Origin of the sequence: Trinickia violacea (assembly GCF_005280735.1) — a bacterium.
Taxonomy (GTDB): Bacteria; Pseudomonadota; Gammaproteobacteria; order Burkholderiales; family Burkholderiaceae; genus Trinickia_A; species Trinickia_A violacea.
Window position 1 is genome coordinate 1,085,830 of sequence record NZ_CP040077.1, and the last position, 112,527, is coordinate 1,198,356.

A 112,527-nucleotide genomic window follows, 5' to 3' on the forward strand; every position below is an offset into this window, starting at 1 on the left:
CCAGGTGACCTACAACCTGTCCGGCCTGCCGGCGAACAGCGACCACGCGCTGCAAATCCACGAACGCGGCGACTGCAATGCGGCTGACGGTTCGAGTGCCGGCCGGATCTTTGCGCCCGCCGCGGACGAGCTGAAGCCGGGCGCGCGCGTGGAGGGCGACCTCGGCAACATCCACGCGGACGAGAACGGCGGGGCGACGGGCTTCATCGTGGCGCCGGACGTCTCGCTCGACGGCGTGCGCTCGATCCTTTCGCGTTCCGTCTTGATCCTTCGCGATCCCAGCGATCCGTACTTCTCTTCGCGCAGCGCCGGTCCCGCGCTCGCGTGCGGGTTGATCCGTCAATGAGCCCGGTGTCATTAGAGGCTCGCGGCTTCCCGTGGCTGCCGAGACGGATGGCCTCGGCATGCGCCACGATGCGCTTTCACGGCAGCACCTTCGCGATCGCGTAAAATAGCGGCCTTTCGTCGTCCAGCCGGCCGCTGGCGCAATTTTCGCCACGCCCGCCGCCGTTCGAACCTTTTCTCGTCACGCAGCGTTCTCCAGGTCCGTTTATGGCCATCAAATCTGACAAATGGATTCGGCGCATGGCCGAACAGCACAAGATGATCGAGCCGTTCGTGCGCGATCAGGTCCGCGCATCCGAGGACGGCCGCAAGATCGTCAGCTACGGCACGTCGAGCTACGGCTACGACATTCGCTGCGCCGACGAATTCAAGATCTTCACGAACATCAACTCGACGATCGTCGATCCGAAGAATTTTGACGAGAAGTCGTTTGTCGACTTCAAGGGCGACGTCTGCATCATTCCGCCGAACTCGTTCGCGCTCGCGCGCACGGTCGAATACTTCCGCATTCCGCGCAACGTGCTCACCGTGTGCCTCGGCAAGTCGACTTACGCGCGCTGCGGGATCATCGTGAACGTCACGCCGTTCGAACCCGAGTGGGAGGGTTACGTCACGCTCGAATTCTCGAATACGACACCTTTGCCTGCGAAAATCTACGCGAACGAGGGCGTCGCGCAGGTGCTCTTCTTCGAAAGCGATGAAGTGTGCGAGGTGTCGTACGCGGATCGCGGCGGTAAATACCAGGGGCAGCACGGCGTCACGCTGCCCAAAACGTAACGGGCCCACCGTTTCACTCACCGGTAATCGGGTGACCGCTGCGCAAAGGGTAGAGCACCCCAGGCCAGCGGTCCTTGTTTTTGGAGATTCGCCCCATGAAGTTTCGTTTTCCTGTCGTCATCATCGACGAAGACTTTCGCTCCGAGAACATCTCGGGTTCCGGCATCCGGGCGCTGGCGGAAGCGATCGAGAAGGAAGGCGTGGAAGTGGTCGGTCTCACGAGCTACGGCGACCTGACTTCGTTTGCGCAGCAGTCGAGCCGGGCGTCGTGCTTCATCCTTTCGCTCGACGACGACGAGCTGATGCTCGGCGAAGTCGGCGCCGATGGTGAGCTGCCCGAACTCGCGACCGCGATCATCGACCTGCGCGCCTTCGTGACCGAGGTGCGCCGCCGCAACGCCGACATCCCGATCTTCCTGTATGGCGAGACGCGCACCTCGCGCCATCTGCCGAACGACATCCTGCGCGAGCTGCACGGCTTCATCCACATGTTCGAGGACACGCCGGAGTTCGTCGCGCGCCACATCATCCGCGAGGCGCGCGTGTACCTCGATTCGCTCTCGCCGCCGTTCTTCAAGGAGCTCGTCAAGTACGCGGACGAAGGCTCGTACTCGTGGCACTGCCCGGGGCACTCGGGCGGCGTCGCATTCTTGAAGAGCCCGCTCGGCCAGATGTTCCATCAGTTCTTCGGCGAGAACATGCTGCGCGCCGACGTCTGCAACGCCGTCGACGAACTCGGCCAGCTGCTCGACCACATCGGGCCGGTCGCGGCGTCCGAGCGCAACGCGGCGCGCATCTTCAGCGCCGATCACCTGTTCTTCGTGACCAACGGCACGTCGACGTCGAACAAGATCGTCTGGCACGCAACCGTGGCGCCGGGCGACATCGTGCTCGTCGACCGCAACTGCCACAAGTCGATCCTGCACGCCATCATGATGACGGGCTCGATTCCGGTGTTCCTCACGCCGACGCGCAACAACTTCGGCATCATCGGGCCGATCCCGCGCGACGAATTCAAGCCGGAGAACATCCGCAAGAAGATCGAGGCGAACCCGTTCGCGCGCGAGGCGCTCGCGAAGAACCCGAACGCGAAGCCGCGCATCCTGACGATCACGCAGAGCACGTACGACGGCGTGATCTACAACGTCGAGATGATCAAAGACCTGCTCGGCGATCTGCTCGACACGCTGCACTTTGACGAAGCGTGGCTACCGCACGCCGAATTCCACGAGTTCTACCAGGACATGCACGCGATCGGCGCGGGCCGTCCGCGCACCGGCGCGCTCGTGTTCGCGACGCACTCCACGCATAAGCTGCTGGCGGGCATCTCGCAGGCGTCGCAGATCGTCGTGCAGGATTCGGAGCACCGCGTGTTCGACAAGGACCGCTTCAACGAGGCGTACCTGATGCATACGTCGACGAGCCCGCAGTACGCGATCATCGCGTCGTGCGACGTGGCCGCCGCGATGATGGAGCCGCCGGGCGGGACGGCGCTCGTCGAGGAATCGATTGCCGAGGCGCTCGATTTCCGCCGCGCGATGCGCAAGGTCGACGCGGAATACGGCGACGACTGGTTCTTCAAGGTCTGGGGTCCGGAAAACCTCGTCGACGAAGGCATCGGCTCGCGCGAAGACTGGGTCTTGCGCGCCGAAGACAACTGGCACGGCTTCGGCCACCTCGCCCCCGGCTTCAACATGCTCGACCCGATCAAGGCGACGATCGTCACGCCGGGGCTCGACCTCGCGGGCGACTTCGGCGAGACCGGCATTCCGGCTGCGATCGTCACGAAGTACCTGGCCGAGCACGGCATCATCGTCGAGAAGACCGGGCTCTACTCGTTCTTCATCATGTTCACGATCGGCATCACCAAAGGCCGCTGGAACTCGATGGTGACCGAGCTGCAGCAGTTCAAGGACGATTACGACAACAACCAGCCGCTGTGGCGCGTGCTGCCGAAGTTCGTCGCGCAGCATCCGCAGTACGAGCGCGTCGGCCTTGCCGACCTTTGCCAGCAGATCCATAGCGTCTACCGCGCCAACGACATCGCGCGGCTCACGACGGAGATGTATCTGTCGAACATGGAGCCGGCGATGAAGCCGTCCGACGCGTTCGCGAAGCTCGCGCATCGCGAGATCGATCGCGTGGCCATCGACGAGCTCGAAGGCCGCGTGACGAGCGTGCTGCTCACGCCGTATCCGCCGGGCATTCCGCTTCTGATTCCCGGCGAGCGCTTCAACAAGACGATCGTCAACTACCTGAAGTTCGCGCGCGATTTCAACGAGCGCTTCCCGGGTTTCTACACGGATATCCACGGACTCGTCGCCGAGACGGCCAACGGCCGCCTCGAGTACTTCGTGGATTGCGTGCGCGATTGATGATGTCGCCGCGCTTCAAACGTGGCTTGGCCGGCGTGCTGTTCGCCGCCGCCGGCCTCGTGGGGTTGATGTCGGCGGGGACGGTGCACGCCGAGGTCGCCGCTGCCGACCCGATCGATACGGCCATGCGGCAGTGCGCGGCGCGCGCCGATCGGTCGTCGACGGCGGGGCAGGTGCAGTGCATCGAGGCGGCGAACGATGCATGGCAACAAGCGATCGATACCGCTTACCAGTCGGTGCTCGTGAATGCGCCGACCGACAAGCTGCGGCGAGGCTGGCAGGAAAGCCAGAAGCGCTGGGTCGCGTGGCGCAAGGAGGAAGCGTATCTGCTGCGCGCGGTATTCGCGACTACGAGCGGCACGGCGTACGCGATGTCCGCCGCGAACCTGCGCTTGCAGCCGGTGCGCGACCGCGCGCTCGCGTTGCGCCAGACGGCCGCTCAATACGCGCAGGCCGCGCGGGCGTTGCAGGCGGGCGATGCGCCGCCTGCCGCACCGCGCGCGACGCGGTGCGCCGACGATGCCGCGTGCGTGCACGCGAACTACGACTTGAATCGGTACTACCGGAAATTGCGCGAGCGGTTGCCGGTTCGCTCGCGGCCCGCGCTGGTGCGCGCGGAACGTGCGTGGATCGCGTTTCGCGACGCGACTTCGCCGCTCATCAGCGCTTCGGATCGAACAGACTTGATCGGCGCTCGGATTGCGACGATCAAGCGGTTCTCGGAGACGGTGGGGAACGATTGAGCGTTTGAGCGCCGGAGATGAGTGGCCTCTCTTTGCTTGCGCGTTGCCAATTAGGAATGCGAGGAATGCGCGGCGCTCCCCGGCACGGCATTGAGTCGGATGCCAAGCGCTTGCAGCAGCTTGAAGACCGTATCCAGCCGCGGCTTCGATCCTGGCGCGAGGGTTTTGTAGAGGCTTTCGCGGCCGAGACCTGCATCCGCTGCCACTTTCGAGATGCCGCGTGCTTTGGCGACATCGGCGATTGCGGCGAGAAGCAGGTCGGGGTCGTTTTCTTCCAGTGCGGCGTTCAGATATGCCGCGATCGCTGCTTCACTATCGAGGTATTCCGCCGCGTCGAAGCGCGAGACGTTGACCTTGCTCATGACTGCTCCTCTCTAATCTTGGCCCACAACGCCTTAGCTCGTTTGATGTCTGCCTTCTGTGTCGACTTGTCGCCGCCGCACAGCAAGAGATAGACGATGCGCCCTTCGCGCGCGAAATAGACGCGGTAGCCCGGACCGACATCGACACGCATTTCGCACACGCCATCCTCGAGCGCCTTGAAATCACCGAAGTTGCCAAGTTCCGCCCGCCGGATTCTCAACAAGATCTTTGCACGGGCGGTCAGGTCGCGAAGACTGATCAGCCACGCGTCGAATTCGTCGGTTTTGTTGAAGGTGATCACTTGGCGGCGTCCTCGTATTGTATCCACATGGATACGTTTTGGCAAATACAAAGCCATCCACGTAACCAGTGGCTCGATTCGAAAGGCGTGGGTGAGTGGCCGAAGCGGGGAGGAGGCGGCGAAAAAGCGGGCTTCGGCTAAGTAAGGGCGGCGGACGCCAAGTCCGCCGCTTTCATCGACAGCGCAGTAGGAGGCGGCGGGCTTACCCCAGCGCCGCCCGAGCCGCCTTCACCGCCGCGCGCACCTGTTCGGGCGCCGTGCCGCCCGGATGGTTGCGGCTCGCCACGGAGCCTTCGAGTGTCAGATACTCGAATACGTCGTCGCCGATCAGATGCGCGACGTTGGGCAACTCCTTGCGCATCTCATCGAGCGTGAGATCGGCGAGATCGCATTGCCGGTCGACGCAGATCCGCACCGCGTGCGCCACCGCTTCGTGCGCGTCGCGGAACGGCAGGCCGCGCTTGACGAGATAGTCGGCGAGGTCGGTGGCCGTCGAAAAGCCTTGCAGCGCCGCTGCTCGCATCGCCTGCGGCTTCACCGTGATGCCGGCGACCATCTCGGCGAAGATGCGCAGCGTGTCCGCGACCGTATCGACGGTGTCGAACAACGGCTCTTTGTCTTCCTGATTGTCTTTGTTGTACGCGAGCGGTTGCCCCTTCATCAGCGTGAGCAACGCCATCAGATGGCCGTTCACGCGGCCCGTCTTGCCGCGCGCGAGTTCGGGCACGTCCGGGTTCTTCTTCTGCGGCATGATCGACGAGCCGGTGCAGAAGCGGTCGGCGAGATCGATGAAACCGACCCGCGGGCTCATCCACAGCACGAGCTCTTCCGAGAAGCGCGAAACGTGCGTCATCACGAGCGCCGCCGCAGCCGTGAATTCGATCGCGAAGTCGCGGTCGGAGACGGCGTCGAGCGAGTTCGCGCAGATGCCGTCGAAGCCCAGCGTCTTCGCGACCGCGTGCCGGTCGATCGGGTAGCTCGTGCCCGCGAGCGCCGCCGCGCCGAGCGGCAGGCGGTTCACGCGCGTGCGGCAATCGCGCATGCGCTCGGCGTCGCGCGTGAACATTTCGACGTAGGCGAGCAGATGGTGGCCGAACGTGACCGGCTGCGCGACCTGCAAGTGCGTGAAGCCCGGCAGGATCGTCTCGGCGTTCTGTTCCGCGAGATCGATGAGCGCGCCGCGCAAGTCCTTCAGCAAGCCGCCGATGCGGTCGATTTCGCCGCGCAGCCACAGGCGAATATCGGTCGCGACCTGGTCGTTGCGCGAGCGGCCCGTATGCAGGCGCTTGCCCGCATCGCCGATCAGCGCGGTCAGGCGCGCCTCGATGTTCAGGTGGACGTCCTCGAGATCGAGCTGCCATTCGAATTCGCCGCGCTCGATCTCGCCCTTGATCTGCGCCATGCCGCGCTGGATCGCGGCGAGATCGTCCTCGCCGATGATCTTCTGCGCCGCGAGCATCGACGCGTGCGCGAGCGAGCCTTCGATATCGACGAGCGCGAGGCGCTTGTCGAAGAAAACCGACGACGTGTAGCGTTTGACAAGCTCCGACATCGGCTCCGAGAAGCGAGCCGACCAGGCTTCGCCTTTTTTGTGCAGTTGGGACGTCATGGTGATGGCAGTGAACGTAGTGCCGTGCTGCGACGGCGTTGAAAGCACGCGTGGCGCGTGCCGGGAGAGGAGACGATTCTATCATCGCGGCACGGGGCGCCCGGGCTCGGCCGAACGATATAAGGCGCGCGCTATCTTGTGCGGCAGCGCGAGGGCCGTGTCATGTCGTCGCCATCAGCTTGCCCAGGCACACCACCGGCCCGGTCGGGCCGTTCGGGTCGGGCGAGCCGCCTTGGGGCTCCATCGATACCGCGAGCTTCAGGTAGGCGCCCATTCCGCTCACCTTCATGCGGATCGTTCCGCCCGCGGGAAGCAAACCGAGCGACACCGGATGGCCGTTCTCCGGCATTCCCCACAGCTGCTCGGACTTGCCTGAATCGCCGGACGGGCCCGTGTCGCCGCCCATCCGGTGGACGGTCATCATCGCGCTCTTCTGGTCCCACATGACGACCATCATCGTCTTGTTCGTCTGCGTATCGCTGAGCGCGGCCATGTAGGCGACGCGCTCGATGCCCTGGCCGTTCTGTTGTTCGGCGACCTGCGTCGCGGGCGACGGCGCTTGCGGCACGAGCGGCCGCAGCGCGACGGCGAGCGCCAGCACGGCGACGGCCGTCGCGGCAACCGACCAGCCGCGCCAGAACGACAGGCTTTCGAACCAGCGCGAGCGGCTCGGCTTGCGCGTAGCCGGCTGCGGTTGCGGCACGGCGGCCCGCGCGGGCGTCGACGCGGAGGCCGCGGCTTCCGGCGTTTCCGTGCCGGCGAACTCCGGAGTACGCCCAGCGGCGAACGCCGCACGCCGCGCGGCGCTCAATTCGAGCCGCCGCTCGATCCCTTCCCACACCGACGGCGGCGGCGCGACGCGCGGCCCCAATTCAGCCATCGCGCGCACGCGTGCATGCCACTCCTCGACCGCGACGCGCACGGTCGCATCGCGTCGCGCAATCTGCTCGAAACGGCGTCGCGCCGCCCCACGCAGCACGCCCAGCGCATATTCGGCCGCGAGCCGGTCGACGAGTTCGGGGCGCCGATGCCAATCCATCACAAGCCTCCCATGCAGGTTTTGAGCTTTTCGAGCCCGCGCCTCACCCACGACTTGACCGTGCCGAGCGGCACCTTCAAGACGTTGGCGATCTCGCTGTGGCTCTGGTCGCGCAGGTAAGCGAGCGCGACCGCCTGGCGCTGGTTCGCGTCGAGCCGCGCCATGCAGATCGCGAGCCGCCGGGCCTCCTGGCTCAGCAGCGCGGTGTCGGCGGGATCGGGGTCGGGTCCTGCCAAGACTTCATCCAAACTTTCGCTCCATTCGGTTTGCCCGGCAGCGCTCGTCTTTTGCCGGCGCAGGACGTCGAGCGCGCGGTTGCGGACGATCGCCGCCATCCAGGTCATCGGCGCGGCGAGGCTCTCGCGGTAGTCGCCCGCGTAGCGCCAGATGCTGACGAACGCGTCCTGCAGCGCCTCTTCGGCCCATTCGCGCTTCACCAATATACGGAGCGCGACGCCGAACAGTTTCGATGAGGTCAGATCGTAGAGGGAGCGCAGCGCCGCGGCGTCCTCGCCGGCGACGCGCGCAAGGAGGGCGGCAAGGGCGTCCGGCGTGGGCTCGGGGGGGAGTGAGGTCATGGCGGGTTTTTATTGGCTCGCGGGCTATCTTAATTGACCCTATGAGCGTCGCACCAGCACCACGAGCTTCAAATCTTCCCGGTGCGCAGGCTTGAACGTGATCTGATCGTAGACGACGCGCCCATGCCGCGGATGATCGAACTCGCGCGCACCGCCCTCGCGCTCGCCGACGTCCTGCGACGCCCAGAAGCGCGCGAAGGCGTCGCTTTCGGCGGAGAGCGCATCGATGAGGGCGCGCGTGGGCGCATCGTTCAGGTGGCGGATCGAATCGGCGCGGAATTCCGCCGCGAGCCGGCGCGCGCGTGTCTCCCAGTCGACGATCAGCGCGCGCGCCGAGGACGTCGTGAACGTGAAGCGCAGCAGGTTGCGCTCGGGCGCTGCGGCGCCGGACGGTTGGCCGTCCCGAGCGTTATCCAGCCAGCCGACGAAGAGATCGGCGGCCGGCGCGTTCCAGGCGAGCGCCGTCCATTGGCGGTCGAGCACGTACGCCGGCGATTGGATGAGCTGGACTGTTTCGATGAGGGCGGAGGGGGCATCGGTGGCCGCCTGGTCGGGCTCGGCCGGATCGCGCTCCTCGGCGAGCTCGAACAGGTAGGCGCGCTCGGCGCGCGAGAGCTGCAGCGCGACCGCGATCCGCGCAAGCGCGTCGGCCGACGCCGACACCGGCCGCCCTTGCTCGATCCAGGTGTACCAGGTCGGGCTCACGCCGCACAATTGCGCGACTTCCTCGCGCCGCAGGCCCGGCGTGCGGCGGCGCGGCCCGGGCGGCAGGCCGACCGCCATCGGCGACAGCCGCTCGCGGTGCGCGCGGATGAAGTCGCCGAGCGCGCGGGCGGGCGTGGCGTCGAGTGGCGTGCCGCTCGAAGTGGACGGGGACGGATCGTTCGGATGCGACGGCTTGGACATGGTGTTTCTACAAATGAAGCTGACGAGCAAACGCAGGGGAGTAGCTTGTGTACCAGGATAATTGCTTAACTTGTACTGGTACAAGACGGGCTCTATTGTAGCGACACGCGTTGCGTCCGGTCAGCACTGTGCGGTGCGCTCGACAGACCCCGGGCGGACAGCGCGCGAATCCGTCCCCAAGCCGTCCCCATCAAGGAGCTATCGATGAAACATCACGATCAGGTTGCCGACGCGTTTGGAACGACCGCCGCCGCTTATCTGACGAGTGCCGTCCACGCGAGCGGCGCCGATCTGCAAACGCTGGCGGCCGAGATCGGTACGACGCCTGGAGCCGCCGTGCTGGATCTCGGGTGCGGGGCAGGGCATGCGAGTTTCGCGGCTGCGCCGCACGCGCAGTCGGTCGTCGCTTACGATCTCGCGCCGCAGATGCTGGCGACCGTCGCCGCAGCGGCGCGCGAGCGCGGTCTCACGAATATCCGCACCGAGCAGGGCGCGGCCGAGGTGCTGCCGTTCGCCGACGCGTCGTTCGACTGGGTGATCAGCCGCATGAGTGCGCATCATTGGCACGACGTGCCGCGCGCGCTCGCGGAGGTGCGCCGCGTGTTGAAGCCGGGCGGTCGGGTGCTGTTCATCGACATCGCCGGCATCGATCACCCGTTGCTCGACACCCATATCCAGGCGATCGAATTGCTGCGCGACGGGTCGCACATTCGCGACTATCGCGCTGACGAATGGGTCGCGCTGTTTGCGGGAGCGGGCTTCACCGCGCAGATTCGCGAGCGCTGGCGTCTGCCGATCGAGTTCGCGTCGTGGGTGGCGCGGATGAGGACGCCCGAGGTGCGCATCGCGGCGATTCGTTCGATGTGGGAGAGCGCGCCTGACGAGGTGCGCGAGTACTTCGATGTCGAGCCCGATGGCTCGTTCAAGCTCGATGCGTTGATGATCGAGGCGCGGTGAGGGAAGGGGGCGCCGCGAGGCAGTCCGTGCCGCGAGTCGCGGGCGTCACGCGGCGAACGAGAGTCGTCGCGTGACGCATGCGACGCCTGGCGCCTAAAACTTGTGCCGCACGCCAAGTGCAGCGATGACCGGCATCGACACGCCGGCGTCCTGAACGGGCGCCGCGAGATAGTAAATCTTCGACGCGCCCTGGTTGCGGATCGCCCCCGCGCGCGCATAGAGATTGGTTTGCTTCGACAGGGTGTAGTCGTAGCCGATCAGTGCGCCGAGCGCCTGGTCCTGCTTGCCGCTGACCGTGCGGTAAGCGACCGACCCGCGCACGAAGTCCTTGCCGACTTTCGCGATGAAGCCGAACGACGCCGCTTGCGCGATGTAGGTGTCGTCGGCGTTCGGCCGCGTGAAGTTATAGGCGCCGAGCAGCGTGATCGCGCCGAATTCCTGCGCGAGCGATGCACTGATGACATCGGTACGCACCGTGAACTTGCAGTTCTTCGGCGTGGGCGATGGCGAGCACCACAGCGAGTTGTACGACAGCGCCGCATGGGTGCCGCCTTGCTTGTATTCGCCGACCGCGCCGAGCGCGTCCCAGCGCGGGCCGTTGTTGTCGCCGCTCGGCGCGGCGAGTAGTTTGAGCGTCGCGCCGCCGAACGACGGCGTCGTGTAGGCGACCGAGTTCGGTTGCCGCCCCGGCAGGACCCGCGCGCCGTCGCCGAGGTCGTTGACCAGCAGAAAGAAGCTCGCGAACGGCGACAGCTTGCCGACACCGTAGAACGGGTCGGCGGAGAGCGGCAGATAAGCCGGATAGACGCGGCCCAGTTGCAGCGCGCCGTATTTCGCGTGGCTCAAGCCTACCCACGATTCGCGATTGAACAGGATGCCGTTTTTCGCTCCTGTGCCGTCGCTCGACTCGAAGCCGCTCTCCAACTGAAAGTTCGCACGCCATCCCGCGCCCAGGTCTTCGCTGCCTTTCATGCCGAACCGGCTTGTAGACGTGCCGCCGCTCTGCAGCGAATAGGCGGATTGCGATCCAACCTTCGCATAACTGACGAAATTGTCGACCGCGCCGTACAACTCGACCGCGTCGGCGCCGCCCGCAGCCGCTGCGAGAACCGCCGGCACCGCGGCGCGCTTGATGATCGTGCGAAACATGCTTGGGGTCTCCCTTTGATGCTTGATTTATTGGCTGGACTTGCGCTTGAACGGCAGTTCGACGTCCGCCGGAATCGGGCAAACGTAGTCGAGCCCGTTGCGGTACGCGAGCAGTTCGGCCTTCGCGTCTTCGAGCACGGACGGGTTGCGGAGGAGGTCGAGCGCGGTCGCCGCGAGAATCTTCGCCGCCTGCTCCATGCCGCGGTGCGCGGCCGTCAGCTTGCCTTGCGACACCATCTGCCACGAGTGGAACGGCGTGCCGAACGCGTAGCAGGCCGTGAGGCACTGGGCGGTCGGCGTGATCCAGCTCACGTCGCCGACGTCGGTCGAGCCGTAGAGAATCTCTTCCTTTGCCGGATCGTAGGGCGCGACGCCCGCGAAGAGCGGCGTCGGGTTGCGCAATGCTTGCCCAAGATGCTTGCCGGCGGCCGACATGTCTTGGTCGGTGATCGAGGCGCGATAGCCGCTTGCCGTATCGTGGTCGTCGCCGGTGAACGCCGGCGCGCCGAGCCGCTCGATGTGGCTCTGCATCACACGGTTGAGCACCGTGTTCTGAACGAGGTTCGAGCACGCCTTGTCGAATACGATCTCGACTTCGCAGCCCGTCATCAGCGCCGCGCCGCGCGCGACGTTGCAGACGCGCTCGTACAACGCGGCCGCATCGGGATTGCGTGCCGCGCGCACGAGGTACAGCACCTCCGCGTTCGCCTGCACGACGTTCGGCGAAATGCCGCCGCTGTTCGTGATCGCGTAGTGGACGCGCGCATCGGGCGGCATATGCTCGCGCAAGTAGTTGCAGCCGACGTTCATCAGCTCGACCGCATCGAGCGCGCTGCGCCCCAAGTGCGGCGACGCCGCCGCGTGCGAAGCCTTGCCCTTGAAGCGGAAGTACGCCTGGATGTTCGCGAGCGACGAGCGCGAGAAGAGCCCCGTGATCACGTCCGGGTGCCAGCAGAGCGCGGCGTCGAGATCGTCGAATGCGCCTTCCCGCGCCATGAAGGTTTTGCCGGAGCCCCCTTCTTCCGCGGGGCAGCCGTAGAAGCGCACCGTGCCGGGCAGCCCCTCGGTTTCGAGCAAGGACTTCACCGCGACCGCCGCGAGATGCGATGCGGTGCCGAGCAGGTGGTGCCCGCAGCCATGCCCGTTGCCGTTGCCGATTTCGAGCGACGGGCGGCACACGGTCGCGCCGCTGTCCTGGCTCATGCCGGAGAGCGCGTCGTACTCGCCGAGAATGCCGATCACCGGGCCGCCGTGGCCCGCCTCGGCGACGAAGGCGGTCGGAATGCCCGCGACGTTTTCGGTCACGCGAAAGCCGGCTTGGCGCAATAGGCCGATGTGCAGCGCGGCCGATTCGGTTTCCTGAAAGCGCAGCTCCGCGAGATTCCAGATGCGATCGGCGAGCGTCGCATAGCGTTCGCGCTCGGCGTCGAAGAAGCGATCGATGGTGTCGGTCGTTGGCATGACAACACTCCTGGTCTAGTCGTTAGTCGTTATTGCGGCTTGCGCGATGGGAACGCGAGCGTGGCGGCGAAGCTGATCGCGCTGGTGGCCATCATGTACAGCGCGGGCGCGAGCGGGTTGCTCGTGATGTGCAGCAGCCACGTGACGATGAACTGCGCGAAGCCACCGAAGATCGTCACGCAGATCGCGTAGATGAGGCCCATGCCGGTCACGCGTGCGCGCGCCGGGAACGCTTCGAGCGTCATGAGGAACACGGGTGCGCCGCCGACCATCAGGAAGCCGATCAGGATCGCGACGCCGGGCAGCATGAGCGCGAGCGAGTGGTATTGGTTGACGAGCCAGAAGAACGGGAGAATCAGCGCGAAGATGCCGGCGTGCGAGACGAGGACGAGCCTCTTGCGGTTCTTCAGGCTGTCGGTGAGGATGCCGAAGAACGGCGAGACGACGATCATCACGAGACCCGCGATGCAGCCGGACAGGAACGAACCCGACTTCGGCATGCCGAGTACCTTGACCGAATACGACGGCATGTAAAACCCGACGATGTACATCGCCGTCGTCATCCCGACGATCATCAAGACGCCCAGGACGACTTCGCGCAGATGGTGCTTGACTACGTAGCCGAACGCGCCGCCGTGCGGGGCGCTTGCTTCGCCTGCATTGGCCGCGCTGCTTTCCGTGTGCGTTTCGTCGAGATGGCGGCGGATATACATGCCGACGGGCGCGATCAGGAGACCGAAGATGAACGGCACGCGCCAGCCCCAGCTCTCGAGCGATTCGGGCGACAGCAGGTTCGACAACAGCGTGCCGGCGAGCGCGCCGAACAGCGCGGCGGCGCCCTGGCTCACCATCTGGAACGACACCATCAGGCCACGGCGATCTTGGCTGCCCGATTCCATCAGGAACGCGGTCGATGCGCCGATTTCGCCGCCGGCCGAGAAGCCCTGCAGCAAGCGGCCGGCCACGATCAGCACCGGAGCGGCGAGCCCGATTTGCGCGTAGGTCGGCGCAAAGCCGATGAGCGCGGTGCCGAGCGCCATCAGCGAGATCGTGAGCATGAGCGCGGGCTTGCGGCCGCGGCGGTCTGCGTAGTTGCCGATGCAGATGCTGCCGAGCGGCCGCATCACGAAGCCGATGCCGAACGTGGCGAGCGACAGCAGGAGCGAGACGATACCGCCGTTGTCGACCGGAAAGAACTGCTTGCCGATCAGGACTGCGAAGAAACTGAAGACGGTGAAATCGAACATCTCCAGCGCGTTGCCGAGCGACGCGGCGACCACCACGTTGCGCGGGGATTTCCGCCGAGGCAGCGCAGCGGATTGGGCGGTTTCGAGAGTAGTCGCCATGCGGGTCTCCTATTAATAGATTGGTTTTTGAACTCGTCTGGAACTCTAAGCTAAATTTCGCCTCATAAAGCAAGTCAATTTTTAACCGTATAAGTTCTGCTTATCAGACGATGAAGACCCACCAACTGCGGGCGCTGACCGCGCTCGCCGAGCACGGCAGCATGCGGGCCGCCGCTCAGTTGCTGCACGTGACGCAGCCGGCGATTTCGCAAGCGATCCGTGAACTCGAGGAGCAGGCCGGCACGCAGCTCGTCGCGCGCTCGGCGAGCGGCGTGGTCCTGACCGAAGCGGGGCAGTTGCTGCTGCAGCACGCGCGGCGCGTCGTGCGGGAGATCGAGCTCGCGCAAAGCGCGCTCGCCGAGCATCTCGGCCGGCGCGACGCGCAGCTTGCGATCGGCGTCACGCCGCTGGCCGCCCCGCTTCTGCAGCGCGCGATCGCACCGTTTCGCAAGCGCTGCCCGCACACGCGGCTCGGCTTCTTCGAATACCGGCATTCGCGGATGCTCGAGCAGATCCGCGACGGCTCGCTCGACTTCGGCATCGCCACGTTCAGTGGCGAGCGGCGCGAGCCCGATATCGCGCATACGCCGCTCTTCACGTTCCAGCATGTGCTCGCGGTGCGTGCGGGCCATCCGCTCGCTGCATGCGACGACCTCGCCGCGCTCGCCGGGCTCGAGTGGCTCTACAACGGCACCCAAGAGGAGTTCGACGAGAGCGTCGGCGCGCTTTTTCGCGCGCGCGGGCTAGGCGCACCCGAGACGGTGACGCTGTGCACGTCGATGCTGCTTTATTGGGGCTTGGCGGCGGGATCCGATGCGGTCAGCGTGTGGACGAGCGCTGCCGTATTGACGGGGCGCAGCGGAAAACCCGCGCTTGCGCAGGTGCCCGTGCAAGTCGACATGCCGGCGGTCACGCTCGGGTTCGTGACGCGGCGCCACTACGTGCTGCCGCCCGCGGCGGAGACGCTGCGCTGGGCGATCGAGCAGGCGGCAAACCGCGCGCCGCCGAATTTCGATTCGTACGTGTGGTCGGAGGCGGGGATGGGGTAGGAGGCCGGCCGCGCACAGGTGCTGCGCGGCCGGCCCGGTGCGGCGTTCTCAGCCGGTATTGCGCAGCCCGGCGGCGATCCCGTTGATCGTCAGATGAATCCCGCGCCGCAGCCGCACGTTGGTCTCGCCCGCGCGGTGACGCTTGATCAGCTCGACTTGCAGGTGGTTCAGCGGGTCGAGGTACGGGAAGCGGTTCTTGATCGAGCGCGCGAGCAGCGGATTGTCGGCGAGCCGCTCGTCCTTGCCGGTGATCTCGGAGAGCACCTTCGACGTGCGCTCCCACTCCGCGACGATGCGCTCGAACACGTGCTTGCGCAGCTTCTTGTCGGCGACGAGCTGCGCGTAGCGCGAGGCGACCGCGAGATCGGTCTTGGCGAGCACCATGTCCATGTTCGACAGCAAGGTCGAGAAGAACGGCCAGCTCCTGTACATCTTCTTGAGCGCCGCGAGCCGCCGCGCGCGCTCGGCGTCGCTGCCCGCGCCGTCCAGATGCGCGGCCACCGCGCTGCCGAAGCCGTACCAGCCCGTGAGCAGAAGCCGGCACTGCCCCCACGAAAAGCCCCACGGAATCGCGCGCAGATCCTCGATCTTGCGGTTCTTCGGGTCTTGCAGCTTGCGCGACGCGGGCCGGCTGCCGATGTTGAGCTCGGCGATTTCGGCGATCGGCGTCGACGAGAAGAAATACTCGGTGAAGCCGGGCGTCTCGTAGACGAGCGCGCGATAGGACGCCATCGCGGCATCCGACAGCGTCTGCATCGTTTCCTCGAACGCGGCGAGGTTCGCGCCCGGCACGCTGCCCGCGTTGCCTTGCGGCAAGAGCGACGCTTCGAGCGTCGCGGCGACCACCGTCTCCAGGTTGCGCCTGCCGATCTCCGGATTGCTGAACTTGCTCGCGATCACTTCGCCCTGCTCGGTCAGGCGGATCTGGCCGTCGACGGTGCCGGGCGGCTGCGAGAGGATCGCCTGATAGGTCGGGCCGCCGCCGCGTCCGACCGTGCCGCCGCGGCCATGGAAGAGCCGCAGCGTGATGCCGCGTTCCTTGAACAGCGCGACGAGCGCCAGCTCCGCGCGATACAGTTCCCAATTCGACGTGAGGAAGCCGCCGTCCTTGTTGCTGTCCGAATAGCCGAGCATGACTTCCTGCTCGCCGTCTTGATGCTCGACGATCGCGTCGACGCCGGGCAGCGCGAAATAGTCGCGCATGATGTGCGGCGCGTTGCGCAAGTCGGGGATGGTTTCGAAGAGCGGGATCACCATCAGGCCGTTTCTCGCGCTCGTGTGCGCACTGCCGAGCACGCCTTCGAGCAGGCCGGTTTCCTTCTGCAGCAGCAGCACCTCGACCAGGTCGCTCACGGTTTCCGTGTGCGAAATGATGTAGTTGCGCACGGCGCGCGCGCCGAAGCGCTGGCGCGTCTCGCGGGCCGCCTCGAGCACGCCCAGCTCGCTCTTCGCCAGATCCGAGTAGTCGAGGTACGGCGAGCGCAAGGGCCGCGGCTGCGAGAGTTCCGCGACGAGCACGCGCAGCTTGTCCGCTTCCGGCAGAGACGCGTAGTCGGGCTCGACGCCCGCTTTCTTGAGCAGCTCGGCGATCACGGCTTCGTGGATGTCGGAGCTCTGGCGCAGGTCGATGCTCGCCAGATGGAAGCCGAACACCTCGGAGGCGCGCGCGAGGGGAGCCAGGCGCGGGGTCGCGAGCGATTCGCCGTGATGCCCGGCGAGCGAATCGATCAGCACCTTGAGGTCGCGCGTGAATTCGCTCGCGTCGGCGTAGGGCTTCGCGCGCACCTGCGGGCCGCTGCGGCCCGCGCCGCGCACCGGCACGACGCCTTCGCCGAGGCGCACGCGCGCGCTCGCCGCGAGCCGCGTGTAGATGCCGATCAGCGCGCGGCGGTACGGCTCGTCGACGCGGTGAGGCGACTGGTCCGGCGACGCGGCCGCGAGCTCCTTCAGCGCGTCGCTCGCGCTCGCGAGCATGTTCGACACCGACAGCTCCGCGCCGAGCTTGTGCACTTCTTCGAGGTAGTGCTCGAGAATCACGGCGGCTTGGCGCGAGATCGCTTCTCCGAGCGTCGCGGCAGTCACGTTCGGATTGCCGTCGCGGTCGCCGCCGATCCAGCTGCCCATCTGGAAGAAGGGCGGCAGGCGCGTGGCGAGGCCGTGCTCGGCGAGCTCGGCTTCGATGTCGGCGTAGAGCGCCGGAATCTCGTTCAGGAACGTCGCGCGGTAGTACGACAGCGCGTTGTCGATTTCATCGGCGACGGTCAGGCGCGAGTCGCGCAGCATGCGCGTCTGCCAGAGCGACGTGACGCGCGCGCGCAAGAGCGCCTCGTTCTGTGCCCGTTCGCGGGCGGTGAGCGGCTGGTCGCGCTCGGCGAGCAAACGCGCGATGTCGCGCTGCGCATCGAGGATGCTCTTGCGCGACACTTCGGTCGGGTGCGCGGTGAGCACCGGCATGATCAGCGCGTGGTGGAAGAACTGCTCGAGCACCGGCGTGGCGGCGGCGCCCGCTTGCGTCAGGCGCGCGAGCGCGTAGGCGATCGTGCCCGCTTGCGGCGCGGAGCCCGCGAGCGCGTGGACGCGGCGGCGGCGGTTGTGGTGGCGGTCCTCGGCGATGTTCGCCAAGTGCGAGAAATAGCTGAACGCGCGCACGACGCTCACCGTCTGCTCGGGCGTGAGCGCGCGCAGCTTCTTGTCGAGCGTCTGCGCGGCGCTGCTGTCGTCTTCGCGGCGGAATTTAACGGCGCTTTGGCGAATCGTCTCGACGACGTCGAACACCGTGTCGCCTTCCTGCTCACGCACGACGTCGCCGAGCAGGCGGCCGAGGTAGCGGATGTCCTGGAACAGCGGCTGATCCTTGTCCTCGCGGCTGCGGCCTTGCGCGCGCGGCGCTGGCGCGCCGGCCTGGCTCGCGTCGTTGGCTGCATTTTTCGCCCGGGACTTGGCCGGCGTTTTCGCTTCGGCGAGCGGCGCAACGGCTTCGGCATCGATGGCTTGCACCGCCTTGATGGCTTTGGCGCTCTTGGCCGATTGAGCCGCTTTCACGGTTTTTGCGGCCTTCGCCGCTTGGGTTGCCTTGGCCGATTTGGCTGCCTTCGTGGCCGATGCGGCCGATGCGTGGGCGGGCGATGCAGCGTTGCGGCGGGCAGGGCGCGCCGATCCGGAAGACGTCACGATGATTTCCTCAGTGAAGCCAGAGTCTATGAATAGATGGATGGACTGCGGGTAAAGCAACTGCGGAACCTACGATAGCCGCGCCCAATTTCGAGATGCGGCGGGCGAACTGCGGACATCGGTACTGCGTTCATTGCTGCAAGTGCCGCGGGCGGCTGGGTCCTTGCGGGACGGACCTTGCATTGCATCATCGCTCATGCGGCGCCGGTGTGCGCGAACGAGCGTGCGTGCGATGGACCGGGCTCGGGCTTATGGCTTGGGCTCCGGTGGTGTCGGGGCAGTGCTGCGGAGGTGGGCGGCGCAAGCGGGTTGCGCCGTTGTCTCCGGACGGCAGCAAGGCCTCGGGTCGGGCCTGTCCGGATAATCGGCCAGGGCCTGCGTGCTACCATTCTTCGTTATCCATCCCGTCATTCGAAGCCCTACGCAATGAACTCCGAGACGCTTTCCGCCACTCCGCCGCGCACGCTCGTGATCGCTTCGCGGGAGAGCCGCCTGGCGATGTGGCAGGCCGAACACGTGCGCGATGCGCTGCACAAATTATATCCATCTTGCGACGTAAAAATCCTCGGAATGACGACACGCGGGGATCAGATTCTCGATCGCACCTTGTCGAAAGTCGGTGGTAAGGGGCTCTTCGTGAAGGAGCTCGAGACCGCGCTCGCCGACGGCCGCGCCGATCTCGCCGTGCACTCGCTGAAAGACGTGCCGATGGAGCTTCCCGAGGGTTTCGTGCTCGGCGCCGTCATGGAGCGCGAAGACCCGCGCGACGCGTTCGTTTCGAACGACTACGCATCGCTTTCGGCGCTGCCGGCGGGCAGCGTCGTCGGCACGTCGAGCCTGCGCCGCGAAGCGATGCTGCGCGCGCGCTATCCGCAGCTCGTCGTGCGGCCGCTGCGCGGCAATCTGGATACGCGGCTCGCCAAGCTCGATCGCGGCGAGTACGCGGCGATCATTCTCGCGGCCGCGGGTTTGAAGCGCCTCGGCCTTGGCGCGCGCATCCGGGCGCTGCTCGACGCGGGCGACAGCCTTCCCGCAGCCGGCCAGGGCGCGCTCGGCATCGAGATTCGCGCGGGCCGCCCCGAGCTCGCGGCGTGGCTTGCGCCGCTGCATCACGAGGCGACGGCGCTTGCCGTCGAAGCGGAGCGGATGGTGTCGCGCGCGCTGGGCGGCAGCTGCGAGGTGCCGCTCGCCGCGCACGCGATGTGGCACGACGGCGCGCTGCATTTGAAGGGCCGCGTGTCGACGCCCGACGGCGCGCGCGTCCTCGCGGCCGAAGCGTCCGCACCCGTGACGAGTTCGGAGCGGGCGCTCGCGCTGGGTCGCGAAGTCGCGGCGTCGCTCGAAGCGCAGGGCGCGCTCGAGATCGTCCGCTCGCTCGCCGCCGGCAACGGCGGCCAGCCCGGCGCGTGATGGCGGGCGTCACGAACGGCCGCCCGCAGCCGGGCGCGTTCACGGCGGTCGTGACCCGACCGGCCGGACAGTCGGGTGACCTGTCCGCGCGCCTTGCCGCCGAGGGCATCGAAACGCTCGAATTTCCGCTGATCGATATCGCGCCTGTCGTGGACGACGCGCCGCTGCGTGCGGCGTTCGCGTCGCTCGATAGCTATGCGCTTGTCGTGTTCGTGTCGCCGAACGCGGTCGATCACGCGTTTGCGGCGTTCGACGCGATCTGGCCGCATGCGCTGCCGATCGGCGTGGTGGGCCCGGGCAGCGTCGCGGCGCTGGCCCGCCATGGGGTCGCCGCGCCCGGGCATCGCATCGTGAGCCCGTCGTCTTCGGTCGACGACGACGGCGCGCGCTTCGACTCGGAAGCGCTCTATGCCGCGCTCGAAGCGGAGCTCGGAGAGGGCGAGTTCGACGGCAAGCGCGTCTTGATCGTGCGCGGCGACGGCGGCCGCGAATGGCTCGCGGATCGCTTGCGCGAGGCCGGCGCGCAGGTCGAGGCAGTCGCCGCGTACCGGCGCGTCGTGCCGGACCCGTCGATCGGCGCCTGGGAGCGCGTGCACGCGCTGCTCGCCGGTGCGCCGCACGCGTGGCTCGTGACGAGCTCCGAGGGCGTGCGCAATCTGAACGACCTCGCGCACGAGCATCTGACGGCGACCGAAGTCACGGCGCTCAAGCGCGCGCCGCTTGTCGCGCCCCATCCGCGCATCGCCGAGACCGCGCGCGGATTCGGTTTTGATAGCATTACGATGTCCGGCGCGGGCGATGAGCGCATCGTCCGCGCACTCGCCGCCTGCGCGCAGGCGCAGCGCGCCGCGCCCAGCGCGGCGGCGCCTAGCGCCTCCTTCGATCAACCGGCTTCGACCAACCCGGCCCCTACACGCATGAGCGATACGAACGATACCAACAACGTGACTCCCCAGCCGGCCATGGCGCCGCCGCCGTTGCCGCCGAACCCGCCGTATACGCCCTACGAAGCGCAAAAGCGCGGCGGCATGGGCATGGCGCTTCTGTGGTTCATCGTGATCGTGTTCCTCGCGGCGGCGGGCGTCGGCGGTTTTGCGCTCAATCGCAAGGTCGAGCGCATGGACGCGCGGCTCGCGCAACGCCAGCAGGCGAACGACGCGCAGGTAGCCGAGCTGCGCGCGAAGACCGATCAGGCGGTCGCCACCGTGCATCAGGTCGATTCGCAGTTCTCGCAACTCGAAGGTAAGCTCGCCGATGCGCAAAATGCGCAGCAGGCGCTGCAGCAGCAATATGCCGACCTCGCGCGCAATCGCGACGACTGGACGCTCGCCGAAGTCGAGCAGATGCTGTCGAGCGCGAGCGAACAACTCCAGTTGACGGGCAACACGCAGCTCGCGCTGTTCGCGCTGCAAAGCGCGGACTCGCGGCTCGCCGCGTCGGACAGCTCGCAGGCGCTGGCCGTGCGCAAGGCGATCGCGCAGGACATCGACAAGCTCAAGGCTGCGCCGTCCACCGATTTGACGGGCCTTGCCATCAAGCTCGACAACGCGATCGAACAGGCCGACACGCTGCCGCTCGCAGGCGAAGCGCCGATAACGCACGCCACGCCGCACGCGAGCACGCCGGCCGACACGGCGAAGGTCGCGGCCGCGACCGGCGAGCCGCGCTGGAAAGTATGGTGGGAGGAATTCACCACGGGCATCGGCCAGCAGTTGACGAGTCTCGTGCAGGTGCGCCGTATCGACAACGCCGATGCAATGCTGAACTCGCCGCAGCAGGGCTATTTCATTCGCGAGAATCTGAAGCTGCGCCTGTTGTCGGCGCGGCTTGCGCTGCTCTCGCGCAATCAGACCACGCTCAAGTCGGACCTCGCCGCCGCTGACGCCGCGCTGGCGCGCTACTTCGACGCGTCGTCGAAGCGCACGCAGACCGTAGAGGGGCTGGTGAAGGACGTGGAGCGGGGCTCGGCGGCGGTCGAAGTGCCGAACATCGACACGAGCCTGCAGGCTGTCCATCAATACAAGAGCCGGGGTTGACGATGGCGATCCGAGGACTCTTGTGGCTCGCGCTTCTCTTCGTGATCGCGGTCGTGCTCGCTACGGTGGGGCGCTTCGATGCCGGCCAGGTGCTGCTCGTCTATCCGCCGTATCGCGTGGATATCTCGCTGAACCTGTTTATCGTCGCAATCGTCGTGCTGTTCATCCTGATGTATGCGCTGATGCGCATCGTGCGCAACATCTGGAAGATGCCGCAGCGCGTCTCCGCGTATCGCGCGCGTTCGCGCGAGGCGAAGGCACATGCCGCGTTGCGTGAAGCTATCGGTAATTTGTTTGCGGGCCGCTTCTCGCGCGCTGAGAAAGCTGCGCGCGATTCGCTGACGAACCAGGCGAACAAGGGTGCCGCCGGCTTGGTCGCGGCGGCGGCTGCGCACCGGATGCGCGAATACGCGCGCCGCGACGAGTGGCTTGCGCAGATCGACGCCGCCGATTGGCAGGACGCGCGCCTGATGGCGAGCGCCGACATGCGCGCCGACGGCCGCGACGCGGACGGCGCGCTCGCCGCGCTGACCGAGATGCAATCGCAAGGTGGCCGCCGCATTCACGCGCAGCAGATCGCGCTGCGCGCGCAGCAGCAGTTGAAGAACTGGTCGGAAGTGTTGAAGCTCGTCAAATCGCTCGAAAAGCGCGAGGCGATCCACCCGGCGGCGGCGGTGCGCTTGCGCCAGCAGGCCGCCGAAAACCTGCTGCGCGACCGCCGCCATGACGCGGACGAGTTGTTGGCGCTGTGGAATTCACTGCCGGCGAGCGAGCGGCAATCGCCGCGGCTCGCGGACTTGGCCGCCGAACTGCTGGTCGCGTTGAACAAGCACCAGGCCGCGCGCAAGATCGTCGAGGATGCGCTCGCGAACAACTGGGACGCGCGCTTGCTGCGCCGTTATCCGGAGACCGCGGGCGGCGACGCGCTGCCGCTGATCCAGAAGGCGGAGGCGTGGCACAAGGAGCGCCCCGACGACGCCGATCTGCTGTTCTCGCTCGGCCGCCTGTGCCTGCATCAGCAGCTTTGGGGCAAGGCGCAGTCGTTCCTCGAACAAGCCTTGAAGATGGCGGGCGACAACGAAGCGCTGACGATCCGCACGCACCGCGCCCTTGCGCGGCTGTTCGAGCAGCTCGGCGATGCCGGGCGTGCGAACCAGCATTACCGAGCCAGCGCGCTGGCGATGAACGTGGTTTGACGTGGCGGCAACTGGCGGTGCGATCCAGCTGATCGGCACCGCCGCTGCGACTTCATGAGCGATCGATGGGCCGGGCGCTCATCGATCATTGCTTCCGCATGCCGCATGAGGTGATTGCGCGGTCCGGTTGCACCGAATTCTTCCATTCCGGCAGGTCCCGTTTCTGGTACGCCTCGACCGAGGGGTAGCCTGTGACGTCCCAGACTTCGCCGTCGTAGTGCGTCAGCGCAATCACGGCGTTGCGGCACTGCTTCGTGCGTTCCACGAGACGGTACGCGATCCGGGGATGGTCGCCCGTCATATCCTTATCGAGGATTTCGTAGCGAACCGGGCCGCACTTGCTGAAGCTGGACGTCCATTCGATTGTCTTCGACCGGACAAACAGCCCGCCGAAGCAGGCACGGCCCTCGCCATGAAACACCCCGGTTAGTGGTGCGTCCGCGGCATTCGAGAAAACGGGTGCCGCCGATGCGGCCAAGAGCAGGGCAAGTTTCATGGCGCGCGTGTGACTTCCTTCTTCTGTTTGAACATCACCGATAGCGCGTACTCCAGCTTTTGCGCGTACGTCGGATCACCGACGTTGTAGTAGGCAGCGATATGTTCGTACTTTTTGCTGGCTTCGTGCCTTACCTCTCCGTCTGTCGATTTGAAGGGGAGGGTACTTTACTGCTCTGTTGTCACGAAGATATCTGTGTATTTCTTGAGCAAGATCATTGCTCAATGGGTTAGCCTTGATGAGGTTTAATCGAATTGTCCGAGTATCCCTAGCCAATTGCCGCTCGCTCGCTAGCGAGCGGCAATTGGCTCTGCAGTGCTACTTATTCACCATCCTCCCAGGCACGCTCAGCACCAACAGTCCGCCGAGCACCATGAACGCCGCGAGCATATACATGCCCGAATCGTTCGCCGCCGTGGCTTGCTTGAGCCAGCCCACCGCGTAAGGGCTGAGGAAGCCCGCGAGGTTGCCGATCGAGTTGACCATCGCGATGCCGGCCGCCGCGCCTGCGCCCGCGAGGAAGGACGTCGGCAGGCTCCAGAAGAGCGGCAGTGTCGTGATGATCCCGGCCGTGGCGATCGTGAGCGCTGTCATGGCGAGCAGCGTGTTATGCGCCCAGGCCACCGACAGCACCAGCCCCACCGCGCCCGCCGCCGCCGGCAGCGCGACGTGCCAGCGGCGCTCGCGCATGCGGTCGGCGCTGCGCGCGATCAGGACCATTGCGATGACGGCCGCCGCGAACGGAATCGCGGATAAGAGGCCGATCGCGAAGGCGTCGGTCACGCCGGTCGCCTTGATGATCGTCGGCAGCCAGAAGCTCACGCCGTACAGCCCCATCACGAACGAAAAGTAGATCAGGCTCATCAGCAGCACGCGCGGGCTCGTCAGCACGGTGCCGAGCGGCGGGTCTTCCTTCTCGGCCTCCTCGGCCTTGATGTTGCGCTCGAGCAGTTGCTTTTCTTCGTCGGTCAGCCACTTTGCCTTGCCGATCCGGTCGTCGAGCATCGCGAACACGATCACGCCGACGACGATCGACGGCAAACCTTCGAGCAGGAACAGCCACTGCCAGCCGTGCCAGCCATTGACGCCGTTGAAGGTCTTCAGGATGTAGCCGGAAATCGGGCCGCCGATCACACCTGACAGTGCGATTGCGGTCATGAACCAGGTCGTCATACGTCCGCGCCGGTGCGCCGGATACCAGTAGGTGAGGTAGAGGATGATGCCGGGGAAGAAGCCCGCTTCGGCGAGGCCGAGCAGGAAGCGCATGACGTAGAACATGGTCGGCGTCGTGACGAACATCGTCAGCGCGGAGATGATGCCCCACGTGATCATGATCCGCGCGATCCAGATGCGCGCGCCGACCCGGTGCAGGATCAGGTTGCTCGGCACTTCGAAGAAGAAGTAGCCGATGAAGAAGATGCCTGCCCCGAGGCCGTAGACGGTGTCGCTCAATTGCAGGTCGGCGGCCATTTGCAGCTTGGCGAAGCCGATGTTGACGCGATCGAGATACGCGACCACGTAGCACAGCAACAAGAGCGGCGTGAGCCGGCGTGCGACTTTACGGTAGGTCGCTTCCTCGAATGTCGACGGCGCGCCGGCACCGGGAAGCGGAAGCTGGTCTGCTGAACTTGCCATGTTGTCTCCTCTTTTTTGTGTGGATTGTGTGGATTGTGTGGATGCCTCAGACGCAGCGCCCGCCGTCGACTTCGAGACAGACGCCGGTGACGAATTCGGCTTCGTCCGAAGCCAGATAGAGCGCGGCATTCGCGATGTCCTGCGGCGTCGAAAAACGCCCGAGCGGAATGCCGGCGAGAAAGCGCTGGCGATTCTCGGGGGTATCTTCCATGCCCATGAACTCGGTCATGAGCCCGGTCTCGCCGATCACGGGGTTCACGCAGTTCACGCGTATCCGGTCGGGGCCGAGTTCGGCGGCGAGCGCCTTGCTGGCGATGATCATCGCGCCCTTGCTGCCGTTGTACCAGACGAGGCCCGGGCGCGGCCGCACGCCTGCCGTCGACGCGATGTTGACGAACACACCGCCGCCGCGTTCGCGGAAATACGGCACGAATTCCCGCACGCTCCAGTAGAGGCCCTTCACGTTCACGGCGTAGACGCGGTCGAATTCGCTTTCCGTCACGTCGAGCACGGGCTTGTTGCGATGCGTGGCGCCTGCGTTGTTGACGACGATCTGCACGCTGCCGAAGTCGTCGATCGCGGCGATACGCAGCGCGTGCCAATCGGCCTCTTTCGAGATATCGCCGGCTACCGCGATCGCCTTGCCGCCCGCGAGCGCGATCTCGCTCGCGACGCGTTCTGCCGCCGCGCCGTTCAAGTCGTTGACAACGACGTTCGCGCCTTCGCGCGCGTAAGTCTTCGCGATGCCTTCGCCGAAGCCCGAGCCGCCGCCCGTGATCACTGCTGTTTTGCCCTTCAAGCGCATGTTGTCTCCTGTTGTATCACCCGTGCTTGATCGCGATCGTCTTCAAAACCGTGAAGCCATACAGCGCCTCGAAGCCCTTTTCGCGGCCATGGCCCGAGTGTCCGACGCCGCCGAACGGCAATTCGACGCCGCCGCCCGCGCCGTAGTTGTTGATGAACACCTGACCCGAGCGCACGCGTCGCGCGAGGCGCAGCTGGCGCGCGCCGTCGCGCGTCCAGATGCCGGCCACGAGCCCATAGGGCGTGCCGTTCGCGAGCGCGACCGCTTCGTTTTCGTCGTCGAAGGGCAGGGCGGCGAGCACCGGCCCGAACACCTCTTCGCGCGCGAGGCGATGGGCGGGCGGGACGTCGCGCAAGAGCGCGGGCGCTTGATAGAAGCCGCTTTCGGGCGCGTCGCCAACGACTTCGCCGTGCGCCGCCATCGGAATGCCGTCGTGCTGCGCATCGGATAGGAAATCCCATACGCGCCGCTGCTGTTTTGCGCTGATGAGCGGTCCGCAATCGAGATCGGCGCGGCTCGGGCCCACGCGCAGCTCGCGGAACCGCGCCGCGAGGCGCTCGAGCAGCGGCTCGTACACGGCGCGCTCGATCAGCACGCGGCTGCCCGCCGAGCAGGTCTGGCCGGCGTTCTGCACGATCGCCGACACGAGCGTCGGCAGCGCGGCGTCGAGATCGGCATCGGCAAACACGATTTGCGGCGACTTGCCCCCCAATTCGAGCGTAACCGGCACGTGGTTCTCGGCCGCCATCTGCGCGACGAGCTTGCCGGTCTCGGGCGAGCCGGTGAACGAGATGTGATCGATGCCGGGATGGCGTGCGAGTGCCGCGCCGGCTTCGTGTCCGAAGCCGGTGACGATATTGAGCGCGCCGGGCGGCAGCCCCGCCTCGGCGGCGAGCGCGGCGACGCGGAGCACCGACAGGCACGCGTCTTCAGCCGGCTTCACGACGCACGCATTGCCCGCCGCGAGCGCGGCGCCGACGCTGCGCCCGAAGATTTGCATCGGATAGTTCCACGGCACGATATGGCCCGTGACGCCGTGCGGCTCGCGGATCGTCAGCACCGTGTAGCCGGACTGATAGGGAAGGGTTTCGCCGTGGAGCTTGTCGGCGGCGCCCGCGTAGAACTCGAAGTAGCGGGCGAGCGCGGCGGCGTCGGCGTGCGCCTGCTTGAGCGGCTTGCCGGTATCGCGCGCTTCGATCTGCGCGAGCTCTTCGTGGCACGCGGCGACCAGCATCGAGAGCCGGTACAGCACGCGTCCGCGTTCCGCGGCGCTCGATTGGCCCCATTCGCCGGCGAACGCGGCGCGCGCGGCCGCGACTGCGCTGTCGATGTCGGCCGGGGTGCCGCGCGCGATTTGCGCGAAGGTCTCGCCGTCGGACGGGTCGATCACGGCGATCGTCTCGCCGCCGGAAGCGGCGGCCCATCCGCCCCCGATGAAGTGCTTCGCTTCTTCCATGCAAACTCCTCGCCGGCCAGTTAGGGATTCCACAGCGGAGATTCGATCGAAACGGAAATGCGCGGTCGATTATCGCGCCGATCGGCGGCCAAGTGCGCATGGCCGATTGGCTATAATGCGCTTTCTTCCTGTCCGGTCTGCCCGGCGCGAGGCGAGAGCGGCCTTCGGTGGCTGACGCCGGTCTCGCAATAGGGCGGCAGGGCCGTGTGTTACGAATTCCTTCCTCTTTCTTCAGAGAACGTCATGAGCTTCAATCACGTCCCCGCAGGCAAAGACATCCCTAACGACTTCAACGTCGTCATCGAAATTCCGGCGCAAAGCGACCCGGTGAAATACGAAGCAGACAAGGACCTGGGCTTGCTGGTCGTCGACCGCTTCATCGGCACGGGCATGCGCTATCCGGCGAACTACGGCTTCATTCCGCAGACGCTGTCGGGCGACGGCGACCCGGTCGACGTGCTCGTCGTCACGCCGTTCCCGCTGGTCCACGGCTGCGTGGTGCGCTGCCGCGCGCTCGGCATGCTGCAGATGACCGACGAATCGGGCGTCGACGCGAAGCTCATCGCTGTGCCGCAAGACAAGCTGTGCCCGATGACGGCGCACATGAAGTCGATCGACGACGTGCCCGAGTACCTGAAAGACCAGATCAAGCACTTCTTCGAGAACTACAAGGCGCTCGAGAAGGGCAAGTGGGTGAAGGTCGACGGCTGGGTCGGCCTCGAAGCCGCGCAGAAGGAAATCACCGAAGGCGTCGCGAACTACAAGAAGTAAGAGTAAGCGGCGGCGAGGACTTCAGGGCGGTGCGAGCCGGGCGGCGTCAGGTGTCGAGCCTGCGTCGCGAATCCCTGAGGGCGACGCAAAACCGCGCGAACCGTCAAGGTTCGCGCGGTTTTTCATGGGCATGCCGCCGCTCAGGACGCTTCGGTTTGCGCGTCGTCTTCGTCAGGCGGCGGAGGCGGCAGCACCGATTCGAGCGTGAATACGCCCGCCGCCAGTTCGCGCTTTTTGCCGGGCGCGAGCCGCTTGACCCAATATTCGGCGCGCAATGCGCTCGATCGGTCGCCAACTTCGAACGAAGCGAGGATCGCCACCGGCTTGCGCGAGCGCGTATAGCGCGCGCCCATGCCGCTTGCGTGCTTGTCGAAACGCGCAGCGACATCGACGGCGATGCCCGTATAGACGCTGCCGTCCGAGCATTCGAGCAGGTAAAGAAACCAGGGCATCGTGAAGGGGTGAGAAGGGCGGCGCAGCCGCCATCAAGTCTTGAAAGGATTGTGCTCGCGCAATTCGTCGATATGCGCGTGAATCAGATTCGCCTCATTGGCGAGGAAGCGCCCCACCGCATCCTCGAACGCCGGATGCGCGAGCCAGTGCGCGGAACGCGTGATCGTCGGCAGAAAGCCGCGCGCCATCTTGTGCTCGCCTTGCGCGCCGCCTTCGAAGCGGTCGAGCTTTTCCTCGATGCAGAATTCGAGCGGCTGGTAATACGCGGTCTCGAAGTGCAGGCACGGCACGTGTTCGAGCGCGCCCCAGTAGCGGCCGTAGAGCGTGCCCCCGGTCGCGTCGTTGCGCTCGTAGACGACGAGCGAGCTCGCAATCGGTTTGCCTTCGAATTCGGCGATGACGAGCAGCAGGTTCTCCGGCATCGTTTCACCGATTCGCCGGAAAAAGTCGAGATTCAGATAAGGCGACGAGTAGTGCTCGCGGTAGGTCTGCCGGTAGCACTTGCTGAAGAAGCGCCAGTCGGCGTCGGTGGCGTCCTCGCCGCGCACGCGCCGGAACGTGATGCCCGCTTCGCGTACCTTGCGGCGTTCCGCGCGGATGTTCTTGCGCTTTTTTTGTTCCAGCGTCGACAGAAAATCGTCGAAATCGCGGTAGCCGTCGTTGAGCCAGTGAAACTGGATGCCTTCGCGCTGCATCATGCCGAGGTCGGTCAGCGCGCGCGTTTCGGTTTCGGTCGGGAACAGCACGTGCAGCGACGACACGTCCATCTGCTTCGCGAGCGCGACGAGCGTGGCCGCGAGCTGGCGCTGCGCGGTGGCGTCGGCGGCGAGCATCCGGCTGCCCTGCACCGGCGTGAACGGCACCGCGCAGACGAGCTTCGGATAGTACGCGAGCCCGTTGCGCTGATACGCGTCGGCCCAGGCCCAGTCGAACACGTATTCGCCGTAAGAGTGGCTCTTCAGATACAGCGGCGACGCGGCCGCGAGCCGCCCCGTGCGCGTGTCGGTGAGCGTGACGAAGCGCGGCGCCCAGCCGGCGTGCTCGCTCGCGCACTGCGTCGTGGTCAGCGCGCTCAGGAATTCGTGCCTGAGGAATGGCGTAGGCTGCGGCTGAAGCGCCAGCAGGCCGTTCCACTCCGCCGCGTCGACCTCGAGAGGAGACGCGAGAAGGCCCATGCGATAATCGAAGCGTTCTTGTTTCAACGGTGTGACTGTTCCACGTGGTCCGGCGGTGCGGCTCCGGGTTGTCGTCTTCGGGGTTGTCCGCTGATGATGGGCCGGTGCGAACGGCGCAATCCGAAAGAGACGCCACGCCCCTTGCCCCTCATGTTGCGTGCTGTCATCGCGTTTCGCAATGACAGGCGCTTTCCGGCAAGCCGGGCCCAGCTACCGACCCGACATGAAAACCCGAATCGCACTTGCTCAAATCAATGTCACTGTCGGCGACTTCGCCGGCAACGTCGCGAAGATCGTCGCCGCCGCGCGCGCGGCCCACGACGACGGCGCAAAGCTGCTTGTCGCGCCGGAGCTCGCGCTTTCCGGCTACCCGCCGGAAGACCTGCTGCTGCGCCCCGCGTTCTACGCCGCGAGCGCCGCTGCACTGGCCGACCTCGCCGCTCAGCTCGAGCCGTTCGCCGGCCTGCACGTGATCGTCGGCCATCCGCATCGGGAAGCCGCGAGCGACACGAACGGCCATGGTAATGCAAACCGGCCCATCGAGCGTGGCCTGCCGCCCGTCGATACGTACAACGCGGCGTCGCTGATCGTCGACGGCAAGATCGTCGGCACGTATGTGAAGCAGGAACTGCCGAACACCGAGGTGTTCGACGAAAAACGCTATTTCGCCGCCAATCCGACGCCGTTCGTGTTCACGCTCGACGGCGTCAAGTACGGTGTCGTGATCTGTGAGGACGCGTGGCACGCATCGGCGGCGCAGCTCGCGAAGGCGGCGGGCGCGCAGGTGATCGTGATCCCGAACGGCTCGCCGTATCACTTGAACAAGGAGGCGGTGCGCGTCGATATCCTGCGCGAGCGGATCGCCGAGACCGGCCTGCCGATGATCTACGTGAACATGGTCGGCGCCCAGGACGAGCTCGTCTTCGACGGCGGCTCGTTCGTGCTCGACGCGCAGGGCAAGGTGGTCGCGAAGATGCCGCAGTTCGTCGAAGGCCATGCGATCGTCGAGTTCGACGGCGCGACGCCGCAGAAGGGCAAGATCGCGCCTGAACAACCGCTCGAGGCGCAGGTCTACGCGGCGCTCGTCATGGGTGTGCGCGACTACATCGGCAAGAACGGCTTTCCGGGGGCGATCATCGGGCTTTCGGGCGGGGTCGATTCCGCGCTCGTGCTGGCCGTGGCCTGCGACGCGCTCGGTGCCGACCGCGTGCGCGCCGTGATGATGCCGTCGCGCTACACGGCCGATATCTCGACGACCGATGCCGCCGACATGGCGCGGCGCGTCGGCGTGCGCTACGACGAGATCGCCATCGCGCCGATGTTCGACGCGTTCCGCGGCTCGCTCGCGAAGGAGTTCGAGGGCCGCGCGGAAGACGCGACCGAGGAGAACATCCAGGCGCGCATCCGCGGCACGCTCTTGATGGCGTTGTCGAACAAATTCGGCTCGATCGTGCTGACGACGGGCAACAAGAGCGAGATGGCCGTCGGCTACTGCACGCTCTACGGCGACATGGCGGGCGGCTTCGCGGTCATCAAGGACATCGCGAAGACGCTCGTCTACCGTCTCTGCCGTTACCGCAATGCGGCAACCGCGTTCGAGAAGCGCGACATCATCCCCGAGCGGATCCTGACGCGCGCGCCGTCGGCCGAGTTGCGCGAGAACCAGACCGACCAGGACAGCCTGCCGCCGTACGACGTGCTCGACGAAATCATGCGGCTCTACATGGAAGAGGACAAATCGCTCGGCGAGATCGTCGCGGCCGGCTTCGCGGCCGACGACGTGAAGCGCGTCACGCGCCTCATCAAGATCAACGAATACAAGCGCCGCCAGGCGCCGATCGGCATTCGCGTCACGCACCGCGCGTTCGGCCGCGATTGGCGCTATCCGATCACGTCGCGCTACCACGAACCCATCGAATGACCGAACCGGCGACACGCGCCGCGTGCATTCGCGCCCATTGTGCGGATGGCGCTGCACACGGCGCGGCGTAGAATCGAACCCATCTCATTCTTTCCAAACGCTTGCGAGGCACGCCATGAAACGCATCACCGCCATCATCAAACCGTTCAAGCTCGACGAAGTGCGCGAGGCCCTCGCGGAAGTCGGGCTGACTGGGCTGACCGTCACCGAAGTCAAGGGCTTCGGGCGCCAGAAAGGCCACACGGAGCTGTATCGGGGCGCCGAATATGTCGTCGATTTCCTGCCCAAGGTGAAGATCGAGGTGGTGGTGGCGAGCGCGCAGTGCGATCAGGTGATCGACGCGATCATCGGCGCGGCGCGCACCGGCAAGATCGGCGACGGGAAGATCTTCGTGACGGATGTCGAGCGCGTGATCCGCATCCGGACCGGCGAAGAGAACGAAGCGGCGGTTTGAGTTTGGAATCTGCGGTCGCGCTGCCGTTGCGCGGCGCGGCCGCCGCTTGAAGACCAAACCGGCGTCACGCCGGTTTTTTTGCGCCCAAAATGAAAAAACGGTGCGACGCCCTTTCGGACACCGCACCGATACGCGCCTCTCGCAGCAGCGTGAAACTTGTGTTGAAACTGTTCTGATTACACCGTTCGATTAGAACGAGTGCTGGATACCTGCGTACACGCCGGTCTGGCTGTGGCCCGACAGCGGGTTGTCTGCGTTGCCGATGCCGTTTGCTTCCAGGCTGAGGGTCGAGTTGTTGCTGTTGCGAATCGTCGCGACCTGAAGGTCGAGCAGCGTGCGCTTGGACAGGTTGTACGAACCGCCGATCGTGTACATCGTCCCGTTGCCGCCGCCGTTGTTCGCATTGGCGTGATAGACAGCCGCAATCAGCGCGGCCGCCGGCGTCGCCTGCCACGTCACGCCGCCCCATTCGTGGTCGACCGAGGTCGCGGCCGTCGTGATCTTCGAGCCTGACGTACGAAGCGCCTCGTAGCCGCCTTGCACCTTGAACTGGCCGAGGAACACGTTGACCATCGCCATGTAGTCACGGCCGTAGTTGTACGCGCCGCTCGCCACCGGGTTCGCGCTGCCGGTAGCATCGCCGTTCAGCTGACCGTTGAGCGGATTGCGGATTTCGTCATACAGGCCACGAACCTGGAAGAGTGCCGACGTGTAGGTCAGTTGCAGGCCGGCTTCGCGGCCTTGGCTCGTCGTGCCGTTGCCGTTCCAGTTCGTCGCGTTCGACAGCGAATACTGGCCGTAGACGTCAAAGCCGTACCACTTCGGCGACTGATACGAAATGTTGTTGCTCGACTGCGGCCAGTTGCGGCCGCGCACGAGCGAAGCCGACGACCAGGACGACTGACCGAACGGGTCGAAGTCCCAAATGCCGTTCGAAATGAAGAGTTCGCGGCCGAGCAGGAAGGTACCGAATTGATCGTTCGCGAAGCCGATGGTCGCCCAGCGATTCCAGATCTGGTTGGTTCCGCCGAGGTTGCCGTTGAACGTGTTGAAGGAGCCTTCCAACTGGAACACCGCCTTCGTGCCGCCGCCCAGGTCTTCAGCACCCTTCAAGCCCCACAGGCTGGTACCCCAGTCGCCGCTTTCCGCGCGCCAGCGGCTCGTCGAGCCGCCCGTGCTGTTCGGAATGCCGCTCATATATTCGATGCCGGCGTCCAAGCGCCCGTACAGCGTCACGCTGCTTTGTGCGTGTGCGATTACGCCTGCAGACATAAGCGCCGCGGCGAGCAAAGCTTTCTTCATCATCTCCTCCATTACCCTGTCAAAAATGCAGCCACTACTGCGAATAGCGCCCGGCGTGCAGACGCCGGGCGGGAATTTTTATATCCAGGGAGACCTGCGGTGGGGCCGACGCGCGATGCCAAATGGCGGTTGTCCCCGAGCACGGCGCGTGTAGTGGGCCAGCTGTCTGTCGCAGTTCCGATCCCCTCGTTGACCGGTGTCTCCTCTGCGTTTTGAAGTAAAACTACTTTTCAAGAACTTTGTTTTGCTACTTTGGTTACTAATTTAGCAAAAATACACTTCAGTGGCGAAGAAAATCGTAGTTCGGCTAGCTGGTGTCTCTAAATTGCAATACCAGTGTGGTCTAGGTGCGTCAGGGAACCCCATAGGGATGCCGAAAATCCTTGTCTGATAAGGGACGCAGCATTCCTAGACAGATGCGTCAAGGAATTTCACTATTGACGACCCAATTGGGTGGGAGTAGGCGGCTAGTTGCGCCTGATTGATAAGGGCTTGCCGGCTAAAGGCTGGCTTTTATGGGATTTGAAAGGAAAATAAAAGGCGCTGAAAGCGCCTCGAAAAATAATCGAATCGGATTTTATGCGGCTCCTATTTGAGGCTGCCCGACAAGAATTGCCGGAGCCGTTCGCTCTTCGTGTTTTGGAAGACGTCGTTGGGGTGACCTTCTTCCTCGATGCGTCCTTGGTGCAGGAACACGACGTGGTTCGATACGTTGCGCGCGAAGCCCATTTCGTGGGTCACGACGATCATCGTGCGGCCTTCCTCGGCGAGCTTCTGCATCACCTTCAGCACTTCGCCGACGAGCTCCGGATCGAGCGCCGAAGTCGGCTCGTCGAACAGCATCACGTCGGGGTTCATCGCGAGCGCGCGCGCAATCGCGACGCGCTGCTGCTGGCCGCCCGACAGATGCGACGGATATTGCTTCTCGACACGCGGCGCGAGCCCCACCTTCTCCAAATACTGACGCGCGCGTTCCTCGGCTTCGCGGCGCGCCAGGCCAAGCACGTGGACCGGCGCTTCGATCACGTTCTCGAGCACGTTCATGTGCGCCCACAGGTTGAAGTGCTGGAACACCATCGAGAGCTTCGTGCGCATGCGCTGCAACTGCTTCTGGTCGGCTACGCGCAGCGCGCCGGCCTTGTCTTTCTGTGTGCGGACTTCTTCGCCGTCCAGAAAAATGCGCCCCGCGTTCGGCTGCTCGAGAAAGTTGATGCAGCGAAGGAACGTGCTCTTGCCTGAGCCGGACGAGCCGATGATGCTGATCACATCGCCGGCGTTCGCTTTGAGCGACACGCCTTTGAGCACCTCGTGGTTGCCGAATTGTTTGTGCAGATCGTCGACGAAAAGCTTGTGCATCGGGGAATTCATGGAAAGGGTCTTACTTGCCTTGCGGGCGCAGATAGGCGAGCCAGTGCTGCTCCGCGCGTCGGAACAGCGCGACGAGCGCAAACGAGATGATGAGATAGAGCAGGGCGGCAATGCCGAACGCCTGGAACGACATATAGGTGGCCGAGTTCACGTCGCGAGCGATCTTGAGAATGTCCGGGACGGTGGCCGTGAAAGCGACGGTCGTCGCGTGCAGCATCAGGATCACTTCGTTGCTGTAAAGCGGCAGCGAGCGCCGCAACGCCGACGGCAGGATCACGCGCCGGTACAGCGTGAACGACGACATCCCATACGCGCGCGCCGCCTCGATCTCGCCGTAGGCGGTCGACTTGATCGCGCCCGCGAAAATCTCGGTGGTATACGCGCAGGTGTTCAGCGCGAAAGCGAGCAGCGTGCAGTGCATGCCGTCGCGGAAGAAGTCGTTGAGCAGCACGTTGCCGCGGACGACTTCGAGGCTGTAGAGGCCCGTATAGCAAAGCAGCAGCTGCACGTAGAGCGGCGTGCCGCGGAAGATATACGTATAGAGCCACACCGCGCTCGACAGCCACTTCTTCTTCGATACGCGCGCCACGGCGAGCGGCACCGAAAGACAGAAGCCAAAGCCGATCGACACGACGAGCAGCCACAGCGTGATGACGACGCCCGTCAAGCGGTAGCCGTCGCTATATAGATAGTTGCGCCAGTATTCTTGAATCAGCTCGATCATAGTTCCGCCTGCCGTTGCGCTTAAAGGTCCGCTTTACGAACGCCGATCGAGTAGCGCTTCTCGAGCCAGAGCAGCACCAGATTCGAAACCGTCGTGATGGCGAGATAGATCGCGCCTGCCAGCAGCGTGAAGAAGAAAAAGCGCAGCGTGCCCTTGCCGGCGTCCTGCGACGCTTTGACCACGTCGGCCAAGCCGATGATCGAGACGAGCGCGGTCGCCTTGACCATCACCTGCCAGTTGTTGCCGATGCCGGGCAGCGCGAAGCGCATCATCTGCGGGAACATGATGCGCGAGAACGTCTGCCAACCGGTCATGCCGTACGCGGCGCCCGCTTCGAGCTGGCCGCGCGGCACGGAAAGGAACGCGCCGCGGAAGGTCTCGGTGAAGTACGCACCGTAGATGAAGCCGAGGACGATCACGCCGGCCACGAACGGATCGATGTCGATCTGATCCCAGCCGAGCAGGTCGGTGAGGTTGTTCAGCCAGATCTGGATGCTGTAGAAGAGCAGCAGCATCAGCACGAGATCGGGGACGCCGCGAATGAGCGTCGTATACAGCGCACCGGCGCCGTAGGTGACGCGGTTCTTCGACAATTTCGCGGCCGCGCCGAGCAGGCCCAGCACAAATGCGAACGCGAGCGAAAGAACCGCCAGCTTGACGGTCTGCCAGGTGCCCGCGAGGATCAGCGGGCCATAGCCTTGAAGGAACATAGGAGGTCCTTGACGGCGCGCCGGGCGCGCCGCGAAAGACGCGATTCCCGACAGCTTGGCGCCGTCCGTGCGGGTGAGGGCGCGCGATGCTGTCGCGCATCGCTGTGAAATACATGACCGTCTCGCCGTGCAGCCGGTGAGGGGCCGCAATGGGGGCGGGCAAAGCGCGTGAGGCGCTTGGCTGACGCCGTACTTCGGCAAGACGGCGCGTTTGTCGGCCGTACTGCGGCGACCGTGCTGCGTATTGCTTCTACAGTATTGCTGCTACGAAAAGCGCGGTATTTTACCCGAAGCCGCGCGCGGCGCTACTGCGGCGAACCCCGAGCGGCGCCGGCAAGCGAAAACGAAGGGCGGTGCAATCGATCGGGAAGCGCGGACATTGCGCCGATGTCCGGCGGTGAGCGGCCGTAAAAAAACGCCACGCGGCGCAGGTCATGCGCGCGTGGCGTTTTCCTCAACGCGGCGCCGGCAAAGGCAGGCCGCGGGCCAAGGCATCACTGTGGCGCTGCGGGCGCCGCAGCGGCCCGGATTACTGCGCGGGCATCGCGTCCGAGGCCACGCCCTTCTTATGCTGCTCCCAGCGCTGTTCCATCTTTTCGTGCATCTGCTCCATCTTCGCGAAGTGCTGCTTGAGCGCCGTGCTGACGATGGTCTTTTGCTGGTCGTTCAGGCCGTTGTAGAAGGCGAGCCAAGCTTGTGCGGTCTGTTCGTGAAGCTGCTGATCCTGCTGCATCGCCTTCATGTGAGCGTCATGCAGCGCGTTCAGGTCGAGGATCGGCTGCTGCTGCATCGCCTTGAACTGCTCGTGCATCTGCTTGTGATTCGCGCGCAGCGTCTCACGGTTTTGCTTCATGGTGTTGAGGGCGTCCTGCCACTGCTTTTCCTGATCCGGAGAGAGCTTCAGCTGGGCGTGCAATTGATTCAGCTGCTTTTCGAAGCCGCCATGGTGCCAGCCGCCCGGGCCGCCCATCGGCATGCCGCCTTGGGCGGCGTAAGCGGCGCCGAACGTCACGGCGAGCGATGCGGCGGCAACGGCGAGATAGCGCGAGATCTTGTTTTTCATCGAAGACTCCTAAGAATAAATACGCCGACATTGCGTTTCGCCGCTTGGGTTGGACGCGGCGCGCCATCGGTTAGGCATAGGCTAGTCAGCCGGCGAGCGCGTCGTGTTACGTGGTGCAGAGGGCGTATTACGCTAAATTACGGGGGACTTTGGCAGTAATACCCGGTAACCCATTAGCGTGTTTGCTCACCGAAAGCGTGAGCGGTGCGCGTTAAACTTCGTCCCATGGCTACTCAAATTCTTGTCGTCGACGACGACTCCGAACTGCGCGATTTGCTGCGCGACTACCTCGTCAAACAGGGCATCGAGGTTTCGGTGCTGCACGACGCCGGCTCGCTCGAGCGGCGTCTCGAGCGCGAGCGTCCCGATCTGATCGTGCTCGACCTGATGATGCCGGGCGTCGACGGCCTTACCGCACTGCGCAAATTGCGCGCGGCGGGCGACGACATCCCCGTGATCATGCTGACCGCGCGCGCGGACGACGTCGACCGCATCGTCGGCCTCGAACTGGGCGCCGACGACTACCTCGGCAAGCCGTTCAATCCGCGCGAGCTGCTCGCACGCGTGCAGGCGGTGCTGCGGCGCCGGCGCACGGTGCCGTCGGCGGCACCCGAGCAGCGCGAACCGTTTTTGTTCGGGCGCTTCCAGCTCGACTTCCAATCGCGCACGCTGAATATGGAAGGCAAGCCGCTCACGCTCTCGGGCAGCGAATTCGCGCTCTTGAAGATCTTCGTGAATCATCCGATGCGCACGCTCACGCGCGAGCGCCTGCTCGAACTGCTGCACGGGCCCGAATACGACGGCACCGATCGCGGCATCGACGTGCAGGTGTGGCGTCTGCGCCGCATTCTCGAAACCGACCCGTCGACGCCGCGCTTCATCCAGACCGTGCGCGGCCGCGGCTATGTCTTCGTGCCTGACGGCGAGCAAAATGCGCCGGCCAATTGATTCGCTGTTCGGACGGCTGGCGCTGCTCGTGATCGCCGTCCTGCTGTTGTCGCATTTTGCGTGGTTCCTGCTGATCCGCTTCGAGCGCAACCAGTTCCAGGCGCGCTATGCGGTGGAGGAGGCGACATTCCTGGTCGACGCCGTGCGCCAGCACGTCAAGCTCACGCCGAACCAGCCGCTGCCGTCGCGCGTGCGCCTCGTCGATCCGACGAGCGCCGACATCCCGCCCGAGAATCCCGACTTGCCCGGCTCGCTGAAGCGCTTCGCCGACGACGTGCACGACCGCATGCCGGCGGGCTCCGATGTCCGGATCGTCGGGGGGCGCCCGCCCCAGCTGTGGGTGCACGAGGCGGGCGACCGCGACTGGATCGTCGTGCCGGTGCAGCCGCTGCGTCCGGCGCGGCCGTTCGACCAGATGCTGATCTGGCTGTCGTCGATCTTTTCGCTGGCCGTGATGTGCGCGCTCTTTGTCGCGTGGCGGCTGCAAAAGCCGCTGACCTCGCTCGCCCAGGCGGTGACCCGCTTCGGCCGCGGGCTGCCGGTGCCGCCCTTGAAGGAGCGCGGGCCGCGCGAGCTGCGCCAATTGACGCACGGCTTCAATCAGATGGTGCAGGAAGTGTCGCGCACCGAAAATGATCGCGCGGTCATGCTGGCCGGTGTCGCGCACGATCTCAGGACGCCGCTGGCGCGCCTGCGGCTGCGCGCGGAGATGATGGAAGAGGCGAAGATGCGCGACGGCGTCGTGCGCGACGTCGATTCGATGACGCACATCGTCGATCAATTCCTCGTGTTCGCCCACGGCGGCGTCGATCGCAGCGAGCCGGTCGAGGTCGACGAGCAGTGCGAGCGCATTGCCCGGAGCTACCGGGCGGCATCGACGGGCGCGCCGAGCGTGCAAACCGAGCTCGCCGCCGGCGCGGGTTTCCGGCTGCCCGCCGCGACGCTCGACCGGATCTTGTCGAATTTGCTCGAAAACGCGCATGCGTACGGCGCCCCGCCCGTGCACATCGAGACCGCGCGCACGCCGGCCGCCTGGACGCTGGTGGTCAGCGATCATGGTCAGGGGATTGCCCCGCAGGATCTGATCAATGCGAGCCGCCCGTTCGTGCGGCTCGACCCGGCGCGCGGCGGCAACGGGCACAGCGGCCTTGGCCTCGCGATCGTCGACCGGCTCGTGCGCCGCGCGGGCGGCGTGTGCGAGATCGGCAATCAGGAAGGCCGCGGCTTGCGTGTGCTGATGACGTTCCCGTTAGAAGCGCTGCCGCGCACGACAGCGGAATCCGAAGCGGTCTGGTAGGCGCGGGCGCTTTTTCTACGAAAGCGCCCGTGCAGGCGGGCGTTTATTCGGCGAACAGCGTGTTGAGCGCGGCGGCGGCTTCGCTGTCGACCGTGTTGTACGTGACGCTGTTGGCCTCGAAGATGTAGTGCGTCGTGTACTTGCCGAGCTTCTCCAGAATCTCCTCCTGGATCGTTTCAGGCGCCACGTCGAGTTTCAGGTACCACGCCGTCGATGACAGCCGGCTCTGGAACGCGCCGTACTCGGCCAGTAGATGGTCGAACGCAGCGGCGTCCTGATCCCGGCAGACGATGACCAGATTCCCTTTCATGGATACCTCCCAGGTTGGATCAAAGACTTTCGTATGAAAGTCGATCATACCTTGAGGCTGCCTCATGCCGTTTTGACGTCGACTTTCGGCGGGCGCGTCATGTCGCGACGCGAAACGGGTTCGACCGGTGCTCGCGACGCTCAGGAGGTGGCGAACGCGGCGCGTCCGGCGGGCGCGGGGCCGTCGGGAGGCAGGGCTTTCGTGCGGTCGCGCCCGGCCGATTTCGCCGCATACAGCGCGAGGTCGGCGCGGCTCATGATGCGCTCGGGCAAGTCGGTGCCGGACAGCTCGGTGATGCCGATGCTCACGCTCAGCTCGGCGCCGGCCGGCAGCCGGGCCGACGGCTGGGCCCTTAACCGCTCGTGCAGCCGTTGGGCGACCGCGAGCCCGTCCGTCAGCGTGGTCGCCGGCAGCACGATGCCGAATTCCTCGCCGCCGAGCCGGCCGATCGCATCGCTCGTGCGCAGCTCGAGGCGGCAGATCGTGACGAAGTGCTCGAGCGCGCGGTCGCCGATGGCGTGGCCGAAGCGGTCGTTGATCTGCTTGAAGTGGTCGAGATCCGCGATCGCGAGGCACAGCGGCTTGCCGCCCGCGCGCGCCGCGGCGATCTCCTTTTGCAGCAGGTCGAGGAAGTAGCGGCGCGAGAGCGCGCCCGTCAGCGCGTCGTCGCGCGCCTCGGCCGACAGCAGCAAGTTGGCTTCCTGGAGCTGCTCCGCGAGATGGCGGGTGGCGCGATGGTGGCGCTTTTCGCGCAGGTAGGACGCGCCGATCAGATAGGCGAGCATGATCGAGCCGGCCAGCAGCACGAACACGAGCAAATGCAGGTTGCGATGGTTGCGCAGCAGTTCGGGCCACGAAATGAGCGGATCGACGAGATGTGCGGAGAGCCCGGAGTTCAGCCCGCCGCGCATCTCGTAGAGCGAGGGCGTATGCGTGCCGGGCAGCTCGAAGATCTGCTTGCCAAGCGCACTCGGCACCCAGGGTGCATCGTGTGCCACTTGTGAGGCGAGCGGTTGCACGCCGAATTCCGGAAAATCGGTGCGCAAATAGATGTTCTCGCGCTCGTCGGCGCTCATCGTCTCGACGCGCGCGTGGGGCAGCGCGCGGCCGGCCACTGCGCTGTCGTGCGCCATGATGATGACGCCGTTCTCGTCGGCGATGAACGTGCCCGCGCGCGCGACCCAATGGCGCAGCCGCGCGATGCCGAGCTTGGCGACGATGGCCCCGACGAGCTCGCCGTCGTCGTACACGGGCGACGCGATGAATATCCCGGGCTCGCCGCTGCTGCGGCCCACGCCATATGCCTGCGTGAAGCCGCCGAGCAGCGCTTCCGCCAGATACGCGCGCGCTGCCATGTCCCGGCCGACGAACGAGTTCGGCGTAGCCGCGTTGCTCGAAGCCACGCAAAGGCCCCGCGTATTGACGAGCCAGATGTTGTCGAGACCGGAGAAGCCCTGGGCGTTGTGCAGGAAGTCGCTGATGCCGGCGAGCTGCGGGTCTTTCAAGAGCGTCTCGCGCAGCTCGGGTTCCATGGCGGGGCGCTTCGCGGCATAATTCTGCGCCTGAGACAGTGCGCGCTGAATCATGCGCATTTCGGCGATGGTTTCGGGAATTGCGCGCGCCATTGCCAGATCGCTTGCAATCATCTGCGCCATGTTGTCGGCGGCGGCCGACGAGATCTGCCGCTGCGTGACGATGGCGTCGTCGAGCTCACGCTCACCCATCTGATCGGCCACCAGACCCGCGACGATCCAGCAGGCGAGCGTGACGATCATGAGGCTCGACAGCGCAATCGCCCGGCGCAGGGTGGGGTGGTTCATCGACTCTCGGATCCGTCTGACAGTTGCGTGCGGTTAGCGGTATGGGTTGCGGTGCGGGGCGCGCCGGGCGGTGCCGCGGCATCTCGAAATTCTAACTGGCAGGCGGCGTCATGCCCATCACCCGCGGTGCGCAGCGTTTTTGCATCATCCGGCACCGAAAGGTTGTGCGTGAAACATAGGTTGTAGTAGTGTCGTGCCGTCAAAAAGCAGGAAAGCCAGTCAGCCTTCGAGCGCATCGGAATGCGCCGCCGCCGGGGGGTAGCGCGTGCTGACTAGAGCGCCTTAGCAGTCAACGAAATTCCGCACTCATGCGTCTTGTCATGTCCTCATATCGCTTTCCGAATCGACCTTTTGACTGGCGTGACGCTCACGCCATACGCCATTCGCATGCGATCTGCCGCTTAGTGGCCGGCTCGCCAGCAGCGGACCATTCACCGTTTCTTGCCGCGGAGGGCGCCTGATGGACTTCGGCTTCAACCTGAATCGGACCGCCAATGCGTCGGCATGGCGGCTTATGCCCAATCGCTGGGATTTCGTTGCGTTTCCGCTGATCATCTGCTTGATCGCGATGGCCGCGATCGGCTTCCACGAGACGATGGAGCCGATCGCAACGCTCAAGACTCAGGTGATCTCGACCGATCCATCGAATCTGCCGGAATACGCGCTGCGCACGACGCTGCGCATGCTCGCGGCAATGGTGGCGTCGCTGGTGTTCACGCTGGTCTACGGCACGCTCGCGGCGAAAAGCCGGCGCGCGGAGAAGGTGCTGATCCCGATCCTGGACATCCTGCAGTCGGTGCCGGTGCTCGGCTACATCTCGTTCACGGTCACGTTCTTCATCGCGCTGTTCCCGACCCGCGTGGCCGGTGCCGAATGCGCGGCGATCTTCGCGATCTTCACGGCCCAGGCCTGGAACATGACGTTCAGCTTCTATCAGTCGCTGACCACCGTGCCGCGCGATCTCGACGAAGTCTCGCGCGGCTTCCATCTGACCGGCTGGCAGCGCTTCTGGAAGCTCGAGGTGCCGTTCTCGATGCCGGGGCTCATCTGGAACATGATGATGTCGATGTCGGGCGGGTGGTTCTTCGTGGTGGCGTCGGAGGCGATCACCGTCGGCAACAACACGATCACGCTGCCGGGCATCGGTGCGTATCTCGCGCAGGCGATCTCGGACAAGAACCTCACGGCGATCGGCTGGGTGGTTCTTACAATGACGATCGTGATCCTCGCCTACGACCAGCTGCTGTTCCGTCCGCTCGTCGCGTGGGCCGACAAGTTCCGCATGGAAACCACGAGCTCGGGTGTCGCACCGGAGTCGTGGCTGCTCGACGTGGTGCGCCGCACGCGCCTCATTCATCAGCTGCTCGTGCCGGCCGGCTGGATGTTGGCGCGCACGGCGCGTTTGCCGTTCCGTCTGCCCTCGGCGAGCGGCGTGCGTTTCGCAGTGCCCAGGTTCGAGAAGGGGCCGTCGCGCATCGGCGACATCATCTGGGGCATCGTCGTGCTGCTCGGCACGGTGTATGTGGTCTATCGCGTGATCGCCTATGTGCGCACCGGCGTCACGGTGAGCGAAGTGGAGCATGTATTCGGGCTCGGCTTCATCACCCTGTTCCGGGTGGCGATTCTGATCGCGATCTCGTCGGTGATCTGGGTGCCGCTTGGGGTGCTGATCGGGCTGCGTCCCGCGCTCGCCGAAAAGATCCAGCCGCTCGCGCAGTTCCTCGCCGCGTTCCCGGCGAACCTGCTGTTCCCGGTGTTCGTGATCGTGATCGTGAAGTTCAATTTGAACCCGGATATCTGGCTGTCGCCGCTGATCGTGCTCGGTACGCAGTGGTATATCCTGTTCAACGTGATTGCCGGCGCAACCGCCTATCCGAACGACTACAAGGAAGCGGCGACGAACTTCCGCATTCGTGGATGGCAATGGTGGCGCCAGGCGATGTTGCCCGGCATCTTCCCGTACTACGTGACCGGTGCGATTACCGCTTCGGGCGGCGCATGGAACGCGAGCATCGTCTCGGAGTTCGTGCAATGGGGCGACACCAAGGTCCAGGCCCACGGTCTCGGCGCCTACATCGCGCAGACCACGGCCGCAGGCGACTTCCCGAAGATCATTCTGGGCATCGCGGTGATGTCTTTGTTCGTCACGCTGTTTAACCGCATGTTGTGGCGTCCGATGTTCCGATACGCCGAATCCAAGCTCCGGCTCGATTGATCGGCTTCATCCGGCACCTCATCTGAAACGTAGTTAGCGAAACCAAGAGTAACGCGCGATGCAAAATTCCAAAGATGCTGTAGCTGCTACGCCGGTGCAGGCGCCGGCCGTTTCCCCGAGCGCTGGCGGCCGCGAGATCCTGAACGTCAAGGACGTGTGCCGGGGCTTCGACAAGGCGCAAGGCGAGCTGCTGGTGCTCGACGACGTGAATCTGACGCTGCACGAAGGCGAGATCGTCGGGCTGCTCGGCCGCTCGGGGTCGGGCAAGTCGACGCTCCTGCGCATCATCGCGGGCCTGATCCAGCCGACCGACGGCCACGTCGACTACCTCGGCAAGCCGCTCGACGGTCCGGCCAAAGGCGTCGCGATGGTGTTCCAGACCTTCGCGCTGTTCCCGTGGCTCACCGTGCTGCAGAACGTGGAAGCGGGGCTGGAAGCGCAGGGCGTCGGGGCGCGCGCGCGTCGCGAGCGCGCGCTTGCCGCGATCGACCTGATTGGTCTCGACGGCTTCGAAAACGCCTATCCGCGCGAGCTGTCGGGCGGCATGCGGCAACGTGTGGGCTTCGCGCGCGCGCTCGTCGTCGACCCGACGCTGCTCTTGATGGACGAGCCGTTCTCCGCGCTCGACGTGCTGACCGCCGAAACGCTGCGCACCGACTTGCTCGACTTGTGGACGCAAGGCCGTCTGCCGATCAAGTCCGTGCTGATCGTCACGCACAACATCGAAGAAGCGGTGTTCATGTGCGACCGCATCCTGGTGCTCTCGTCGAACCCGGGCAAGGTGATCGCCGAGATCAAGGTGCCGTTCAAGCATCCGCGCAACCGTCTGGACCCGGCGTTCCGCCGCCTCGTCGACGACATCTACGCGAAGATGACCGCGCGCCGCACCGATGAAACCGCCAAGAAGGGGCTCGAGCTGGGGAGCTGGCTGCCGGAGGTGTCGACCAACCTGATGGCGGGTCTGATCGAGACGCTGGCCGCGGCGCCGTATCACGGCCGCGCGGACATGCCGGAAATCGCGCGCTCGCTGCATCTCGAAGTGGACGATCTCTTTCCGATCGCCGAAGTGCTGCAGCATCTGGGCTTCGCGGAAATGCGCGAAGGCGACATCTTCCTCACGCCGCCCGCGCGCGTGTTCTCCGAGTTCGGCACGCAGGAGCGCAAGATGATGTTTGCCGAGCATCTGCTGCGGCACGTGCCGCTCGCCGCGCGAATTAAGAAGGTGCTCAACGAGCGTCCGGGACATCGCGCGCCGCGCGTGCGTTTCGAGCAGGAGCTGGAAGATTTTCTGTCGGACCAGGCCGCTGAAGAAACGCTCGACGCGGTCATCAACTGGGGCCGTTATGGCGAGATCTTCTCGTATAACGACCAGACCGAAATTTTCAGTCTCGAAGACGTGGAGTCTTGATGGCCTCTTGATTGCCGATAGGGCTCGGCCCCGGTCCTGTCTGCTGCGCCCGCGAGTGTGATTCGGCGCGGGTCATGTGCCGCGGACAACCCGCCCCGCAACGCAGCCGCTAATCTCGGCATGTCTTGCGGGGCGATTTTTTATTGCAAGTTGCCCCACCGATCCACCGCCGGCTCCGCCGACGCCCACTTCCATCCCTGCGGAGCCTGACACGCGGTGGCCGTGTACCAGTCTTCATGCGCGTCCGGGTCGTCGCCGTCCGCGACCGAGAACACGAAATCCTTGCAGAGCGTGAGCGCCGAGGCGAACGCGCGCGTCACGCGAATCCGGCCGTGGCCGTTCTCGACCGGCAGCCAATGCTTGACCTGCCACGTTTGCGTGCCATCGACCGGCGTCACGCCGACGAGCGACGCGATCGCATCCTGCTGATCCTGATGCATGCGCTTCATCGTGCGGTTGACCGCTTCGTCGGTGGCCGCCTGCACCGCGATGCCGACGCCGATGCCCACCGCCGGGTTCGTGGTCACGGCGCCGGTGGCGACGCCCGCCACCGCGCCGCTAGCCGCGCCGATCGACTGGCAGCCGGACATGAGAAGCGTGCTCGCAGCCAGCGCTGCACCGCCGACGATCAGACGCACGCTCATTGCAGCGCACCCCAGCGGCCGGTCGCCGGCTCGGCCGAGGCCCACTTCCAGGCGTTGCCGTCGCGGCAGATCGAGGCGACGTAGAAGGCGCTTTGCGCGGGTTTGTCTTGGGTCGCGGCGGTGTCGACCGAGAACACGATTTCCTTGCAGTCGAGCGCGCCGCTGCTGATCGTGCGGCTGACGGTGACGCGTCCGCGCTCGTCGTCTTCGATGGGAATCGAGTGCGAAACCGACCACGATGCGATCCCGCCGACATCGAGCGGACCGGCCGCCTGCGCGATCTGGTCCTGCGCGAACGCGTGCGCGACGCGTTGCGTGTATTTGACGCCGGCCTGCGCACCCGCGACAGCGCCGAGGCCGATGCCGGTCGCCACCGCGGCGTTGTTCGTGACCTTCGCGGCAATCGCCGCGCCGCCGATGCCGGCGCCCGCCGTGGCGCCTTGGTAGTAGACCGAGTTGCAGCCGCTCAACATCGATGCCCCCGTCAGCAAGAACATGGCGGTCAATGGCGCTTTGCAGCGCCAGAGGAAGCGGGGCAAGGGTGGCATTCTTCTTTCCTTCTATTGCTGTTCATTGCTTGCGTTGCGGCGGCTCGCGCGTGCTCGACTCACATGCGCCGCGCGGGCGCACGCGCATTGTGAACGATCGAATTTGTAATTGGCAAAACAGAAATGCAAAGGATTGCAAATCTTGCGGCGGTCGAGCGTGTTTTGTGCTTGGCGCGCTTGCGGAAAGGGTGCGTGTGCGGGGTGCGATTATCGCTCGGAGGTGCGAGCGGTGTCGTTGTGCGAAGTCACGTCATTCAATTCGAGATGACGCTGGGCCTGTCATCAGTGTGAACAGGCCCAGGCTTCATTCTTCGCTTGCAGACGTGTCTTCTTTGTCCTCGTATGAACCGAGCCGGTTGTACAAGGTCTTGAGACTCACGCCGAGCGCCTTGGCGGCGCGGCGCTTGTCGCCGCCGCAAAATTTCAGCGTGCCGAGGATGATTTGCTTTTGCGCGTCGGCGAGCGGCGTGCCCACCCAGACGCTCATCGCGTCGCCCTGCGTGACGGCCTTCTTCGCGCGCGACGCGAGCCGCGGGTGTTCGATCTCGATCGTCTTCTCCGCGAGGATGAACGCGCGATAGACCGCGTTCTTCATCTCTCGCACATTGCCGGGCCACGAGTAGGTGCGCAGCGTGTCGAGCGCGCGCTTGCTGAAAACCTTGCTGGTGTTTTCCTGCGCGTTCATCTCGTCGAGAAAATGCTGCGCGAGCAATTCGCGGTCGCCTTCGCGCTCGCGCAAGGGCGGTGCACGCAACGGAAACACGGCGAGCCGGTACATCAGGTCTTCGCGCAAGCCGTTTTCCTTGACGGCGACGAGCGGATCGCGATTGGTCGCGGCGATCACGCGCACGTCGCTTTGCAATTCGTCGGTGCCGCCGACCCGAAAGAACGTGCCCGTCTCGAGCGCGCGCAGCAGTTTCACCTGCCGTATCGGCGCCATCTCGGTCACTTCGTCGAGAAACAGCGTGCCGCCGTTCGCGTGCTCGAAGTAGCCCGCGCGGCCCTGCACGGCGCCGGTGAAGCTGCCGCGCTCGTGGCCGAACAGCTCCGCTTCGATCAGGTTGTCGGGGATCGCGCCGCAATTCACCGCGACGAACGGCGCATCCTTGCGCGCGCTGCGCTCGTGGATCGTGCGCGCGATCAGCTCCTTGCCGGTGCCCGATTCGCCGACGATCAGCGCGGTGGCGTCGGTGGCCGCCACGCGTTCGATGTGCTCGTAGAGTTCCCGCATCGCCGGCGACGAGCCGTACAAACTGCCGTAGCACTCGAGGCTCGAGGACTTGCGCGACGCGCGCTTTTCGGGAGGGGGTGTGCCGCTATCGCCAGGCGTTTCCGCCGTCGTATCGAGGTCGCTTGATGCCGACATGAGCCTTGTCCCGCAGAGGCGAGTTCGACCGTCGAGGCGCGCTCGGTGCACGGGCGCACGCTTCTCGTTTCGATCTCGATCTGCTATCGCGAAAAGGGTATTTAACCATGCGTGGCGCGGCTGTCGATGTAATTTCTGCAGGCATGAAACGTGCTGATTGTCGAGATTGCAACTTTCCGGAACTCATCGCGGCCGCGGCACTCCGATTTCAAGATAGGGACAAGACGGGGCGGTGCGGCGGCCGGAATATCGGCTGATTCGGCCCTCTTGCGGCCGTCGCGTTCGTCGGGCCGCTATGCTTGGAAAGCGCTCGAACGGCCCGCATCCGCTGCTTCCCGGCGAGGTGTCCGGCAGCATCGCGCGGGTGTCCGTCATTCGTGCATCAGCCAAAACAGATCAGGGGGACTCCTATGGCTCGCCCCAGAATCGGCATTTTCGGTGCGCTCGTCGCCGTGGGCGGCATGCTCGCCTGGCACTGGTCACAGAAGCACCGCGCCTCGCAGACGCGGCTCGTGCAGGACCTGAGCCGCTGGGAAAACGAGGGTGGCGCGGTGGCGGCGTCGACCCAGACCGCGCCTTTGCCAGTCTCCCCGAAGGCGGAGAAGGCCGATCAGGCCAATGGCCGCGCGGACGGCGGCAACGAGCCCGGCGTCTGGCATTTCCCGCACGGCTGAACCGCGAGGCGCGGGCGGCGCATGCATGCCGCGATCCGCGCGCAAAACGTTTCAAAACGTTTCATTTCGGTGCATTTGGCTTTGGCGTGCAACAATGGGGCTCGAAAGCGGCACCTGCCGCTCGCATTGTTGTGAAGATAAACCTACTGGAAGCACTCGACCCACAATGCCTCATGTACTGATTGTCGACGACGACCCGAACACCCGCGACGCGCTCGCGGAGATCATCGGCGCGGACGGTCTGACGACGGCTACCGCGGGCGACCTGCGCGAAGCGCGCATCCAGCTCGTGCGGCAGACGCCGGATGTCGTGTTCACCGATCTAAAGCTGCCGGACGGCAGCGGGGTCGATCTGTTCGAAGATCTCGATCCGCGCTCGGGCGTCGAGATCATCGTCATCACCGGCCACGCGACCGTGGAATCCGCGGTCAGCGCGCTGAAAATGGGCGCGGCCGACTACCTCGTCAAGCCGGTCAACCTGCAGCGCGTGAAGGCGATTCTCGAGCGCCTGCCGCGCGCGGGCGACCTCAAGGCGCAGATCGGCACGCTGCGCGGCGAGCTGCGCAGGATGGGGCGCTTCGGCTTGATGCTCGGCAGCTCGCCCGCGATGCAGGAGGTCTATGACCAGATCGGCCGCGTCGCGCCGACGGCGGCCTCGGTGCTGCTCGTGGGCGAATCGGGCACCGGCAAGGAGGTCGCCGCGCAGACCCTGCACGAGCTGAGCCTGCGCCGCAAGCACGCGTTTCTCGCGGTCAACTGCGGCGCGATCTCGCCGAACCTGATCGAATCGGAGATGTTCGGCCACGAGCGCGGCTCGTTTACCGGCGCGGATCGTCAGCACAAGGGCTATTTCGAGCGGGCGAACGGCGGCACGCTCTTTCTCGACGAAATCACCGAGATGCCCGCCGAGCTGCAGGTCAAGCTGTTGCGCGTGCTGGAGACGGGCGTCTTCATGCGCGTGGGCACGACCAAGGAGATCGAGACCGACGTGCGCGTGATCGCCGCGACCAACCGCGATCCGGAAGAGGCGGTGCTCGAAGGCAAGCTGCGTCTCGATCTCTATCACCGGCTCAACGTGTTTCCGATCAGCCTGCCGCCGCTGCGCGATCGCGGCAGCGATGTCGGCCTCCTCGCGCAGGCGTTTCTCGGCGAGCTCGATGAGCGCCACGGCACGAAGAAGCAGTTTCCGTCGGCCGTGAGGGAGATGATGTCGTCGTATCCGTGGCCCGGGAACGTGCGCGAGCTGAAGAACTACGTGCAGCGCGCGTACATCATGGCAAGCCCCGGTTCCGATACCACGGCGACCGTGCCGCTGCAGATCTCGCTGTCGAAGCCGTCGACCGGCACTGCCGTCACGATTCCGTTCGGCACGTCGCTCGCCGACGCGGACCGGCAACTGATCCTCGCGACGCTCGAGCAGTGCGGCGGCGTGAAAACGCGCGCAGCGGAGATCCTCGGCATCAGCTTGAAGACGCTCTACAACCGGCTCGTCGAATACGGCGACGACGCGAACAAGGCTGCGGCGGCACGAGAGGCCGGCGAGGCGTCGGCGGCCGCGGGCGAGGCGGGTACGCCGGGGGCATCGGTGTAATCGGTGTAAGCGGATAAATCACAGCCGTTCGCTGCGCCGCAATGTACAGGTTACAAATATCGCGAAATTGTTACCGCACGAATTTCCTGCCAGCGTCTAGACTAATTGGTTGATATCCCCGCTTGAGGCGCTCGCCTTCCTTTCGTTGGAGGCAACACATGAGACACCCAGCCTTGCGGCGCTCCGCGCGCCACGCTCAGAAGCGCGAAATGCGCAGCAGTGCGGGTGGCAGCGCGCCGCCGCAGCCATCCCACGATCCCGCCTCGCAGAATCGGCCCGCGCCCAACGCCCCGCCAGACGGGGATCACAACCAGGGTGGCGTGCGCCAGGAAGGCATCGACTATCAGCGCGACCTCGGTTCCGAGCAGGACGCCTAAGTTTTTTCGCGGCACGCTTTCCGAAGCCATGTGTTCCGCGCGACGCCGGGCGGCGTCGCGTGGGCGCGCTTGTGCGCGTTGCATTTTCATACAACTTTTTCGAGCGGCTTAGAGACGTGAGGCACGCAGCTTGCGTAGCCTCTCTATCGAACGAAGTGAAAGCTTCGCTCATGCCATGACAATCGAAGAGGGATAGCCGTAATGAGCAGACTAATCGTGGTATCGAACCGCGTTGCGCCGACGCAGGAGGGCCGGCCCGCCGCAGGAGGTTTGGCCATTGGCGTACTCGACGCGCTGAAGGAAACCGGCGGGGTCTGGTTCGGATGGAGCGGCGAGATCGTCGGCGAAGCGGGCGAGCCCGTCATTGAAAAGCACGGCAATGTGACCTATGCGACGGTCGGGCTCTCGCGCCGCGACTACGACCAGTACTACCGCGGATTTTCGAATGCGACGCTATGGCCCGCGTTCCACTATCGCACGGATCTCGCGCGCTACGACCGGCAGGAATACGCGGGCTATCTGCGCGTCAACGCGATGCTCGCGAAGCAGCTGAAGGCGCTCCTCAAGCCCGACGACATCATCTGGGTCCACGACTATCACTTGCTCCCGTTTGCGCAGTGCCTGCGCGAGCTGGGTGTCGCCAATCCGATCGGCTTTTTCCTGCACATTCCTTTTCCGGTTCCCGAGATGCTGCGCACGGTGCCGCCCCACGAAGAACTCGTGACGGGCATGTGCGCCTATGACGTGCTCGGTTTCCAGACCGACGCGGACCGGCAGTCGTTCGTCGACTACATCGAGCGCGGGCATTTCGGCCACGTGAGCGAGGGCGGCATGGTCCACGCGCACGGTCATATGTTCAAGGTCGCGGCCTATCCGATCGGCGTCTATCCGGACGCGATCGCCCAAGCCGCGCAGCAGTTCTCGGACCGCAAGCCGGTCAGGGCGCTGCGCGAAGCGATGCGCGGCCGCCGGGTCATCATGAGCGTCGACCGGCTCGACTATTCGAAGGGGCTCGTCGAGCGCTTCCAGGCGTTCGAGCGGTTCCTGCTCAACGCGCCGGGCTGGCATGGGCGCGTGTCGCTCGTGCAAGTCGCGCCGCCGACGCGCTCTGACGTGCAAACGTATCAGCGCATCCGGCAGACCCTCGAAGGCGAGGCGGGGCGCATCAACGGCCGCTTCGCGCAGCTCGACTGGACGCCGATCCAGTACCTCAACCGCAAGTACGAGCGCAATCTGTTGATGGCGCTCTTCCGGATGTCGCAGGTCGGCTATGTGACGCCGCTGCGCGACGGCATGAATCTCGTTGCGAAGGAGTACATCGCGTCGCAGGATCCGGCGGACCCGGGCGTGCTCGTGCTGTCGCAATTCGCGGGCGCGGCGGAGCAGCTGCCGGGCGCGCTCGTCGTGAATCCGTTCGATCTGTCGCAGATGGCCGAGGCGCTCGAGCGGGCGCTGTCGATGCCGCTCGAAGAGCGGCAGGCGCGTCACGCGGACATGATGGGACCGTTGCGCGAGATGGATCTGTCGAAGTGGCGTGACGCGTTCCTCGCGGATCTCGGGCATGTCGCGACGGCCGCGACGGTGACGCGCAACGCGGTAAAGTTCGCGAATATTGCCGCGTGAGATGGGTTCGCTGACGTGCGCGGCGCTGCGTTGAAGTGCGGCGTCGATTCGGGTTCGCGCTCGAGCGTTTCCAGCGATTCGATTTGAAAGGGGGCACCGCTTTTCAGGCGGCGCCCCCGCTCTTTGTCTGCGCTGCTTACGTCGCGTTTGTGTCGACGTTTCACCGCTGCCGCAACTGCGCAGGCGGCACCTTCATCAGATTCCGATACTTCGCGACCGTGCGCCGCGCGACGATCATGCCTTCCTGCGCGAGCAGCTTCGCGAGGCTCACGTCGGAGAGCGGATCGTGCACGTCCTCCTGCGCGATCAGCTCCTTGATCAACGCGCGCACCGCCGCGGCCGAGCAGCGTCCGCCGGTTTCGGTCGCGAGCTTGCGCGGGAAGAAGTGGCGGAATTCGAAGATGCCGCGCGGCGTCGCCATGTACTTGTTGCTCGACGCGCGCGAGACCGTCGATTCGTGCAGGCCGAGCTCGTCGGCCACTTCGCGCAGCACGAGCGGCTTGAGCGCGATCTCGCCGTAGTCGAAGAACGCCTTCTGATGCGCGACGATGCATTCGGCGACGCGCTGGATTGTCGTGAAGCGCTGCTCGGCGTTGCGCAGCAGCCAGCGCGCTTCCTGAAGCTGCTGGCCGAGCGGCGAGGCGTTCGTGCCCGTGGCCTGCGCGAACATCTCCGCGTACACGCGGTGGATGCGCGCGCGCGGCAGCACAGCCGGATTGATCGCGACGACCCACTGATGCTTCGCCTGCCGCACGATCACGTCCGGCACGACGTAGTTGTCGGCGGGATGCGCGTACGCTTCGCCAGGCTTCGGATCGAGCCGCCGCACGAGCATGGACGCGACGCGCAGCGCATCGGCCGAGCAGCCGGTCTGCTTTTGCAGTTCGGCGTGCTCACGGCGCGCGAGGCGTTCGAGGTGGTGTTCCGCGATTTCGAGTGCGAGCGCGCGGCCGGGCGTGTCGTCGGGCATGGCCTGCAATTGCAGGCTCAAGCATTCCGACAGCGAGCGCGCACCGACGCCCGGCTTGTCGAGCGTCTGGACGAGCCGCACCGCGACGCGCAGCTCCTCTTCGGTGAGCGGCGGATCGGCCTCTTCGCAAACCTCGGTGAGTTCGGCGAGCGGATCGCGCAGATAACCGTCGTCGTCGAGCGCTTCGATGATGATCTGCGCGGCGACGCGGTCGCGGTCGTTCAACGGATACACGTTCAAGAAGCCATGCAGCTGCTCGTGCATCGTCGGCTGCGAATGCGCCCAGCTGCCGGGGTCGACATCGTCGGCATCGCCGTTGTGCCGCGTGCTCGCGCGCGTCGACCAGTCGGCGGCGAACTCGCCTACCTCGCCCATGTCGCTCGCGGGTTCGTCCGCGTGTGCGTCCATCGAGGCGGCGCCGGCGGCCTCGGCGCCGTCAGGCGTCAATTCGGCCGAGGCGGGGGCCGCAGCCGCCGCGTCGGCTTCATACCCGGGGTGGACCTCCGCGTCGCCCTCGACGGGGGGCTCGGCATCTTCCGTCGATGGCTCGTCGAGTTCGAGGAACGGATTCGTGTCGAGCGCTTGTCGCACTTCCTGTTCGAATTCGAGCGAAGACAACTGCAAGAGGCGCACCGATTGTTGCAGGCGCGGCGTCAGCGCGACGTGCTGCTTGTGATGGAGTTCGAGAATAGGCGGCATGTTGAGCGTCCCGTGGATAGCAAGGTTCGCTCCTGTCCTGCAATGGCCGTACCAGTTTGCACAACCTGCTGATTTGCAGGGATTTTGGCTTTCAGAGAAGCGCGTGAGCGCGCACTTTTTACAACGCGCCCGGCAAAAGTGCGATGAATTTGGCGCGAAAAAAGCGGCCGCTCGATTCGGAGCGGCCGCCTCGTCGCGAACGGGCTCGATGGGGAGCGAGTGTGGCGCGTTACGGCTTCATCGTCCCGCCGCCATGCTGGGTGCGCAGCGAGCGAAGGCGGTCGTGATTTTCGCGCACGCCTTGATATTGCCGTTCGACAACTTGCCTGACGTCGGCCGGCAAGTCCGCATCGAGTGCCATCCGGTAGTGGTGCTCGGCGGTATCTTCGCCGCGCTCGCATTCGGTGAGGATCGCTTGATCGCTGCGGCCTGAGACGACAGTCTTGACGCCGAGCCAGCCGCGATGCAGCGCGCCGCCCATCGACCCATGGTTCTCCGGCCTGCCGCCCAGTCCCCGCACGAGGTCCTGCAATTCGCGCGCGTCCCGCGTGCAGTCGTTTGCCCGGCTCGAGAACAAGAGCTTGAGCTGCTGGTCGCGTGTCGCTTCGGCGGCTTTGTGAAATTCGCGTTCGCCGTCTTTCGACGTTTCCGTGAGATCGTTCAGCACCGCAATGACATCGGTTGACATAAGGGCCTCCAGAGACGTAACGACGCGAGACGCGCGTCGGGGGCGGTCGTGCTTTCACGCATAGGCCATGCCAGCGGCGGGACCATCGAGCCGCGCGCAGGTTTGCGCATGAGTAACCGATCGCGCCTTGCCGCTACGCTTCGCGCTGATTCATTTCGGCCATCGGCGTCGGCGTTCGGTTCGGATCGAAGTCGGACCAGCGGCCTTGCTGCCAGCGTCCCGTCGCGCGCTCGATCGCCATGCCGCCGGCTTCGCGCAGCACCGTCGCGGCCTCGAGCTGATTTTCCGGGGACACGTGCACGGCGACGAGCACGCCGGAATCGCCCAGTTCGTGGTGGATGGCATGTGCGACCGAGTCGTGCAGCGACGGGACGGTGCTCGCCCTGTCGTGCAGCGTCGCGCCGATCATCGAGCCGATGTAGGCGCCCACGCCTGCGGCAATCACCGCAATCACGAGCGACGTCGTGATCGACATCAAAATCGCGACCCCGACGATCGCGCCCGCCACCGCGCCGATCGTGGCGCCGCGGCTCGGGCCCTTGATGCCGTGCAGCACGGCGGCGCTCGGATGCTCGGATGTTTTTCGCGCGTGCTGTCCGCGCGGATTCACGAAAAACAGATTGACGTCTTCTTCGACAAAACCGCGATTGAACAGCTGCTGGGCGGCAGCCTCGGCGGCGGGGAAGGTGGCGAAGCGTCCAGCGACGATGAATGACATGGCGCCTCCTTGGCATCGTTAATTAACTATGCGTAGAGGCCCGGCGGCGCGCCGCAACAACGCGTGACGCGGGCACAAACTTAGAGTAGTGCTCGGCACGCGAGTGCGGAAAGTGCGGGTTTTTGCGGAGAAAAAAATGTGGCAGGCGAGGCGTGCGCGTGCCGCACGCTTGAGGCGCATTCAGCGCGCACGCGGCCGGCGCAAGCTGGTTATCAGCGTGAACAGGCCCTTCTAGGGCACGCTCGGCTGCATCACCCGCAGCGTGCTCACTACCGCCGCCACGGCGGCAAACGCTGCGGAGACATAGAGCGACACCGTCGGCCCGCTGACCGGCGCGATGCCGAAGATCAGCGCGACGAGCGCGGCGCCCAGCGTTTGCCCCGTGAGGCGCGCGGTGCCGAGCATGCCGCTTGCGCCGCCGCTGCGCTCGCGCGGCGCGGACGACAGCAGCGTGCGGTTGTTCGGCGACTGAAAGATGCCGAAGCCGGCCCCGCACAGCGCCATGCGCCAGGCGATGTCGAGGGGCGTCGGTTGCGTGCCGAGCGTCGCGAGCAAGAGGAGCCCGGCGGTCAGCGCGACCAGACCGGCGCCGCCGAGGATGCCCGACGAGTAGCGGTCCGACAGCACGCCGGAAAGCGGCGCAGCGAAGATGATCGCGAACGGCCAAGGCGTGATCAAGAGACCGGTTTGCACCTGCGAAAGCCCGAGCGTGTTCTGAAACAGGAACGGCAGCGAAACGAACGCGAGCATCTGCGCGCAGAACGAACAGATCGACGTGCCGATCGACAGCGCGAACACCGGAATCTTCAAGAGATCGACGGGAAGGAGCGGCGCGGCCTGCGTCAGCTGCCGGCGCACGAAGAAATAGCCGATGACCGCGGCGCCGAGCAATTCCGCCGCCGCGTAGCCGGCGTTTTCGCCGTGGCCGAGGCCGTCGATCGCGACGATCAAGAGGCCGAATACGAAAGCGTTCATGACCGCGCTCAGGTAGTCGTACGGCGACTCGTGGCCGGGATTGGTCGGCAGCGCCCTGACGGCGCCCAGCGAGGCCGCGACGCCGATCGGCACGTTGATCGCAAAGAGCCACGGCCAGGTGGCGACCGACAGCACGGCCGACGCCACCGTCGGCCCCACAGCCGACGACACCGCCACCACCATCGCGTTGATCGCGATCCCGCGCCCGAGCTGCGCGCGCGGATAGATCATGCGCACGAGCGCGGTGTTGACGCTCATGATGCCGGCGGCGCCGAAGCCTTGGATCACGCGTGCGGTCGCGAGCATCGCAAGCGACCCGGAGAGCGCGCAGCCGAGCGAGGCGACGGTGAAGAGCACGAGCCCCGCCGTGTACACGCGCCGGTAGCCGATCCGGTCGCCGAGCGAGGCGAGCGGCAGCAGCGAGATCGTGATCGACAGCTGATAGGCGTTGACGACCCAGATCGACGCGGCGGCGCTTGCGTGCAGATCGCGCGCGATGGTCGGAAGCGCGACGTTCGCGATGGCGCTGTCGAGCACGGCGAGCGTGATGCCGAGCGCGACGACGACGATGGCCCAATAGCGTTGCGGCGGGGGCAGACCTTGTTCGTGGTCCATCTCGATGGGACGTGGGGGAAATGAAGCAAAAGCGGCGGGCCGCGCGTGTTGCCGCGCAGCCCGCCGCGTCGTGCTGAGCCGCTTACTTGAGATCGTAGAGACCGGTGTAGGTCGTCGAGTCGATTTCGTTCAGATGCGTCATGAAGCGCGCCACCGCATTGGTCGTTTCAGCGGTGATCGGCAAATTCGCGACCTTGAGCGCGTGCAGACGGAAGATGTAGCGATGCGTGCGGTCGCCGCGCGGGGGCGCCGCGCCGCCGAAGCCCGGCGTGCCGTAATCGTTCTTCACCTGCAGCGCGCCGGCCGGCAGGAGGGCGCCGTCCGCGCTGCCCGCGTTGCGCGGGAGCGAGCGCGCATCGGCCGGGATATTGACCACGACCCAATGCCAGAAGCCGCTGCCCGTCGGCGCATCGGGATCATGGATCGTGAGCGCGAAGCTTTCCGTGCCTTCCGGCGGCGAGTCCCACTGCAGTGCCGGCGACGTGTTGCCGCCTCCGCCGTCGACGCCGAACGTCTTGTCGTTCATTTCCTGCGCTTTCGTCATGAAGCCGTTGGCGGGAAAGTCGTCGGTCCAGATTCTGAAATCTGCCATGGGATGCCTCCTTTAAACAGGGGTTCGAGGTGGGGCTGACGCGCGGTTGGCGAGACGGAAATGTGACACGGCGTGTGACACATCGCGATGGGCTCGGCAAACGCGCCGCAAACGCGCCGGTTGGCCAATCGAGTTTATATCACCGCTACCTGTCTGGCCGCCGGCTTCGCATCCGGCGACGACGCTTCGTATCGGCGCAACCCATCCCCCGGGGTGTTTATAAGCTGCGTAAGAGCCGCAAGCGGTGGCTTTTCCTAGAGGCTGCGGCACACCGATCACGAGTCTTCTTCGCACGTCCACTTTGAGGTGACATAGCAATGAATTCGATTTCGTCCGCTTACTTGAATCCGACCACCACGCCGAGCACCACGTCCAGCACGGGACAATCGTCGGCGACCCAGGAGGTCGAGCAGCTGCTGCAAGACATCGAGAACCTGCTGGAAAGCGCGAGCGGCGGTGGCAGCTCGAACCCCGGCGCGGGCTCGAACCCGGGTGGCGGCAGCCCCCAGCCGACCAGCTTCGCGAGCACGACGCCCGGCGCAGGCGCGCCTGGCGCGGGCGGTGCCGGTGGCGCAGGTGGAGCCGGCGGGGCAGGCGGCACGGGTAACGTCGGCGTCGGCGCGGGCCAAGGTCTGCATGACGTGAAGATCAATTCGCAAGCGGGCGGCGAAGCGCTGCACTTGCAGGAAGACAGCCAGGGCAACCTGTACAACGGCAGCGGCGATTCCGTCGGCCGCATCAACTCGGACGGCAGCGTGTCGCTCAACTCGGGCGCGACGAAGGAAATCCAGCGCCTCGAGACGGGCAACAATCCGTTCGGCATCCCTCTCACCAAGCCGCAAACGAGCGACGGCGGCAACGCCACGTTCTCGTCCTCGCAGGTCACGGTCGAGGCCGGCGATTTGAACCAGTCGAACGACTTCTAAAGCGTTAGCCGACGGAGACGCGGCACGTGCATCGAAGCGGTGGAACGTCGGCCAACCGTGCGGCGAGCGACGCGGCGTTGCCTGCTCATCCTTCGTATGCGCAGTGCCGCGACGAGGTCGTCGGGATGCTCCTCAAGATTTTCTCGCTCGGCTTGAAGGATGCGCCGCGCGAGGATCTGGAGGACATCCTGCTCGCGTTGCGCGTGCTGCGCCGCGACGCGCTCGCGCTCGAGCTCGGCGAAGTTCGCCTGCGCATCCGCGAGACCGACTGGATCGGCGCCGTGCGGCTCTTGAAGCGCCTCGAATCGGTGGACAAGAGCAACGCGGCGTCGATCGCTTTGCTGGCCGGCTGCCTCTTCAAGCTCCAAGACGACGAGTGGCGCCGCTATGTCGCGAATCTGCTGGGCGACGGCGCGAACGGCGCCGCGCTCGCGCTCGTGAGCCGCTTCATCGAGACGAGCGAAACCGTGCGGCACCTGCCCAATGGCCCTGCCGTCGACGACTTGCGCACGCGCATCGCCGACGTGCTGCGCACGGGCGGCATGTCGACTTATTGAGCGTGCCCTCACAGCACGCAGATCGTGCACCGAACACCCCGGGAGATGAAATGCAAATCGGCAGGTTCATGACCATGCCCGCACCGGAGCCGCGGCCCGACGCCGAGATCCTGTCGCGCGGAATCGAGCTGGCCGTCGCCGCCGAACAACTGGGGTTGAGCCATGTCTGGCTCGCCGAGCATCACTTCACGAACTACGCGTATTCGTCGCGGCCGCTGATGCTGCTCTCGCATATCGCGGCGCGTACGTGCCGCATTCGTCTCGGTGCGCTGCCGCAAGCGCAGGTGCTCGCGTCGATGCGGCGCTTTGCCGAACACGTGATGCCGGCGTTCGCCGAGGCGCACGTCGAGGAGATGCCGGCATGAATGCGCTAGCGGCACGGGCTGCGGACGGGGCGTTGCCGAACGAGGGTGATGCGGCTGCGGCACGGAACGTGATGCGTGGCGATGCCTCCGTCAGCGGCACGCCCTCGGCCTTGAACGACCTCTGGCTCCATTGCCTCCTCGATGCGCTCGCCGCGCATGGCGTGCGCCGCGCGGTGCTCTCGCCGGGCGGCCGCAGCGCGGCGCTCGTGCTCGCCGCGCGCGAGCGCAAGAGCTTCGTCGATACGCTCGTCTGCACCGACGAGCGCAGCGGCGCATTCGCGGCGCTCGGCATGTCGAAGATGACGGGCGAAGCGGTGCTGATCGTCACGACCTCGGGCTCGGCCGTGGCGAACCTCGCGCCCGCGCTGACCGAAGCCGATGCGTGCGGCGTGCCGCTCGTCGTGGTGAGCTGCGACCGGCCGCGCTCGCTGCGCGGCACGGGCTTCGGGCAGATGACCGACCACATCGGCGCCTGCCAGGCGTTCGTGCGCGCGAGTGTCGATCTCGACGATCCGCTCGATTCGCCCGATGCGCTGATGACGATGCGCGCCGCCATCGATGATGCGCTCGCGCGCTGCCGGACGCCGCGCCGCGGCCCCGTGCATATCAACGTGCCGATGCTGGGCCGGTTCGATTCGACCGAATCGCCGGAAGCATCGGCGGCGACGCTGGCGGCGGCGCGTGTGCCGCTGGCCGCGCAGACCGGCAGCGCCGACGACGCTACCGCTTTATCGCACGTCGCGCCCCTCGCACACCTCGCCGCACGCCTGCCGTTGATGCCGGGCCTGCGCGGAATGATCGTCGCGGGCCCCGAGTGCGGCATCCCGGGCGACGTCTTCGACGCGTTCTGCGCCCGTACCGGCTTCCCGGTCATCGCCGACGCCGCCAGCGGCTTGCGCGGCTACGGCCGCGCGGACGTCGCGAGCGGCTTCGATGCGCTCGCGGTGCCGTCGCCGCTCATGGCACGCGCGCCCGATCTCGTGATCCGCTTTGGCCACGCGCCGGTGATGCCGCAAGTGCAGAACTATCTGCTCGCGCATCGTGTGCCGACGCTCAAGGTGTCGATGCTTCCCGCCGCCGCCGATTATCTGCATCCGTCGTTCGTGCCGCTCGTCGCGCCTTCGCCGGCGTTGCTCGATGCGCTCGCCGAGCGGCTTGCGCCCGGCGACGAGAAGTGGCGCATGGCGTGGCGCCAGTCGAGCGCGCGCGTGCGCGCCGCGCGCGGTCAAGCGCTGGCGGAACAGGAGTGGGGCGAACTGGTGGCCGCGCAGCAGATCTTCACGCACGACGGCTTCGATTTCGTGCAATTCGGCAACTCGATGCCGGTCCGCCACGCCGATTTGTTCGACGACGTTCGCCCGCGCGTGCGAGCCGCGTTGTCGAACCGGGGCGTGTGGGGGATCGACGGCACGGTCGGGACGTTCATCGGCGCCGCGCGTGCACGCGGCGATGCGGGTTTGCTCGTGCTCGGCGATCTCGCGATGTTGCACGACCTGCCGGCGCTCGCGAGTGCGCAGCGCCACGCGGGATGCGCCTGCATCTGCGTGATCAACAACGAGGGCGGCGCGATCTTCGATTTCCTGCCGCTCGCGCAACGCCCCGACTACCGCACCGCCGTGCGCAATCCTCACGCGATCGATTTCGGCTGCCTCGCGGCGGCCTTCGGCCTGCGCTTTGCGCGCGTGGCCGATCGCGAGAGCCTCGCCGCCGCGCTCGACGCAGCCCGCGCGCACGACGGCGTGACGATCGTCGAAGCCGCGGTGCCTGCGGGCTCGGCGTGCGCGCAGATGGACCTGATGATCGCCGGGATGACGGCGTCGCTGCGCGGACGCTGATCACCGTACTGCAGAACTGATCGGCGCGCGCCGCCACCGGCAGCGGCGCGCCGTTGCACTTCGCGTCGCTTCGCCTCGTCGAGGCAGATGCCGAGGTCCTTTCCCATTCAGTCCACCGCGAAGCCGAATTCGAACTTGCCTTCGATCATCGTCTTGCCGCGGTTTTCCACCTGCCAGCGTGTTGCCGCGCCTTTGCCGGTCGCGTGGAGCACGTGCGCCATCTCGACGCCCCGCGTGGTTTTTCGAACTATCGCCAAAGCTGATGGTTTTAATTCGAAATAGCGATTTTTCTTTTGCCGTGCGGCCTTATACGATTCGGTCATATGCATATACCGCTTCCCGGCTTGGCGAAGCGCGGCATGGCAATCGAAGGAGGTCAGATGGAACACCGAGCCCGAACCCAGAACGAAAAGCTCGAGGTGAAGACCACCACGTGCTACATGTGCGCGTGCCGCTGCGGAATCCGCGTGCATCTTCGCGACGGCGAAGTGCGCTATATCGACGGCAACCCGAACCATCCGCTCAATCAGGGCGTGATCTGCGCGAAGGGTTCGTCGGGGATCATGAAGCAGTATTCGCCCGCGCGCCTCACGCAGCCGCTGATGCGCAAGCCCGGCGCCGAACGCGGCACCGCGCAGTTCGAACCGGTCTCCTGGGACGTCGCGTTCGCGACCCTCGAGAAGCGCCTCGGCCACCTGCGCGCCACCGATCCGAAGAAGTTCGCGCTCTTCACCGGCCGCGACCAGATGCAGGCGCTCACCGGCCTCTTCGCGAAGCAGTTCGGCACGCCCAACTACGCGGCGCACGGCGGATTCTGCTCGGTCAATATGGCCGCCGGGATGATCTACACGATGGGCGGCTCGTTCTGGGAGTTCGGCGGGCCCGACCTCGACAGCGCGAAGCTGTTCTTCATGATCGGCACCGCGGAAGACCATCACTCGAATCCGCTCAAGATCGCGCTCTCGAAGTTCAAGCGCGCGGGCGGGCGCTTCATCGCGATCAATCCGGTGCGCACGGGCTACGCGGCGATCGCGGACGAATGGGTGCCGATCCGTCCCGGCACCGACGGCGCGCTGTTCATGGCGCTGATCCGCGAACTGATCGAAACCGAGTCGTACGACCGCGAGTTCGTCACGCGCTACACGAACGCGGCGGAGCTGCTCGACATGAACGCCGAGCGCAACACCTTCGGCCTGTTCGTGCAGGACCCCGAGTCGCCGGTCGGCAATCCGCTGTTTCCGCAGAACCGCATGTGGTGGGACCCGGCCGCGCAGCGCGCCGTGGTGCATCACGCGCCGGGCGTCACGCCCGCGCTCGAAGGCCGCTATGCGCTCGCGGACGGCACGCCGGTCGTGCCGTCGTTCGCGCTGCTGCGCGAGCAGGTGGCCGAGTGCACGCCCGAGTGGGCGTCGGAGATCACCGGCATTCCCGCCGACACGATCCGCCGCCTCGCGCAAGAAATGGCCGACACGGCCCGCGACCACAAGATCACGCTGCCGATCCCGTGGACCGACGCGTGGGGCCAGACGCACGACACCGTCACCGGCAACCCGATCGCGTTCCACGCGATGCGCGGGCTCGCCGCGCATTCGAACGGCTTCCAGTCGATCCGCGCGCTGTCGATTCTGATGTCGATCATGGGCACGATCGATCGCCCCGGCGGCTTCCGGCACAAGTCGCCGTACCCGCGCGCGGTGCCGCCGTCGGCGAAACCGCCGAACGATCCGGACGTGATCCAGCCGAATACGCCGCTCGCAAACGGCCCGCTCGGCTGGCCCGCCGCGCCGGAAGATCTCTTTGTCGACAAGGACGGCCAGCCCGGCCGCATCGACAAGGCGTTCTCGTGGGAGTACCCGCTCGCGGTCCACGGCCTCATGCACAGCGTCATCACGAACGCCTGGCGCGGCGACCCGTACCCGATCGACACGCTGTTCATCTTCATGGCGAACCTGGCGTGGAACTCGTCGATGAACACGGTCGAGGTCCGCAAGATGCTCGCCGACAAGCACGAGAACGGCGAGCACAAGATCCCGTTCATCGTGGTGTGCGACGCGTTTCAGTCGGAGATGACCGCGTTCGCCGATCTGATCCTGCCGGACACGACCTACCTCGAGCGGCACGATGCGATGTCGGTGCTCGATCGTCCGATCTCCGAATACGACGGTCCGGTCGACTCCGTGCGCGTTCCCGTGGTGCCGCCGACCGGCGAATGCAAGCCCTTCCAGGAAGTGCTGATCGAGCTCGGCAGCCGGCTGAAGCTGCCGGCGTTCACGAAAGAGGACGGCACGCGCAAGTACCGCGACTACCCGGATTTCGTCGTCAACTTCCAGACCTCGCCCAATTCGGGCGTCGGCTTTCTCGCCGGCTGGCGGGGCAAGGACGGCGACAAGGCGCTCGTCGGCGAGCCGAATCCGAACCAGTGGGAGCAATACGCGAAAAACAATTGCGTGTTCCATTTCACGCTGCCCGAGTCGATCCAGTACATGCGCAACTGCAACGGGCCGTACTTGAAGTGGGCGGTCGAGAACGGCTTTCGCAAGTTCGACACGCCGATCGTGATTCAGCTCTACTCGGACGTGCTGCAGAAATTCCGGCTCGCCGCGCGCGGCAAGACGACAGGCCGCCAGCCGCCCGATCACCTGCGTGCGCGTATCGAGCGCTATTTCGATCCGCTGCCGTTCTACTACCCGCCGCTCGAAAACGCCGCGACCGATACGGCGCGCTATCCGCTCGCCGCGATCACGCAGCGTCCGATGGCGATGTACCACTCGTGGGATTCGCAGAACGCTTGGCTGCGGCAGATCCACGGCGAGAACTATCTGTTCATGAATCCGCGCATGGCGCAGGAAAACGGCATCGAGGACGGCGGCTGGATCTACGTCGAATCGCAGTGGGGCAAGGTCCGCTGCATGGCGCGCTACAGCGAGGCGGTCGAGCCCGGGACGGTGTGGACCTGGAACGCGATCGGCAAGGCGGCGGGCGCGTGGAACCTCGGTCCCGATGCGAACGAATCCAAGCACGGCTTTCTGTTGAACCACCTGATCACGGACGAGTTGCCCGCTCAGGAAAAGAACGCGGCAGCGGGCGCACGGATGTCGAATTCCGATCCGGTCACGGGACAGGCCGCGTGGTACGACGTGCGCGTGCGCGTCTATCCGGCCGAAGCCGACGCCGACCACACGCTGCCGCAGTTCGCGCCGATGACGGCGCTGCCCGGCTCGACGGGCGCGAATGCGGTCCAGCGCGTCGTGCAGGCGTATTTCGCGGGACGCGGCGAATTTGCCAAGCGCTTGATGCAGGCGGTGAAGCCCGCCGCCAAGCACCACGACGGCGAACAGTAAACAGGCGGGAGCAAGCAATGACTCAGATGGCCCTCGTGATCGACTTGAACGTGTGCGTCGGATGCCACGCGTGCGTGACGAGCTGCAAGGAATGGAACACCTCGGGCGAGGCGGGCAGTCTCGCGGATTTCCGGCCGTACGACGACGATCCGTCGGGGACGTTCTTCAACCGCGTGCAGACCTACGAAACCGGCGAGTTTCCGCTCACCGACACGATTCACTTCCCGAAGTCGTGCCTGCATTGCGAAGACCCGCCGTGCGTGCCCGTGTGCCCGACCGGCGCGAGCTACAAGCGCAAGGAAGACGGCCTCGTGCTGGTCGACTACGACCGCTGCATCGGCTGCAAATACTGCTCGTGGGCATGCCCGTACGGCGCGCGCGAGATCGACGAGAAGCGCCACGAGATGACGAAGTGCACGCTGTGCTCGGACCGCATCAACAACGAGGCGCTGCCCGAGCGCGACCGCAAGCCCGCCTGCGTGCTCGCGTGCCCGACTTCGGCGCGGCTCTTCGGCGATATCCATGATCCCGAGTCGACGGTGTCGAAGGCGATCCGCGAGCGCGGCGGTTATCAGTTGATGCCGGAGTGGGGCACGCGGCCTTCGAATCACTACTTGCCGCGGCACAAGACGGAGTCGACGTCGTGCGGCGGGGGAGCGTGCTCGTGCAAATCGGCGGGCGACGCCCAGGATGTGTCGATCGACGCGCAGCTCGAGCGAGGCCAATTGAATCTGGCCTCGGCGGCGACGCGCGCGTGATGGCGGCTGGTCAATAAGGATGGGGAGTCAAGGAAGATGAGACCTGCTTTCTCGGTGGTGTTCCTGACGACGCTTTGCGGCGCCGCGCAGGGATTGTTGATCGCGCTCGTCGGCGTGGAAGTCGCCGGGCGGCTCGGCTGGGGCGCGGCAAGTGCGATGACGTCGCAGAGTTTTTATGTCGTGGGCGCGGGCGTGTCGGTCGCGCTCGGCGCGCTGGGCCTCCTCGCTTCGTTTTTCCACCTCGGACATCCGGAGCGCGCGTGGCGCGCGATCGCGATGTGGCGCACGTCGTGGCTCTCGCGCGAATGTCTCGCACTGCCCGCGTTTCTCGCTTGCGCGTTCGCGTATGGCGTCGCGCACTGGATCGGTTCGCCGTACGCAATCGCGATCGGCGTGCTCGGCGTGCTGGCAGGCGCGGCGCTCTTCGTCTGCACGTCGATGATCTATGCGTGCCTGCGCTTTCTGCAGGAATGGGCCACGCCGCTCACGATGGTCAACTTCGTGCTGCTCGGCTGCGCATCGGGATTCACACTCGCCGCGGCATGCTCGGCGTGGCTCGCGCCCGCGCTAGTGGGCGCACTCGCGCCGTGCGCGTGCGTGCTGACGCTTGCCGGCTGCGCGAGCCGGATTGCGTCGCTCGCGCGCAACGCGCGGCTGCGGCCGAAGTCGACGCTGCAAAGCGCGACCGGCATCAAGGGCCCGAACGTCGTCCAAAAGTCGCGCGGCTTCACCGCCCAATCGTTCAACACGCGCGAGTTCTTTCACGGCCAAACGGCGCGCACGGTGCAGACCGTCAAGTGGGCGTTTTTGCTCGGCGCATTCGCGGTGCCGTTCGTGCTGACGGCGCTGGGGGCGGCGGCGTCGTCGTCGGTGGCCTCGTCGATTGCGCTCCTCGGCGCGGCGTTCGTCATCCAATACGCGGGGCTCGTCGCCGAGCGATGGTTCTTCTTCGCCGAAGCGCGCCATCCGCAGAATTTGTATTACGGACGCGCTTCGTGAACGTGGCGCAGGTCGCAAAATAGATCGCCTGGCGGCGGCAACGCTCGTAGAATCGAGACAGCCGCCGTTAGATCAGGAGGAGACTGCAATGCCTGATTCATCCATCGGTTTCATGCTGACGCTTATCGTCTTCGTATGCGCCGCGTTTCTCGTTGCGACGCGGTATCAGACCGAACATCCATTGAACGACTTGCGGCGCTGGCTCGGTGCGCATCATCCGCAATGGATGCATAGGCGGCATTGAGAAAGCGGGGCGGCTAGAGGCAAGAGGTCGCCAGAGGTGTTATGCGCCGAAGTCGAGGCCGCCGATCAGAATAGACGGTTCGTCCTGGGTGCGCGTCGCGAAGTCGATCGATCGCGCGTCCTGCCAATTGCGCAGCTTGCGAGGAATCGCGTTGAGGTAGCGCTGAAAGCGCGTGCGGCCCTCTGGGGTCGTCAGCAGGCTTTCGATTTCGTCGTCATCCCACGTCAGCTCGACGTTGAGCGGGTGTGCGAAGTGCCTCAGGTGCTCGTGCGCGTGCTCGTTCACCTCCCCGAATAACCGGACTCGCGTCGCCCGGCCAGCGCCTTCGGACGGGATGATTTTCGCGCGCACGTGCGCGTCGAACAGGCCAGTGATCGTCTCCGCGATGCGGGGTGCAAATTCGGTTTCGAAACGGCGGACAATCGCGACATCCATGTGGGGCTCTCCGTGCGTCGGCAGATGCTAGCACGGGGATGGGCCGCGATTCGTCCTGATGCGTCCGGGTAATTCGTCCTGTCGGCTAGCGGCTCGAGCCGCCACCGCCACCTCCACCGCCGCCGCCGCCGTGACCGCCGCCATGGCCGCCCCAGCTACCGCCGCTCGTCCAGACGCCGCCATGGTTGCCGCCGTGACCCCAGCCTCCGCCCCAACCGTGACCGTGACCGCCGCCGTGGTCATGATCGTGATCATGATCATGATCATGGTGGTGGAAGAAGCAACAGCTGCCGCCGCCGACGATGCCGACCGCACCGTACGCATACCCCGGCTCGTAGTCCGGGCCGTAGGCGTAGTAGCCGTCGGGGTAATAAGCGTAATCGGGGTAGCCGGGAGCCTCCGCGACGCAGCCCGCGAGGGCGGAGGCCAATCCGAGGATTGTGATGAGCCTCAACATGATTTCGCTCCCATCTATCTCCTAAGAAAGCTAAATGGGTGGCGGAGTTCGGCAGGAATTGTGTCCGGAGTTTACTGGCTGGAGGATGGCGGGAACATGGCGGGCGTGACCGGCGTGGCCATGTTCCGGTGCGCAATAGAAGCGCTTTGGCCGAGGCGGAAACGCTGCTGTCGCTGTGCTTATCGTTGCCTGTTGTGCCTAGTGCTGCTGCGCGCAGTCCGGATTGAAGACGCGTTCGGTCGACGGCGGATTGCTCGCGAGCTTGTTCGCCGGACGGCGCGGCCGCGCGACCAGTTCGCCGCCGCAATTCGGGCATGTGCCGTGAAGCACGTTCGTCGCGCAGTCGACGCAGAACGTGCATTCGAATGAGCAGATTCGCGCATCGGCGGACTCCGGGGGGAGGTCTTTGTCGCAGCATTCGCAGCTTGGTCTGAGTGCCAGCATCTCGAGACTCCTGAGCGTAAAGTGGTAAGGGAGCAGCGCGTGCGATACGGTACATCGAAGGCGATATGACGGGACTGCCAATTTCGTGTCTTTCCCCGATTCCCGGAATGTTTTGCGTGTTCTGACCGTTTAGTTGAGGTGCCCCGCGCGGGCTCGAATTGCTTCGTTCCTTCGCAATGGAGGTGCGCAATGTCCTCGATTCGGTGTTTGAAGCTATTGCTGGTCTTTCCGCTCTTGTTTGTCTTCGCGGGATGCGCGCACGAGGATGGAGCCTCGGCGCAACCCGCTCAAACCGCCAGGGTTTTGCCTCTTGGCGCCTGCTTGGCTTCCGATGGAGGCGTGGTGCAGGAAGGCTTCATTGTCTCCAGGTGCGCCGTGCCGGGCACGGGCATCACCGACTGTCCGCGGTACATCTGCAAGCGATGCACCAGCGGCGCTTGGGGCGGGGAATACACCTGCCTGTATCGATGAGCCGACGGATTGCGGAAGGCACTCCCGGAAAGCAAAAAGCCCCGCGGTGTAACACGCGGGGCTTCTCAGGAAGCTGGGAACCGGCTGCGAAGCTCATTTGGTCCCCCCGACAGGAATCGAACCTGTATCTAGCGCTTAGGAGGCACTTGTTCTATCCATTGAACTACGGGGAGAGGACCGAATGGCCGACGACTCAGAGTCCGTCAGCGAGCGCTGAGTATATCAAAGACATTCAACCGTGACGGCTCGGTCATCTTCGCGGCCGCTTCTTTTCCAAAAAGTTCGGGCAGTACTTCTTCAGCAGGAGGTATCCGGATTTCTGTGTGTGAGGCGGGTTAAGACTCAGATTCCGATATTGAATCGCTCGGGGTAAAGCAGCGCGAACTGTGTCATCGCGCTTTTCCAATCGTGCCGAGAGCCGCTCCATTTGGCAACGACGTTGCGCAGCGCTAGCCAGATCAGCTTGAGCGCGGCCTCGTCCGATGGGAAGTGGCCGCGCGCCTTGATGATCTTGCGCAATTGCATGTGCAGCGACTCGATCGCATTTGTCGTATAGACGATTTTTCTAATCTCGGGCGCGAACGCGAAGAACGGAATCACCTGTTCCCAGGCCCGCCGCCAGAGCGCTGCGATCGGCGGGTATTTGGCGCCCCACGGGCCGGCGTCGAACGCGTCCAGGGCCGCGGCAGCCGCCTCGGCCGTTGGCGCCCGGTAGACCTCCTTGAGCGCTGCCGCAGCCGCTTTGCGATCCTTCCAACTCACGAAGTCCAGCGAGTTGCGAATCAGATGGACGATACAGGTCTGGACCGTCGTTTCCGGAAACACCGTGTTGATCGCTTCCGGAAAGCCCTTCAGGCCATCGACCACGGCAATCAGAATGTCCTGCACACCGCGCAGTTTCAGGTCGTTGACCACTCGTAGCCAGAACTTGGCGCCCTCGGTCTGCTCGATCCATAGGCCCAGCACGTCGCGTGTGCCGTCGCGGCGCACGCCCAGCGCCAGATAGATCGCCTTGTTGCGTACCACGCCTTCGTCACGGATCTTCACGCGCAGGGCATCGAAGAACACCACCGGATACATGGCCTCCAGCGGCCGCTGCTGCCAGTCGCGCACTTCGTTGAGCACCGCGTCGGTCACCGTGCTGATAAAGTCCGGCGACACCTCGATGCCGTACATCTCCAACAGGAAACCCTGAATCTCTCGCACGCTCATGCCGCGTGCGTACATCGCGATGATCTTGTCGTCGAAACCGGTGAAGCGCCGCTCGCCCTTGGCGATCAGCACCGGGTCGAACGTGCCTTCGCGATCGCGCGGAATCTCGACGTCGAACGTGTCGTCGTCGGTCGTGATGCGCTTGCGGCTGGTGCCGTTGCGGTGGTTCGTGCCGCCTTCCGGCTTGGCTTGGCCCTTCTCGTAGCCTAGGTGGTGCGTCAGCTCACCGCCTAGCGCGCGTTCGAAGATCGCCTTCTTGAGCGCAGCCAGTTGCTCGTTAATGGTCGCCCGGTCCAGTGTCCCGGGCACCAGTTGTTTGATCAGCTCCGGGTCCAGGTTCAACCCCTTGCCCGGTTCCACCGTCGTTTCTTCTTTTCGTTTGCGTGGCATAAAGCGGCTCCTTTGCCGTCAGTTTATGCCTCACACACAGGAAATCGGATAGGCTCCTTCAGCAGGCCGTGCGCGCGCAAAGTCGGCCTCGTTCCAGACCGGATTCTCGTCAGCCGGATGACTCACTTTTCGCTTGCCCCCTAAACACACCCCCCACGGAATACCTCCCCCGCCTCGCGTGTTCTGTGTCGTACCGGCTCAGAACTCGACGGCCGCAAACTCCGCCTTGGTCACGTCGCACTCCGGACACCGCCAGTCTTCGGGAATGTCGGCAAAGCGGGTACCCGGCGCGATGCCTTCGCCGGGCAGGCCGTCTTGTTCGTTGTAGACCCAGCCGCAAATCAGGCAGACCCAGCTTTTGTATTCGATCACTTCGCTCACGGAATTCTCTTTCAAATGAATGCTTTGGAACGCTCTGGCCCTTCGTGACGACGTCGGGCAAAACACGCGATTTTAACGGATTCCGTGACGAGGCCCGTGTGCGCGATTGCCGCGGCGCCCGAGCGCGAATCCGCTGCTTTGGCTGAGTCAGTAAACTTTGCAACCCCGGTGTATGCTGACCACCGGCTTGATTCCACCTGGAGAAAACGATGCTCAAAAACACATGGATCACAGGCGCAGTATTCGCGGGACTGCTCGTGGCGTCGGCCGCGGCGCGGGCCGACTCTCGCGTCTTCTTTGTCGCGCCGAAGGACGGCGCGACCGTGACGAGCCCGGTGCACATCGTGTTCGGCGTCGAGGGCATGACGGTCGCGCCGGCCGGCACGATCACGGAAGGCACGGGCCACCATCATCTGATCATCGACGGCGGACCGGTGCCCCAAGGCACCGTCGTCCCCGCCGACGAGACGCACATCCACTACGGCAAGGGGCAGACCGAGACGGACGTGACCCTGCCGCCGGGCGACCACACGCTGACCATGCAATTCGCCGACGGCGCGCATCGGTCTTATGGCCCCCAAATGAGCCAGACCATCACGGTTCATGTGAAGTAAGCCGGACGGTCGTTCGTCCGCTCCTGGCGGCCGTGTCTCTTTGGAGCGCGCGCGGCTCGCGCGCGCTCATCCCCTGTGTCCTATGTCTTTAGGCACCCGGCCGCGCTTCGCCCGACCGGTACAATGAGCGTTTTGGTTTTCGCTCAAAGCCGCTCTCCCCATGTCGCTTTATTCCATCACCGGCGCGCAGCTCGCGTTCGGTCACGTCGCGTTGCTCGATCACGCGGATTTCTCGCTCGAAGCCGGCGAGCGCGTCGGCCTGATCGGCCGCAACGGCGCAGGCAAATCGTCGCTCCTGAAGATCGTCGCCGAGCTCACGAAGCCCGATGACGGTCTCGTCACGCGGCAGCAGGATCTGTCGACCGTCTATGTGCCGCAGGAGCCGGAGTTCGATGCGGACGTGTCGGTGTTCGATACCGTCGCGGCCGGCCTCGTCGACGCACGCGCGCATCTCGACGAATACGATGCCGTCGCGCACCGGCTCGCGGAAACGCCCGAAGGCGCCGAGCACGATGCGCTGCTCGCGCGCATGAACGCGCTGCAATCGTCGCTCGACGCGACCGATGCCTGGAACTGGCGCACGCGTGTCTCGACCACGCTCGCGCAAATCGGCCTCGACGGCGACGCGCGCGTCGGCGCGCTCTCGGGCGGGATGCAAAAGCGCGTCGCGCTGGCCCGCGCGCTCGTCGCGCAGCCGGACGTGCTCTTGCTCGACGAGCCGACCAACCACCTCGATTTCGACGGCATCCGCTGGCTCGAGGAGCTGCTCGCGTCGCAGCGCGCCGGGCTCTTCTTCATCACGCACGATCGCGCATTTCTCGACCGCGTGGCGACGCGCATCGTCGAACTCGACCGCGGCCGGCTCTTGTCGTACCCCGGCAATTTCTCCGCTTACCAGACGCGCAAGGCGCAGCAACTGGAAGTCGAGCGCGTCGAGAACGAGAAGTTCGACAAGCTGCTCGCGCAGGAAGAAGTGTGGATTCGCAAGGGCGTCGAGGCGCGCCGAACGCGCAGCGTCGGCCGCATTGCGCGGCTCGTGCAGATGCGCAACGAACGCGCCGAGCGGCGCAACGTGCAGGGCAACGTGAAGCTCGACGTCGGGCAGGGGGAGAAGTCCGGCAAGATCGTCGCCGAGCTGACCGATGTGACGAAGCGCTACGGGGCGCGCACGGTGGTTGACCGGTTTTCGGCGACGGTCATGCGCGGCGACAAGATCGGGTTCGTCGGACCGAACGGCGCGGGCAAGACGACGCTCCTCAAGCTGATCCTGGGCGAATTGGCGCCTGACGAAGGCACTGTCAAGGTCGGCACGAACCTGCAGGTCGCGTATTTCGATCAGATGCGCGCGCAGCTCGATCAGGAAAAGAGCCTCGCCGATACGATCAGCCCCGGTAGCGACTGGGTCGAAGTCAACGGCACGAAGAAGCACGTGATGAGCTATCTGGGCGACTTCCTGTTCGCGCCGGAACGCGCCCGCTCGCCCGTGAAGTCGCTCTCGGGCGGCGAGCGCAACCGCCTCTTGCTCGCGCGCCTCTTCGCGCGGCCCGCGAACGTGCTCGTGCTCGACGAGCCGACCAACGACCTCGACATCCCCACGCTCGAACTGCTCGAAGAGCTGCTCGCCGACTACGACGGCACCGTGCTACTCGTGAGCCACGACCGCGCGTTTCTCGACAACGTCGTGACGTCGGTGATCGCGTCGGAAGGGGCGGGGAACTGGCGCGAGTATGTCGGCGGCTTCACCGACTGGCAGGTGCAAAGCGAGCGCTCGCAGCAGATCGCCGAGCAAGCGGCCGCGAAGGACGCAGCGAAGGAAGCGCCCGCGGCGAGCGCGCCGAAGGACAGCGCGGCGGGCCGCAATGCCCAGCGCACGGTCAAGCTGTCGTTCAAGGAGCAGCGCGAGCTGGAGGCGCTGCCCGAGAAGATCGCGGCGCTCGAGGCCGAGCAAAAGACGATCGGCGCGCAACTGGAAGACGGATCGATTTTCGCGAAGGACGCGCAGGAGGGCGCGCGTCTCACCGAGCGCTATGCGGCGATCGACGACGAACTGCTGCTTGCGCTAGAGCGCTGGGAAGAGCTGGAAGCCAAGCGCAAGTAGTGGGGCACGCCAAGTGCGGCACACCACGAGCGGCGGACGCGAAAAGACGATCCGCTCGATGCGCCGCACTGTGCGATGCCGAACGGCGAGATCGAATGATCATCGCTAGCGCTTGGATGCCGGGCGACAGAGAAGATGCTCCGTCGCCCGGCATCGAGTTGGCGGCGGTCTCCGTCGCGACGACCGCCGTAGCCGGCGGCAGCCCCATCCACCGTAGCGACAGCCGCTTCCACGGGAACCGCCGCTCACGCGACCACCCATGCCCACGCCCGCGTGGAGCCGCACGCCGACTCGCGCCTGCGCGTGCCGCAGGGCGATTTGCGCGCCTATATGCACGGCATCGGCGCGGCGTCCGATGGGCATGGCGGCACCTATGTGTTCTTCAGCAGCTCGGGCTTGCCGCCGCGCGGAGCAGGGCGCGACGGCAACTGGACGCATGACGTCTACGTCGCGCACTGGTCGCCGGAGCGGGCCAAGCTCGCGAAGCCGCGCGTGTTCATCCACCGGCCCGAGGCGCAGGAGCCGGTATCGATCGCGCAGAGCAGCACCGGCAACATCATGGTGACGTTCGAAGACGGCTGGAACACGGCGGACGAGGTGAGCCAGCGCTACGGCGTCTACTCGCGCCTGCTCGGACCGGTGCGTCCGTATCCGATCGACGTCAAGGCGGGCGGCCGTTCGGGGCAGCGGCCGCGGTCGGCTCGCGCTTCGTCGTCTTCTACTCGGACGACTGGGTCGACGGCGGCGGCGTCGACAATCTCGGCACCGGACGCGGCGTCTACGTGAAGACCTACGACGCTGACGGCGCGCCGCTGAACTTCGTTTCCGTCGCGCCCTACGTGCGCGAGTGGTGGCCGATGATCGCCGCGTCGCCCACGCGGGCGCTGCTCGTCTGGCAGCAATACGTGAACGGGCAGACCTACGCGCAACTGAAGGCGGCGGCGTTCGACCCGGCCGACGGCACGTTGAGCGAGCCGCATGTGATTGCGCCGCATCTGCAGTACTACACGTATGCGGCGGCTTATGTGCCTGCGCTCGACCGCTTTGTGGTTGCCGCGAGCGATGCGAGCGGACACGGCTTCGCGCAACTGTTCGACGAAGACGGTGCGCCGGTGGCGACGCTCGCGTGCATGCCGTCGACGGTGCGCGAAGCGGGGATCACGGTGATCGGCGATCGGGCGTATACGCCGTCACAGGACGGGCGTCTGCTGGAATTGCGGATGAGCGCGTCGTCGATCGAGCTCGAAGCGACGCAGCCGTCGCCGATCAAATGGTGGTACATGGGCAGCCTCGGGCTCGCGCGTTCCGATTCGCGTTTGCACTGGGTCTCGTTGAGCCCGTATGGGCTGCAGGAGGCTGACTTCGACTTGGCCGCCGCGCAGCCCGCGACGGCGGTGGATCGTTGCGAGCGCTAGCCATATGCATTGACGACATGACCGGGCGATGCTCTGACGAGGGCCAAGCGCCATTCGGCAAGCGGGCGCCAGTTGTTCAATCGATTGGCTCCCGATTGAACTAGGAAACGGTGCTCCAAGCCGTGGCCCAAGGTTTCCCGAAGGTAGAGCATCGCTGCGGGATGCTCCGATCGCACGCCAAGTCCGTGTTTATTACGGATGCGGGGCGCTTCTTACACTCGGATAATTGTTCAGCTGCTTTCACTCGTTCCGACATCAACGACATGGCTGAGCCGACATGAAGACAGAAATCCGTTTCCGAATTGGCTCCACTTGGCTGTGCTTGGAGAGCGGCAGGGGGCCCGTGCCCGAGCACCCGGATGCGGTAACGGTCACCCTGCGCCGGAGCCGAACGAATGGGCGACCGGGAAGATGCATCGAGGCGAACCCAGGTACGCGACGTAACGAGATCCTCGCGCTAGGCCTGCGGTTAGTGGAATTGGCCGATCGCATGACGCCCGAAACAATGTGGTCGTCCAACCAGACTGTGCAAAGTGATGGTCGGCCGCCGCGTGCGCTGAACCTTGACGCTGCAGACCGTGCGCTGATCGAGCACCTGTCGCTCGACAGGCCCATCGATTTCGCGCGCCATGTCTACGAAAGCTCGGAGCGCTTACATGCCCGCATGCCGATCCTGCGAGCTGCACAAAGCGTGCTCGGGCATTGCGACGACGAAACGGCCGCCGACCTTTATTTATTGCTGGTCTTCGCCGACATGCATGGCTGCTTGCCGCTCAGGTCTGAGCTTGCTGCTACCGAGCCCGGTTAGCCGCTCCAAAGCGAACGAATCGCGGCGATGCCATAGGCACCGGCTTCGCGGGCCTCGTTCAAGGTGTCGGCAGTCATCCCGCCCAAGGCATAGACCGGGAGCGGGGTCAGCGCCACCAGTTCTTTAAAACGCGGCCAACCCAGTGGTTCGGCCGTCGTATGCGTCGCAGTAGGTAAGACCGGCGAAATCGTCAATAAATCGGCGCCTATCCGGTTCGCATGCAGCACTTGGCGCGCGTCGTGGCACGCGGCCGAAACCAGCAGTTTGGACGGCAATGGTCTATTTGTGCATGCCATCAGGCGAGTGCTGGTGAGGTGTACGCCATCGGCCTGCAAGGCGTGCGCCACATCGGCTGGCGCGTTCAACAGTAGTCGCGCATCGTAGCGCCGGCAACACGCCAGTGCCTGCTCGGCCAGAGTGACATATTGCGGCGCTGTCAGGGTCTTGGCGCGCAACTGCACTAAGCGGATGCCCGCTTCCAATGCGCGTTCCAACTGCGCGATAAAGTCGGCTATAGGCTCGCCAGCCGGTGGCTCTGGCGTGACTAGATAGGTCGGTGGCAGCTTGGTTGAATGGGTCATGGGACGTCTGCTAAAAAATCGAGGGCGGCCCGCGTTGTTGCTCGGGCTTAGTCACATCGACTGAAAAGAGAATTTGGCTTCGCCTCTTCAAGGAAATGCTGTAGGCAACGGGCGCAGCCAGCAAACCCATTGCCATGATGTAGAGCGCCGGCGCAGTCAGCCGATGCGTCAAGTTGATCAAATAAGCGCATAAGACGGGTGCGGTTCCGCCGAAAATCGCGGTGGCGAAGGAATAGGTGCTGGCCATGCCGAAGCTCCGCCAGTTGTTCTTAAACAAGTCGGGCAGCACGACAAAAATAACGCCAACCACGCAACCTGCCATGACCGCAAAGGCCGCCTGCACGAATAACAGCGTCAGAAAATCGCCGCGCTGCAGGATCGCGAACAGCGGATAACTACTGCAGACTAAAGACACGATTCCGACCAGCACGAGCTGAGTCGCATCTACCCATCGCGTGGCATAACCCGCGCCCAGCATCGACATAGAGAAAATCACCAAGGTGGTCACATTTGTCAAATGGGCATCGGAATTGGGTACGCCCAGATAACTATGCAAATAGTTCGGCAGCCAGACGAAGACCGTATAGATATGCACCTCCATAAATGCAACCAAGACTGCGGCTTGTATCAGCGGTACCATGGGCCTTGCGTGGATCGCGCGATGCACTTGACGACTCGCGTGCACGGCGATCGACGACCTGAGCGAATAGATCCACAGCGACATCGGAATGCAGAGCAAAAATGGCCAGCGCCACGGCGCTATCCATTGCCCTGCATTCGCCCCAGCCGGTAGCGCGGCACAGTATGGCAAGACGAAAACAACCCCCGAGGCCAGCAACATACCGAGGAAACCGCTGACCACGACCAAGGCACAGTAGAGGCCGCGGTATTTATCCGCTGCGTTGAGCGACACAAAATAACCGCTCAACGGCATCTCGCCGCCCGCGGCAAAACCTTGCAGTATCTTCAGGCCTACCAGCAGCCCCGTCGCGAGATAGCCGGCGGTTTGATAAGTCGGCAAAAAAGCGATCAACGATGCTGGAACCGCCATGCCTATCATGCTGAGCTTGAGTGCCGTACCCGCGCCATATCGATTGCCCAAGAGGCCAAAAAACACGCTGCCGAACGGTCGCGCCAGGTAACTGCTTGCGAATACCGAGAAACTCAGCATTAGTGCTGTCTTGTCACTTTCGGCCGGAAAGAACAGCAGGCCGATCTCCAAGGCCATGAAAGCGGTAAGCGAGAATTCGTACCACTCGAAAAGATTAGCTGTCAGCGCAATCTTCAGCAGCGGACTGAATTGCGAGCGCATGAGTGTTCCATTTCAAGAGGGTTAGCGCCTGGGACAGATTGCCGTCGATGATTTTGTTGCGCAGGGCCTCCAAATGGCATTCCACAGTTCTGTCCGAGGTGCCGAGAAATTTCGCGATTCCCTTATTGGTAAAGCGCTCTGCTTTTAAGAGGAAAACCTGAAATTGTGCATTGGTGGGTGGCTTGAAGAAATATTGATCGATTTCAAGGCAGACGAGAGTCCTCTTGATTGCGTTCGCAGTGTCGTAAAAATTCCGGTAAAGCCGATAAAGACTGCTTGGAGGGAGTGTTTGTGTAATGTCATGCCGATACGTGACGATACCCAGAATTTTCCCTCGGGAACCCAGTACGGGGAATTTGACCATTTCCTCCAACTGAGCCTCGCCGCTATCGTCAAGAAATTGATGCCTGCCGAGTACGTGGGATTTCTTTTCGCGCGCACGAGAATCGAGCCTTTCTATCATGGTCGCATATCGCTTACCCCATTCGGGCTGGTTAAATCTCAGGTCTTGTATCCTCAATCCCACAAGATCCTTTGGATTTGAAACTCCGAATTGCCTTGAATTATATAAATTATTCACAAGATATCTTCCGGTGTCGGCCTCTTTGAGGCTTGCCGAAACAGGGAAATTATCTATAAAACTGATGATTGCGCTATCGGATTTCATGATTGGGGCTCGTTCCAGAATCTTCTGCAGGCTGCGGCCTCTTACGTGATTCGGTCGAACTGTAGCGCAAAATCTACGTGTGTGGATGATTAATTGCGGGTATATCCAATTTACTCAAAATGCATTTTTTGATACGCCGGAATATATCTAATCGGCATATTGATGCTTGGCGTGTCAATTGGTGTCATGGGTATTGGATTTTGGCTGTGCAAACGAGTCCCGTCATGATCCAACCTTGCAATAGGCACCGTTGCCGCGCGCCCGGCGTCGCGCTAATGTGATCGTGCGATGAATCCCTATTAGGGTGAAGGAGCACGGTCGATGCGGAAGAAAGCGAAGTCGGGCGCACGCGTGGCACGCAACGTCATCGCCGTTGCGGCGGTGGTCTTCTGCCTGATTGTGATCGGGCGCATCACCGGCATTCTGGTCGATTGGCTGTGGTTCGGCTCGATCGGCTACGGCTCCGTGTTCTGGACGGCCTTTTGGGCGAAACTGCTCGTCTTTGCCGCCGTGTTCGCGGCGTCGGCTGCGGCGATCGCGGTGTCGGGCTGGGTCGCGCATTACTATGCGAGGCCCGTCGATGCCATGCAGGTGATCGACGCGTCCGAGGACGCGCCGCCCGATCTCGCCGAACTCGCGAGCCGCATCGCGCCGCGCGTTCCGTGGCGCTTGGGCATTGCCGGCGCTGCCGTGCTGATCGGGCTTTTCATCGCCGCGAGCAAAGTGTCGAACTGGGATATCGCGCTGCGCTTTCTTCACCAAGTGCCATACGGCGCGCGCGATCCGATCTTCGCCAAGGACATCGGCTTCTATCTGTTCTCGCTGCCCGTTTTCATCGCGATCAAGAACTGGCTGTTGCAGTTGCTGTTTTTCTGCACGCTCGTTGCGGCAGCGGTTTATGCCCTGCGCGGCGACATCGAATTCGGACCGGCGCCGCGCTGGCTTTCGCCCGCCGCCGCAGCGCACGCCTCGGCGCTGCTCGGCGGGTTCTTCGCGCTCAAGGCGTGGTCGTATGTGCTCGACCGCTATCTGCTGCTGTATCGCGACAACGGCGTCGTGGTCGGGGCGAGCTACACCGATATCCACGTCGAACTGCCGGTGCTGTGGCTGCTGATCGGAGTCGCCATGGCGGCGGCCGTCGCGTCGTGGGTCAACATGCACCGGCGCGGCTGGCGAATTCCCGCCGCGTCGGCAGTGGCGCTGTTCGGCGGCTCGTTCGTGCTGACGGTGATCTATCCGGCGCTGTTCGAGCGCTTCTACGTGAAGCCGAGCGAGCTGCAGCTGGAGGCGCCCTATATCGCGCACAACATCGAGCTGACGCGGCTCGCTTACGGCCTGAACAAGATCGAGGTCAAACCTTTTCCGGCCGAGGAGGGATTGAACGTCGCCTCGCTCGACGCCAATCGCGCGACCATCGACAACATCCGCCTCTGGGACGTGCAGCCGCTCATGAGCACCTACGCCCAGTTGCAGGAGATCCGCACGTACTACAAGTTCTTCTCGGTGGACATCGACCGCTACCGGCTCGCCTCCGGCTATCGGCAGGTGATGCTGTCCGCGCGCGAGCTGGCCCCGTCGCTTTTGCCCGAGAGCGCGCAGACCTGGGTGAACCTGCATCTGCTCTTCACGCACGGCAATGGCGTCGTGATGTCGCCGGTGACGGAGAAGTCCGCTGAAGGACTGCCGTCGCTCTATCTGCAGGACATTCCGCCCGTCGCTACCGGCGGTCCGGTCATCAGCGAACCGCGCCTCTATTTCGGCCAGGGCGAACAAGGCTATGTGATCGTGAAGGGCAGCACGCCCGAATTCGACTACCCGAAAGGAAAGGACAACGTCTACACGAGCTACGGCGGACGCGACGGCGTCGCCATCGGCGGCATCGCGCGGCGCACGCTCTTCGCATGGCAGCTCGACGATCCGAACATCCTCCTGACCGGCTACATCACGAGCGAAAGCCGGATTCTGCTTCACCGCAACATCCAGGACCGGGTGCTGACGATCGCGCCGTTTCTGACGCTCGACCGCGATCCCTACATCGTCGCGAGCGCGGGGCGTTTGTATTGGATTCAGGACGCGTACACGACGAGCCGCTGGTTCCCTTATTCGAAGCCGGGCCTCGCCGACGGCTCCAACACCATCCGCAATTCGGTCAAGGTGGTGATCGACGCGTACAACGGCACGGTCGACTTCTACGTCAGCGATCCCGCCGATCCGATCCTCCGGACGTATCAGCGGATCTTCCCGAGCCTCTTCAAGCCGCTCGATGAAATGCCGCCTGACCTGCAGCAGCACATCCGCTACCCGGAAGACTTGTTCTTGATCCAGGCGCAGCTCTATCGCGCGTACCACATGGACGCGCCCGAGGTGTTCTACAACCGCGAGGACCTGTGGCAGTTTCCGCGCGAGCTGGCCGGCATCGACGACGGCAATGCCGCCGCCGGCGCGCCGATGACCCCGTACTACACGATCATGCGGCTGCCCGGAGAGTCGAAAGCCGAGTTCGTGCTGATGCTGCCGATGGTGCCGAGCCAGCGCGAGAACATGATCGCGTGGCTCGCCGCGCGTTGCGATCCGCCGGGGTACGGCAAGCTCGTCGTGTACAGCTTCCCGAAGGAAAAGCTCGTGTTCGGGCCGTTCCAGATCGAAGCACGCATTCAGCAGAACACCGAGATCTCGCAGCAGATCTCGCTATGGAACCAGATGGGCTCGCGCGTGATTCGCGGGCATTTGCTTGTCGTGCCGATCGAGAACTCGATCCTTTACGTGTCGCCGCTCTATTTGCGTGCGTCCTCGGGGCAACTGCCGGAGTTGAAGCGCGTGATCGCCGCTTATGGCGATCGCGTCGTGATGGAGGAGACCTTGAGCCAGGCGCTGGCGGCGCTTTTCAAGGAGACCGCGCCGGCTGCCGGGGCGCCGTCTGGCCGTGCGCCAGGCCCGGCTGGTGCGGCCAACGTCCAGGCGCGCGATGCGCTCGATCACTACAACCGCGCGTTAGAGCGGCTGAAGGCGGGGGATTGGAGCGGGTTCGGCGCGGAGCTCGACGCGCTCAAGCAGTCTCTCGAAGCGCTAGCCGGAGGGCACGGCGGGCAAGGGCAGCCCTGAGCGCGGTTCGTTGCAAAATCGTCGCGAAAAACGCCGAGCCTTCAATCCGTAAGGCCGAGAGGCCGAGCGCACCCCGGCTATTCGCCAAATTGCCCCCCATCCCGAAACCAGTAAAATACGCCGCGACTCGTGCGAAGCGGACTTTGCGCGGGTGGCGGCGCGTTCCACGCCTGCCGGTCGAGCGCGCAAGATACGTCAGCGCGCTCATTTCCAGCGCACGCTCGCCACCTCGTTGTTCCGATTCGCCTTTTTTGAACTTTCAACGGATTGTCCACGCAGATGTCCACATAGCCTGTGGACAACGATGAACCGACGGACCCCAGGAATTCATGTCCACGAAAAAGCCAAGCGCTGCCTATAGCGAAGCGTCGATCAAGGTGCTCAAGGGCCTGGAGCCGGTCAAGCAGCGGCCCGGCATGTACACGCGCACCGAAAATCCGCTGCACATCATTCAAGAAGTCATCGACAACGCCTCCGACGAGGCCCTCGGCGGCTACGGCAAGCAAATCACGGTGACGCTGCACACAGATGGCGCCGTGTCGGTCGAAGACGACGGCCGCGGCATCCCGTTCGGCCTGCATCCCGACGAAGGGGTGCCGGTCGTCGAAATCGTTTTCACGCGCCTGCACGCGGGCGGCAAGTTCGACAAGGCCGCGGGCGGCGCCTATACGTTCTCGGGCGGCTTGCACGGCGTCGGCGTCTCGGTGACGAACGCGCTGTCCACGCAGCTCGACGTCACGGTCTGGCGCGACGGCAAGATTGCCGAGATCGGCTTTGCCAACGGCGATGTCGTGAAGCCGCTCGAAACGCGCGCCGCGGCCCGCGCCGACAAGAAATCCGGCACGCGCGTCACCGCGTGGGCCAACGCGAAGTACTTCGATTCGCCGAATCTGCCGTTGGGCGAGCTGCAGCGCCTGTTGCGCTCGAAGGCGGTGCTGCTGCCAGGCGTCGAGGTCGTGCTCGTCAACGAGAAAACCGGCGAGCGCCAAAGCTGGAAGTATGAGGACGGCTTGCGCGGCTACCTGCTCGAAGGCATGGCCGGCAGCGATCTGCTGATTCCGCTCTTCGAGGGCGAGCGCTACGCGGAAAGCTCGCGTTCGAGCGAAGACACGTTCGCCGAAGGCGAGGGCGCGGCATGGGTCGTCGCGTGGAGCGAGGAAGGCCCGCTCACGCGCGAGTCGTACGTGAACCTGATTCCGACGCCCGCGGGCGGCACGCACGAATCCGGCCTGCGCGACGGTCTCTTTCAGGCGGTCAAGAGCTTCGTCGAGCTGCACAACCTGCAGCCGAAGGGCGTGAAGCTGCTCGCCGAAGACGTGTTCGCGCGCGTGTCGTTCGTGCTGTCCGCGAAGGTGCTCGATCCGCAGTTCCAAGGGCAGATCAAGGAGCGCTTGAATAGCCGCGATGCGGTGAAGCTCGTGTCGTCGTTCGCGCGTCCCGCTTTGGAGCTGTGGCTGAACCAGCACGTCGAGCACGGCAAGAAGCTCGCCGATCTCGTCATCAAGCAGGCACAGGCGCGCACGCGCGCGGGCCAGAAAGTCGAGAAGCGCAAGAGCTCCGGCGTGGCCGTGCTGCCGGGCAAGCTCACCGACTGCGAATCGACCGATATCGTGCGCAACGAGCTGTTCCTCGTGGAAGGCGACTCGGCGGGCGGCTCCGCGAAGATGGGCCGCGACAAGGAATACCAGGCGATCCTGCCGCTGCGCGGCAAGGTGCTCAATACCTGGGAGACCGAGCGCGACCGGCTCTTCGCGAACAACGAAGTGCACGACATCTCGGTGGCGATCGGCGTCGATCCGCACAATCCCGACGACACCGTCGATCTCTCGAATCTGCGCTACGGCAAGATCTGCATCCTGTCGGACGCCGACGTCGACGGCGCGCACATCCAGGTTCTGCTGCTTACGCTGTTCTTCAAGCATTTCCCGCAGTTGATCGAGCGCGGCCACGTGTGCGTCGCGCGGCCGCCGCTCTTTCGCGTCGATGCGCCCGCACGCGGCAAGAAGCCCGCGCAGAAGCTCTACGCGCTCGACGAGGGCGAGCTCGAAGCGATCCTCGACAAGCTGCGCAAGGACGGCGTGCGCGAATCGCAATGGACGATCAGCCGCTTCAAAGGCTTGGGCGAAATGAGCGCCGAGCAGCTGTGGGACACGACGATGAATCCCGACACGCGCCGTCTGATGCCGGTCGCGCTCGGCGAGCTCGACTTCGACGCGACGGTCGCGCGCATGACGATGCTGATGGGCAAGGGCGAAGCGGCGTCGCGCCGCAGCTGGCTCGAAGAGAAGGGCAACGAGGTGGAAGCGGATATCTGAGCGAGGCCGAGAGCCTGTGCGGATTCACCGCCCCCCACCCACCTGAACACGGACACGAATTTCGATGGATCAACAAGACGATCTCTTCGCCGAGCCGGCCGTGCCGGACAGCGATTTCCTGACGCTCGGCAACTACGCCGAGCGCGCCTATCTCGACTACGCGGTGAGCGTGGTCAAAGGCCGTGCGTTGCCTGACGTCTGCGACGGGCAGAAGCCGGTGCAGCGCCGCATCCTGTTCGCGATGAACGAGATGGGCCTCGCCGCCGACGCGAAGCCGGTGAAATCGGCGCGCGTGGTCGGCGACGTGCTCGGCAAATACCACCCGCACGGCGACCAGTCCGCCTACGACGCGCTCGTGCGTCTCGCGCAGGACTTCTCGATGCGCTATCCGCTCATCGACGGCCAGGGCAACTTCGGCTCGCGCGACGGCGACGGCGCGGCGGCGATGCGCTACACCGAAGCGCGCTTGACGCCGATCGCGAAGCTGCTGCTCGACGAGATCGACCAGGGCACGGTCGATTTCATGCCGAACTACGACGGCTCGTTCGAAGAGCCGAAGCTACTGCCCGCGCGGCTGCCGTTTCTGCTGTTGAACGGCGCCTCGGGGATCGCGGTGGGTCTCGCGACGGAAATCCCGTCGCACAACCTGCGCGAAGTGGCGGCCGCGGCCGTGGCGATGATCCGCCATCCGTCGAAGCTCACGCACGCCGAGCTGATGCAGCACATTCCGGGGCCGGACTTCCCGGGCGGCGGCCAGATCATTTCGAGCGAAGCGGAAATCGCGGCGGCTTATGAAACCGGGCGCGGCAGCTTGAAGGTGCGCGCGCGCTGGAAGATCGAAGACCTCGCGCGCGGCCAGTGGCAGCTCGTCATCACCGAGCTGCCGCCGAATACGTCGTCCCAGAAGGTGCTCGAAGAGATCGAAGAGCTGACCAATCCGAAGGTCAAGCTCGGCAAGAAGACGCTCACGCCCGAGCAGCTGCAGATGAAGCAGACGCTGCTCGCGCTCGTCGATGCCGTGCGCGACGAGTCCGGCAAGGACGCGCCGGTGCGGATCGTATTCGAGCCGAAGTCGCGCACGATCGATCAGACCGAGTTCGTCAACTCGCTGCTCGCGCACACGAGCCTCGAATCGAACACGTCGCTGAACCTCGTGATGATCGGCGCCGATGGCCGGCCGCGCCAGAAGGGTCTCGTCGAGATCCTGCACGAGTGGGTCGGCTTCCGCTTCGCTACCGTCACGCGCCGCACGCGGCATCGCTTGGGCAAGGTCGACGATCGCATCCACATCCTCGAAGGGCGGATGATCGTCTTCCTGAACATCGACGAAGTGATCCGCATCATCCGCGAAGCGGACGAGCCGAAGGCCGCGCTGATGAGCGCGTTCGGCCTGTCCGAGCGGCAGGCCGAGGACATCCTTGAAATCCGGCTGCGTCAGCTGGCGCGGCTCGAGAAGATCAAGATCGAGAAGGAGCTCGAAGAGTTGCGCAACGAGAAGGCGAAGCTCGAAGAGCTGCTGGGCAGCGAATCGGCGATGAAGCGCCAGATCATCAAGGAAATCGAAGCCGACGCGAAGCAATATGGCGACGAGCGCCGCACGCTGATCCAGCAGGAAAAGCGCGCGACGTTCGAAGCGAAGGTGGTCGACGAGCCGGTGACGGTCGTCGTGTCGCAGCGGGGCTGGGTGCGGGCGTTGAAGGGCCACGGGCTCGATCCGGCCGGCTTCACGTTCAAGGACGGCGACGGCCTCTACGCGGCGTTCCAGTGCCGCACGCCCGATACGCTGATCGCGTGGGGCAGCAAGGGGCGCGTCTATTCGGTCGCGGTCGCGACGCTGCCGGGCGGGCGCGGCGACGGCGTGCCGGTCACGTCGCTGATCGAGCTCGAATCGGGCACGCACCTGATGCACTACTACGCCGCGCCGGCGGACCAGGCTTTGCTGCTCGCGTCGAGCAACGGCTTCGGCTTCATCGCGAAGGTCGGCGACATGGTGAGCCGCGTGAAGGCGGGCAAGGCGTTCATGACCATCGACGAAGGCGCAGTGCCGCTCGCGCCGATGCCGATGCTGCCGAATGCGCAGCAGGTGGTGTGCTTGTCGAGCGGCGGGCGCTTGCTCGTGTTCGGTCTCGACGAGATGAAGACGCTTGCGGGCGGCGGCCGCGGCGTGATTCTGATGGCACTCGACGCGAACGAAAAGCTTGTGCAGGCGCTCGCGATCAATGGCGCGGGCGTGGTGCTGGTCGGCACGGGCCGCGGCGGCAAGGCGCAGGAAGAGCGTCTCGCGGGCGACGCGCTCGAAGCGCACGTCGGCAAGCGCGCCCGCAAGGGGCGTGCGCCCGATACGAAGCTCAAAGTGAGCGGGCTGCGTCCGGTGCTCGCGGGATGATGTCGTCGTGCAGTCGTGATGCACTTGTGACATACGCGCGGCACACAATGAACTGTGTGCCGCGCGACCGGTCGAATGTCGCTCGACGAACCTGTCCACACCGTTCGCGATCGTTCCAGCGTCCCCCAATAAATTGAAGAACCGAGAGGAAGCCTCACCATGTCCAAAGCCATCGATGTCGCGCTGTTCCTGCACTTGCTCGGCGTCGCCGTATGGGTGGGCGGCATGGTGTTCGCGAATTTCTGCCTGCGCCCGGCGCTCTCCGACTTGTCGCCCCAATTGCGCTTGCCGCTCCTCGAAGCCGTGTACGCGCGCTTCTTCAACTGGGTGGCGGGCTCGGTGCTCGTGATCCTGCTCACGGGCGGTTTTCTGCTGCAGCAATTCGGCGGCGGCCATGCGGTGTGGCCGTTGCACGCGATGGCGGCGATCGGCGTCTTGATGATGCTGATCTTCGGGCACCTGCGATTCGCCGTGTTTCCGCGCATCCGCCGCGCCGTGCAGGCGCAGAAGTGGCCCGACGGCGCGCGCGCCGTGGGCACGGTGCGCCGGCTCGTCATCGTCAATCTGGTGCTCGGCGTGGTGACGATCGGGATGGCGGTGCTGTCGCGCGGGTTCTGAGGCGACAAGCTACATCGACACGTTCCCGCTGATATATTTTTCGACCTAATCGGGCTCGAAAAATATATTGGACATATTGCCGGGCGAACCGCATTCTTCCCGCCTTCGCTCCGCGCAGCGCGTTCTGAGAATAAAACATGCCCACATACCGTTCACGCACTTCCACCCACGGCCGCAACATGGCGGGTGCCCGCAGCCTGTGGCGGGCCACCGGGATGACCGACGACGATTTCAACAAGCCGATCATCGCGGTCGTCAACTCGTTTACGCAATTCGTGCCCGGCCACGTCCACCTCAAGGATCTCGGCCAGTTGGTGGCGCGCGAGATCGAGAAAGCGGGCGGCGTCGCGAAGGAATTCAATACGATCGCGGTGGACGACGGCATCGCCATGGGTCACGACGGCATGCTCTACAGCCTGCCGTCGCGCGAACTGATCGCCGATAGCGTCGAATACATGGTCAACGCGCATTGCGCCGACGCCATGGTCTGCATCTCCAATTGCGACAAGATCACGCCGGGGATGCTGATGGCCGCGCTGCGGGTGAACATCCCGGTCGTGTTCGTGTCGGGTGGCCCGATGGAGTCGGGCAAGGTCACGTTCAAGGGCAAGAACCGCAAGTTCGATCTGATCGACGCGATGATCGTCGCGGCCGACGACAACGTCTCGGACGAGGAAGTGCAGCAGGTCGAGCGTTCCGCGTGCCCGACCTGCGGCTCCTGCTCGGGCATGTTCACGGCGAACTCGATGAACTGCCTGACCGAAGCGCTCGGCCTTTCGCTGCCGGGCAACGGTTCCACGCTCGCGACGCACGCCGACCGCAAGCGCCTGTTCCTGGACGCCGGGAAGACGATCGTCGAGCTGGCGCGCCGCTACTACGAACAAGAGGACGCGAGCGTCCTGCCGCGTTCGATCGCGAGCTTCCAAGCGTTCGAGAACGCCATGACGCTCGATATCGCCATGGGCGGTTCGACCAACACGGTGCTGCACTTGCTGGCCGCGGCGCACGAAGGCGAAGTGCCGTTCACGATGAACGACATCGACCGGCTGTCGCGGCGCGTGCCGGTGCTGTGCAAGGTGGCGCCGGCGGTGCCGGACGTGCATATGGAAGACGTGCATCGCGCGGGCGGCGTGATGGGCATTCTGGGCGAGCTGGCGCGCGCCGGCCTCATCCACACCGAACTGCCGACGGTGCATGCGCCGAGCATGGGCGCGGCGCTCGAGCGCTGGGACGTGATGCGCAACCCGGCTGAGGCGGTCGCGAGCTTCTACCGCGCCGCGCCCGGGGGCATCCGCACGCAGGAGGCGTTCAGCCAGGACAGCCGCTACGACGAGCTCGACACCGACCGCGCGGCCGGATGCATTCGCGACGCCGAGCACGCCTTCTCGAAGGACGGCGGGCTCGCGGTGCTGTTCGGCAACATCGCGCGCGACGGTTGCATCGTGAAGACGGCGGGCGTCGATGCCGGCATGCTGAAGTTCTCCGGCAAGGCGCGCGTGTTCGAGAGCCAGGACGCGGCGGTCGAAGGCATTCTGGGCGGCTCGGTCAAAGCGGGCGACGTGGTCGTCGTGCGCTACGAAGGGCCGCGCGGCGGTCCCGGCATGCAGGAGATGCTGTATCCGACCAGCTACCTGAAGTCGAAGGGGCTCGGCAAGCATTGCGCGCTCATCACCGATGGCCGCTTCTCGGGGGGCTCTTCCGGGCTGTCGATCGGGCACGTGTCGCCCGAGGCGGCGGAAGGCGGCGCCATCGGCTTGATCGAGGACGGGGATACCATCGAAATCGACATCTCCACGCGCTCGATCCATCTGGCTGTCAGCGATGCGGAGCTGGAGCAGCGCCGGGCCGCGATGGAGGCGCGCGGCGCCAAGGCATGGAAGCCCGTGGCGCGCGAGCGCAAGGTCTCCACGGCGCTGAAAGCCTATGCGGCGACGACGACCAGCGCGGCGCGCGGCGCGGTGCGCATCATCGAGGACTGACGTTATCGGTGTCTGCGCGTGAGCGCATGCCGGTCAGAAGCAGGACACGACGCTCGGAACGGGGCGCGTGTCCTGTTTGTCATTCAAGGCTGCGTTGGCGCCAACTCAGATGCCAACGCGGCAAATCAACTCCGCGCGCTCTCGGCGTCCAGCCGCTCGGCCAGCGAAGTGCGCTGCATCCAGCGCAGCATGCTGTCGAGAAAAGTCTGCTCGGCTGCGTTCATCTTGCGCTCGCGATGCCAGAGCAGATACACGTCGACATCGACGAGCCCTTCCTCCGGTGGCAAGCGCCACAGCCGCCCGCGTGCGAGATCGTCGCGCACGATGTGGTCCGGCAAGCAGCCAATTCCGAAGCCCGAAAAAATCAGCCGCCGCACTTCGTCGAGACTCGGCGACGACGCGACAATCCGTCCGGTAAAGCCGCGCTGGTCGCGAAACACGGTGAGCGGAGAGAGGCTGTCGCCGATCTGATCGCTCGTGAACGACACGAAGTTCTCTGCGAGCAGATCGTCCATCGTCAGCTGCGTCTGGCCAAAGAGCCGATGATGCCGGCCGCAGAAGATCGCGTAGCGCTGACGCAGGACGCAGTGCTGCTCGAGCTTGTCGACCGGGCTGCGGCACAGGCTCAGTCCCGCCGTCGCGGTCTTTTGCAGGAGCGACGAAATAATGTCGGAGGCGCGCATCACCTCGATCTGCATCTCGATGCGCGGATAGGCGCGATGGAAGTCGGCGAGGAATTCGTCGTAAGCCGCCGAGTCGATGCGGCTCACGCTCAGGAGACGCAGCGAGCCCGTGATGTCTTCGGTCTTGTCGTCGAGCTCGGTTTCGAGCCGTGACATATTGCCGTAGATGTCGCTCGCGATCCGGTAGACGTCGATGCCCGCTTGCGTCGGTTCGAAATGCGGGCCGCGTCGTTGGATCAGCTTGCGGCCCAGCGCGTCCTCGAGGCGTTTGAGCGCCTGGCTCACCGCCGGCTGCGTGACGTAGAGGCGCGCAGCGGCGCGGCTCAGATTGCGCTCCTGCATGATCACGAGGTAAGTGCGCAGCAGATTCCAATCGAGGCGATCGTTTAGGAAACGGGCGGCGGAGTCGTGGCGCAGGCGAGTCGGATCGGTCATCTTGCCCGTAATTATTAGCTGAATTTATATTGGAAATAATATATCAAAATTTGACTAATGATTTCTGGCTGGCGATAAACAGGTGCCGCGCCAGCCAAGGCGCGCGAAAGAGAGGAGACGACATGAATCAATCCGCAACGCCGTCGCGCCAACCGGTTCGCGCCGCCACCGCCGCCTTCATCGGCACGATGATCGAGTGGTACGACTTCTATATCTACGCGACCGCGGCGGCCCTGGTTTTCGGCGAGCTGTATTTCCCGTCGCATGATCCGTTCTTGAGCACGATGGCCTCGTTCGGTACGTTCGCGGTCGGCTTCTTTGCGCGCCCGTTCGGCGGCCTCGTGTTCGGGCACTTCGGCGACAAGATCGGCCGCAAGAAAGCGCTGATGACGACGCTGATGATGATGGGCGCCGCCACCGTCTGTATCGGCTTGCTGCCCGACTATGCGTCGGTCGGCGTGCTCGCGCCAGTGCTGCTCGTGCTGCTGCGCGTGGTGCAGGGCATTGCGGTCGGCGGCGAGTGGGGCGGCGCGGTGCTGATGGCGGGCGAACATGCGCCGCAAGGGCGCCGCACGTTCTTCGCGTCGTTTGCGCAATTGGGCAGTCCCGCCGGGCTGATTCTGTCGCTCGTGGCGTTTCGCGCGGTGACATCGATGGATCACGCCGCGTTCCTCTCGTGGGGCTGGCGGCTGCCGTTTCTCATGAGCGCGGTGCTGTTGATCGTCGGTATCGTGATCCGGCTCGGCGTGAACGAGTCGCCGGAGTTTGCGCAACTGAAGCGCGCACAACAGACCGCCACGCTGCCGATCGCCGATGTGATGCGCTCGGCGCGCGGTCTCGTGTTGTTCGCCATCGGGGCGAACACGATCGGCATTGCCAGTGTGTACTTCACCAACACGTTCATGATCGCGTACACGACGCAGTATGTCGGCATCACCAAGTCGATGATTCTCGATTGCCTGTTTGCCGTGGCGATCATCCAGTTCTTCGCGCAGCCGCTTGCGGCCTGGGCCGCCGAGCGGATCGGCAGCGCGCGCTTCCTGAAGTGCGCCGCGCTTGCCGCGATGATCTCGCCGTATCCGATGTTCCTGCTCGTCACGCAAGGCCAGCCCGTTGCGATCGTCGCGGGCATTGCGCTCGCGATCGCGTGCGCCGCGAGCTTCTACTCGGTGATCGCGGGGTTCGTCTCCGGCGTGTTTCCGGCGCGCATCCGCTACTCCGCGATTTCGCTGTCGTACCAGGTGTGCGGCGCGATCGCGGGCGGGCTGACGCCGCTCGTGGGCACCTGGCTCGCGCATCGCTACGCGGGGCAATGGTGGGCGCTCGCGGTGTTCTACACGTGCCTGGCCGCCGTGTCGTTCGCGTGTATCGGCGCGCTCGATGCGCGCCGGCAGAAGCAGGCCGCGATGGACGAGGCGGCCGAGGCGGTCGGCGCCGCGAATTGAATCGCGCTTGCCCCAAGCAGAAACAGGAATCGATCGATGCTCACCTACTTTCATCCCGAACAAATGCTTCACCATCCGCGCTCGTATTTTTCACGTGGACAGATGCGCGCGCCGCAAGATGTTCCTGAACGCGCGACACGGCTCGTCGCGGCCGCGCGCTCGCTCGGCTTCGACGTGCGCGAACCGAAAGATCGCGGAATTGCCGGAATCGCCGCGGTCCACGACATGCGCTATCTGGACTTTCTCGAAGAGGCGCATCGCAAGTGGAAGACGATGCCCGACGATTGGGGCGACGAGGTGGTGTCGAACATCTACGTGCGCGACCCCAACCCGCTGCGCGGCGTGCTGGCACAGGCGGCCTGCTATCTCGCGGACGGCAGTTGCCCGGTGGGCGCGAACACGTGGCGCTCGGCGTACTGGTCGGCGCAGAGCGCGCTTGCCGCGGCAGCGGCAGTGAGCGACGGCGCGCGCGAAGCGTACGCGCTGTGCCGTCCGTCGGGGCACCACGCGCGCGTCGATGCCGCAGGCGGCTTTTGCTACCTGAACAACTCGGCGATTGCCGCACAAGCGCTCAGAAGCCGCTACCTGCGCGTCGCCATCCTCGACACCGACATGCACCACGGTCAGGGCATCCAAGAAATCTTTTACGATCGCGACGACGTGCTTTACGTGTCGATTCATGCGGATCCGACGAACTTCTATCCGGTCGTCGCGGGTTTCGAGGACGAGTGGGGAAGGGCAGCCGGCGAGGGCTGCAATGTCAATTTGCCGATGCCGCACGGCTCGGACGAATCGGTGTTCTTCGAGCGGCTGACGGAGGCGCTGGGGATCGTGAGCCGGTATCAGGCGGACGCGCTTGTGGTCGCGCTCGGCTTCGATATCTACAAGGAGGATCCGCAATCTCAGGTTGCGGTGACGACGGAGGGGTTCGGGCGGCTCGGCGCGGCGCTCGGCGGTTTGGCGCTGCCGACGGTCATCGTGCAGGAGGGCGGTTATCACCTTGAGAGTCTGGAGGCGAATTCGCGAGCGTTTTTCGCCGGGTTCGATAGCTGTCGACCGCGTTTGCTCTGATCGCCGTCTCACGCGGGATCGAAACGCGCATTAAGTGATTTGCAAGCCGCGAATGCGATACTCGTCGCGTCCCGTCGCTTAGCGCACCATGGCCTCCCTTGATCCCCCCAAGCCTGACTCTTCCTTGTCGCAAGGCGCGCCGGCGCATGCGCTACGTCTTACGCCCTCCGAACTATTCCTGACCTTCGCCGAAATGGGCCTGTACGGCTTCGGCGGCGTGATGCCTTGGGCGCGGCGGATTCTCGTCGATCGCCGCAAATGGATCGACGACCGCGAGTTCGCCGAACTGCTCGCCATCGGTCAGATCCTGCCGGGGCCGAACATCTGCAACATTGCCGTGATCGTCGGCTACCGGTATTGCGGCTGGCGCGGGTCGGCGGCGGCGGCGATGGGCCTCATGGGGGCGCCGTTCGTCATCGTGCTCGTGTTGGGCGTGCTGTATCACCGCTTCGGCGGTCTCGCTTCGGTGCAGGGCGCGCTGCGCGGCATGAGCGCGGTCGCGGCCGGACTCGTGCTGATGACGGGCATCAAGCTCGCGCAAAGCCAGCCACGCACGGTGCGTGGCTTCGTGTTCGGGGTGCTCGCGCTGCTGGCGGTCGGGGTCTTTCATTTCCCGCTCGGCTGGACGCTGCTCGCCCTGATTCCGACAGCGCTCTTCACCGAGTGGAGGGCGCAGCGATGATCCTCTTCGAACTCGCCTGGCGCTTCGCGCTCGTCTCGGCGATCGCGTTCGGCGGCGCGACCGCCGTGATCCCCGAGATGCACCGCTTTCTCGTGCAGGACAGCCACTGGATCAGCGATTCGACCTTCGCCGCGCTGTTCGCGATCTCGCAGGCGTCGCCGGGGCCGAACGTGCTGTTCGTCGCGCTGTTCGGCTGGCAGGTCGCGGGCTTGGCCGGCGCGTTCGTGTCGACGCTCGCGATGTGCGGGCCGTCGTCAGTCGTTGCGCTGCTGTTCGAGCGCTACACCGCCGCGCATCGCGACACGCGCTGGATGACGGTCATCCGCCGCGCGCTCGCGCCGCTCACGATCGGGCTTCTGCTCTCCACGGGCGCGATCGTCGCGCAGGGCGCCGATCGTTCGGTCGGCGGGATTCTGCTGACGCTCGTCACGATCGCGGTCGGCCTCAAGACCCGATGGAATCCGCTCTGGCTGATCGCGGCGGGGGCGGGAATGGGGTTGTCCGGCTTGGTTTGATGCGGGCAGCCGGACTTGGATTAGGTGCTGGGATTCGCTGCTTGGTTAGCATCGGCCGAGGCGCTACACGTGCCCGAACACGATCCAGATCCCGCAGCCGACGGCCACCGTCGCATACACCGCATACACGGGCACCTTGAGCTTGCCGAAGCAAAGGCAGGCGAACGCGGCCGTCGCCAGATAACCCGGCTCGAGCGGCACGTGCACGCCAATGCGCACGACGGCCGCCACCAAAAATGCAGTCGTCGCCGCGCGCAGCGCGCGCATGCCGTGCTCGAAGCGCGGGTACGTTTCGAGCTGCATCAAATGCCGCTTAGCGAGCACGATCAAGCAACCGGACGGCACGAAGAGCGCGAGCGTCGCTGCGACGGCGCCGAGCCAGCCGTCGGTCAGATAGCCGAGAAACGGCACGACGTTCAGAAGCGGTCCGGGCGAGACCGGCGAGAGCGCGAAGGCCAGCGTGAAATCGCTGTTCGTGACGCCGACTGCCGGCGTCACGAACAGGGTCTTCAGCACGGGCAGCGCCGCGAAGCCGCCGCCGAACAGCGTCATGCCGGCGCCCGCGAGACGCGGCCAGAGGAAGGCGTTCTCGAAGCGATGCGGCAGCGGCATGGCGAACAGCAGGATGAGCAGGATGAGCGCGCCGAGCAGCTGCCAATCGCCCCGGCGCAGCTTGATTTCGAGCCGTCCTTCGCGCGACGGGCTCGCGAACCAGCCGGCCGCGAACGCGCTCGTGAGCAAGACGACATAGGTGGCCGCGCTGTGCGCGAAGATGAGCGCGATGCAGGCGAGCGCCGCCACGGTCCAGCCGAGCCGCCCGCGCACGATCGTGCGCGTCTGCTTGAGCCAGGTCACGCCGATCAGCGACGCCAGCACCACGCTGAAATGGTTGAGCAGCATCTGCGAGGCCATCGCGCGCACGAGTTGCGTCTGATAGAAGCTCGCGAACGCCGTCATCATCGCGAAGAAGGGCAGCACGCTCGCCGCGCCCGACACCCAGGCGCCCGCGCGTCCGCGCAGCGCATGGCCGACCTGCACGGCGACGTTGCAGCCGACTGGCCCCGGCACCATCCACGCGAGCGCCATCCAATCGGAGAACGCGAGCCGCGTGAAGCGCTGCTCGCGTTCGACGTAGTGGTGTTCGAGCTGCGCCATCAGCGCGAGGCCGCCCCACGACAGCGACGACAAGCCGAACACGACCCAGAAGAGCGTCCAGAGCGACTCGGGCTTGCGCGGTTCGAGCGTGTCGTGCGAGCGGGAGCGTTCGGGGCCGGCCGGCGGCGTGGCGCCGCTATCGGCCTTCGAACGGGTGAAGACGCTCGACGCAAGGGCCGAGCCGGCATGGCGGGGCAGCGCGCGCCAATCCGTCATCCCGGGCCCTACGCGGACAGTCCGCTGGTACTCGTCTGGCCCCGGCTCTGGCCGTGGGCCTGTGCGCCGTGGACTTCACGCGCATTGCATACGCCGAAGCGCTCGAGCAGTGCCGGGATGCCGTCGGCGGGCACCGGCCGCGAGAACAGGAACCCTTGCGCTTCGATGCGTCCGAGCGCCGAGAGCCACGCAATCTGCTCTTCGGTCTCGGTGCCCTCGACCACGACCTTGAGCCCGAGCGAGCGGGCGAGGTTCACGATCGCCGACACCATCACGCACACGCTGCGATCGCCCGGAATCGCCTGCACGAACGAGCGGTCGACCTTGAGCGTATCGACCGAGAAGCGGTTCAGATACGAAAGCGACGAATAGCCCGTGCCGAAATCGTCGAGCGCGACGCGCACGCCGAGGCGCTTCAAGGCAATGATCTTCTCCGACACGAGCTCGGGATATTCCATCATCGCCGTCTCGGTGATCTCGAGCTCGAGCCGGTGCGCGGGGATGCCGGTTTCCTCGATCGCGTGCGATACCGTCTCGTAGAGGTCGCCGCGCCAGAACTGCACCGCCGAGATGTTCACCGACAGCGACAGCGAGTCGTACCCGTCGTTTTGCCAGCGGGCGAGCTGCTGGCACGCGGTGCGCACCACGAAGTCGCCGATCGGCACGATCAGGCCGGTCGATTCGGCGATCGGGATGAACTCGTTCGCCGCGATGACGCCGTGCTGCGGATGGTTCCAGCGCGCGAGCGCCTCGAAGCCGGTGATGCAGCGGCGCGAGAGATCGACCATCGGCTGATAGACCAGGAAGAGCTGGTTTTCGGCGAGCGCGACGCGCAGCTGCTGCTCCCACTTCATGAGGTGGTCGGCGCGATGCGACAGATGGGGCGAGTAGAACTGGTAGCAGTTCTTGCCGGCGTCCTTCGCGCTGTACATCGCGAGGTCTGCTTTCTTCAACAGATCGATTTCGCTTTCGTTTGCGACCGAGTAGAGCGCGATGCCGATGCTGGCGTGGAGCACGAACGACGAACCGCGCACGTCGAACGGACGCTCGAACGAGCCGCGCACCTTCTCGGCGAGGTCCACCGCGTGCCGTTCGACATCGGCGCCCTTCAGCACGACGACGAACTCGTCGCCGCCGATGCGCGAGAGCGTGCCCGCATCGGTGACCGCGTCGGACAAGCGTGCCGCGGTCATCTGCAGCACGATGTCGCCGGCGTTGTGGCCGAGCGTGTCGTTGACCGTCTTGAAGTTGTCGAGATCGATGAAGAGCAGCGCGAGACGGCCAACGTTTGCGGCCTGGCTCACGTCGTGGCGCAGCGACTGCAGCGTGGCGTAGCGGTTGCGCAGACCGGTCAGCAAGTCGTACTCGACGAGATGCGTCATCTCGCGCTCGCGCCCGAGCAGCTTGCCGATCAATCCGGTCGCGACCGCGAAGAAGCCGAGCATCGCGAGCGAGATGAAGCCCGCCATCAGCAAATAGACGTTGCGCGTGTGGTTGTAGTCGGCGAACTCCTCGGTTTGCGACAGGCCGACCAGCACGCCCATCGGATAGCCGTCGATATGCCGGTAGGACACGATGCGCGTGATGCGGTCGATCGGATCGACGTAGGTGCCCGACACGTGCTCGGACACCGGATAGGCGCCCGTCGCCGAGAACGTGCCCGGCACGTCCTTCGCGCTGCCCGTGTGGCGCGCGAGCACCGCGCCGTTGTCCGAGATCACCGCGATCACGCCGAACTTGCCGATCGCCGCGTTGTTATAGAAGTCGCTCGTGAAGTAGTTCGGGTCTTCCGACACGACCACGACGCCCGCGAACGAGCCGTCGGGGTGATTGAGCCGCCGCGTCATCTGCAGCGTCCATTGTCCCGACACGCGGCCGAGCACCGGCTTGCTGATGTAGAGACTGTCGTCGTTCTCGTGCTCGTGGACCTTGAAGTGTTCGCGGTCCGACAGGTCGATGCGCTTGGGATTTTCTTCGGCGGTATTGGCGACGAGCGTGCCGTGCTCGTCGATCAGCGAGACTTGCACGAGCGTGTCGCTCTGCACGACGCCTTTGCGGACCGTGGTCGCGAGGTCGAAGCGGTTCGGGTTCTTCTCGAACTCGTATTTGACGAAGCGGGTGATCTGGTCGACCTGATGAATGGCCTTGATCGTGTGTTGCTCGAGCGCCGCCGACAGGATCGCGGCCGATGCCATCGCTTCGCGGTAAGTCGACTCTTTCTCGACCGACAGCCGCGCGAAGATCACCGTCCACAGCAGAACCAGCACCAGGATGCCGAGGAACGGAATGGCGAGCAGCGCGCGAGGATTCGAGCTGCTGGCGTTGCGCTTCAAATGTGTGTCGCGCGCGGAATGGTGCCGGGCGAAATTCATCGAGCCGACCGAGTCCAGGGAAACAGGGACGTCTGGCCGGTATTCGTCGACTGCGCCAGGTTCGTGTTGGACTGCATGATTAGCATCGTTACCAAGACTGCCGCGCAGAGTCAAAAAGTAATACGTTTCGCCGGCGCTATTCGTCTGCGAAACGTGATTATTCTGATCTTACTGAATGACTAAAAAATTAGATAGCGTCCGTTTATCGGGTAAACGTTTGTTTTTGTTGGCATGAAATCCGGCCGGGCGGTCGTGCTGGCCTGGCTGCCGGACGCAAGTCCTTGCATAGCTTGAAAGAATAGGACGACAACGGATTCTCGCAACGTCATTTGAATTGTCGGTCTAAGGTGCTTTAGCCCTGTGCGGAATGCAATCCGTAATTACGCGTGATGACCCATTAAGGTGCGCGCTGCCTATTTCTTTCGTATACCCCCCGGGTTGTCCCTGCGGCTCACGCGGTTTTTTCTGATGCCGGAGCGGCGTGCGCCGTCAGCCGAGCAAAAACGTGCCGTCGACGATCGTGACGGAATCGCCGCCGATCCAGATGCGGCCGGCGGCGTCGTCATAGTCGACGTGCACGCGCCCATCGCGTTGCAGCGCGGTGCCCTGACGCGCGATGTAGTGGGCGCCCGGGCGCAGGTTCTGGCTCTTCATCAATCCGGCGATCGCCGCGTTCGCGCTGCCGGTGACCGGGTCTTCGTCAACCGCCATGCTGCCGCCGAGCATCAGGCAGCGGACTTCGAAAGCCGCCGGACCGCCCGCCGCGTAAGGGCCGTAGACGGCGAGTCCATGCATGCCGGCTGCGTGGACGACGGCGGTCAGCGCGTCCCAGTCCGGACCGAGCGCGAGACACGCCTCGGCCGAGCGCATGCGCACCACGAGCCACGGCACGCCGTTGTCCACCGCGCATGGCGTGGCGCTGAAATCGATTGCATCGGACTTGAGCGCCGCAGCCAGGGCTGCGTGCGCGGATTCGGCCAGCGGCACGACCCGGGCCGGCGGCGCCGCGAACGCCCAGCCGCGGTTGCCGCTTTCGCCTTGCGCTTCCAGTGCCTTCAGTTCGACCAGCCCGACGCCGCATTGCTGCACGAGCCGCCCGGCCTGCCGCGGGCGATAGCCGCTCGCGATCAGCGCGTGCGCGGTGCCGAGCGTCGGATGTCCCGCGAACGGCAACTCCAGGCTCGGCGTGAAAATGCGCACGCGATAGTCCGCGGCCGGATCGGTCGGCCGGCACAAGAACGAGGTCTCCGACAGGTTCGTCCAGCGGGCGATCGCTTGCATCTCGTCGGCGCCGAGATCGTCGGCATCGAAGACGACAGCGAGCGGATTGCCCTTGAACGGCACCGAGGTGAACACGTCGACTTGCTGGAAACGGACTTGGCGTGCGCTCATGGCGAAGGTCTGGCTAGTGGACGAAGAGCAGGTGAATCAAGCGACTTCGGCGATCAGTTCGATCTCGACGCACGCGCCCAGCGGAATCTGCGCGACGCCGAAGGCCGAGCGCGCGTGCTTGCCCGCGTCGCCGAACACTTCTGCTATCAGCTCGGACGCGCCGTTGGTCACGACGTGCTGTTCGGTGAATTCGAGCGTCGAGTTCACGAGGCTCATCACCTTCACGATGCGCTTGACGCGGTTCAAGTCGCCGACGTGCGCGTGCAGCGTCGCGAGCAGGTCGATCGCGATCGCGCGCGCGGCCTGTTTGCCTTCCTCGGTCTGCATCGTCGCGCCGAGCTTGCCGACCCACACCTTGCCGTCCTTCTTCGCGATGTGGCCCGACAGATAGACCGTGTTGCCGCTTTGCGCGCTCATCACGTAGGCGGCGGCCGGTGCGCCCGCTACGGGCAGTTCGATGCCGAGTTCCTTCAGCTTGTCATACACGTTGGCTTGAGCCATGACTTGTCCTTTGGTCGGTGAGGGTGGAAAGAAGATTGGATGCGTGCGTGGCAGCGCGATGAACGGAGACGGTGGTGCTTGCGCCTCCGTTCGCCGCCGCTTAAATACGCTCGCGAATCAGTGCGGCAAGGCGGGCCACGCCTTCGTCGATCTTGGCGGGCGGCACGGTCACGAACGACAGGCGCAGCGTATTGCTCTGCGCCTCGTTCGCGAAGAACGGTCCGCCCGGCACGAACGCGACGTTCTGCGCGACCGCGGCTTCGAGCAGCTTCATGCTGTCGATGCCGGCCGGCAGATCGACCCAGATGAACATCCCGCCTTCGGGCCGGTTCCAGCTCACGCCTTCCGGCATGTAGCGCTCGAGCGCCGCCAGCATCGCTTGGCACTGGTCGCGGTAGAGCGCGCGGATGGTCGGTACGTGCGTGTCGAGAAAACCGTCCTTGACGACTTCGTGCACGACGCGCTGCGTGAAGCTCGGGGTGTGGAGGTCGGTGGCCTGCTTGGCCTGCACGAGTTTGAAGTGTAGTTCCTCGGGCGCGATGATGTAGCCCACGCGCAGACCCGGCGCGAGCACCTTCGAGAACGAGCCGAGGTGGACGATGTGGTCCGGCGCCATCGACAGCAGCGTCGGCAGCGGGTCGCCCGCGTAGTCGAGTGCGCCGTAGGGGTCGTCTTCGATGACCGGGAACGCACTCGTCTTGGCGAACTCGGCGAGCGCGCGGCGGCGCTCGATCGGCAGACGTCGGCCCGTCGGGTTCTGGAAGTTCGGCTGCGAGTACAGGAGGCGCGCGCCGGCGGTCAGCGCGGGCGTCAGGCCCGAGGGGATCAGGCCCTGCTCGTCGGTCGGCACCTGCACGTAGCGCGGCTCGTACATCGAAAACGATTGCAGCGCACCGAGGTAGGTCGGCGTTTCGACGAGCACCGGGCTCGCCGGGTCGATCAGCACCTTGCCGAGCAGATCGAGCGCCTGCTGCGAGCCGGTCGTGATCAGCACTTGCGAGGTGCGGATCGTCGCGCCGTTGACCGAGTAGCGCTGGGCAACCCATTCGCGCAACGGCAGATAGCCTTCGGTCGCGCTGTACTGCAGCGCGGCGGCGGGAGCATCGCGCAGGATGCGGTCCGACGCTTCGCGCATGTGCTCGGCGGGAAAGGTGACGGGCGACGGCAGGCCGCCCGCGAAGGAAATGACTTCAGGCCGCTCGGTGACCTTCAGAATCTCGCGGATCGCCGAGCTCGTGAGCTTGCGTGCGCGTTCGGAAAGTTGCCAGTTGTTCTGTGGCAGGTCGCTTTGGTCCATGAAGTCTCCGGAGTTTCTAGGTTGGGGCGGGGCTGAGAAGCGGAATTATCGCCTGAGAAATGGATTGTCTATCCACAAATCGTGCGTGCGGGCGTCGCTTACATCGCGCGGGCCGGCTGCGGCGCGGTATGCACAGCGGCTTTGCGGCCGATCACGACGGTGCCGATCACGGCGGCGGCGAACAGCCACGTGGAGGGCGCGACGGTCTCGCCGAAGAACAGCGCCGAGAACGCCATTGTGAAGAAGATCTGCAGCAGCTGAACCTGGCCGACGCGCGCCGTGCCGCCCATCGCGAGCCCGGCGTACCAGGCGAAGAAACCGATGAATTGCGAAAAGATCGTCACGTAGCCGAACGCGAGCCAGGTCGAGAGCGACGCCGGGCCGGGATGCTGCACGTGCTGCTCCCAGGCAAGCCAGCCGACCGGCAGCACGAGGAACGGGGCGGAGACCACGAGCGCCCAGCAGATCACCTGCCAGCCGCCGATTTGCTTGGCGAGCCGCGCGCCTTCGGCGTAGCCGAGTGCGCCGATGCCGACCGCGACGAGCATCAGTGCGTCGCCCGCCTGCGGCGAGCCGCCGCCCTGCTGCAGCGCATACGCGACGACGAGCGCGCTGCCGACCACGGCGGCGGCCCAGAACCCCTTCGACGGCCGCTCATGCGACAGCCAGGCCGCGTAAAGGGCCACGAACAGCGGCTGCAAACCGTTGACGACTGCGCCGTGCGAGGCGGGCACGCTTTTCATCGCCCACGCGGAGAACACCGGAAACGCGATGATGACGCCGAGCGCGACCACGACGAGGCTCTTGACCTGAGCCCAGGTCGGCCAGGCTTCGCGCCGGTACGCGAGGAGCAGGGCAGCGGGCACCGAGGCGGCGAGCGCGCGGCCGAGGCCGTTCAGAAGCGGGCTCCATTCGTGCACGACGATGCGGGTCATCGGCAGCGTCAGGCTGAAGATCATCACGCCGATCAGGCCGAGCAGCATGCCTTGGGATTCGCGCGGGTTCATTGCGGTAAGACTCTCCATGTTGGGCGCGGCCGACGTGTAGTCCGGCTGCGCGATTGCGATGGCTTGTTATAACTGCGAACCCGGCGCCCAAAGACGGTGTTGCGCTGATACCGCCTATTTGAGCGTGCGGGTCTCGCCGGCCAAGCCGATTTCGAATTCAGCGGCGAGCGCGGGCTCGCCTTCCGTGGTTTCCAGCCGGATCAAGTCCGACACGCCGAGCCACTCGAGCTGGGCTTGCACGTCGTCCACGCGCGGGTGCCAGCCCGTGAGCGACTTGAGCCTGAGCCCGGTTTCCGGCAGCCGCGCCGATGGATGCAGCGGCGTAGCCCACTGGATCAGCGTCGGCACAATGCCGTCGCCCGCGCCTTGCCAACTCGGGAACGCGCCGTCTTCGGGCACCGACAGGCTCCAGGCGAAATCGCCGCGCGTCATCGGCACGATAGGCGGAATCCGCTCGGGGTACTGCGCCTGCCAGCGCGCGAGGTGCTTCGGCCGCTCGACGCGCACCACCCAATGTGCGAGGTACGGGCCGCGCTCGAGCCGCGCGTGGGTCGCAGGATCGTCGAGCGCGAAGAGCCGCGCGCGCCGCCCGGCGGCAGCGCCGCCTGTCGGTGCCGCAGCGGCCGCTGCCGCGGCTTCGGCGGCCGGATCGACCGCGATCACTTCGAGATAGGCGCCGCCCCACAGGTTGAGGAGCCGGTTGTGCGTGCGCATCAGCGGGTGCGTGCCGCCTGCGGCCAGTTCGGCGCCGAGGGTATCGGCGACGAATTGCGCGCCCTCATCGAGCGTGCGGGCGGCGACTACGAGGTGATCGAGCGAGAGCGTTCGGGCGTTCATGGCGTACTGGCGTGCGTTAGGACAGGAATCGGACGGAATGCCGGTACGCTTTCTTGTCCCTTCGGGCGCGCACCGGGCCGATAGCATACCGCTCGCACCGCTTCCCCTCCATGCGCGGCCGGCCGATAGGCGTTTCGCCGCGCAGCGCGCTTGGCCTTGGCGCCGGCCAGACGGCATCGTCCAAAAACTGTAATCGCTCGCACCAGCACAGTAACGGTACAATCGGGGCGATACTTTTCGGTACAGTTGGAGCCGCCATGACCGTCCCGCTGAATCTGATTCCCGCCCCGCACGACGCCTCGCCGCTCACGCTCGTCGACCAGCTCGTGCAATGGGCGCGGCGCCGCATCGAAGAGCGCGTGTTTCGTCCCGGCATGCGCATGCCGTCGATCCGCAAGCTGGCGCTCGACAAGGGCGTGTCGCGCTTCACGGTCGTCGAGGCGTACGAGCGGCTCGTGGCGCAGGGGTTTCTCGACTCCCGGCGCGGCTCGGGTTTTTTCGTGCGCGAGCGTGCCGCCAGCGGCGTGCCTGCCGAACGGCGCGCGCCGGCCGAGCGGCAGCCGGCGCACAACACGATCGACGTCGTCTGGCTGTTGCGCAACATGCTGCACACGTCGAGCCCGGAGAAGGGGCCCGGCCTCGGCTACCTGCCGAGCCGCTGGCTCGACGGCGAGCTGATCACCGGCGCGCTGCGCGCGCTCGGGCGGCAAAGCGGCGCGCAGATGCTCGGCTTCGGCACCGCACAAGGTTTCCTGCCGCTGCGCCAGCAACTGCAGACGCGCCTGGAGGAGTTCGAAATCGGCGTCGCGCCCGATCAGATCGTGCTCGTCTCGGGCATCACCCAGGCCATCGACCTGATCGCGCGCATCTACGTGCAGCCGGGCGACGCGGTGATCGTCGGCGATCCGGCCTGGTTCCAGATGTTCGGCCGTTTCGCGTCGCAGGGCGCGCAACTCGTCGGCATGCCGTACACGCCGGAGGGGCCGGATCTCGACGCGCTCGAAACGCTCGTGCAGATGTGGCGGCCGAAGATGCTCATCCTCAACTCGCTGCTGCAGAACCCGACCGGCACGTCGCTGACCGCGGCGCAGGCGTTCCGCATTCTGCGCCTGGCCGAAGCCTACGATTTCATCGTCGTCGAGGACGATATCTACGGCGACCTTTGCCCGCCGGGCTATCCGGCGACGCGCCTGGCGAGCCTCGATCAATTGAAGCGCGTGATCTATCTCGGCAGTTTCTCGAAGACGCTGTCGGCGAACTTGCGCGTGGGCTTCGTCGCATGCGGGCTCGATGTGGCGAAGGCGATCACCGATCAGAAGATGCTTGTCGGCATGACGACGCCGGAGCTGAACGAGCGCGTGCTGTACAAGGTGCTGACCGAAGGGCACTACCGGCGCCATGTCGAGCGCCTGCGCGTGCGGCTCGACGGCGTGCGGGACAAGACGGCGCGCATGCTCGAGAAGACCGGGCTGCGCCTCTTCACGATGCCGTCGGCGGGCATGTTCCTCTGGGCGGACTTGGGCGTCGATTCGGATGCGCTCGCCGCAGCGGCGCACGAAAAGGGCTTTTTGCTGACGCCGGGGAGCCTCTTCTCGCCGCAGCAGTCGCCGACGACCTGGATGCGGTTCAACGTCGCCAATTGCGGCGACCCGGCGCTGCCGGGGGTGATCGGGGACTATCTGGAGTCGGTGGCGAGAAGGGCGCCGGCGGCGTGAGCCCGGGTCTTCAGCCTTCGATCGCTATTGGTGTGCCGTTGGGGACGAGCGACCAGATTTCGCGCATTTCCTCGTCGGTGACGGCGATGCAGCCTTGGGTCCAGTTCCACTGCCGGTGCAGCCTTCCCAGGAAGCTCCAGCCATTCGGCAGGCCGTGAATCATCACATTTCCGCCCGGCGCGACACCGGCGGCCGACGCCTTTTCAAGGTCGTCCGCGTTAGGGTACGAGATGTGAAGGCTCAGGTGGTATGCGGACTTCTCATTGCGCCAGTCGATGACATAGCGTCCCTCGGGGGTGCGGTTGTCGCCTTCTTTCTGCTTGTGGCCGTCGGGATTGCCGCCTAGCGAGATGCGGTATTCCTTCAGCACGGCGCCGTCGCGCAATAGCTGCATGCGTTTTGCTCCCTTGGAAACGAGAATGGCGCCGGCTTGATCGGCGGGGTTTGCCATGGGCGGGGCATTTGCCGAGCCGTAACGCGCTGCGAGCCGGGTGTAGCCGTAGGCGGCGACGGCGAGCAGGGCTGTTGTCAGGCTGGTGATGACGAGGAGCTTCTGCGTCATGGTGCGCATGGTCGGGCAATGTTTGTGAATGGTTGTGCGGCAAAGTGGAGGCGGACTGCCGAAGCCTGCCGCGGATACCGTCGTCTAGCTCTAGCGAAGACGCTTGAAAGTACGCCACGCGACGAAAGTGCAGAGGCTTGCGAAGAGGAAGGAGACGGTGAGCATGTAGTAGATATCCACGTCGGCGCTTGCCTCCGCATCGTGTGCATCGAACAGGTCGTTGAGCCAGAGTGAGAATCCGAGCGGCGGCGGAGGGATTGCGTCGGGGTGTCGGCCCCACACGTAGGCGAGCGTAAGCGTCGCGAAGAGTAGCCACACAACAACGCCGCCAATTTTGATCGCGCGCCTCATTTCACAGCCACCATGCCGTAGGCGCGCAGTGCGCTGCCCGGAATCGGGTGCCTACCGCAGCCTACGAGCAAGCCCCTGACGCGGTAGAAATTGGCGGCGCTGTCAATGACGATGCAGCCTTGGCTGATGCCACGCGGCCCCTTTGGGTGCAGGCGGAAATTTCCGCGCAGAACTTCATTGCAAAACATCTCATCGTCGATTTTTCCATCTGCGGTGTATAGGGCAAACCAATCCGATCGATCGATGAAAGCCTCCCTGAGCCATCCCAGCCTTCCGCCCGATTCTCGGTCGACGATGTAATACCTACCCGGCGGGATCGGTCCCAAACTGGGCAAGCATGCGGATAGGCGCTGATTGATATGCGGGGCGAGTCCGGAAAATGCCGGGACGGAAATCGCTCCGTTGATTTTGAACGTGCTCATAGGCTTGTCATTGAGTTCAAAGCTGCACTGCAACATACGCTTCTCCTGCTCGACGGCAAAACCGCCACTACGCCATGCCGCAGCTCGAGAAGAAATCGGACCATTCCGAATCGGATGTCCTGGTTTCTACCTAGGGCGTCGCCGGCCGCAAGCCCGCATCCGAGCTACCATTGCACCTTTCGTCAGCCGGAGAAGGGGCTTGCCGCCGATCTTCCGACCCGATTCAGCCTCCGCACTTGAATTTGGGACAGCTATCCCCATTTGAGCGCTCGATTCGCGCCAAGGCTCCCCCAAGGCTTCCGTCACGCAGCCCGGCCGACCGCCGCGACGCGTGCGCCGTCGAGGCAAGCCGCAGCGCCGAACGCACGAGACACACCATCCACGAACGAGGAAATCCCGACCATGGCACAAGAAACCATGAGCTTCCAGGCAGAAGTGAAACAGCTTCTGCAACTGATGATCCATTCGCTGTACAGCAACAAGGAAATCTTTCTGCGCGAGCTGATCTCGAACGCGTCGGACGCCGCCGATAAGCTCCGCTTCGAAGCGATCGCCGACAGCACCCTCTTCGAGACCGATCCGAACCTGCGCATCCGCGTGTCGTACGACAAGGCCGCGCGCACCATCCGCATCGACGACAACGGCATCGGCATGAGCCGCGAGGAAACGATCTCGCACCTCGGCACGATCGCCCGCTCGGGCACGAAGGAATTCTTCTCGAAGCTCTCCGGCGACCAGCAGAAGGACGCCGCGCTGATCGGCCAGTTCGGCGTCGGCTTTTACTCGGGCTTCATCGTTGCCGACAAGATCACCGTCGAAACGCGCCGCGCCGGACTGCCGGCGGCCGAAGGCGTGCGCTGGGTCAGCGCGGGCGAGGGCGACTTCGCGGTCGAGACGATCGAGCGAGCGCAGCGCGGCACGACGATCACGCTGCACCTGCGCGAAGGCGAGGACGAACTGCTGTCGTCGTATCGCCTGAAGTCGATCATCCAGAAGTATTCGGATCATGTCGCGTTGCCGATCCTGATGAAGAAGGAAGAGTGGGATCAGGAAAAGGGCGAGATGGTCGAGAAGGACGAAGACGAGACCGTCAACCAGGCGAGCGCGCTCTGGACGCGTCCGAAGAACGACATCACCGACGAGCAGTACAAGCAGTTCTATCAGCACCTCGCGCACGATCACCAGGACCCGCTGACGTGGACGCATAACCGCGTCGAAGGCCGCAGCGAGTACACGCAGCTCCTCTACGTGCCGGCGCACGCGCCGTTCGACCTGTGGAACCGCGACCATCGCGCAGGCCTCAAGCTCTATGTGAAGCGCGTCTTCATCATGGACGACGCCGAGCAGCTGCTGCCGATGTATCTGCGCTTCATCAAGGGCGTGGTCGATTCGAGCGATCTGCCGCTCAACGTGTCGCGCGAAATCCTGCAGGAAAGCCGCGACGTGAAGGCGATCCGCGAAGGCGTGACCAAGCGCGCGCTGTCGATGCTCGAAGAACTGGCGAACGCCGAGACCGACGAGGGCAAGGCGCAGTACGCGAGCTTCTGGACGGAGTTCGGCCAGGTGCTCAAGGAGGGCCTCGGCGAAGACTTCGCGAATCGCGATCGCATCGCGAAGCTCGTGCGCTTCGCGTCGACGCACAACGACACGTCCGAGCAGAACGTCTCGCTCGCCGACTACGTCGCGCGCATGAAGCCCGAGCAGTCGAAGATCTACTACGTGACCGCCGATACCTGGCAGGCCGCGAAGAACAGCCCGCATCTCGAAGTGTTCCGCAAGAAGGGTGTCGAAGTGCTGCTGCTGACGGACCGCGTCGATGAGTGGGCGCTGTCGTCCTTCACGGAGTTCGACGGCAAGCCGCTGGCGAGCGTCGCGCGCGGCGACCTCGACCTCGGCGCGCTCAACGACGAGGAAAAGAAGGCGCAGGAAGAAGTCGGCGAAACGATGAAGCCGCTCATCGAGAAGATGAAGGAGGCGCTCAAGGACAAGGCGAAGGACGTGCGCCTCACGTTCCGCCTGACCGATTCGCCGTCGTGCCTCGTCGCCGACGACGGCGAGATGAGCGGCTACCTGCAGCGGATGCTGAAGGCCGCGGGGCAGAACGCGCCGGAGATGCATCCGATTCTCGAAGTGAATCCGGAGCATGCGCTCGTGAAGGCGCTTTCCGTCGATAGCGCGAACTTCGACGACTGGTGCCATCTGCTGTTCGATCAGGCGCTTCTGGCGGAAGGCGGCGCGCTCGAAGATCCGGCGAGCTTCGTCAAGCGCACCAATGCGCTGCTGCTTGCGCGCTGATGAGCGCGAAGCGCGTTCGCTTCGACGCGGCGGGCGGCGGCTGGCGCGCCGCACCGCGGCCCGGCTTCACGGCTGACCAGAAAGACTGGCTCACGCGCGGCGGCTCGCTGACCGCGCATCTGCGCACGCTCGGCAAGGTGGCGGTGCGCGTGACGCGCGAGGCGATCGATCAGGCATGGCGCGACGAAGCCGCGGCGCTCGGCATCGCGGCGCGCGCGCCGGTTTGGGTGCGGGAAGTCGTGCTCGAAGTGGACGGCGTGCCGTTCGTCGCCGCGCACAGCATCGCGCCGCTCGCGGCGAGCCACGGCGTGTGGCAGGCGATGCGGCGGCTGCGCACGCGGCCGCTCGCCGAGCTGTTGTATAGCGACAGCAGTGTCGCGCGTTCGGCGCTCGTCAGCGCGCGGCTCACGCAGCGCGATCCGCTCGCCGTGCTCGCGGCGCGCGAGATCGCGGGGCCGGCGCCGCACGCGCTCTGCGCGCGGCGCTCGGTGTTCGAGCGGCATGGAGAGCCGCTGATGGTCACCGAATGCATGCTGCCGGCGCTTTGGGCGCATTTGGAAGCGCGGGCACGCCGCGGGGGCCGTCGCGCTGCAACGTCCACTCATCACGCGCATGCGTCGCACGCGCGCGAGTCGGCCGGTCCGCTCGATCATCTTGCGTCGCGCGCTCATGGCGCGCACGCGCCGAACCACGATTCATGACCCTCAAGCGCTGCTTCCCGCCGGTAGTCGATCGAAACACGCGTGTGCTCGTGCTCGGCAGCCTGCCTGGAGAGGTGTCGCTCGCGCAAAATCAGTACTACGCGCACAAGCAAAACCGGTTTTGGCATTTGATGGGGGATGTGATTGGAGAACCGCTGCCGAGCATGGGGTATGAGGCGCGGCTGCAGGCGCTGCTCGATCATCGCGTGGGGTTGTGGGACGTGATTGCGAAGGCGAGACGAGAAGGCAGCCTCGACAGCCGCATTCGCGATCATGCGGCGAATGATCTAGCTGCGCTCGTGGCTGCATTGCCGAATCTTGCGGCGGTTGTTTTCAACGGTGGCACGGCGGCGAAGATCGGTATGCAGGCGTTGGCCGATAGTCGCATATCACTCGATCTCATCAAGCTGCCGTCGAGCAGTCCAGCGTATGCGGCCGTGCCTTATGCGGAGAAGTTGAGGGCTTGGGAAGCGTTGCGCAAGTGGTTGGCGGCGTAGCTTTGCCGATGTCGAATTGTCTCGCGAGGTGCCGCAAAGCGGCCGTATGAGTGTTCCCACGGAGCCGCGTCTAGTGGGCAGCAACCAAATGCCGTCTGTTCGGGGCATCCCCCTATTTCTAAGACTCGATGTCGCCTATGCCGCATTCGACGCTGCGCCGGACGATCTGCCGGCAGTCCTTGCGCAAAAGGCGTGTTCGTTGACGGTGGTCTGCCCGCGACCGATGCGTGGAAAATAAATTGGGGCGCGAACCGCTTCGCATCGTCGCCGCCTCTTAGCTTCCGGAGAGGTCGTCTCTCAACTTGCTCCGGCTGGCTCTTCAGCGTCGTGCACCGCCGTCATTTACCATCATCCCGACCGAGAGCCGCGGGATCGGGGCGCACGGTCTTTAGCCGGATAGGGGCGCGGGCCTCGGTACCTTCCTCATGCCGTGGTCGATGACCAATCTCGGGCCCCCGGTCACTATACTGATCGCGGCCGGCATCGCTGCTGTCGGTGCGGCCGTGTCGCAATGGCTGGCCCCGGAAACCAAGGGCAAGAGCCTCAGCGAAACGGCGTCCGGGTTTTCGCACTAGCGTGAGCGGGCAGGGCGGTGGCGATCGGCGTGAAGTCACGTGCGAAGTCATCGCTTTCGCTTGATTAGAAAGGCGTTGTCCGCGGACGAGAAGCTCAAGCTCGGGTAGTACGACATGGCACCAGGCGCCGAGAGCAGCACGACACTCACCTCGTCGCCCACCGCATTGCGCGTTCGTTCGATGAGCGCCTTGCCGATTCCGAGCCCCTGATACTCCTTGTCGACCGCCAGGTCCGACAAATAGCAGCAGTACGCGTAGTCCGTCAGCGAGCGGGACAAGCCGACAAGGCGTGTCTCATGCCAAGCCGAGATCGTCAGCGTAGGAGCGGCGAACATCCGCGCGATCCGTGGAGGATCATCCACAGGACGCGTAATGCCCGATGATCGAAACACTCGAATCACATCGTGCGGATCGAGCGGAAGATTGTGCTTGTACGTGATTTCAACGCTATTCATGATGTTTGCTCCGAATATGACATGGCGTGAGCGGATATCGATGCTTCCGACAGCCGCGGGCGACGCGGCATGCGGTCCATTAGAGGCGCGCACGAACATGTAGTCAAGGAACGCGTCTTCATGAACACATTCCTGCAACTCATGTCTTCCTTTCGGCCGCTGACGAGGGTCATCCGCGCCTACTCGGATTGCCGGTCGGAGCGGATCAGCTTTAACTTCACGAGGTTACGCCGAACGGACCGAACGAAGTCGTCAACGAGCGTGTTAGCGAGTGCACCCTGCGGCCGCAGCACCGCGAACGAATAGTCGATAGGTGGCGAGAATGGACGGACCAGGCATCCGCATTGTTTCGCGACCTGTGCCGTAAACGGATCGATCACCGATACCCCCAGACCGTTCGATACCATCGAGGTGACGGCGATTGACCAACTCGCTTCCATTTCGGTCGTTCGATGTACGTTTTCCGAACGGAACACACTATCGATTGCGAGTCGAGTAGTGTTCCCGGGTGCAAGCGATATGAAGTTTTCATCGCGCAGATCCATTGGCGTCAACGTGCGTTTTCTCGCCAGACGATGTCCAGGCGGCAGAACGCAAACGCATCGCACTTTCCAGAGCGACTCTACGACGACCTTGTCGGTCTGGACAGGGCTCGTTGCAAAGCCCAGGTCAAAAAGACCGGACGCCACCAGATTAGTCACTTCGTGTGAATTGTAGGTATCGATGGAGACGCTGACCTTTGGATGGGACTGCCGAAATTCCGCCATGGCTGCCTGCAGGAAACCACACGACACGGTCGACATTGCCACGATTCTCAGCCGGCCTTCCTGTCCGAGGCGGATGCGCTCTGCCGTGCGCGCTACCTGATCGAGGCCCACAAAAACTCTTTCGACTTCGACATAGAGCGCTTTGGCTGCCGCTGTAGGCAGTAACCCTCCCTTGCGCCGCGAAAACAACTCGAAGCCGATTTCCTGCTCGAATTCCCGCATGATCTTGCTGACCGCGGACTGCGTGACGAACAGGACCTTTGCCGCCTCGGTCATGCTGTTCCCGAGCATGACGGCGCGGAACGCCTCGATTTGTTTCAGCGTGATCATCATGAGATCTTCGACTGTGTAAAGTCAAAAATGTAGCTTGATCTCATACGTTTGGACAGCCCTAATATCGATCACATCCTTTCGATCGGAGCCATGTCATGGAATCCAAAGTCAGCGGTTTGCTGCACGAGGCGCTATCGAGCGAGGCGCAAACGGCAATTTTTCTCCCGTGGATCGAGCAGTCGTTTGGACCGTCGCTACCGCTGTTGACGCAGATCAACCAGGCTCACATCGTGATGCTTTGCGACGTGGGACTGATGGAGCGTGAAACGGCGGCCAGCCTGCTTGCGGTCATCGATGAGCTCGCCACGGCCGGGCCGACTGCTTTCACGTTGGACGGATCACTGGAAGACGTCTACTTCAACTATGAAGCGCAAGTGATCCGGCTTTTGGGCCCTGACATCGGTGGCCGTCTTCACACTGCGCGCAGCCGGAACGACCTACAGTCGACACTGGATCGCATGAGAGCGCGTGACGTTGCCTTGTCGCTCATCGATGGGAACCTCACGTTGCGCCGATCCTTGATCAATCAGGCAGAGAAGTACGCGGACTGCGTCATGCCCGGTTATACGCACCTTCAGCATGCGCAGCCCATTACCTACGGTTTCTATCTTTCGGGCGTCGAGAGTGGCTTGCAACGTGACTTCCAACGATTGCTGGGCGCATATCGTCGATTGAACGAGTGTCCGCTCGGTGCGGGCGCGATGGCTGGGACGACATTTCCTATCGATCGACATGCTGTTTCGGCGTTGCTTGGGTTCGCCTCGCCAGTCGCCCATGCGTTGGACGCAGTCGCAAGCAAAGATCCGCTTCTCGAACTCCTTTGCGCGGCATTGTTTGTCGCGACTACCGTGGGGCGTCTCGCCCAGGACTTCTATCTGATGTCGACGTTTGAATTTGCGACGCTCGCGCTGCCTGACTCACTGGCGATTACGTCCAGCATCATGCCGCAAAAGAAGAACCAGGCCGTGCTCGAGTTTCTCAAAGGTCGTCAGTCTCATCTGCTCGGTGCGCTCGTAACGGGCTTTGCTTCGTTCCGTGCGGCCCCTTACGCGCACGCCCTCGACTCGAATGCCGACAGCCTGCACTGGCTCTGGCAAGCTGTTGACGAACTGGTCGATACGATTCCGGTGGTGGATCAGGTCATCAACCGTGCCATTCCAAATTCGAAACGAATGGCCGAACTGGCGGGAGCCAATTTCTCCACGGCAACCGATCTGGCCGACCTGTTGGTGCAACAAAACGGCATCTCGTTCAAGGAGGCGCATCACATCACCGGGCGTGTTGTCAGGTTTGCAATGGATTTAGGGTTGGGCGTGGCGGATATTGCACCGGATCTCGTATCACGCGCCGCTCAGGAGACGACAGGGCGAACGCTATCCCTGTCCTGCGAAGAGGTGGTGCAAGCGCTCGATCCGCGCGCTGCGGTCGAGCGCAGAAGAAGCGGCGGTGGTCCGTCGACCCACGATATGCAAGCGCTGCTCGCGCAGTCGGAGCTGCAACTTTCCGCAGATTTGGCCGAGCACAACCCAATACGTTCGTCCATCGAACGAGCGCGTTATCAGCTTCGCACGCGCGTCGCCGAACTCCAACAGCCGGCCACGGCTTCGATGTCAAATTGACCAAAACACCAACCGGTTTTGGCATTTGGTCGGTGACGTGATCGACGAGGACTTGCCGGCGATGGACTATGCGCATCGGCTCGACACGCTGCTCGCGCATCGCATTGGCCTGTGGGACGTCATCGCACAAGCGCGCCGCGAGGGTAGCCTCGACAGCCGGATTCGCGACCACGCGACGAACGATTTCGCGGCGCTCGTGGCGACGTTGCCCAACCTCGCGGCCGTCGCATTCAATGGGGGCACGGCTGCCAAGATCGGCATGTTGGCGCTGGCGGAAAGCCATGCCGCGCTCGACTTTGTCAGACTGCCGTCGAGCAGCCCGGCCTATGCGGCCGTGCCTTATGCCGAGAAGCTGCAGGCTTGGGAGACGTTGCGGAAGTGGTTGGTGGAGTAGCCATTGCGGCATTGCGTATGCACCGCAGAGGAATTTCCAGACGAGGCAATTTTCGAGCTTTGTCTGCGCGGCATCATGAGCGGGAAACTAGGAGCTGCCGCCTTGTGTGGAGGCGCCATTCACGCATGCCGGGGCGCGCGTAAGGAGCAGTAAGCGCCGCGGAAAACCGACGCTTTTTGCAGGGAAGCGCGTGCAGGCTGCCTGAGTATCATCGCCCATCTGGATACTCTGGATGACCACCCCATGTCCGTACTACGGCGCAAAGTCACCCTGCTCGCGGCACTTGCACTGCTTTTCAATC

The 112,527-nt window shown here is 64.9% G+C and carries 101 protein-coding genes, 1 tRNA gene and 2 pseudogenes (2 of these 104 cut by a window edge); 50 read left to right on the top strand and 54 right to left on the bottom strand.

Annotation, left to right across the window (positions count from 1 at the left end; translation table 11 throughout):
* The 4 genes from FAZ95_RS04970 to FAZ95_RS04985 all read left to right on the top strand — a co-directional run.
* On the top strand, window positions 1-346 hold the 3' portion of the coding sequence (locus tag FAZ95_RS04970) for a superoxide dismutase family protein (RefSeq protein ID WP_137331434.1). Its footprint begins 194 nt before the window's first position; the window shows 346 of its 540 coding nt (coding positions 195-540); the start codon falls outside the window, past its left edge; it ends in the stop codon at window positions 344-346.
* A 206-nt stretch (window positions 347-552) separates the two neighbouring features.
* A complete protein-coding gene (gene dcd / locus FAZ95_RS04975; RefSeq protein WP_137331435.1) occupies window positions 553-1,122 on the top strand; it encodes a dCTP deaminase in 570 nt (189 codons plus the stop codon).
* Window positions 1,123-1,217: 95 nt separating this feature from the next.
* Window positions 1,218-3,497, top strand: coding sequence for an arginine/lysine/ornithine decarboxylase (locus FAZ95_RS04980; RefSeq protein ID WP_137331436.1), 2,280 nt, complete (start codon window positions 1,218-1,220; stop codon window positions 3,495-3,497).
* 2 nt (window positions 3,498-3,499) lie between these two features.
* Window positions 3,500-4,240 carry a lysozyme inhibitor LprI family protein gene (locus tag FAZ95_RS04985; protein ID WP_137334429.1) on the top strand — a complete coding sequence of 247 codons (741 nt, stop codon included), beginning with the start codon at window positions 3,500-3,502 and terminating at the stop codon, window positions 4,238-4,240.
* A gap of 50 nt (window positions 4,241-4,290) precedes the next feature.
* Here the strand turns inward: FAZ95_RS04985 and FAZ95_RS04990 are convergent, their stop codons facing one another.
* The 6 genes from FAZ95_RS04990 to FAZ95_RS05015 form a co-directional block, all read right to left on the bottom strand.
* Window positions 4,291-4,602 carry an addiction module antidote protein gene (locus FAZ95_RS04990; RefSeq protein WP_137331437.1) on the bottom strand — a complete coding sequence of 104 codons (312 nt, stop codon included), beginning with the start codon at window positions 4,600-4,602 and terminating at the stop codon, window positions 4,291-4,293.
* A complete protein-coding gene (locus FAZ95_RS04995) occupies window positions 4,599-4,904 on the bottom strand; it encodes a type II toxin-antitoxin system RelE/ParE family toxin (protein ID WP_175425522.1) in 306 nt (101 codons plus the stop codon). The genes FAZ95_RS04990 and FAZ95_RS04995 overlap by 4 nt, the downstream gene beginning before the upstream one ends.
* Window positions 4,905-5,106: 202 nt before the next feature.
* The gene (gene argH / locus FAZ95_RS05000) at window positions 5,107-6,513 is read right to left on the bottom strand and encodes an argininosuccinate lyase (protein ID WP_137331439.1); all 1,407 of its coding nucleotides are present in this window, start codon (window positions 6,511-6,513) and stop codon (window positions 5,107-5,109) included.
* A gap of 160 nt (window positions 6,514-6,673) precedes the next feature.
* A complete protein-coding gene (locus tag FAZ95_RS05005; RefSeq protein ID WP_137331440.1) occupies window positions 6,674-7,552 on the bottom strand; it encodes an anti-sigma factor in 879 nt (292 codons plus the stop codon).
* Window positions 7,552-8,130 carry a sigma-70 family RNA polymerase sigma factor gene (locus FAZ95_RS05010; protein ID WP_137331441.1) on the bottom strand — a complete coding sequence of 193 codons (579 nt, stop codon included), beginning with the start codon at window positions 8,128-8,130 and terminating at the stop codon, window positions 7,552-7,554. Before FAZ95_RS05010 ends, FAZ95_RS05005 begins: the two co-directional genes overlap by 1 nt.
* A gap of 39 nt (window positions 8,131-8,169) precedes the next feature.
* Window positions 8,170-9,036: a helix-turn-helix transcriptional regulator gene (locus FAZ95_RS05015; protein ID WP_137331442.1), complete on the bottom strand. Its 867-nt coding sequence runs from the start codon at window positions 9,034-9,036 to the stop codon at window positions 8,170-8,172.
* A gap of 204 nt (window positions 9,037-9,240) precedes the next feature.
* On the opposite strand from FAZ95_RS05015, the gene FAZ95_RS05020 reads away from it, so the two are divergent.
* Entirely contained in the window at window positions 9,241-9,993 is a 753-nt protein-coding gene (locus FAZ95_RS05020; RefSeq protein ID WP_137331443.1) for a class I SAM-dependent methyltransferase, read from the top strand.
* Window positions 9,994-10,086: 93 nt separating this feature from the next.
* Here the strand turns inward: FAZ95_RS05020 and FAZ95_RS05025 are convergent, their stop codons facing one another.
* From FAZ95_RS05025 to FAZ95_RS05035, 3 genes are read right to left on the bottom strand one after another with little or no spacing between them, the layout of a single operon-like run.
* Window positions 10,087-11,142, bottom strand: a complete 1,056-nt coding sequence (locus tag FAZ95_RS05025) for a porin (RefSeq protein WP_137331444.1) — start codon at window positions 11,140-11,142, stop codon at window positions 10,087-10,089.
* A gap of 27 nt (window positions 11,143-11,169) precedes the next feature.
* The gene (locus FAZ95_RS05030) at window positions 11,170-12,603 is read right to left on the bottom strand and encodes a M20 family metallopeptidase (protein WP_137331445.1); all 1,434 of its coding nucleotides are present in this window, start codon (window positions 12,601-12,603) and stop codon (window positions 11,170-11,172) included.
* 29 nt (window positions 12,604-12,632) lie between these two features.
* Window positions 12,633-13,949 (bottom strand): MFS transporter, encoded by a 1,317-nt coding sequence (locus FAZ95_RS05035; RefSeq protein WP_137331446.1) that lies wholly within the window; start codon window positions 13,947-13,949, stop codon window positions 12,633-12,635.
* 110 nt (window positions 13,950-14,059) lie between these two features.
* Here FAZ95_RS05035 and FAZ95_RS05040 point away from each other — a divergent pair, with 110 nt between their 5' ends.
* Window positions 14,060-14,998: a LysR family transcriptional regulator gene (locus FAZ95_RS05040; RefSeq protein ID WP_137331447.1), complete on the top strand. Its 939-nt coding sequence runs from the start codon at window positions 14,060-14,062 to the stop codon at window positions 14,996-14,998.
* Between the two features lie 48 nt (window positions 14,999-15,046).
* Here the strand turns inward: FAZ95_RS05040 and ppc are convergent, their stop codons facing one another.
* A complete protein-coding gene (ppc, locus tag FAZ95_RS05045) occupies window positions 15,047-18,169 on the bottom strand; it encodes a phosphoenolpyruvate carboxylase (protein WP_137331448.1) in 3,123 nt (1,040 codons plus the stop codon).
* Between the two features lie 426 nt (window positions 18,170-18,595).
* Here ppc and hemC point away from each other — a divergent pair, with 426 nt between their 5' ends.
* The 3 genes from hemC to FAZ95_RS05060 are packed head-to-tail and all read left to right on the top strand — an operon-like array spanning window position 18,596 to window position 22,811.
* The gene (gene hemC, locus FAZ95_RS05050) at window positions 18,596-19,579 is read left to right on the top strand and encodes a hydroxymethylbilane synthase (protein ID WP_137331449.1); all 984 of its coding nucleotides are present in this window, start codon (window positions 18,596-18,598) and stop codon (window positions 19,577-19,579) included.
* Window positions 19,579-21,615 carry a fused uroporphyrinogen-III synthase HemD/membrane protein HemX gene (hemDX, locus tag FAZ95_RS05055; protein ID WP_137331450.1) on the top strand — a complete coding sequence of 679 codons (2,037 nt, stop codon included), beginning with the start codon at window positions 19,579-19,581 and terminating at the stop codon, window positions 21,613-21,615. The genes hemC and hemDX overlap by 1 nt, the downstream gene beginning before the upstream one ends.
* 2 nt (window positions 21,616-21,617) lie before the next feature.
* On the top strand, window positions 21,618-22,811 hold the full coding sequence (locus tag FAZ95_RS05060; protein ID WP_137331451.1) for a heme biosynthesis protein HemY: 1,194 nt from the start codon (window positions 21,618-21,620) through the stop codon (window positions 22,809-22,811).
* A gap of 85 nt (window positions 22,812-22,896) precedes the next feature.
* Here FAZ95_RS05060 and FAZ95_RS05065 read toward each other — a convergent pair whose 3' ends face one another.
* The 4 genes from FAZ95_RS05065 to FAZ95_RS05080 form a co-directional block, all read right to left on the bottom strand.
* A complete protein-coding gene (locus FAZ95_RS05065; RefSeq protein WP_137331452.1) occupies window positions 22,897-23,307 on the bottom strand; it encodes a hypothetical protein in 411 nt (136 codons plus the stop codon).
* Window positions 23,308-23,625: 318 nt separating this feature from the next.
* Window positions 23,626-24,942 carry an MFS transporter gene (locus FAZ95_RS05070; protein WP_137331453.1) on the bottom strand — a complete coding sequence of 439 codons (1,317 nt, stop codon included), beginning with the start codon at window positions 24,940-24,942 and terminating at the stop codon, window positions 23,626-23,628.
* A gap of 46 nt (window positions 24,943-24,988) precedes the next feature.
* Window positions 24,989-25,747, bottom strand: coding sequence for an SDR family oxidoreductase (locus FAZ95_RS05075; protein ID WP_137331454.1), 759 nt, complete (start codon window positions 25,745-25,747; stop codon window positions 24,989-24,991).
* A gap of 16 nt (window positions 25,748-25,763) precedes the next feature.
* Window positions 25,764-27,203, bottom strand: a complete 1,440-nt coding sequence (locus tag FAZ95_RS05080; RefSeq protein WP_137331455.1) for an aldehyde dehydrogenase family protein — start codon at window positions 27,201-27,203, stop codon at window positions 25,764-25,766.
* A 243-nt stretch (window positions 27,204-27,446) separates the two neighbouring features.
* Here FAZ95_RS05080 and ppa point away from each other — a divergent pair, with 243 nt between their 5' ends.
* Window positions 27,447-27,974, top strand: a complete 528-nt coding sequence (gene ppa / locus FAZ95_RS05085) for an inorganic diphosphatase (RefSeq protein WP_137331456.1) — start codon at window positions 27,447-27,449, stop codon at window positions 27,972-27,974.
* Between the two features lie 140 nt (window positions 27,975-28,114).
* Here the strand turns inward: ppa and FAZ95_RS05090 are convergent, their stop codons facing one another.
* Together FAZ95_RS05090 and FAZ95_RS05095 are read right to left on the bottom strand one after the other, a co-directional pair.
* Window positions 28,115-28,426: a GIY-YIG nuclease family protein gene (locus tag FAZ95_RS05090; RefSeq protein WP_137331457.1), complete on the bottom strand. Its 312-nt coding sequence runs from the start codon at window positions 28,424-28,426 to the stop codon at window positions 28,115-28,117.
* A gap of 33 nt (window positions 28,427-28,459) precedes the next feature.
* Window positions 28,460-29,629 (bottom strand): GNAT family N-acetyltransferase, encoded by a 1,170-nt coding sequence (locus FAZ95_RS05095; RefSeq protein WP_137331458.1) that lies wholly within the window; start codon window positions 29,627-29,629, stop codon window positions 28,460-28,462.
* Window positions 29,630-29,825: 196 nt separating this feature from the next.
* On the opposite strand from FAZ95_RS05095, the gene FAZ95_RS05100 reads away from it, so the two are divergent.
* Window positions 29,826-31,523, top strand: a complete 1,698-nt coding sequence (locus FAZ95_RS05100) for an NAD+ synthase (protein WP_137331459.1) — start codon at window positions 29,826-29,828, stop codon at window positions 31,521-31,523.
* A gap of 115 nt (window positions 31,524-31,638) precedes the next feature.
* Window positions 31,639-31,977 carry a P-II family nitrogen regulator gene (locus FAZ95_RS05105; protein WP_121280827.1) on the top strand — a complete coding sequence of 113 codons (339 nt, stop codon included), beginning with the start codon at window positions 31,639-31,641 and terminating at the stop codon, window positions 31,975-31,977.
* Window positions 31,978-32,166: 189 nt separating this feature from the next.
* Here FAZ95_RS05105 and FAZ95_RS05110 read toward each other — a convergent pair whose 3' ends face one another.
* The 5 genes from FAZ95_RS05110 to FAZ95_RS05130 form a co-directional block, all read right to left on the bottom strand.
* Complete coding sequence (locus tag FAZ95_RS05110; RefSeq protein ID WP_137331460.1) at window positions 32,167-33,279, bottom strand: porin; 1,113 nt, start codon at window positions 33,277-33,279, stop codon at window positions 32,167-32,169.
* Window positions 33,280-33,867: 588 nt separating this feature from the next.
* On the bottom strand, window positions 33,868-34,647 hold the full coding sequence (locus FAZ95_RS05115; RefSeq protein WP_137331461.1) for an ABC transporter ATP-binding protein: 780 nt from the start codon (window positions 34,645-34,647) through the stop codon (window positions 33,868-33,870).
* 10 nt (window positions 34,648-34,657) lie between these two features.
* The gene (locus tag FAZ95_RS05120) at window positions 34,658-35,371 is read right to left on the bottom strand and encodes an ABC transporter permease (RefSeq protein ID WP_137331462.1); all 714 of its coding nucleotides are present in this window, start codon (window positions 35,369-35,371) and stop codon (window positions 34,658-34,660) included.
* 20 nt (window positions 35,372-35,391) lie between these two features.
* On the bottom strand, window positions 35,392-36,081 hold the full coding sequence (locus FAZ95_RS05125) for an ABC transporter permease (protein ID WP_137331463.1): 690 nt from the start codon (window positions 36,079-36,081) through the stop codon (window positions 35,392-35,394).
* Window positions 36,082-36,610: 529 nt separating this feature from the next.
* The gene (locus FAZ95_RS05130; protein WP_137331464.1) at window positions 36,611-37,144 is read right to left on the bottom strand and encodes a periplasmic heavy metal sensor; all 534 of its coding nucleotides are present in this window, start codon (window positions 37,142-37,144) and stop codon (window positions 36,611-36,613) included.
* Between the two features lie 225 nt (window positions 37,145-37,369).
* On the opposite strand from FAZ95_RS05130, the gene FAZ95_RS05135 reads away from it, so the two are divergent.
* Together FAZ95_RS05135 and FAZ95_RS05140 are read left to right on the top strand one after the other, a co-directional pair.
* Entirely contained in the window at window positions 37,370-38,092 is a 723-nt protein-coding gene (locus tag FAZ95_RS05135) for a response regulator (RefSeq protein ID WP_137331465.1), read from the top strand.
* On the top strand, window positions 38,076-39,389 hold the full coding sequence (locus FAZ95_RS05140; protein WP_137331466.1) for an ATP-binding protein: 1,314 nt from the start codon (window positions 38,076-38,078) through the stop codon (window positions 39,387-39,389). The genes FAZ95_RS05135 and FAZ95_RS05140 overlap by 17 nt, the downstream gene beginning before the upstream one ends.
* 43 nt (window positions 39,390-39,432) lie before the next feature.
* Here FAZ95_RS05140 and FAZ95_RS05145 read toward each other — a convergent pair whose 3' ends face one another.
* Together FAZ95_RS05145 and FAZ95_RS05150 are read right to left on the bottom strand one after the other, a co-directional pair.
* The gene (locus FAZ95_RS05145) at window positions 39,433-39,699 is read right to left on the bottom strand and encodes a double-stranded DNA-specific endonuclease (RefSeq protein WP_137331467.1); all 267 of its coding nucleotides are present in this window, start codon (window positions 39,697-39,699) and stop codon (window positions 39,433-39,435) included.
* A 140-nt stretch (window positions 39,700-39,839) separates the two neighbouring features.
* Complete coding sequence (locus FAZ95_RS05150; RefSeq protein WP_137331468.1) at window positions 39,840-41,519, bottom strand: sensor domain-containing diguanylate cyclase; 1,680 nt, start codon at window positions 41,517-41,519, stop codon at window positions 39,840-39,842.
* Between the two features lie 460 nt (window positions 41,520-41,979).
* On the opposite strand from FAZ95_RS05150, the gene FAZ95_RS05155 reads away from it, so the two are divergent.
* Complete coding sequence (locus FAZ95_RS05155) at window positions 41,980-43,734, top strand: ABC transporter permease (RefSeq protein ID WP_137331469.1); 1,755 nt, start codon at window positions 41,980-41,982, stop codon at window positions 43,732-43,734.
* A 58-nt stretch (window positions 43,735-43,792) separates the two neighbouring features.
* Complete coding sequence (locus FAZ95_RS05160; RefSeq protein ID WP_137331470.1) at window positions 43,793-45,142, top strand: ABC transporter ATP-binding protein; 1,350 nt, start codon at window positions 43,793-43,795, stop codon at window positions 45,140-45,142.
* A 140-nt stretch (window positions 45,143-45,282) separates the two neighbouring features.
* On the opposite strand, the gene FAZ95_RS05165 is transcribed toward FAZ95_RS05160, so the two are convergent.
* From FAZ95_RS05165 to FAZ95_RS05175, 3 genes are all read right to left on the bottom strand, one after another.
* Window positions 45,283-45,786 carry a hypothetical protein gene (locus tag FAZ95_RS05165; RefSeq protein ID WP_137331471.1) on the bottom strand — a complete coding sequence of 168 codons (504 nt, stop codon included), beginning with the start codon at window positions 45,784-45,786 and terminating at the stop codon, window positions 45,283-45,285.
* Window positions 45,783-46,283: a hypothetical protein gene (locus tag FAZ95_RS05170; protein ID WP_137334430.1), complete on the bottom strand. Its 501-nt coding sequence runs from the start codon at window positions 46,281-46,283 to the stop codon at window positions 45,783-45,785. Before FAZ95_RS05170 ends, FAZ95_RS05165 begins: the two co-directional genes overlap by 4 nt.
* A gap of 355 nt (window positions 46,284-46,638) precedes the next feature.
* Window positions 46,639-47,700 (bottom strand): sigma-54 interaction domain-containing protein, encoded by a 1,062-nt coding sequence (locus FAZ95_RS05175; RefSeq protein ID WP_137331472.1) that lies wholly within the window; start codon window positions 47,698-47,700, stop codon window positions 46,639-46,641.
* A gap of 410 nt (window positions 47,701-48,110) precedes the next feature.
* Here FAZ95_RS05175 and FAZ95_RS05180 point away from each other — a divergent pair, with 410 nt between their 5' ends.
* The 4 genes from FAZ95_RS05180 to otsA all read left to right on the top strand — a co-directional run bounded on the left by FAZ95_RS05180 (window position 48,111) and on the right by otsA (window position 51,965).
* Window positions 48,111-48,374 (top strand): hypothetical protein, encoded by a 264-nt coding sequence (locus FAZ95_RS05180; RefSeq protein WP_137331473.1) that lies wholly within the window; start codon window positions 48,111-48,113, stop codon window positions 48,372-48,374.
* A 166-nt stretch (window positions 48,375-48,540) separates the two neighbouring features.
* Window positions 48,541-49,965 (top strand): sigma-54-dependent transcriptional regulator, encoded by a 1,425-nt coding sequence (locus FAZ95_RS05185; RefSeq protein ID WP_137331474.1) that lies wholly within the window; start codon window positions 48,541-48,543, stop codon window positions 49,963-49,965.
* Between the two features lie 158 nt (window positions 49,966-50,123).
* On the top strand, window positions 50,124-50,342 hold the full coding sequence (locus tag FAZ95_RS05190; protein ID WP_137331475.1) for a hypothetical protein: 219 nt from the start codon (window positions 50,124-50,126) through the stop codon (window positions 50,340-50,342).
* Between the two features lie 201 nt (window positions 50,343-50,543).
* The gene (otsA, locus tag FAZ95_RS05195) at window positions 50,544-51,965 is read left to right on the top strand and encodes an alpha,alpha-trehalose-phosphate synthase (UDP-forming) (protein ID WP_137331476.1); all 1,422 of its coding nucleotides are present in this window, start codon (window positions 50,544-50,546) and stop codon (window positions 51,963-51,965) included.
* Window positions 51,966-52,125: 160 nt separating this feature from the next.
* Here the strand turns inward: otsA and FAZ95_RS05200 are convergent, their stop codons facing one another.
* The 5 genes from FAZ95_RS05200 to FAZ95_RS05220 form a co-directional block, all read right to left on the bottom strand.
* Window positions 52,126-53,634, bottom strand: coding sequence for an RNA polymerase factor sigma-54 (locus FAZ95_RS05200; RefSeq protein ID WP_137331477.1), 1,509 nt, complete (start codon window positions 53,632-53,634; stop codon window positions 52,126-52,128).
* 229 nt (window positions 53,635-53,863) lie between these two features.
* A complete protein-coding gene (locus FAZ95_RS05205) occupies window positions 53,864-54,322 on the bottom strand; it encodes a PA2169 family four-helix-bundle protein (protein WP_137331478.1) in 459 nt (152 codons plus the stop codon).
* 133 nt (window positions 54,323-54,455) lie between these two features.
* The gene (locus FAZ95_RS05210) at window positions 54,456-55,040 is read right to left on the bottom strand and encodes a hypothetical protein (protein WP_137331479.1); all 585 of its coding nucleotides are present in this window, start codon (window positions 55,038-55,040) and stop codon (window positions 54,456-54,458) included.
* Between the two features lie 231 nt (window positions 55,041-55,271).
* Window positions 55,272-56,630, bottom strand: a complete 1,359-nt coding sequence (locus tag FAZ95_RS05215) for an MFS transporter (RefSeq protein ID WP_137331480.1) — start codon at window positions 56,628-56,630, stop codon at window positions 55,272-55,274.
* An 82-nt stretch (window positions 56,631-56,712) separates the two neighbouring features.
* Complete coding sequence (locus FAZ95_RS05220; protein WP_137331481.1) at window positions 56,713-57,222, bottom strand: YbhB/YbcL family Raf kinase inhibitor-like protein; 510 nt, start codon at window positions 57,220-57,222, stop codon at window positions 56,713-56,715.
* A gap of 317 nt (window positions 57,223-57,539) precedes the next feature.
* On the opposite strand from FAZ95_RS05220, the gene FAZ95_RS39180 reads away from it, so the two are divergent.
* The 4 genes from FAZ95_RS39180 to menD are packed head-to-tail and all read left to right on the top strand — an operon-like array spanning window position 57,540 to window position 60,905.
* The gene (locus FAZ95_RS39180; RefSeq protein WP_254699812.1) at window positions 57,540-58,148 is read left to right on the top strand and encodes a hypothetical protein; all 609 of its coding nucleotides are present in this window, start codon (window positions 57,540-57,542) and stop codon (window positions 58,146-58,148) included.
* 26 nt (window positions 58,149-58,174) lie between these two features.
* Window positions 58,175-58,705: an HrpB1 family type III secretion system apparatus protein gene (locus FAZ95_RS05235; RefSeq protein ID WP_137331483.1), complete on the top strand. Its 531-nt coding sequence runs from the start codon at window positions 58,175-58,177 to the stop codon at window positions 58,703-58,705.
* 50 nt (window positions 58,706-58,755) lie between these two features.
* Window positions 58,756-59,070 carry an LLM class flavin-dependent oxidoreductase gene (locus tag FAZ95_RS05240; protein ID WP_137331484.1) on the top strand — a complete coding sequence of 105 codons (315 nt, stop codon included), beginning with the start codon at window positions 58,756-58,758 and terminating at the stop codon, window positions 59,068-59,070.
* A complete protein-coding gene (gene menD, locus FAZ95_RS05245) occupies window positions 59,067-60,905 on the top strand; it encodes a 2-succinyl-5-enolpyruvyl-6-hydroxy-3-cyclohexene-1-carboxylic-acid synthase (protein ID WP_137331485.1) in 1,839 nt (612 codons plus the stop codon). Before FAZ95_RS05240 ends, menD begins: the two co-directional genes overlap by 4 nt.
* 1 nt (window position 60,906) lies before the next feature.
* On the opposite strand, the pseudogene FAZ95_RS39925 reads toward menD, so the two are convergent.
* Window positions 60,907-61,135 (bottom strand): annotated as a pseudogene (locus tag FAZ95_RS39925) (NAD-binding protein); the annotation flags it as partial.
* 150 nt (window positions 61,136-61,285) lie between these two features.
* Between FAZ95_RS39925 and FAZ95_RS05255 the strand changes: the two are divergent.
* The 4 genes from FAZ95_RS05255 (at window position 61,286) to FAZ95_RS39190 (ending at window position 66,247) form a co-directional block, all read left to right on the top strand.
* A complete protein-coding gene (locus tag FAZ95_RS05255) occupies window positions 61,286-64,246 on the top strand; it encodes a molybdopterin oxidoreductase family protein (RefSeq protein ID WP_137331486.1) in 2,961 nt (986 codons plus the stop codon).
* A gap of 17 nt (window positions 64,247-64,263) precedes the next feature.
* Entirely contained in the window at window positions 64,264-65,004 is a 741-nt protein-coding gene (locus FAZ95_RS05260) for a 4Fe-4S dicluster domain-containing protein (RefSeq protein ID WP_137331487.1), read from the top strand.
* Window positions 65,005-65,040: 36 nt separating this feature from the next.
* Window positions 65,041-66,003 carry a dimethyl sulfoxide reductase anchor subunit family protein gene (locus FAZ95_RS05265; protein WP_137331488.1) on the top strand — a complete coding sequence of 321 codons (963 nt, stop codon included), beginning with the start codon at window positions 65,041-65,043 and terminating at the stop codon, window positions 66,001-66,003.
* Window positions 66,004-66,091: 88 nt separating this feature from the next.
* Window positions 66,092-66,247 carry a hypothetical protein gene (locus FAZ95_RS39190; RefSeq protein WP_175425524.1) on the top strand — a complete coding sequence of 52 codons (156 nt, stop codon included), beginning with the start codon at window positions 66,092-66,094 and terminating at the stop codon, window positions 66,245-66,247.
* A gap of 39 nt (window positions 66,248-66,286) precedes the next feature.
* Here the strand turns inward: FAZ95_RS39190 and FAZ95_RS05270 are convergent, their stop codons facing one another.
* The 6 genes from FAZ95_RS05270 to FAZ95_RS05295 form a co-directional block, all read right to left on the bottom strand.
* The gene (locus FAZ95_RS05270) at window positions 66,287-66,682 is read right to left on the bottom strand and encodes a DUF5594 family protein (protein ID WP_137331489.1); all 396 of its coding nucleotides are present in this window, start codon (window positions 66,680-66,682) and stop codon (window positions 66,287-66,289) included.
* A gap of 85 nt (window positions 66,683-66,767) precedes the next feature.
* Complete coding sequence (locus tag FAZ95_RS05275) at window positions 66,768-67,139, bottom strand: hypothetical protein (protein ID WP_137331490.1); 372 nt, start codon at window positions 67,137-67,139, stop codon at window positions 66,768-66,770.
* Window positions 67,140-67,337: 198 nt separating this feature from the next.
* Window positions 67,338-67,583, bottom strand: a complete 246-nt coding sequence (locus FAZ95_RS05280; RefSeq protein WP_137331491.1) for a DUF1272 domain-containing protein — start codon at window positions 67,581-67,583, stop codon at window positions 67,338-67,340.
* Window positions 67,584-68,152: 569 nt separating this feature from the next.
* A tRNA-Arg gene (locus FAZ95_RS05285) sits at window positions 68,153-68,227 on the bottom strand.
* 169 nt (window positions 68,228-68,396) lie between these two features.
* Window positions 68,397-69,656 carry an IS256 family transposase gene (locus tag FAZ95_RS05290; protein ID WP_137330674.1) on the bottom strand — a complete coding sequence of 420 codons (1,260 nt, stop codon included), beginning with the start codon at window positions 69,654-69,656 and terminating at the stop codon, window positions 68,397-68,399.
* A gap of 198 nt (window positions 69,657-69,854) precedes the next feature.
* Window positions 69,855-70,037 carry a rubredoxin gene (locus FAZ95_RS05295; protein ID WP_137331492.1) on the bottom strand — a complete coding sequence of 61 codons (183 nt, stop codon included), beginning with the start codon at window positions 70,035-70,037 and terminating at the stop codon, window positions 69,855-69,857.
* A gap of 209 nt (window positions 70,038-70,246) precedes the next feature.
* Here FAZ95_RS05295 and FAZ95_RS05300 point away from each other — a divergent pair, with 209 nt between their 5' ends.
* From FAZ95_RS05300 to FAZ95_RS05315, 5 genes are all read left to right on the top strand, one after another.
* A complete protein-coding gene (locus FAZ95_RS05300) occupies window positions 70,247-70,651 on the top strand; it encodes a DUF4399 domain-containing protein (RefSeq protein ID WP_137331493.1) in 405 nt (134 codons plus the stop codon).
* A gap of 160 nt (window positions 70,652-70,811) precedes the next feature.
* Window positions 70,812-72,749 (top strand): ATP-binding cassette domain-containing protein, encoded by a 1,938-nt coding sequence (locus tag FAZ95_RS05305; RefSeq protein WP_137331494.1) that lies wholly within the window; start codon window positions 70,812-70,814, stop codon window positions 72,747-72,749.
* A 273-nt stretch (window positions 72,750-73,022) separates the two neighbouring features.
* Entirely contained in the window at window positions 73,023-73,535 is a 513-nt protein-coding gene (locus FAZ95_RS39930) for a hypothetical protein (protein ID WP_254699813.1), read from the top strand.
* The gene (locus FAZ95_RS39935) at window positions 73,532-74,164 is read left to right on the top strand and encodes a hypothetical protein (RefSeq protein ID WP_254699814.1); all 633 of its coding nucleotides are present in this window, start codon (window positions 73,532-73,534) and stop codon (window positions 74,162-74,164) included. Before FAZ95_RS39930 ends, FAZ95_RS39935 begins: the two co-directional genes overlap by 4 nt.
* 277 nt (window positions 74,165-74,441) lie before the next feature.
* Window positions 74,442-74,972: a hypothetical protein gene (locus tag FAZ95_RS05315; protein WP_137331495.1), complete on the top strand. Its 531-nt coding sequence runs from the start codon at window positions 74,442-74,444 to the stop codon at window positions 74,970-74,972.
* On the opposite strand, the gene FAZ95_RS05320 is transcribed toward FAZ95_RS05315, so the two are convergent.
* Genes FAZ95_RS05320 through FAZ95_RS05330 form a run of 3 tightly spaced genes read right to left on the bottom strand, consistent with a single transcriptional unit; the run spans window position 74,969 to window position 77,532 of the window.
* Window positions 74,969-75,553: a thiamine phosphate synthase gene (locus FAZ95_RS05320; protein ID WP_137331496.1), complete on the bottom strand. Its 585-nt coding sequence runs from the start codon at window positions 75,551-75,553 to the stop codon at window positions 74,969-74,971. The genes FAZ95_RS05315 and FAZ95_RS05320 overlap by 4 nt on opposite strands.
* A gap of 10 nt (window positions 75,554-75,563) precedes the next feature.
* Window positions 75,564-76,865: an MFS transporter gene (locus FAZ95_RS05325; RefSeq protein WP_137331497.1), complete on the bottom strand. Its 1,302-nt coding sequence runs from the start codon at window positions 76,863-76,865 to the stop codon at window positions 75,564-75,566.
* Window positions 76,819-77,532, bottom strand: coding sequence for a LuxR C-terminal-related transcriptional regulator (locus FAZ95_RS05330; RefSeq protein WP_137331498.1), 714 nt, complete (start codon window positions 77,530-77,532; stop codon window positions 76,819-76,821). Before FAZ95_RS05330 ends, FAZ95_RS05325 begins: the two co-directional genes overlap by 47 nt.
* Window positions 77,533-77,853: 321 nt before the next feature.
* On the opposite strand from FAZ95_RS05330, the gene FAZ95_RS05335 reads away from it, so the two are divergent.
* The 5 genes from FAZ95_RS05335 (at window position 77,854) to ilvD (ending at window position 87,932) form a co-directional block, all read left to right on the top strand.
* Complete coding sequence (locus tag FAZ95_RS05335; RefSeq protein ID WP_137331499.1) at window positions 77,854-80,634, top strand: UPF0182 family membrane protein; 2,781 nt, start codon at window positions 77,854-77,856, stop codon at window positions 80,632-80,634.
* 329 nt (window positions 80,635-80,963) lie between these two features.
* Window positions 80,964-82,949, top strand: coding sequence for a DNA topoisomerase IV subunit B (locus FAZ95_RS05340; protein ID WP_137331500.1), 1,986 nt, complete (start codon window positions 80,964-80,966; stop codon window positions 82,947-82,949).
* A 64-nt stretch (window positions 82,950-83,013) separates the two neighbouring features.
* The gene (gene parC, locus FAZ95_RS05345; RefSeq protein ID WP_137331501.1) at window positions 83,014-85,335 is read left to right on the top strand and encodes a DNA topoisomerase IV subunit A; all 2,322 of its coding nucleotides are present in this window, start codon (window positions 83,014-83,016) and stop codon (window positions 85,333-85,335) included.
* A 159-nt stretch (window positions 85,336-85,494) separates the two neighbouring features.
* Entirely contained in the window at window positions 85,495-85,953 is a 459-nt protein-coding gene (locus FAZ95_RS05350; protein WP_137331502.1) for a CopD family protein, read from the top strand.
* Window positions 85,954-86,090: 137 nt separating this feature from the next.
* On the top strand, window positions 86,091-87,932 hold the full coding sequence (gene ilvD, locus FAZ95_RS05355) for a dihydroxy-acid dehydratase (RefSeq protein WP_137331503.1): 1,842 nt from the start codon (window positions 86,091-86,093) through the stop codon (window positions 87,930-87,932).
* A 125-nt stretch (window positions 87,933-88,057) separates the two neighbouring features.
* Here the strand turns inward: ilvD and FAZ95_RS05360 are convergent, their stop codons facing one another.
* Entirely contained in the window at window positions 88,058-89,050 is a 993-nt protein-coding gene (locus FAZ95_RS05360) for a LysR family transcriptional regulator (RefSeq protein WP_137331504.1), read from the bottom strand.
* Window positions 89,051-89,172: 122 nt separating this feature from the next.
* Here FAZ95_RS05360 and FAZ95_RS05365 point away from each other — a divergent pair, with 122 nt between their 5' ends.
* From FAZ95_RS05365 to FAZ95_RS05380, 4 genes are all read left to right on the top strand, one after another.
* Window positions 89,173-90,495: an MFS transporter gene (locus tag FAZ95_RS05365; protein ID WP_137331505.1), complete on the top strand. Its 1,323-nt coding sequence runs from the start codon at window positions 89,173-89,175 to the stop codon at window positions 90,493-90,495.
* A 36-nt stretch (window positions 90,496-90,531) separates the two neighbouring features.
* Entirely contained in the window at window positions 90,532-91,566 is a 1,035-nt protein-coding gene (locus FAZ95_RS05370; protein WP_137331506.1) for a histone deacetylase family protein, read from the top strand.
* A gap of 88 nt (window positions 91,567-91,654) precedes the next feature.
* Window positions 91,655-92,248 (top strand): chromate transporter, encoded by a 594-nt coding sequence (locus FAZ95_RS05375; RefSeq protein WP_137331507.1) that lies wholly within the window; start codon window positions 91,655-91,657, stop codon window positions 92,246-92,248.
* A complete protein-coding gene (locus FAZ95_RS05380; protein ID WP_137331508.1) occupies window positions 92,245-92,763 on the top strand; it encodes a chromate transporter in 519 nt (172 codons plus the stop codon). Before FAZ95_RS05375 ends, FAZ95_RS05380 begins: the two co-directional genes overlap by 4 nt.
* 63 nt (window positions 92,764-92,826) lie before the next feature.
* Here the strand turns inward: FAZ95_RS05380 and FAZ95_RS05385 are convergent, their stop codons facing one another.
* The 7 genes from FAZ95_RS05385 to FAZ95_RS05415 all read right to left on the bottom strand — a co-directional run bounded on the left by FAZ95_RS05385 (window position 92,827) and on the right by FAZ95_RS05415 (window position 101,540).
* Window positions 92,827-94,134: a chromate transporter gene (locus FAZ95_RS05385; protein ID WP_137331509.1), complete on the bottom strand. Its 1,308-nt coding sequence runs from the start codon at window positions 94,132-94,134 to the stop codon at window positions 92,827-92,829.
* An 8-nt stretch (window positions 94,135-94,142) separates the two neighbouring features.
* Complete coding sequence (locus FAZ95_RS05390) at window positions 94,143-96,506, bottom strand: bifunctional diguanylate cyclase/phosphodiesterase (RefSeq protein ID WP_137331510.1); 2,364 nt, start codon at window positions 96,504-96,506, stop codon at window positions 94,143-94,145.
* Between the two features lie 489 nt (window positions 96,507-96,995).
* Window positions 96,996-97,898 (bottom strand): PhzF family phenazine biosynthesis protein, encoded by a 903-nt coding sequence (locus FAZ95_RS05395; protein ID WP_137331511.1) that lies wholly within the window; start codon window positions 97,896-97,898, stop codon window positions 96,996-96,998.
* Window positions 97,899-97,934: 36 nt separating this feature from the next.
* A complete protein-coding gene (locus FAZ95_RS05400) occupies window positions 97,935-98,399 on the bottom strand; it encodes a RidA family protein (RefSeq protein ID WP_137331512.1) in 465 nt (154 codons plus the stop codon).
* A gap of 100 nt (window positions 98,400-98,499) precedes the next feature.
* Window positions 98,500-99,696: an aminotransferase-like domain-containing protein gene (locus tag FAZ95_RS05405; RefSeq protein WP_137331513.1), complete on the bottom strand. Its 1,197-nt coding sequence runs from the start codon at window positions 99,694-99,696 to the stop codon at window positions 98,500-98,502.
* 98 nt (window positions 99,697-99,794) lie between these two features.
* Window positions 99,795-100,703: a DMT family transporter gene (locus FAZ95_RS05410; protein WP_137331514.1), complete on the bottom strand. Its 909-nt coding sequence runs from the start codon at window positions 100,701-100,703 to the stop codon at window positions 99,795-99,797.
* A gap of 114 nt (window positions 100,704-100,817) precedes the next feature.
* Entirely contained in the window at window positions 100,818-101,540 is a 723-nt protein-coding gene (locus tag FAZ95_RS05415; RefSeq protein WP_137331515.1) for a VOC family protein, read from the bottom strand.
* Between the two features lie 257 nt (window positions 101,541-101,797).
* Here FAZ95_RS05415 and FAZ95_RS05420 point away from each other — a divergent pair, with 257 nt between their 5' ends.
* Window positions 101,798-103,255 carry an aminotransferase-like domain-containing protein gene (locus tag FAZ95_RS05420; RefSeq protein WP_137331516.1) on the top strand — a complete coding sequence of 486 codons (1,458 nt, stop codon included), beginning with the start codon at window positions 101,798-101,800 and terminating at the stop codon, window positions 103,253-103,255.
* A 10-nt stretch (window positions 103,256-103,265) separates the two neighbouring features.
* Here FAZ95_RS05420 and FAZ95_RS05425 read toward each other — a convergent pair whose 3' ends face one another.
* The 3 genes from FAZ95_RS05425 to FAZ95_RS05435 form a co-directional block, all read right to left on the bottom strand.
* On the bottom strand, window positions 103,266-103,817 hold the full coding sequence (locus FAZ95_RS05425; RefSeq protein WP_137331517.1) for a L,D-transpeptidase family protein: 552 nt from the start codon (window positions 103,815-103,817) through the stop codon (window positions 103,266-103,268).
* A gap of 90 nt (window positions 103,818-103,907) precedes the next feature.
* Window positions 103,908-104,168 (bottom strand): hypothetical protein, encoded by a 261-nt coding sequence (locus tag FAZ95_RS05430; RefSeq protein ID WP_137331518.1) that lies wholly within the window; start codon window positions 104,166-104,168, stop codon window positions 103,908-103,910.
* Window positions 104,165-104,626 (bottom strand): DUF2778 domain-containing protein, encoded by a 462-nt coding sequence (locus FAZ95_RS05435; RefSeq protein WP_137331519.1) that lies wholly within the window; start codon window positions 104,624-104,626, stop codon window positions 104,165-104,167. The genes FAZ95_RS05430 and FAZ95_RS05435 overlap by 4 nt, the downstream gene beginning before the upstream one ends.
* Window positions 104,627-104,992: 366 nt before the next feature.
* On the opposite strand from FAZ95_RS05435, the gene htpG reads away from it, so the two are divergent.
* From htpG to FAZ95_RS05455, 4 genes are all read left to right on the top strand, one after another.
* Window positions 104,993-106,885, top strand: coding sequence for a molecular chaperone HtpG (gene htpG / locus FAZ95_RS05440; protein WP_137331520.1), 1,893 nt, complete (start codon window positions 104,993-104,995; stop codon window positions 106,883-106,885).
* A complete protein-coding gene (locus FAZ95_RS05445) occupies window positions 106,885-107,586 on the top strand; it encodes a chorismate--pyruvate lyase family protein (protein ID WP_137331521.1) in 702 nt (233 codons plus the stop codon). The genes htpG and FAZ95_RS05445 overlap by 1 nt, the downstream gene beginning before the upstream one ends.
* Window positions 107,583-108,083: a DNA-deoxyinosine glycosylase gene (locus FAZ95_RS05450; protein WP_137331522.1), complete on the top strand. Its 501-nt coding sequence runs from the start codon at window positions 107,583-107,585 to the stop codon at window positions 108,081-108,083. Before FAZ95_RS05445 ends, FAZ95_RS05450 begins: the two co-directional genes overlap by 4 nt.
* A gap of 425 nt (window positions 108,084-108,508) precedes the next feature.
* The gene (locus FAZ95_RS05455) at window positions 108,509-108,658 is read left to right on the top strand and encodes a hypothetical protein (protein WP_254699815.1); all 150 of its coding nucleotides are present in this window, start codon (window positions 108,509-108,511) and stop codon (window positions 108,656-108,658) included.
* 47 nt (window positions 108,659-108,705) lie between these two features.
* Here FAZ95_RS05455 and FAZ95_RS05460 read toward each other — a convergent pair whose 3' ends face one another.
* Entirely contained in the window at window positions 108,706-109,113 is a 408-nt protein-coding gene (locus tag FAZ95_RS05460; protein ID WP_137331523.1) for a GNAT family N-acetyltransferase, read from the bottom strand.
* A 179-nt stretch (window positions 109,114-109,292) separates the two neighbouring features.
* Window positions 109,293-110,213: a LysR substrate-binding domain-containing protein gene (locus tag FAZ95_RS05465; RefSeq protein ID WP_137331524.1), complete on the bottom strand. Its 921-nt coding sequence runs from the start codon at window positions 110,211-110,213 to the stop codon at window positions 109,293-109,295.
* Between the two features lie 95 nt (window positions 110,214-110,308).
* On the opposite strand from FAZ95_RS05465, the gene argH (FAZ95_RS05470) reads away from it, so the two are divergent.
* From argH (FAZ95_RS05470) to FAZ95_RS39195, 3 genes and pseudogenes are all read left to right on the top strand, one after another.
* Window positions 110,309-111,832 carry an argininosuccinate lyase gene (gene argH / locus FAZ95_RS05470; protein WP_137331525.1) on the top strand — a complete coding sequence of 508 codons (1,524 nt, stop codon included), beginning with the start codon at window positions 110,309-110,311 and terminating at the stop codon, window positions 111,830-111,832.
* A 10-nt stretch (window positions 111,833-111,842) separates the two neighbouring features.
* Window positions 111,843-112,226, top strand: a pseudogene (locus FAZ95_RS05475) (DNA-deoxyinosine glycosylase); the annotation flags it as partial.
* 243 nt (window positions 112,227-112,469) lie between these two features.
* On the top strand, window positions 112,470-112,527 hold the beginning of the coding sequence (locus FAZ95_RS39195) for a hypothetical protein (RefSeq protein ID WP_175425525.1). It continues 110 nt past the right edge of the window; 58 of the gene's 168 nt are visible here — the first part of the coding sequence; its start codon is at window positions 112,470-112,472; its stop codon lies beyond the right edge, outside the window.

Excerpts from the sequence above, each read along its gene's own strand:
- dcd (WP_137331435.1), top strand. The coding sequence starts at position 553 with ATGGCCATCAAATCTGACAAATGGATTCGGCGCATGGCCGAACAGCAC.
- FAZ95_RS04980 (WP_137331436.1), top strand. The coding sequence starts at position 1,218 with ATGAAGTTTCGTTTTCCTGTCGTCATCATCGACGAAGACTTTCGCTCC.
- FAZ95_RS04985 (WP_137334429.1), top strand. The coding sequence starts at position 3,500 with ATGTCGCCGCGCTTCAAACGTGGCTTGGCCGGCGTGCTGTTCGCCGCC.
- FAZ95_RS04990 (WP_137331437.1), bottom strand. The coding sequence starts at position 4,602 with ATGAGCAAGGTCAACGTCTCGCGCTTCGACGCGGCGGAATACCTCGAT.
- argH (WP_137331439.1), bottom strand. The coding sequence starts at position 6,513 with ATGACGTCCCAACTGCACAAAAAAGGCGAAGCCTGGTCGGCTCGCTTC.
- FAZ95_RS05005 (WP_137331440.1), bottom strand. The coding sequence starts at position 7,552 with ATGGATTGGCATCGGCGCCCCGAACTCGTCGACCGGCTCGCGGCCGAA.
- FAZ95_RS05010 (WP_137331441.1), bottom strand. The coding sequence starts at position 8,130 with ATGACCTCACTCCCCCCCGAGCCCACGCCGGACGCCCTTGCCGCCCTC.
- FAZ95_RS05015 (WP_137331442.1), bottom strand. The coding sequence starts at position 9,036 with ATGTCCAAGCCGTCGCATCCGAACGATCCGTCCCCGTCCACTTCGAGC.
- FAZ95_RS05020 (WP_137331443.1), top strand. The coding sequence starts at position 9,241 with ATGAAACATCACGATCAGGTTGCCGACGCGTTTGGAACGACCGCCGCC.
- FAZ95_RS05025 (WP_137331444.1), bottom strand. The coding sequence starts at position 11,142 with ATGTTTCGCACGATCATCAAGCGCGCCGCGGTGCCGGCGGTTCTCGCA.
- FAZ95_RS05030 (WP_137331445.1), bottom strand. The coding sequence starts at position 12,603 with ATGCCAACGACCGACACCATCGATCGCTTCTTCGACGCCGAGCGCGAA.
- FAZ95_RS05035 (WP_137331446.1), bottom strand. The coding sequence starts at position 13,949 with ATGGCGACTACTCTCGAAACCGCCCAATCCGCTGCGCTGCCTCGGCGG.
- FAZ95_RS05040 (WP_137331447.1), top strand. The coding sequence starts at position 14,060 with ATGAAGACCCACCAACTGCGGGCGCTGACCGCGCTCGCCGAGCACGGC.
- hemC (WP_137331449.1), top strand. The coding sequence starts at position 18,596 with ATGAACTCCGAGACGCTTTCCGCCACTCCGCCGCGCACGCTCGTGATC.
- hemDX (WP_137331450.1), top strand. The coding sequence starts at position 19,579 with ATGGCGGGCGTCACGAACGGCCGCCCGCAGCCGGGCGCGTTCACGGCG.
- FAZ95_RS05060 (WP_137331451.1), top strand. The coding sequence starts at position 21,618 with ATGGCGATCCGAGGACTCTTGTGGCTCGCGCTTCTCTTCGTGATCGCG.
- FAZ95_RS05065 (WP_137331452.1), bottom strand. The coding sequence starts at position 23,307 with ATGAAACTTGCCCTGCTCTTGGCCGCATCGGCGGCACCCGTTTTCTCG.
- FAZ95_RS05070 (WP_137331453.1), bottom strand. The coding sequence starts at position 24,942 with ATGGCAAGTTCAGCAGACCAGCTTCCGCTTCCCGGTGCCGGCGCGCCG.
- FAZ95_RS05075 (WP_137331454.1), bottom strand. The coding sequence starts at position 25,747 with ATGCGCTTGAAGGGCAAAACAGCAGTGATCACGGGCGGCGGCTCGGGC.
- FAZ95_RS05080 (WP_137331455.1), bottom strand. The coding sequence starts at position 27,203 with ATGGAAGAAGCGAAGCACTTCATCGGGGGCGGATGGGCCGCCGCTTCC.
- ppa (WP_137331456.1), top strand. The coding sequence starts at position 27,447 with ATGAGCTTCAATCACGTCCCCGCAGGCAAAGACATCCCTAACGACTTC.
- FAZ95_RS05090 (WP_137331457.1), bottom strand. The coding sequence starts at position 28,426 with ATGCCCTGGTTTCTTTACCTGCTCGAATGCTCGGACGGCAGCGTCTAT.
- FAZ95_RS05100 (WP_137331459.1), top strand. The coding sequence starts at position 29,826 with ATGAAAACCCGAATCGCACTTGCTCAAATCAATGTCACTGTCGGCGAC.
- FAZ95_RS05105 (WP_121280827.1), top strand. The coding sequence starts at position 31,639 with ATGAAACGCATCACCGCCATCATCAAACCGTTCAAGCTCGACGAAGTG.
- FAZ95_RS05110 (WP_137331460.1), bottom strand. The coding sequence starts at position 33,279 with ATGAAGAAAGCTTTGCTCGCCGCGGCGCTTATGTCTGCAGGCGTAATC.
- FAZ95_RS05115 (WP_137331461.1), bottom strand. The coding sequence starts at position 34,647 with ATGAATTCCCCGATGCACAAGCTTTTCGTCGACGATCTGCACAAACAA.
- FAZ95_RS05120 (WP_137331462.1), bottom strand. The coding sequence starts at position 35,371 with ATGATCGAGCTGATTCAAGAATACTGGCGCAACTATCTATATAGCGAC.
- FAZ95_RS05125 (WP_137331463.1), bottom strand. The coding sequence starts at position 36,081 with ATGTTCCTTCAAGGCTATGGCCCGCTGATCCTCGCGGGCACCTGGCAG.
- FAZ95_RS05130 (WP_137331464.1), bottom strand. The coding sequence starts at position 37,144 with ATGAAAAACAAGATCTCGCGCTATCTCGCCGTTGCCGCCGCATCGCTC.
- FAZ95_RS05135 (WP_137331465.1), top strand. The coding sequence starts at position 37,370 with ATGGCTACTCAAATTCTTGTCGTCGACGACGACTCCGAACTGCGCGAT.
- FAZ95_RS05140 (WP_137331466.1), top strand. The coding sequence starts at position 38,076 with ATGCGCCGGCCAATTGATTCGCTGTTCGGACGGCTGGCGCTGCTCGTG.
- FAZ95_RS05145 (WP_137331467.1), bottom strand. The coding sequence starts at position 39,699 with ATGAAAGGGAATCTGGTCATCGTCTGCCGGGATCAGGACGCCGCTGCG.
- FAZ95_RS05150 (WP_137331468.1), bottom strand. The coding sequence starts at position 41,519 with ATGAACCACCCCACCCTGCGCCGGGCGATTGCGCTGTCGAGCCTCATG.
- FAZ95_RS05155 (WP_137331469.1), top strand. The coding sequence starts at position 41,980 with ATGGACTTCGGCTTCAACCTGAATCGGACCGCCAATGCGTCGGCATGG.
- FAZ95_RS05160 (WP_137331470.1), top strand. The coding sequence starts at position 43,793 with ATGCAAAATTCCAAAGATGCTGTAGCTGCTACGCCGGTGCAGGCGCCG.
- FAZ95_RS05165 (WP_137331471.1), bottom strand. The coding sequence starts at position 45,786 with ATGAGCGTGCGTCTGATCGTCGGCGGTGCAGCGCTGGCTGCGAGCACG.
- FAZ95_RS05170 (WP_137334430.1), bottom strand. The coding sequence starts at position 46,283 with ATGTTCTTGCTGACGGGGGCATCGATGTTGAGCGGCTGCAACTCGGTC.
- FAZ95_RS05175 (WP_137331472.1), bottom strand. The coding sequence starts at position 47,700 with ATGTCGGCATCAAGCGACCTCGATACGACGGCGGAAACGCCTGGCGAT.
- FAZ95_RS05180 (WP_137331473.1), top strand. The coding sequence starts at position 48,111 with ATGGCTCGCCCCAGAATCGGCATTTTCGGTGCGCTCGTCGCCGTGGGC.
- FAZ95_RS05185 (WP_137331474.1), top strand. The coding sequence starts at position 48,541 with ATGCCTCATGTACTGATTGTCGACGACGACCCGAACACCCGCGACGCG.
- FAZ95_RS05190 (WP_137331475.1), top strand. The coding sequence starts at position 50,124 with ATGAGACACCCAGCCTTGCGGCGCTCCGCGCGCCACGCTCAGAAGCGC.
- otsA (WP_137331476.1), top strand. The coding sequence starts at position 50,544 with ATGAGCAGACTAATCGTGGTATCGAACCGCGTTGCGCCGACGCAGGAG.
- FAZ95_RS05200 (WP_137331477.1), bottom strand. The coding sequence starts at position 53,634 with ATGCCGCCTATTCTCGAACTCCATCACAAGCAGCACGTCGCGCTGACG.
- FAZ95_RS05205 (WP_137331478.1), bottom strand. The coding sequence starts at position 54,322 with ATGTCAACCGATGTCATTGCGGTGCTGAACGATCTCACGGAAACGTCG.
- FAZ95_RS05210 (WP_137331479.1), bottom strand. The coding sequence starts at position 55,040 with ATGTCATTCATCGTCGCTGGACGCTTCGCCACCTTCCCCGCCGCCGAG.
- FAZ95_RS05215 (WP_137331480.1), bottom strand. The coding sequence starts at position 56,630 with ATGGACCACGAACAAGGTCTGCCCCCGCCGCAACGCTATTGGGCCATC.
- FAZ95_RS05220 (WP_137331481.1), bottom strand. The coding sequence starts at position 57,222 with ATGGCAGATTTCAGAATCTGGACCGACGACTTTCCCGCCAACGGCTTC.
- FAZ95_RS39180 (WP_254699812.1), top strand. The coding sequence starts at position 57,540 with ATGAATTCGATTTCGTCCGCTTACTTGAATCCGACCACCACGCCGAGC.
- FAZ95_RS05240 (WP_137331484.1), top strand. The coding sequence starts at position 58,756 with ATGCAAATCGGCAGGTTCATGACCATGCCCGCACCGGAGCCGCGGCCC.
- menD (WP_137331485.1), top strand. The coding sequence starts at position 59,067 with ATGAATGCGCTAGCGGCACGGGCTGCGGACGGGGCGTTGCCGAACGAG.
- FAZ95_RS05255 (WP_137331486.1), top strand. The coding sequence starts at position 61,286 with ATGGAACACCGAGCCCGAACCCAGAACGAAAAGCTCGAGGTGAAGACC.
- FAZ95_RS05260 (WP_137331487.1), top strand. The coding sequence starts at position 64,264 with ATGACTCAGATGGCCCTCGTGATCGACTTGAACGTGTGCGTCGGATGC.
- FAZ95_RS05265 (WP_137331488.1), top strand. The coding sequence starts at position 65,041 with ATGAGACCTGCTTTCTCGGTGGTGTTCCTGACGACGCTTTGCGGCGCC.
- FAZ95_RS39190 (WP_175425524.1), top strand. The coding sequence starts at position 66,092 with ATGCCTGATTCATCCATCGGTTTCATGCTGACGCTTATCGTCTTCGTA.
- FAZ95_RS05270 (WP_137331489.1), bottom strand. The coding sequence starts at position 66,682 with ATGGATGTCGCGATTGTCCGCCGTTTCGAAACCGAATTTGCACCCCGC.
- FAZ95_RS05275 (WP_137331490.1), bottom strand. The coding sequence starts at position 67,139 with ATGTTGAGGCTCATCACAATCCTCGGATTGGCCTCCGCCCTCGCGGGC.
- FAZ95_RS05280 (WP_137331491.1), bottom strand. The coding sequence starts at position 67,583 with ATGCTGGCACTCAGACCAAGCTGCGAATGCTGCGACAAAGACCTCCCC.
- FAZ95_RS05290 (WP_137330674.1), bottom strand. The coding sequence starts at position 69,656 with ATGCCACGCAAACGAAAAGAAGAAACGACGGTGGAACCGGGCAAGGGG.
- FAZ95_RS05300 (WP_137331493.1), top strand. The coding sequence starts at position 70,247 with ATGCTCAAAAACACATGGATCACAGGCGCAGTATTCGCGGGACTGCTC.
- FAZ95_RS05305 (WP_137331494.1), top strand. The coding sequence starts at position 70,812 with ATGTCGCTTTATTCCATCACCGGCGCGCAGCTCGCGTTCGGTCACGTC.
- FAZ95_RS05315 (WP_137331495.1), top strand. The coding sequence starts at position 74,442 with ATGAAGACAGAAATCCGTTTCCGAATTGGCTCCACTTGGCTGTGCTTG.
- FAZ95_RS05320 (WP_137331496.1), bottom strand. The coding sequence starts at position 75,553 with ATGACCCATTCAACCAAGCTGCCACCGACCTATCTAGTCACGCCAGAG.
- FAZ95_RS05325 (WP_137331497.1), bottom strand. The coding sequence starts at position 76,865 with ATGCGCTCGCAATTCAGTCCGCTGCTGAAGATTGCGCTGACAGCTAAT.
- FAZ95_RS05330 (WP_137331498.1), bottom strand. The coding sequence starts at position 77,532 with ATGAAATCCGATAGCGCAATCATCAGTTTTATAGATAATTTCCCTGTT.
- FAZ95_RS05335 (WP_137331499.1), top strand. The coding sequence starts at position 77,854 with ATGCGGAAGAAAGCGAAGTCGGGCGCACGCGTGGCACGCAACGTCATC.
- FAZ95_RS05340 (WP_137331500.1), top strand. The coding sequence starts at position 80,964 with ATGTCCACGAAAAAGCCAAGCGCTGCCTATAGCGAAGCGTCGATCAAG.
- parC (WP_137331501.1), top strand. The coding sequence starts at position 83,014 with ATGGATCAACAAGACGATCTCTTCGCCGAGCCGGCCGTGCCGGACAGC.
- FAZ95_RS05350 (WP_137331502.1), top strand. The coding sequence starts at position 85,495 with ATGTCCAAAGCCATCGATGTCGCGCTGTTCCTGCACTTGCTCGGCGTC.
- ilvD (WP_137331503.1), top strand. The coding sequence starts at position 86,091 with ATGCCCACATACCGTTCACGCACTTCCACCCACGGCCGCAACATGGCG.
- FAZ95_RS05360 (WP_137331504.1), bottom strand. The coding sequence starts at position 89,050 with ATGACCGATCCGACTCGCCTGCGCCACGACTCCGCCGCCCGTTTCCTA.
- FAZ95_RS05365 (WP_137331505.1), top strand. The coding sequence starts at position 89,173 with ATGAATCAATCCGCAACGCCGTCGCGCCAACCGGTTCGCGCCGCCACC.
- FAZ95_RS05370 (WP_137331506.1), top strand. The coding sequence starts at position 90,532 with ATGCTCACCTACTTTCATCCCGAACAAATGCTTCACCATCCGCGCTCG.
- FAZ95_RS05375 (WP_137331507.1), top strand. The coding sequence starts at position 91,655 with ATGGCCTCCCTTGATCCCCCCAAGCCTGACTCTTCCTTGTCGCAAGGC.
- FAZ95_RS05380 (WP_137331508.1), top strand. The coding sequence starts at position 92,245 with ATGATCCTCTTCGAACTCGCCTGGCGCTTCGCGCTCGTCTCGGCGATC.
- FAZ95_RS05385 (WP_137331509.1), bottom strand. The coding sequence starts at position 94,134 with ATGACGGATTGGCGCGCGCTGCCCCGCCATGCCGGCTCGGCCCTTGCG.
- FAZ95_RS05390 (WP_137331510.1), bottom strand. The coding sequence starts at position 96,506 with ATGAATTTCGCCCGGCACCATTCCGCGCGCGACACACATTTGAAGCGC.
- FAZ95_RS05395 (WP_137331511.1), bottom strand. The coding sequence starts at position 97,898 with ATGAGCGCACGCCAAGTCCGTTTCCAGCAAGTCGACGTGTTCACCTCG.
- FAZ95_RS05400 (WP_137331512.1), bottom strand. The coding sequence starts at position 98,399 with ATGGCTCAAGCCAACGTGTATGACAAGCTGAAGGAACTCGGCATCGAA.
- FAZ95_RS05405 (WP_137331513.1), bottom strand. The coding sequence starts at position 99,696 with ATGGACCAAAGCGACCTGCCACAGAACAACTGGCAACTTTCCGAACGC.
- FAZ95_RS05410 (WP_137331514.1), bottom strand. The coding sequence starts at position 100,703 with ATGAACCCGCGCGAATCCCAAGGCATGCTGCTCGGCCTGATCGGCGTG.
- FAZ95_RS05415 (WP_137331515.1), bottom strand. The coding sequence starts at position 101,540 with ATGAACGCCCGAACGCTCTCGCTCGATCACCTCGTAGTCGCCGCCCGC.
- FAZ95_RS05420 (WP_137331516.1), top strand. The coding sequence starts at position 101,798 with ATGACCGTCCCGCTGAATCTGATTCCCGCCCCGCACGACGCCTCGCCG.
- FAZ95_RS05425 (WP_137331517.1), bottom strand. The coding sequence starts at position 103,817 with ATGACGCAGAAGCTCCTCGTCATCACCAGCCTGACAACAGCCCTGCTC.
- FAZ95_RS05430 (WP_137331518.1), bottom strand. The coding sequence starts at position 104,168 with ATGAGGCGCGCGATCAAAATTGGCGGCGTTGTTGTGTGGCTACTCTTC.
- FAZ95_RS05435 (WP_137331519.1), bottom strand. The coding sequence starts at position 104,626 with ATGTTGCAGTGCAGCTTTGAACTCAATGACAAGCCTATGAGCACGTTC.
- htpG (WP_137331520.1), top strand. The coding sequence starts at position 104,993 with ATGGCACAAGAAACCATGAGCTTCCAGGCAGAAGTGAAACAGCTTCTG.
- FAZ95_RS05445 (WP_137331521.1), top strand. The coding sequence starts at position 106,885 with ATGAGCGCGAAGCGCGTTCGCTTCGACGCGGCGGGCGGCGGCTGGCGC.
- FAZ95_RS05450 (WP_137331522.1), top strand. The coding sequence starts at position 107,583 with ATGACCCTCAAGCGCTGCTTCCCGCCGGTAGTCGATCGAAACACGCGT.
- FAZ95_RS05455 (WP_254699815.1), top strand. The coding sequence starts at position 108,509 with ATGCCGTGGTCGATGACCAATCTCGGGCCCCCGGTCACTATACTGATC.
- FAZ95_RS05460 (WP_137331523.1), bottom strand. The coding sequence starts at position 109,113 with ATGAATAGCGTTGAAATCACGTACAAGCACAATCTTCCGCTCGATCCG.
- FAZ95_RS05465 (WP_137331524.1), bottom strand. The coding sequence starts at position 110,213 with ATGATGATCACGCTGAAACAAATCGAGGCGTTCCGCGCCGTCATGCTC.
- argH (WP_137331525.1), top strand. The coding sequence starts at position 110,309 with ATGGAATCCAAAGTCAGCGGTTTGCTGCACGAGGCGCTATCGAGCGAG.